This window comes from Pontibacter toksunensis (assembly GCF_042686245.1).
In the GTDB taxonomy this organism is placed as follows: domain Bacteria; phylum Bacteroidota; class Bacteroidia; order Cytophagales; family Hymenobacteraceae; genus Pontibacter; species Pontibacter toksunensis.
Map to the genome: position 1 here is coordinate 1 of NZ_JBHUOX010000021.1, position 97,633 is coordinate 97,633.

Here is a 97,633-nt window from a genome sequence, read left to right on the forward strand (position 1 = left end):
TGAGAAAGACATTATCCTTCTCCAGATCATGGGAAAATCACCGATTGGCTATACGTTACTTCCTGTATAACTATAATCTTGAAAGATTGGCAATAAAGCCAGCCTTACTTTAAACACAGTACCAAATGACCGAACAAGACATAAAATACCTGCTTGGCAAACTGCCTAAACTAAAGCAGGAGATACAGAAAATAATAGTAGGGCAGGAAGAGGTGCTGGATGAAGTGCTCATCACTTTACTGGCTGGCGGTCACTGCCTGCTGGAAGGTGTGCCCGGCCTTGCTAAAACGCTGCTCGTTCGCACCTTAGCCAATGCCATGGACCTTGGCTTCCGCCGTATACAGTTTACGCCGGACCTCATGCCAACTGATATATTGGGTACTGAGGTGCTGGAGGAGGACCATACGACCGGCAAGCGCTTTTTTAAATTTAACGAAGGACCGGTTTTCTCAAACATCGTGCTGGCCGATGAAATAAACCGGACGCCACCTAAAACCCAGGCTGCGCTCTTGGAGGCGATGCAGGAGTATGAAGTAACCTATGCCGGCAAAACATACGAATTGCCGCGCCCTTTCTTTCTGCTGGCTACCCAGAACCCAATAGAGCAGGCAGGTACTTACCCGCTGCCCGAAGCGCAGCTAGACCGCTTCCTGCTATACATTAAAATAAAGTACCCAACGGAGCAGGAGGAGTTGAACATTTTATCCAGCACCACAGGTACCCGGCAGGCGCAGGTACAGTCCACTATATCCGGAGAGGAGGTGCTGCAGCTACGGCAGTTAGTGCGCGAAGTGAGTATCAGCGAAGAGTTGCTGCAGTACGTAAACCACATCGTGCGGGCCACCCGCCCCGACTCAACCACAGTGGATTTTGTGAAGACCTACTGCCGCTGGGGAGCCGGGCCGAGAGCCGGGCAGGCACTTATCCTAACAGCCAAGGCACGTGCGCTGCTGCACAACCGCTTCGCTGTGACAGCTGCCGATATACAAACAATGGCATACCCTGTGCTCCGACACCGCGTACTGGTAAACTTTACAGCCGAGGCAGAAAAAATTACCTCAGAAAAAGTGGTAGAGGAGTTGCTGGAAAATATTAAACTGCCAAAAGCTGTTTTAGTATAGCATTAGAACATTTCGAGATAAGAGTATATGCAGGGAGAAGTAGATACCGTTAAAATACCCGATGAACAGCTAAGGATTCTGAGGAACGTGCTGGGAGAAAGGATTTACTTTTTCTACTCAGATAAGCTGCAGGTGGAGCCTGTAGAGGAGAGTCATGTGTTTTGGTCGAATGGCTTTGCACTTGCGCTTTCTACTATCAACCAGGCACCGGGCAAGCTCAGAACCTACATCAATATCAGCGCTGATTATAGAACCTGTTCGAAAGAGGCAAGCACCTACTATGAGTTCGAAATCAATGTGAGCAACGCGCCTTTGTGGCAGGAGGGCTCTCTTCAGTTCGGTAAGTTATCCAGTTTAAAGGTCTTTTCCGACCCCATTCTGATGATAGAGATTTATCAGAACTGCCAAAAATCAGGAGAAAAAGGGAGGCTGCATGATTGTGCCATGGTCTTTTACTCGCAAAGCAGAAAGTATATGTTGCAGGCAAGGCAGGAACTGGTAGGAGGCGTAAACATTATGCTGCACGATGCGCTCATAGAAGAAAAGATTAAAGGATTGAAACTGCGACATACCCTTGTCTAAGGAAAGATTCATAGACCCCGGGGTACTGGCTACCATAAAAGATTTGCCTCTGCTGGCCCGGACAGTGGTAGAGGGCTTTCTGGCCGGGCAGAACCAAAGCCTGCGGCGCGGGGCTGGGCTGGAGTTCAGCCAGTATCGCAGCTATCAGCCTGGCGATGATTTACGGCAGCTCGACTGGAAGATGTTCGCCCGCTCCGACCGCTATTACATTCGGGAGGCCGAGGTAGACACTAACATTACTGTTCGCTTTGTAGTGGACGGCAGTGCCTCCATGGCACACGAAGATGCAAACGGCCTGCACAAGATGGACTATGCCCGCTTCCTGGTCGCTTCGCTGGCTTACCTGGCCACCACGCAGGGCGATGCCGTAGGCTTGTATGTGCTGCATGAAGAACAGCTGATTAATCTCACGCCCCGTTCCGATAACATGCACCTGCAGCGCTTCTGGCACCAGCTCAGCGAAATTAAGCCGCAGGGCAAGTTTCCGAAGGCGCAGGCAGCTGATAAACTGCTCTCCGACAGGCGGCAGAAAGAGCTTACTGTATTCCTGACAGACCTGTACGAGCATGAAAATGAGATTACAGCGTTGCTTTATAAGTTGGGGGCCCAGCGTCACGAATTGCTGCTGTTTCACCTGATGTCGCGTAATGAGCTGGACTTCAGTTATAGCGGCACCCTCACTTTTGAGGACCTGGAGACAGGGCAAACCCTGCAGGTAAGTACCGCTGAACAGCGTAAAGCGTACCTTGCCCGGCTGCAGGAATGGTTGCTGCAAACAGAACGTGACATGCGCAACCGGCAAATCGCCTACGACCAGTTTGTAACAGATGAGCCCCTGGACAAAGCGCTGCGCACTTTTCTGCAGAAGCGGTTGGTTTATGCTTGATTTGGAATAACAGCATGCTTTTGAGCAGTGACTATCTAACCTTCTAACTCTTTAGCTTTCTAACTTAAGCTTGTGTCCAGTAAAAATGAAAGATAATTTCTCCGGTCACGCATCCGACTACGCCACATACCGGCCCACCTATCCGCAGGAGCTAATCAAGCAACTTGCAGACTTAGCGCCGGCGCACGACCTGGCATGGGACTGCGCCACCGGCAATGGACAGGTGGCTGTGATGCTGTCGGAGTATTTTGCGGAGGTAGTGGCAACGGACATTAGTGAGAAGCAGCTTCAAAATGCGGTGCAGCAGCCGAACATCACTTATAAAGTGGAGCAGGCAGAACAGTCGTCACTAACTGACAACTCTGTAGATTTAGTTGTGGTGGCGCAAGCAGTTCATTGGTTTGATTTTGAGCCATTCTATAGTGAAGTGCAGCGCGTGTTGCGGCCGAAAGGCATTGTTGCGCTCATTGGCTATGGCCTTATCAAAAGCACTCCGGCACTAAACGAGGTGATTGAGCAGCTCTACAATAACTTATTAGGCAAGTACTGGGACCCGGAACGCCGCTATATCGATGCAGCGTATGGGACCATTCCATTTCCGTTCCGGGAGCTGGACATACCACAATTTGCTATTCACTATACCTGGACAATAGAAGATATGCTGGGCTATCTCAATACCTGGTCGGCAGCGAAACACTTTGAAAAGGAGCACCAACAGAACCCGGTAAATCTTATAGAACCAAAGCTCAGGGCAGCTTGGGGTGAGCAGGAACGAGTGCCGGTAGCATTCGACATCGCCTCACGGGTCGGCAAAGTTTAATTTATTCAATTATTCAGAATTCAGTTATTCAAAATTGACCTTCCTCTCTCCATACTGGCTTTTTGCAGCATCCACCATTCTTATTCCCATCGCCATTCACCTGTGGAACAAGCGGCAGGGGAAGACGGTGAAGATGGGCAGCCTGCGCTGGCTGGAAGCATCGGCCAGTAACCGCTGGAGCAGCATCAAACTGAACAAGGTGTGGCTGCTGTTGCTGCGCTGCCTCATTCTGCTCCTGCTGGCCGTGGCTTTGGCGCAGCCGGTACTGGTGCGGCCACCGCAAACCCCGGAAAATCGGAAAGCAGTATACGTGGGGCAGGAGCTGTTGTACACATCCGCCACCCGAACGCAGCTTCAGCCAGCCATAGATTCGTTGCTGCAGCGCGGCTACCAGTTATATACCTACACACCAGGCTTTGCCGCAGTTTCTCAGGAAGAATGGCAACAACTTAACAGTAGTTCTGTAGACTCAGTTATTTCAGACGGAGCAAACTACTGGGCCTTGCTACCCGCTTTGGAAGAGCAGCACCAACAGCCGGGGGACAGCATATGGCTCTTCACCTCAGACCAGCAGCGATACTTTTCTGGCACACGCCCTGATGCTATACCCGAAAATATCCGGTGGATTCCGGTTGCCTCTGAAGCTACCGCTAACAGGCTACAGACGGCCGTTCAGACGTCCTCTGATAGCCTGTTGCTGTTTATTGGGAGTGGCACACGCGAAGGCATTACCTACAGCCGCTTCCATGTTCCTGCCACTGCACAAAGCATTACTGTAAATAATCAACAGCTACAACTACAAAGGAAGGCTGATACACTACAAGTTGTGTTTCCAGATAAAAGCATCAGCAAAGCAAAGGTGCAGACGGACCCGCTGCATATCGTTATACTGGCCGATGAAGCGCAGCAGCCTGAGGTGCGTTACCTGCAGGCCGCCATTAATGCCATCAGCAGCTATACGAAGCTTCCCATCTACATTACCACCGCGCAGGACACCGCTGCAGACTGGGTATTCTGGTTACAGAGCGAAGAGGTGCCGGTACAACTACGGCAGCAGGTAGCCGAACAGGGGCTAAAGCTGTGGGTGCAATCTGCTTCTGAGCCAAAGACCATCAAAGCCAGTTTGGCAACAACCGGAGAGGCGGTAGGGGTGCACCAACTCAGTAACGCAGTAGCAGAAGATGCGCAAGCAGCTATCTGGACAACAGATAATGGCGAGGCGCTCCTAACGGTGCAGCAAAGCGGCAAGGGTTTCATTTATAGGTTCCAGAGCGGGTTTAGCCCCGACTGGAGTGGCTTGGGGCAGAGCACACAGTTACCGGAACTGCTCCTGCCCGTGCTCTTTCCGCAGCAGGAAGGAGGCAAATATGATGTGCGGGCACTGGACGAGCAGCAGCTGAAGCCAGCACAAAAGGTAGCAGTCTTTGTGCCGGAGGTACCGGAGGCACAGCGTATTGCCTTGCTGCCGTGGGTGGTGTTAGCGGCGTTCGTATTATTTTTGATAGAAAGAAGTTTAGCCGGGAGGCGCGCAACAGTATAGGTATGGCTATAGACAGCAGCATTCAGATTCTCCATCGTATTCGCAGGCAGTATGTGCAGGCGAAGGGGCTGCTGTATGCCTTGCAGGCGTTGGCAGCCATAGCGGTGGGCGTGACGATGCTTTATAAGTGGCAGTTTGAAGTACCCGTACTTGCGGCCACGGCTATTGCCATTATACTGGCAGCAATTTTATACTTTTTGATGCGCTGGAGCAGCATCCGTAAAGTAGATTTACAACAGGTGGCGCGCCACCTCAACCGCCAGTACCCGCAAATGGAAGACAGCACAGAACTGCTCCTTCGCAATTTAAATGACCTGAATCTGCTGGAACGGCTGCAGCAGCAAAGAGTAGCCGCCACGCTCCAGGAACTTCATCCGGAGAAAGAGAAAGCCTTCAGTCTGCGTAGCACCGCTACCTATGTGGCACTGGGTTTGGCCTTAGTACTTTCAGCGGGAATCTTATACTTACCGGCGGCGCCACTTACAGCGGTCAATACCCCGAATGAAATACAGGTTGTTTTCCCAAATGCACCTGCCACTACGGCAGCAGACACCGTCACTGTGGTAGAAGATATAGACATCACTATCACGCCCCCGGCCTATACCGGCAAAAACGCTTACCAAGCAGAAAGCCCAAATATTCGCGTGGAAGAAGGAGCCATGGTCAGCTGGCGCATCCGCACAAACAATCGAGCCAAAGCTTTGCAGCTGGTCCTGAATGAAGATAAAGGAACAAGCTTCAGTGAGGGAGATGATGCCTATACTTTGTCGCGCCACTTTACCACACCCGCTGTGTACCACCTCAACCTCAACGGGCAGAAGTCCGCTTTCTATACGATAGAAATTATTCCGGACGAAGCCCCGGCTATTCAAATAAAGAGGCCGAAGCAGTATACCGAAATCCTCTTTGGTGAGCCGCAGCAGGTAAACCTGCAGGCACAGCTCACGGATGACTACGGCATCCGGGAAGCTAATATGATAGCAACTGTAGCCAAAGGAACTGGCGAAGCGGTGAAGTTCAGGGAGGAGAAAATCAGCCTTGGCCTGAATAGTACCCGCCAAAGCTACACAGTGAACAAGACGCTGGACCTGCAGCAACTGGGGATGACGTACGGCGACGAGCTGTACTTTTACGTGCAGGCTTGGGACAATCACCGCGGCTACACCCGCTCTGAAACGTATTTTGTGCAGATAGAAGATACTGCTATTGTAGAGGCGAACTTTGATATGTCGATGGGCGTGAACCCGGTGCCGGAGTATTTCCGAAGCCAGCGCCAGATTATTATCGATACTGAGAAGCTGCTGGCGGAACAGAAGAGTATCCCCCGCGCTACTTTCGAGGAGCGTTCCAATAACATCGGAGTGGACCAGAAGCTGCTGCGCCTGCGCTACGGCAAGTTCTTAGGAGAAGAGTCTGAGTCAGGTATCGGGCCGGGAGGCGGTATACCGGAAGGTGCAGAAGGCCACGAAGAACACTCAGCTGACGATGGGCACGACCATCCGGAGTTTCAGAATCAGAACGACCCGCAGGCATTGCTCGACCCTTACCTGCACAAGCACGACCAGGAAGGTGAGGCTACCATTTTTGAACCCGCCGTGAAGGCCAAGCTAAAAGGGGCACTGGCGCAGATGTGGGAAGCAGAGCTGCGCCTTCGCACGCACAAGCCTAAAGAAGCGCTGCCTTATGAGTATAAAGCTTTGCGCATGTTGAAGGAAGTGCAGCAGTCGCAGCGGGCGTACGTGGCCAAAACAGGCTTTGAGGCCCCACCACTAAAGGAGCCGGAACTGCGCCTCTCGGGGGAGTTAAATAAGATTACGCCGCTCTCCGAAAGGCAAACCATCAAAGCAGAGACAACGCTGCCATATACCCGTTCAGCCTTAGATTGGCTGGAGCGCTACAAGCGGCAAGGCAAGTATAAGCCGCAGGATGCACAGGTGCTGGAGCAGGCGGGGCGGGAACTGGCGCAGCAAGCATTGAACAGGTCTGGCAATTATTTGCACGCACTGCAGGACCTGCGGCAGGTGATTACGGAAATGAAAGGTGGTAAGAAGTTATGCCAGACCTGCCTTACTACTGTCGAGCGGGCGTGGGTGGCCCTGCTGCCACCAGCGGAAAGAACACCGCAAGCGCAGCGTGTCCAGCGAAGCAAACTGGCGCAGGAGTATAGAAAGCAGCTGCAGCAGTAGTAAACTTTTAGGGACAAACAATTTTTTGTCATCTCGACCGCAGGAAGAGAACTGCTACTTATTGGCCAGCCACAAATCTTTCCCTGTGGTCGAGATGACAGGTTTTGTTACTAACTTAAAGTATGATTCACTTTCAAACCCACATTGGCTTACTCACACACTTGCACGGCATGCACTACCTGGAAGTGCCGCAGGAGGTAGTACAGGAACTTGGCGGTAAACTCAAGGCGCGTCTGCACTGCACCGTGAATGGCAGGCTGAGGTTTCAGTGTGGTTTAATGGCTTTGGGTGAGGGCAAAGCGTATATCAGCATCAGTAAAAAACGCATGCAGGAATTGGGAGCCAGGTTAGGCAGTTCTGTAGCGGTAACCTTGGAGAAAGATGATAGCCAATATGGCACCGAAGTGCCCGCCGAAATGGAGGAATTGCTGCTGCAGGATGATGAAGGCAACAGGCGTTTTCTGCTGCTGAAGCCGGGTATGCAGCGCTACATGCTAAACCACGTGTCTGCCGTTAAGAACCCGCAACTACGCGTTGACCGCGCCATTACCTTAATTGAAAACCTGAAAAAGCTACCGGAGGGGAAGGAGAATTTCCGCGCCATGCTGGGCCTTCCGCCGCGCTAATCAACATAAACTATGATGCAATTAACCTGGCTTCTTGCGATACCTGTTGTGCTGTGGCTGGCCTGGAAGCGGCCAAACCGGCAGCGGCTGGCAGAACGGCTGTTGGCCAGCGTAGTGGCTGGCATAAGCCTGGTGTTGCTGGTTTTTCCGCCGACTACACAACAGGCTATCAGCCCCGGCACTGCCATTCTTTTGACAGAAGGATATAATGCTGATACGTTACAAAACCTGCTTCAAAATGCAGCGGCTGGACCCAGTGTCTATTCCTACAGAACCACGGCAGCCAATGCAAAGCCTTTGGAAAGCCTGTATCTCCTGAGAAGGGAGCATCCTAGCCTGACACAGGTGCACTTGCTGGGACATGGATTGAAGAAAGAGGAACTACAGGCGTTGAAAGGTGTGCAGGTGCAGCCGCATCTGTCAGCTATACCGGCAGGTCCAACTGCCATGCATTGGCCTGAAAGTATAAAGTTAGGGGAGGCAGTAGAGATAGCGGGTCAGTATAAAAAGGAAGGCGAAGAAGCCACTTGGTTATACCTGCAAGCGGCTGGCCAGGCACAGGACTCTATGCAGATAGTAACGGATACGACAGCAGGTTTCCTGCTGCGCTATACACCAAAGCAGGCTGGGCATTTTGTTTATACGGTGGTGAAAAAGTCAGGGAACGGGACCGATACCTTAGGCCGGGTGCCGGTGCAGGTGCAGCCGGTGCAGGAACTGGGGGTGCTGCTGCTGGCGTCGTCGCCGCTGTTCGAGTTCCGGTTCCTGAAGAACCACCTGGCAGAGCTGCAGCACCGGGTAGCGCTACGCACATCCATCAGCAAAGACATAAGCCAGAGCGAATGGTTGAATATGCCCCGCATGAGCCTGGACCGCCTCACACCAAAGCTCCTGCAGCAATTTGATGTAGTTATCACAGAACCGCTGGCGTTGCAGGGTTTAAGCGCCGGAGAGCGTGCTTTCTTGCAACGTGCTGTAACTGAGGAAGGCTTGGGTATACTCACTGTTACCAACGCGCCGGCCAATGCCCGCAGCACGAGTTTCTTCACCTCTTTCCAGACCCGGCGGCTTTCGCAGCAGGATACCCGCAGTACCCGCGCCTCGTGGGCAGATAATGTGACAGCCACCGCTACCGCTGCGCCTTATACTTTGGTGAACACAACGGCTGTAGCGGGCCTGGTAGCAGAGCAGGACAACCAGTTGCTAGCGGGGGCAAAACGCGCCGGATGGGGTAAAGTAGCAATGAGCCTGGTGTCGCAAACCTTTTCGTGGCAGTTGGAGGGGAAAAAGGACGTTTACGCCAGCTATTGGGCGAATTTATTATCGGCAGTGGCGAAGCAGGAGGTGCAGGAAAGGTTTTGGCAAGTTGTCGCTCCACAGGTGCCCAAACCAGACCAGCTGCTCACACTTACCTTCACTGACTATACTGCCGCTGATGTACCTTCCGCTACTGTGACTCATGTAGCCGATTCCGCTAGTGTGAGCTTACCGCTGGCGCAGAACCCACTACAGCTCACGCAGTTCAGCGGTAGCTTCTGGCCCCGCCGCAGTGGCTGGCACCAGGTGCAGACGCCAGATGACCTGCCTTATCTTTTCTATGTTCAGGATTCCACTGATTGGGCCTTTGCAGATCTGCAGGTGAGGCAGCAGGAAACGAAGGCTTTTGTCGCGCAGCAAAATGCTGTGCCTGTTGCTGACGCCGCCATTGCCTATAGAGAAGAACAGGTGCCGCTGATTTGGTTCTTCCTACTGTTCGTGCTGAGCAGCGGGTTTCTGTGGCTGGAGGAGAAGTTTTAAAGATTTCGCAGCGTGCGCAGCTCCTGCGAGCGTCTAGGTGGTAGGTTAAAATACTCGCAGGAGCTGCGCACACTGCGAGCTTATAAATCAGAGGGGGCTGCAGGTGTATTTCCTGCAGCCCCCTCTGTTACAATGCTGAAATGGTAGATTGCTTCAGAATCTTAAACTCTGTACGGCGGTTCTCCTGGTGCTCCGCTTCAAAGCAGGATACACCGTCTTTGCAGCGGTTGATAAGTTTTGTTTCACCGTAGCCTTTTGCCTTTAGCCTGTCTCTGTTAATGCCTTTGGAGATGATATAATCTACGGCGGCCTGTGCCCTGAGCTGTGAGAGCATTTCGTTGTAGCGGTGGCTCTGTCGGCTGTCGGTGTGGGAGCTTAATTCAATGCGGATGGTTGGGTTGTCATTCAATGTCTGCACCAGCTTATCCAGCTCTTTGGCTGCATCCGGCCGGATGTTGTGCTTGTCCAGGTCGTAAAATATATTATCTAGCACAATAGGCTTATCGGGTGCGCTGCGATTAAAGATCATCTCCACCTTCACAGAGTCGGTGTTGTAGCGGCAGTCCGGGGTAATGGCCAGCGTCTGCGTCAGGTACCCTGGTTTTGTTCCTTTGATGGTATAGTTCGTGCCCGCCTTCACCGGGAACACAAAGCCACCTTTGTCATCGGAGTAAACTTCCAGTGGCGTGGCGCTGCCTTCTTCTGTCAGTTGTAGCAGCACGTGGTCTACAGGCTCCTCCGCTTTTTTGGAGGTGCCTGCAATAGCAAAGCGCTCAATCGTTTTGCCTATCAGGGTGCAGGGTACTTTGAAGGACTCAAACGTGAAAATATCGTCGGAGCCGTTTTGCCCCAGGCGGCCTGAAGCAAGCATCCCCTTGCTGCCGGTGCTGTCTGGTAGTATGCCAAAGTCATCATGTGCGGTGTTGAGCGGATACTTCAGGTTTACTGCCTTAGACCAGGCTTTATGGGACCCAACAGCTTTAAACATATCCAGACCGCCCATGCCAAGGTGGCCATCCGAAGAAAAATACAGGCTGCCGTCTTCTCCCAAAGAAACAAAGCTCTCGCGGCCAATGGTGTTGATGGTGCTGCCAGCGTTTACAGGCTTCCCCCAGGAGCCGTCACTCTGGCGCTCGCAGTAATAAATATCAGTCTCTCCAAGGCCTCCCGGCATATCTGACACAAAGTACAGCACCTGCCCGTCAGGTGTTACAGCCGGGTGCCCGATAGAGAAATCGTTGGTGTTGTTATACTTGAAAGGCTTCACGTTTTCCCATTTCTCCCCCTTTCGCTCTGCCGTGTATATGCCGTGGCGGTTGGTGTGAGTGCGGTTGTCAGTGCCCTTAAACCAGCTGGTAGGATCAGGGTTGGTGTGGCCGGCGCTGCGTTTTACTACGTGGGTACGGGTAAAGTACAGCACTTTCTCTTTCTCTAGGTACGCAGCAGGGCCGTTGTGGTAGGCCGTGTTTACAGAAGGGGGCAGCGGCACCGGTGCGGCATAGGTGCTGTCGGAGGTGGCTTTCGCCAGGTACAACTGTATGTAGCCGTGGCCCGTCCAGTTGTTGCGCTCCGTCTGCTTCTTATTATCCACAAGCAGCCTGTCTGATGCGAACAGCAGGCCATCACTTGTTTTTACCGGGCTGAAGTCTGCTGCGTTGCTGTTTACCTCCGCGTGCTTCTGCACATTGAAGGATAAAGGCTTTTGCATCCACAGCAAAGCCGTATCGCAGGAGGCGGCCATTTTCAAGGCTAAGGCAGCCTGCCCGGGCACTTTGTGGCCATAGTCCAGGAACAGCTTCTTTGCCTTGGAGTAGTTCGCGTTGCGTTTGGCGGACTCAGCGTAAAGAAATATGTTCGAAGGGTCGGATTCCGGGAAAGCAATGGCCTGCGCATACCAGAATTCTGCTTCCTTGCTGTTATTCAGGATGCGGTAGCTATCCGCAATCCGCTGCACCACTGTCAGGTTAGGTTCCCCTTTGTCCAGGATGGCTTTGTAAGCGTCGAGGGCAAGGCTAAACTCATAGTTGTGGAAGTATTTGTCTGCCTGCTTCATGTCCTGTGCCGTGATAGCCGCAGGAATTCCAACCGATAGCCACAGCAATAGCAGCAGGGTAAATTTTGTTCTCATAAGGGGTAATCTGAAAATGTTAAAGATTTCGGGGTGTCAGGATACGGCCGTATTTCTTTTTCAGGAAAGTGTAGCCGAGCGAGACTTCATGGCTGCCATAATTTTTTAAGGCTGTCAGGCTGATATCGTAAGAGTAGCCCACCCTGAATTTTGGAGTAGCGTATACCTGTGCAATTACGGCGATGGCGTTTCGCTTGCCCAGTTGCTTCATCTCCTGCTTTGTGAACATGGGCAACGCAGTACGGTAAGAGGCTCCCAGCCAAAGGCGGTTGTACAGCAACAGGAAGGAGTTCAGGTCTACGCTGGTCGGGCTCCGGAAATCCTCTTTTAACAGGATGCTTGGCTTCAGGCGTATGTTGCGGTCCAAATCAAACAGGTAACCAGTCGATAGAAAATAGTGGCGACGCGGGGTGGCAATTTCAGTGTTGCTATCCTTGAAAGGAACCAGGCTGGCGGCCGACAACCCGGCATAGTAGCGCTCGGTGTTAAAGAACAGGCCTACCTTCAGGTCGGGCAGTAGCTGTGAAACACGGTTCATGGGTATTGCCGTGTCAGGTATCTCACTCCCCGAATTCAGCCTTGTACCATCCAGAACGTACTGCGAGGCACCTACTGCCACACCCAAAGACAGCGTAGAGTAATGGTCCAGATCAATGCGGGTGGAGGCGTTGCCATACACCGCTGTCTGGCGCTGCACCCCTATCTCATCATTCAGCAGGTGCAGGCCCCAGCCCACGCTCTTTTTGCCGGTAGGTCCGTCTATACTCAGGTTTTGGGTAGTTGGGGCGCCTTCAAAGCCTGTCCACTGGTTTCGGTAGGTTGTGTTAATGTTCAGGATTTGCTTGCTGCCCGCATAGGCCGGGTTTATTACCAGTTCGTTGAAGATGTACTGACTGTACTGCGGTGCCTGCTGCGCAAAGGCAGCCGGAGCAGCCGCTATGGCAAACAGGACCAGTAGTGCTTTGAGTATTTTTACGTGCTTTGCCATCTCCATACTATCTTACTATCGTCACAAATCCTTTGAAAGTCTTATCACTGCCATTGCACATCTTCAGGCGCACTACATAGAAGTAGGTGCCCTCACTCAGGTTATCACCATCCCAGTTGTTCTTGTATGATTTGGACTTATACACTTCGTTGCCCCAGCGGTTCAGGATAATCAGCTCATGCTGAGAATAATTCTGCAGGTTCTGGATTACCCATAGGTCATTGTTGCCGTCGTTGTTCGGCGAGAATACGTTCGGGAACGATATGTCAGGTTTTGCCAGCGACTTCTCAGGTATAATGCTGATCGGCTCGCTGCTACAGCTGCCGTTATTGGCCGATACAGAAATAGAGCCGGTGCTTTCGCCTGGGGTAACAGTAATCTTAGGAGTGCCCTGACCGGATACAATCGTCCAGCCTGCCGGCACTTCCCAGGTATAGGTAATGGCACCGGCAACCGCCTCCGTCTCTACCTCATAAACCAGTCCGTCGCAGGCAGTGCTGCGGTCTTTGATTGATTTTGGCGTAGCTACAGCTATTGCGCTAACCTGCAGCGAAGCCGTCTGGCTGTTGCTGCAGCCACTGGTTGCTGCCACTTCTACTGTACCTGCACTATTACCTGCTGTTACCGTAATCTCTCCTGTTCCCTGACCGGCAGTGATCTCCCAGCCAGCTGGCACCGTCCATACATAAGTGGCAGCATTACTGACAGACGCCACTTTGTAAATAACCGAACGGCCTATACAAGCAGTTTTAGGTCCCTCTACAGCTCCTGGCGCAGCAGGCGCTCCCGCTGCCGGTATAACATTCATCTCTGCTGTACTGCTATTGCCGCAGCTGTTTATTGCTGTTACCTTCACCTTGCCTGTAGCAATAGTTGCCTGTACTTCAATAGAGGCAGTACCTTGTCCTGACAATATGGTCCAGCCTGCAGGAACCTCCCATACAAAAGAATCTGCACCAGCTGTAGTCCCTACGCTGTATGTAGTCGGAATGCCTACGCAGGGGTTCTGTGGGCCAGCAGTGAGCTGAGGAGTAGGCGGCGTTGTCTGTGGGGCTACCGCTATGCTTTTTGTGCTTCCGGTGCCGCAGGCGTTAGCAGCTGTTACTTTTATTTGTCCTGCCTTTGTGCCTGCTGTTACTATAATGCTAATAGTGCCCTGACCGGATACAATCGTCCAGCCTGCCGGCACTTCCCAGGTATAAGAAGCAGCGTTTGGCAGCGCTGTTATGCTGTAGGTGAGGTTCGTTGCGCCCTGGCAGAAGGAAGTTTGTGGTGCGTTGATGGCTGCGATGGCTGCTGGTACGCTTGTTACAGGAGCTACTGCCAGTATGGCACTTTGATTGCTGTCGCCACACCCGTTTACTGCTGTAACCGTGACCTTGCCCGCTGTTGTGCCTGCTTTCACCTCGAGGGCAGTAGAACCCTGCCCGCTCAGGATGGCCCACCCAGCCGGAACGGACCAGGTATAAGAGGCCGCTCCGCTAACAGCTGCTATGCTGTACGTTTGGGTGCTGTTTCCGCATGGGGCCAGAATGCCGCTGATAACCCCTGGCACCGCTGGGGGCAGGGTGGCGACAGTTACATTTTTCTCCAATTTATATTCGCCGCAACCGTTGCCGGCAGTGAGGCTGATGACACCGCCCGTGTTTCCTGCTTTTACCGCTACCTGAGCTGTGCCCTGGCCGGAGACAATAGTCCAGCCTGTTGGAACTGCCCACACAAAGGTGCCGATGCCAGTAGGGTTCAGTACCTGGTAGGTAACGGTAGCACCCACGCAAATGCTGTTGCTTCCTTCAGACAGCTGAAGGTTTGCAGGAGCAGTAGTTACCGGCGTTACAGTTAAGCTCCTTTCGGAGCTTGTGCCACAGGCGCTTACTGCTTTTACTCTGATGCTGCCGCTGCCTGTGCCTACTTTAACCTGAATGCTGGTGGTGCCCTGGCCTGATATGATGCTCCAGCCGGAAGGCACTGTCCACACATATGAGGTGGCGCCGTTTACAGCTGCAATGCTGTAGGTGCCATTTGCATTGTTAACACAGCTGTACTGTTCTCCGGTGATAGGACTGGGAGTAGAGGGTGCAGCCTGTGTGGACTGTACCGTAATAGTGCTTCTGGCGCTGCTTCCGCAATCGTTCATGGCGATTACTGAAACCTCACCGCCATTGCTGCCGGGGTTCACCGTAATCTGGTGAGTACCCTGCCCTGCCGTAATCACCCAGCCGGCTGGTAGCTGCCAGTCATAGTTTAAGGAGTTGGCAACCGGTTCAACGGAATAGATAAGTCCTTTTTCGAGGGCGCAGGTATGCAGAGTCCCTGAAACAGCGCCAAGTGCCGCAGGAACTGCTGTAACGGGTGCTACAGGTAAGGTGACAGCAGGGCTGGTTCCGCAGGCATTTTCCACCTGAATTGATACGTTTCCTGCGCTGCTCCCTACCTGTACGTTGATGCTGTTCGTGCCTTGGCCTGTTAAAATAGCCCAGCCTGCTGGCACCGTCCATCTGTATCCGTCAGGACCTGCCCCAGCCACAGCGGCTACTTCAAAAGTAGCTGTCTTGCCCACGCAGCCTTGTACAGTACCACGTATGGAAGCTGGCGCCGGAGGCGCGGTGCTGTAAACGAGTACATCCAGTGTCTGCGCTTCTCCGGCACCACAAGGGTTGGATGGCTGCACACGTACCTGACCTCCGTTACCGGTGGCGGTAGCTGTAATTGTTGCCGTGCCCTGCCCTGTTAAGATAGTCCAGCCAGCGGGTACTGTCCAGTTATAGTCGGTAGCGTTTGCTGTAGGGGCAACACTGTAAGTGAGTGTTTCTCCGTTACGGCATAAGTTTGCAGGGCCACTGATGGGCCCCGGCTTTGAAGGCGAACCACTGAGAGGTGTTATTTCAAAAGACCTGGCCGGGCCTTCCCCGCAGGTATTACTGGCTGTTACTTTGATGAAGCCTGTGCTTGAACCTGCTTTTACCCGAATGCTGGTAGGGCTGAGCAAAGTATAGCTCCACCCCAGCGGAACACTCCAGTTGTAGCGTGTAGCACCCTCTACCATAGCAATGCTGTAGATGTAGCTTTCGTTCGCGCACACCTCGCTTGGCCCAGTTACCTCCCCTGTCTCTGACAGAAGCACACAGAAACTGAGGTTAGCATTGTTGTTACTCCGTATTTCATCAATTCCGTAGCCAGATACATCAGCCCTCAAATAGCCAGAGCCTGCTACATTGAGCCTAGCGGTGATAGTAAGCGTGGCTTCTTCTTTGTAGTTCAGGATTCCTACTGTCCAGACTCCGTTGTTGAAAGTGGCGTTAGTCCTGGAAGATGTGTAACTCAGGAGTTCGCCTGTAAACTGGATGCCAGACACAGTGACTCCGTTCTCATTCACTGGGCCATTGTTCCTGATCCGGATGGTGTAGGTAATTATTTCCCCGAAATCATACGTGTTTACTCCTTTGGTACCTGGCGTCTTGCTCAGGCTTATCCCTAAATCCGCAGGAAAGCTTAAAACATTGTTTGTTAACCTGATCTCACCCTGTGGAGAGATCAGGCGGCCCTGTAGTTGTGCGCCGTCATTCAACGTGATGTTACTTCCGGAGAAGATGTTTCCGATAGCAGAAGTGCCCCTGCTAACAATTACCTCGTCCCCTACAACCCAGAAGATGTTGATGCTACCTGCACCATTCAGCATTTCATACTCTGCCTTTCTAACCCGGAACCTTCCAGAAACCTGAATAATGAACACAGGGTTTTCCTGGCCTTGTCCGTTAAAAGTAAGCTTTCCATCGATTTCGGCATTCCCGTCAAAGCGGTACACGCCAGGTGTCAGGGTCTTGCCTCCAAGGTTTCCGTCGGTCAGCACCACAGTTGGAACCAAGGTGGTCAATAAAGTCTGTGTTACAATAGCCTCCGTTATGGCCAGTTTTGCGTAGGCATCCTGCTCATGCCGCTCGCGTCTGATTTCTCCCGGTGGGAAACCCACTATCGGGCCATCAGAAGTGCCGACGCTTGCGCTCACAACAGTGGCACCCTCATTCACAACTTTTTGTGATGCAAGCGCACTGAACTCGTAGACGGTACCCAGCGTAGGGGCAGTCTGAGCAAAAGCAGCAAAAGAGAATATACAAAAGCCAATCAGCAGGAATATGACTTTTTCTAAAAAGCTTCTCATTAAGTCTTGTGGTAAACGTTTTTTCTAAATAATTCCTTTTTACAAATGTCTGTTAATGTTGCGCTTTTGTATTTTGTATAATATCAACTGCTTGTGTTAATGGGGAATGATAGTCAGGTGCAATTAGTTACAACTGGTTTATTAAATATTTACATAAAAAAGCTGTTTATGTCCTTTGTTGACTATTTTGCCTTTTGATACTGCTAAATATCTAAAAACAAGAGTACAAAACAAGTTGTACTCCAGAATTTTACTTTTCTAGGTGAGTAAATACTATGCAATAATAGTGATAAATAAATATACTTGCTTGATATTCCTAAATCTTGTGTGAAAAAAAAGAATAAATTACGATGGGACAATGGTACTTAAGGGAGATTACGCTTGTGTATAAGAAGGAGAGCTTACCTTAACCTGTTAAAAAGGGACTCAGCAAGGATAAAACAATTCACAAAAAAGCCGCAGGGCACCTCCGGTTAGAGGTGCCCTGCGGCTAAGTCTTATAAAAACTTTTTAGGCCTGTCCTATGACTACCACACCCATTGCGGGCAGATGATGCGGCGGTTATTCAACAGTTTAAATCCTATGACCACTTCATGCGTGCCTGCGCTTACCCTGCTCAGGCTGGTAGTGGTGTAGTCATAAGAATAGGAGACATCCAGCAAGGGGCTAACGTAAACACCTACCATGCCTACCAAGGCATCATTATGGCGATAAGATGCTCCCACCCAAAACCGCTCGTCATACAGCACGCGCAAACTGGCGTCAACAGAAAGGGGGCTTGGGGCAGCCATTTTTAGCATTACCGACGGAATGACATCAATGCGCTCCAGGGGCTCGAAACGGTAGCTCCCTGTTAGGAAGTAATGCCGTTGCAGGTCAAGCGCAGGATTGCTACTGCCTTCTGGTTGAAATGAACCGGTATTTTCCAGCAGTTGTGCCCCTGATACGCCTACAGAAAAGTTTCGGGAGTATATCCAAAGGCCGAGGTTCAAGTCAAATACATTGTTGTTAATGTTGCCTCCGCCAATCAAGGGATCGTTTGGGTTCGTGAACTGCAGCTCAGAGGTATTAATGGAGTTTCGTATCACACCTGCCGCTGCACCCGCTGATACATTGATAGAGGTGGTAATGGGCAAGTGGTAGGCATAGGAAAAGCTTACGCCTGTTCTGCGGAGCGGCCCTGTTTCATCTGTATGAAACGATGCTCCTATGCCATGGTGTGCCAGAGCCCGGTGGTACTTGTTGCCGGCGGCTCCTTTGTTGAGCGGTGTGTGCGCTGTAACGTAATAGGTAACCGGAGCGCCATCCAGGCCAACCCACTGCCGCCTGTTGCTGACCCTTACATCTGCATAATCCTCAATGCCTGTAATAGCAGGGTTCAGCAGGAAGTTGTTGAGCATGTATTGGCTGTACTGTGGGCGCTGCTGTCCAAAACCCTGTGTGGCCAGCGCTATAAAAACGAGTATCAATAAAATCGGCTTCTTCATTAGCTAGCGGATAATGGTCACATGCCCGGAAATAGGTTTTTCGGCGCTGTTGAGGTAAATCATGTAGTAGTAAGTCGCCACTGGCAGCGCTTCTCCTTTAAAGGTTCCGTTCCATGGCTCGTTATAGCCACCGGTGGTGCTGAACACTAGGTTGCCCCATCGGTTGAACACCTCCACCCGCATGTCCGGGTACTCTTCGTGGTTTTCAATCTCCCAGACTTCGTTCACGTTGTCGTTGTTCGGCGTGAAGGCATTTGGTACGGTGATGGCCGGTATCACGGTCACAGTCACTTCGTCGGTGGCGGTGCAGCCTTCCGCAGTTGTAATGGTAAGGGTATAGGTGGTAGTCTCCATTGGAGAGGCAACCGGACGGGCTATGTCCGGGTTGTTCAGGCTTTCAGACGGTTCCCATCTGTAAGTTACTCCTCCGCTACCGCGCAGCTCTGCCGTTCTGCCTTGTATAATGGTTACATCAGGCCCGGCATCGGCCACAGGTGGCACAATGGTTACTGTTACTTCTGTGCGGGCAGCGCTGGTGCAATTATCGGCATTGAGGGCCTGCACATAGTAGGTGGTGTTCTGCTGCAGGTTTGGCGTAGCGAAAACCGGCCCCACAAACACAGGAGAGCCTCCGGCAGGAGCAAGGTACCACTCAATGGTATTGCCATTTGCGTTGGCTACTTCTAAAGTGGCAGAACCATTAGGGCAGGCAGTGGCGTTCGTTACTGTAAGCACCGGGTTTGCAGGAAGCGGCGTAACTGTAATTTCAATTGGCTCTGATGCCCTGGAGCATCCCTCTGAACTTACCACCCGCCTGAACCAGGTATTCTGGCTAAGTGTAGGTGAGGTATAGTTTATGCCGTTGTTCGTACCAGCGGCTGGATTGAACCCGGCATCCGGACCGCTGGTGCTGCTCTCCCACAGGTAGGTATAAGTACCTATACCGCCTGTTGGCGTGCTGCCGCGGAACTCAACCGTTGACTGCTCTGCACACACCGTAGGCTGCGTAGCCGTAATGGTGTTGTTCAGGATGCCTTCGTTAACCTTTATGGTAACTACATCGCTTGTACTAGGCGTACAGTCTCCCGCCCTGACTACCCTTCTGTAATAGGTGGTTGCGGAAATGTTGCCCGGTGTGTAGCTCTGGCCAGTATTGGTGCCTGCTGCAGGAGTAAACCCATTGGTTGGGCTTGTCGTGCTGCTTTCCCACAGGTAGGTATACCTGCCGTTACCACCGGTCGGGGCAGAGCCATTCAGTACCTGTGGCGCAGTGCCGGTGCATACTTCCTGATTCTCGCTGATGGTGTTGTTTGTAATGGCTGGGAAAACGGTGATAGTTATTGGCTCCGAATAGGACGTGCAGCCACCTGAAGTTACCGCACGCCTGATCCAGGTTTGTTTCTGTGTTAATGCACCTGCCGGAATGGTGTAGTTCTCACCGTTGTTAGTGCCAGGCGCACTCACAAATCCTTCGGCAGGGCCTACGGTGCTGATTTCCCACATATATATGTAAGGGGCACCTCCTCCGCCTGTAGGACGGGAACCTGTCAGCGGTGCTGGTGTGTCACCTTCGCAGATTTCTTGTGCCGGGCTTATGGTGTTGGCACTGGCTGGCACTGGGTCAACGGCAATAACGGCGACCACATTGCTTGTGTCTGCGGAGCAACTGCCGGAGAATACCAGCCGCCTGAACCAGGTATTGCTGCTGACGGGCGCTGTTGGCGTATAGTTAATGTTGTTGTTAACACCAGGAGCCGCTGTAAAGCCAGCCGAAGGGCCTGTGGTGCTAAGTTCCCAGGTATAGCTGTACGGTACGCTGGTGTCGCCGCCTGATGGCGTGCTGCCGGTGAGTTGAGCCGGAACTTCTCCCTTACAAAGGCTCTGGATTTCCTCATCATCAACGGCAATTGTGTTGTTCGTTACCCTTGGCTCTACGTTAATGGCGACTGGTGCTCTTGGGCCAACACACTGTATTCCGTTTGCCGTGTCTACTGCAGCCACATAATAAGTGATGTCGGCAGTAAGTGAAGGTGTTGTGAAAGACGGGCCCACTGCGAGTGGAGTGGCTGCCGGAAGGTCGGAGTCAAACCAAACAAATAAGGGGCCCCCACCCGATGGCGTCAGGGTAACTGTTTCGCCGATACAGGCTGTGCCCGGTGCCTGTATCGTCGGTGTGGCAGGTTGCTGCAGGATAACCACTTCCTGCGTTGGCGCAGGCTGCCCCTGGTAAATCTGATTTGAGGAACCGCACTCATTTACCGCTTCCACCGAGACGGTATAGGTGCCGGGCGTGGTAAAGTCGTATTGGAAGTTAAAAGTTTCCGAATTAAATGTCTGTGTGGTGCTGGTAGGGCCTGTAATCTTAATGGTAACTGTCACATTCTCTCCCAGGTTCTTGTCTACAAACAAGCCACCTGCTCCGCCACCGCCTCCGCCAGGGCCGCTGCTACTGTAGTCTATGGTGGTAGGTCCGCAGGAGGTAACGCTGGATGGAACCTGCACCTGTGGCCAGCCCACTACAATGCTTTGTGAGGTGGTGTCGGTGCCGCAACCGTTCTCCACCACCAGTTCTATCTGATAAACACCAGACACATCGAAGATGAAAACAGGGTCAGGAGAAGTTAACGTGCCGGATTCCAACGTATAGCCCTGATCTGGCTGCACCGCCCATTTATAAGACAAATTGCCGCCCGAAGAACTATCAGTCGGAGTTACACGAACAGGCACGCAGGGTGGGACCTGTGTTTCCTCTACCCGCTCCTTATTATCGAGTGTGAAGTCAGCTTTTGGCTCTTTGTTATAGTTGAAATCTTGGGTAAACACTGCCTCGCAGCCGTTGCTGCTCACAGCGCGAACGCTGATAGGGTATGTCCCAATGGTATCGAATGGGGTTGGTTTCTTGAGCGGAAACTGGTTTGGTAAATACTCTGTTTCGCCTGCTCCATCGCCCCAATCTACATAGTAGCGGGCAATGTTGCCTAAGTATGGCTCTGCTGTGGTGTTTGTTAAGGTAGCGTAAATAGCTGTATCTGCAGGCTCAACGGAATCAGGTAAACACACCTGAAATTCATTGGCCTCTGTAAAGGAAATCTCCGGCTCCTGTTTTACAGTGATGGATTGCGAGAGAGTATCAGAGGAGCATCCCTGTGGGTTCACCCCGTATACCTGCACGCCAAATGCTTCCGTGCCTACTCCAAAAGACTCAAAAGTTCGTGTTACAGTACCGGATCCCCGTACAGATTCTGTATCACCTTCCCCAAAAGTCCAGACATAAATAACATCTTCGGTTGCGTTTGTGACGCCAAAGGTGAGTTCAGTGCCGGAGCAGATACTACCCCCCGGATTAATACTAAAGGTAGGTCGTGAGGGCTTCGGGTCAACAGTAACCTCGAACTGTCCGGACGTAACAGTGGTCTGGCAGCTTGCCCCAGTGGCTTCTACTGTATAAGTACCGCCAACATTTGTTTCATATGTCTGAGCTGTGGCTCCGGTGATGGCTTGCCCGTTGAGGTACCATTGATAGCCTGAAGGAGTGAAGTTATTTCCAGGTCTGGCCGTTAGTTCAATCGTTTCTCCCTGGCAAATATTAGGAGACTGTGCCGATACAATAGATACGGTACAGGCAATATTGGTTTGAGCGTAAGATTGCCCCACAAACAGAAAGCACAGCAGCAGCCAACAGATGTAAAAGTGCTTTTGTATAAGAAAGTACATTAGATCGGAGTTAAGGGTGAACTATAGGCCTAGTTTGTTTTACAGTAACGTTGTGGTAGCAATATATTAATAAGTTCATTAGTAAGTAGCTTAACTCCAATCATGAACCAAGTGGGTAAGAGCCAAGGTAAAGGGACTGGGAGCCCGGCCTACAGAAAGAAAACCGACAGTTAGGGGCGAATCCACCCAATACCTCTATTGCTAAAAGCTGAAAAAGGTTACATAGCAACTTGTTATTTTATTAACAAATATCTAACGTGCTAGATGCTTGTAAATTGCATTGGAATTCTGTGTAAAAAAGAATCTTCTTATCTTCTAAAATTGCAGCAGCGCCTTCAGGTATAAGTTTGCTTTAAGCTGAGGCAAATTGCTTTTGCACTGTTTGAAATAAAGGCAATAAGAGGGCATTAACACTAGAAGAGGGCATTAACACTAGTTCCTTATCAAGCTCCTTTTAATAGGCAGTGTTCTAACATAGGCCGCAACTTACAGGGTATCTTCTAAAGTAAAACAATTACAGTTAAAGGCCATTTTTGTTCTGTATAGTTTTTTGTTTATACAACGGCTACCTGCGGTACTATAGCTCCATATGCAACCTCTGGTGCGACCGCTGTGGGTATTTTGGCAGCTAGGTAAGAAGAGAGGCTAACTGGCTAAGTTAGGATGCTTTGACGCCAGAGGTGCGGCATATAGAGCAGGTGATTCATGCTGCTGGTATAACAGGGGTTACAATTGATATTTCAGGCCTGCTCTGTCAGGCTTTCAATGCCAGAGAAGTAAGTTCATTCATTATGGTGGCTCAATATGTAGATTGGATAAGTGTTCAAAATAGTTAGTGAGTGTACTTGAGGACAAGGTGAATAGCATGAGTAAATGTAAACTTAACACGTAAATAATGGTTGCGTTACATCTCAATAATACACAATGATTACAACAGAAGTACAGTACCGTGCTGTTGCCTCACGCATAGAACAGTTAAAAGACGCCCCGTCCGGATCGGAACCAGCGAATGAGTTAAAGGTTTTAATGAAGTTGATAGTGGATTTTGAAAGCGGCAGGAGGCAACTCACCTGGTCCGGTAAAAATGAACTGAGCATCAAACCTTTCCGTATATAATTTGGCCAAAGTATACGCTATTGCACCTATAGGAAAAGTAACGACACTTAAAAAGTAGCATCCCAAATGCAACAGGTTGTTGCATTTGGGATGTGTCATGTAGCCCGCTTTCCTGGTATAGAATACATTTTTCCCTTTAACTTAAAGTAGCCTGAGTGTTCTGGTTATTTAAACCTGCATGCACCCATGACGGGAAGTACAGCCTTTAGATCAGACAGGTTAAAGAAGTGGAAAGGACAGCGAACAGCAGCACCTGCTTATACTTAAAGCAGGTGCTGCTAGTCATTTTGTTGGCTTTTGCCGAGTGGGGAAGCCAGGGTTGTTGTAGCCGTGTCAGGGGAAAGTCCTTTGGCTGTTTTCTTATCTGCTATTGCTAAGCACGGTGTGCTGTGGGAGTTACGCAGGAACTTTTACTTTAGCCTGATCACAGTGGTACTGCCGTCTCTGGTGCCTTTTTATAAGCTTATTATCAAAATTTAAAAGGTGTGTCTGCTTTGCCACCTGATGCATCGTCAGGGAAAAGAATCAGGCAGCTGAACAAGATTGCTTTCTGTCTGTGGCCAGGTTCATCAGATAGCTGATATGGTCATGGGACAAAGGCTTTGTCAGGAAACCCTTTACGATGGGGCAGTGCAGTACCTTGTCGCTGTCCAGGAAGCTTTCTGACGTGGTCAGCAGCACAACGGTGGGCGTGTTAAACTCAGTGGTGTCTTGGAGCTGTTGTAGCGCCTCCAAAAACGAGAAGCCGTCCATCACCGGCATGTTCACATCGAGCAGAATAAAGTCCAGTGCCTCGTTTGCCACCAACTCCAGTGCCTCATGGCCATTGCCAGCCTCAAAAAGTTGCACGGCCGCATTGGCTTGTCGAAGTGTTCGTGCACTTAAGAAGTTGTTTGTCTGGTCATCGTCTACGAGCAACACTTTCCCTAACTCTTGCATGGTCTTGTTTTATTAAAGTTGAATCTCAACCTAAGCCTTATACTGTATTTGCTGCTATTTTGTTATAGTTAATATATATTTAGTCATAAAACAAAAAATGTTAAGGATTATTGTGTGTAGAGGCAGGAAATTCTGGTGAAGGGAAGTAATAAAAAAGCTTTAATAGTACCTGTGTATACTTAGTAGCCCTGCGCCCTGAGTGCGTACTTCAGCAACAAATAGGAGTGAATTCAGGAATTTTTGTGTGAATTGCCTGAGGAAAAACGTGAGACCTGAAGGCTTTATACTGCTCCTTCTGTGATTAAGCCAATAAGGTAATCTACATCTTCTTCTTTAAGTGGTTTTGTCAGGTAGCCTTTCACCATTGAGTACTGCTTCGCCTTTTCCCTGTCCAGGCGGTTTGTGGAGGAGGTAAGCATAACAACGGCAGGGATAGCGATGGCATTGCTTTCCTTTAGCTGTTTGAGGGCGTCCAGAAACTCAAAGCCATTCATGGCAGGCATGTTGATATCAAGGAGGATGATGTGAAATGTCTCTCTTGCCACCAGTTCCAGTGCTTCATCCGCGTCTGTTGACACAAGCACCTGCCGGGCAATATTCATCCTGCGCATAACAGTCGCACCGAGGAAGTTACTTACCTCATCATCGTCCACAAAAAGAATGGAGCCTAGTTTTGCCATAACATGGTGTGAAATACCTGACTTGTAAGATAGATGAAGGCGCAAATGTAGAAAGGATACGGCTCAGTGCAATGCCTGCGCAAGAAAAGGCAAAAATTATAAGACATTTTGACCTTCATCAAGCCCGGATTGTCTCCAGCAGCCAGTCCATTGCCTCTACTCTGTCTGCGTAATTCCTGAAATCAATGGGCAGGTTTAGCTCCTGCTTCAACTCCTTTGCGACTTTCGCGGATTTCTCCTCCCGTTTTGTGTCTTCTGTCCCAACCCGGGCTATTTTCTTCAGTCTTGTGCTCATAAGGGCTTGGGAGAACTTTAGGGTAGTGGCTTTGTAAGCCTCGTCCTCTACCTCCACCACAGACTTACTGGAGTCCAGCAAAAGGTATTTTATATCATAGCCTTTAATGCTTTCAACAATAAGATCCAGGCAGTAGGCCACTTGCGATAAAGAGAATTCACGTATGTCCGGCATGCTGGTAGCCAACACATCCGTTGCAGGGTTATAGTCAAGCGTTATGATGCCGCTGTAGATAAGCATTTTTTTAAAAAGATAAGGGCGAAGCAGTGCTGAATGTTCCCGGTATTCGGGAGTTGCAAGATGCAACAGCCCCGCCCGGGCCTTTAGTTCAATAGAGAAGGAGGCGCCGGAAATTACTCGGCCAAACCCATTCTCTCCACCATATAGGCTTCGAGTTCCTCCCGTGTCTCAAAGGCGACTTCTATGCCTTCAGAATCGTTGCTGACTGTCCGCTGCACGAGCGGGTAGTTGAGGTCATGCAGCCTCCAGTTTAAAAGCCTGCCGGCTATAAAACCATAGCCACCATCCTTTACTATGGCGAAGCACTCTGTCGAGTACCTAATGCCCTGTGGGTCTATCTGTGCCACGTTGTTGTTTGATATTAAGTTTGTTGTCGTGTTTGTCTTTTTGCTCCTGCCTAACAGGATACTTTCCTATGCCGGAGAAGGTTCTAAGTAGCGCTCTGGCTGTTATCTATGCCTCTCTTGCTGGAAGAAGCTTGTCTGTTCTGTTATATTAGGTATATGTGCTATCGAAATTAGTAAAACTTAAGCTTATTAGCAAAATTCTCTTCCAGCCTGATGTTCACCAAACCTGCGGACGGGCAGTGAAAAAGGCTGATGAATACGTTCGCCTGCTGTTCTGAAGCTTAAAAAGACGTCAGGGTTAAGGGGCCACATTTATTTGCACGTTTTCTCTGTGCTCATTTTTTTCTAGTTCAACATGCATGCCTCCGACTATAGGCTCATTATCGCCCATTCCGACTGCATAAATATAGTAGTGCCCTTTGTTCAAATCCTTAAAGTGAAAATTTCCCTCCTGGTCTGTAGCACTGCTTGCATCATACCTGGAAATATCAGTTCCGGGGGATGAGTCAGCGCCATACTTGATATAAAACATTGCTTGCTTTAAAGAACTATCTCCATAAATTGCTGAGCCTTTTATTTCACCTTTCCCGCCTATACCTTCCTTCTCACAGCCAATTAAGCCCGTAAGTAGAAGTATAACAAGAATGAATACAGTAAATAGATGAGTTCTTTTCATATTTAAGCTCTGGTAAAATAAGGAGCTTATATATATTAATATTTATATATAATGAAAAAATTATTTTCTTCAGCTGCTGATGTTTTTCTCTATAAAAACAGGTGATGGCCCTGGAGATACAAGCAGTTTGACAGGACAAAGTATGTGGTAAGGTTCATCATGTGCAGCGCCCACCGTGCCTATGGTGCTAACCCCTGTTTTCATGCGCCGAGTCATGCTAAACAAGCCAGCAGTTCCACATCAGTGTTCAAAAATTGCTTTCTGCTTCACGCAGCAGCGATAGGTTGCACCGCTACTTCATTGCAGCCTGCCGGGGCTGTGGCTCCGTTTCTTTGTTCTGCTTCTTCTGGAAGAGAGGCACTTTCCTCCACACCTCTAGCCTGACAAAGGTGTCCTGCAGTAATGGGTTGTTTGTAGTAACGGTGGCTGATGCGTTCAGAAAAACGTTTCTGGGCTTACCACTGCCCGTTAACTTTGCAAACAACGCCCTGAAAACTTCTCCCACGCCCAGGCTAAGGGGTACTTTAACAACATTGCTTCCCCGCGGCACATGATAGGTGCGGTTGACAGTGCCACAAACGTCCAGCAGGTTTTCTACGCAGGCGTCGTATGTAAGGTCGCTCACTATGAGCTTTTCCACGTTCAGGTTCCTGACCAGTATTAATCCCTGCAGCACGATGCCCTTTGTGAAGCTTACTCCCTGCAGCTTCACTTTGGTTAGTTCTGCTACCGGAGTTTCGGGCGTTTGCAGTTTGAGCGTATTCTGAAATGTGGTGCGCTGCTCGGCCAGGTTCTCCACCTGGTACACGAGTGTAATGGTTTCTTTCAACTCTAAGCTGTCCTGGTCCTGGTTCTGGCGTTGTTGCAGAAACTCCTGCCACAGCCCGTAGTTCACTGCCAGTGTGACCCATGCCGATTGTGTGCCTTCGGCAGGAAGAACTTTGCCAATGCTTTCCCTGCTTATAGCAAAGGTGTCTCCGGCATGGCTTAGCGTTAGCAGTAAGCTGTCTACTTTGAAGGCTACAGGGAGCGGGTTTTTTACGTTGATGTTGATCTTCACCCATGCTGTGTCGTAATGGACGTGCACGTTCAGCGTATCGACGCTGGTTATTTGCGGGACAAGTTGCTTACCGCCCATTCCTTTTCCCATCTCAAGTTCTCCGGTAAACGCAACGTTCAGTTTGGTGGAGCCTATCATGTCGTTGCTGCTCATCAGTTCGGCCGTTGCCTGTAACTCATAATTCCAGTCCATGCTGCCCTTGAGCGCCTTGTTAATAAGCTGATTTACATCTTCTGCGGAAAGATGGAGCGGTACCTCCACTATTGTGTCTTCACTACTGATTCCTATAGGTTCCTGCGTGTGTCCTGTCATAGTTAAATCCTCTCCCAACTGCAGGGTATAGTCAAGGTTGCGAATGCTAAGGCTGGGCAGGTTTGTGCTCTGCACCTGGAGCCGTAGGGTAAGGGCGGCACCTTTCTGTGGGCTGAGCTCCCGCACCTCAAGGCCTGCTACCTTTATGCTGGCCTGCCCCTGAACCGGCACTTGTACCTGCCGCTTAAGCCGGATACTTTGCTTTTCTGCACCAGGCAGGTTGTATACCAGGTTAAGCGCAACGTCGAGTGTTGCTTTTTCCTGCCCCTGCACATTTTTCATAAACTGTTCATAGGCACTCTCGTCCACAAGCAGCCGCAGGCTCAACGGCTGGTCTGCTGACTTCTGTAGGATTGTTTCTAAATCCTTTTTCCCGCTGGCGATAATTTTGCCGTTGTGCCGGATAAAGTAGGATGCGCTGTCGATGTAAAAGGGTATAGGGGCTGGATTATGCACCAGCAGTTCTGCCTGCAGCAACGTCTGTTCCTCATCCGAGTCGATTTCGAGCCGTTTTATCCTGCTAATGGACGGAAGGTAACTGGCACGGGAGCCCCCCATCTGGCCCATGGCCAGCATGCCTGCTTTTTCTACTGTTAGCTTAAAACTGTCAAACAGCCGATGGCTGCTTTCTATCTGCGCCTCCACGTGAGCTTCGTAGTTCCACTTATCATCTCCTGACAGTACCTTGTTTATCAAAGCAATGGCATCAGATGTTTTCAGCTGCAGCGGTATCTCCAGTAGTTTATTGCCTTTCTGCAGGTGGAAGGTGGTATCTACCTGTCCGGCTATAGTCAGTGTGTCGCCAACCTGTATGGTATACTGGAAGTTGTTTATGGTCAGGTCCGGCAGGTTGCGGTTAGTGGCATCAACTTTAAGCAGAAACGAATACCCGGAGTCAACGCTGAAGTTGCGTACCACCAAATCCTTCAGTTGCATGGCGGGGGCTTTGGGTACAGCCACTGTAAGGTGCCGGGTGAGTGAAATAGACCTGGGGTTGATCAGGGGCAAGTCGAAGAAGACGTCTGTTTTCACTGCCAAACTGATGCTGTCCTTTTCCTGTTGCTCCTGCAGGTGCTGGCGGTACTTCTCAAAATCCAGCATCATCCGGAAGTCCAGTACTTTGTCTCCCAAGGGCGGCAGGGTCTGAGCAGATGTCATCTGGCCCCAGCCTAGCCTGGTGTTATCTTCTACTATAGTATAGTGTACGCTGTCGATGGCTATAGGCAGTGGAATCCTGTTCTGTACCTTTATGCCAGCTTTCACCTGGGCCGTGTCTTTGGCCAGTTCCAGCCTGATATAGGCAACATCTTCCACTTTGGGGTAATATTTCTTTTTCAGGAAGAAGTATAGCCCTCCCGCAAGGAGCGCCAGTAGTGCTACGGTCAGAATCGTCCATTTAGCTTTTTTGTTCATGAAACCTGCATTGGTCTTGCTTAGCCTTAACGTAAACTCCGGAGCGGCCGTTAATTTTACACTCAAGTTGCATATGTTGCATATACAGCCACTGGTTTGAGGACAGTTGAACAGGGGGAAACGGGAGGGGGAAGTAGTGCAACCGGGAAGGTGGCAGCTGCTCAGATAAAATAACAAGAAAACAGTTAGGGGAAGAGGGGATGTTTTGCCAAAAGATTGCTGCAACCATAGGGGGGGCAGCAAGTGAAAGTGCTCGGAACGGAGGATGGACTTGTTGAAGTACAAGACTTTATAGTTGCGTACTTCACATACAGGGGCAGCCTGAGCAGCCGCACCTGCAGTTTGTGCAGACTAATAACCGTTTGGTGAGGAAGCCTCAGAACCAATCAACTCACAGGAGCCTCATGGCCATGGCAGGAGGGCAAAAAGTAATTGCTCTGCTTTTGTATGGCAACGGCAGCGAGCAGGTTATTCCCCTGTTAACCAGGCAATGGCAGCTGCTCTGCTGGTGAAGTTCTGAAAGGCAAGCGTAGGCTTTGCTCTCTTGTTCACCTGCTTCACGTAGTTCTCCACCCCGCTCTCCCTGGCGGCGTCCCGGGTGGCAACCCGGACCACCTTTTGCAGGGAGGTTTTCATCAAGTCGCGGGTGAATTGGTTCATCACAACCTGATAGTCCTCATGGCTGACGTCAACAACCGTCTCACTGGAGTCTATCAGGAGCCTTTTGATATTGTACTGCCCTATGGCTCCCACAATAATATTAGAAGCTTCATAAACTCGCATCAGGGCATACTCCTGAACATCAGGGCCATCAACATACAGCATCTCGGTGGAGGCATCGTATTCAAGCCTGATAAAGCCGTTTTCGTATAGAATCACTTTTTACAATATTTGAATTCACTAATATATGTAAAGTTATATACTAAAGCAATACTGGAGGAGGTGCTGAAAAGTGATTTTTTGTATTTTATGCACCAGTTCGCTTTCAAGCAGTATTGTTGTGAGGTGCAAAAGCAAAATAATTTATGCTCTCCGCAGCTAAAAAGTAAGTGCCGGAATGTTACTTTCAATAGCGTTAAGTATATATTTAGTAAATAATATATATATGAAAAGGAATAATATGGTTCCTGTTTCAGCTAAAAGTTTTATTCAGCCAAAAATCAGTACAAGATCTTTTCTGCGGCAGTTGCTGTAGTTGATTGCAGTTTTGTGTTACTCTACGCGTATTTGTTTCCTGTTGCTGTGCAGAATAGTTATGTAACATTGAATATGTTAAACCTATAACTGATAGCCACATGAGTACTGCAGCTACAACTTATCGCCCCAGGCTTCTAAAGAAGATGGGAAAAATCTTTACCATGGTCTCTGCCTCTCCGAAGGTAAACACTGGCATTGAGGAAGGCATGCTAAGCTTCTCCACCACAGACGGAAGTATGGTGGCGTACAGGTCAGGGGCAAACGCATTAAGCGCCGGAGCCGGCATATTTGTTGGTGGTTACTTTGTTGGTGGTGCAGATGACAGTGCACTTTCTGACGAAAGCATGCCCTTCATTAAATACTGATTACTATAGGATGCAGTATAAGCCATAGGCGTGACAGCTTTGGTTAACTGCAACAACTTCTGCCTGACTTGGAGGCTACACTTGCGCCTTTTTCAGCAGCATATTACAATCCTGCTTCAAATACGATTCTGTTCATGCGCACTGCAGGCGCGTGAAGGTAAAAGTGCCTCCATAGCATTTCCAATATAACAATAGCGAGAGCCGGTATACTATCGCCCCTGTATGCCTGCTTTACACCTTACAAAAATTTCTTGTATTGCCGTTTTCTGAAGAAATGCTCCGAGGTTGGGGCTATTTGCGGAAACGACATAAATGACTATTGGTAGTTTTAAAACAAAAAGGCTTGTGAGATATCTCACAAGCCTTTTTGTTTTGAGGTAGTCTAAAAGGGCTCAAATATCGAACACTATCTTCTATTATTTGATTGCTGTTGCTACGTTCTATCGTTCCTGATAGCTTAGAGACTAATCAAAACAACGATACAACTGAGTCTGAATAGTTTCTTTAACTTATCAGCCAAGTGTCCTATCTATTCTCAAAGCTTATATAAACTACAAGTAATTAGTTCTCATCTAAGTTTTCAATTCAACTCGCCTTAACAGTCTATTTAGATTTAGTCTAAATAATTTTGAGAGCTTCTATTTTCGTTCTACATTTGCAACAGTTTAAAACCGTTTTTAATAAGAACAAGCTTTGCATCTGTATATTAAATCTACCAAGGCGATTTCAGTTCTGTTGGCTTTAATCTGTTTTTGCACGACGGCGTGGAGCCAAAACCCGGATAAGGCAAGCGTTTTCGGGAAGGTCAGCTCCTCCTCAGGAGAAGCTTTAACAGGTGTGGCGGTGGTGCTCCAAGATGTAAACATCGGAACGACCACTGACATCAATGGCCGTTTTGAAATGACAGGTATAACACCAGGAAACTATGTGCTGCGCGCCAGCTTCCTGGGCTTCGGGACTCAGGAAAAGGCCGTACAGCTAAAGGCAGCGCAAAACCTGGAGGTAAACATCCTGCTCCGCGAGAAGGCCTTCGAGATGAAAGGCGTGGAGGTGGTGGGGAAAACAGCTATCCGGGAGATTAACGAACAGGCATATGCGGTGACTGCCATCTCCACGAAAGAGCTGCAAAACAGTACCTCTGATGCAAAAGAAGTCCTGAACCGCGTTGCTGGAGTAAGGGTGCTCGAAGAAGGAGGCCTGGGGTCTAATTTAAGTTTCAGCCTGAATGGCTTTTCGGGGGACCAGGTGAAGTTCTTCCTGGATGGCATTCCGATGGATAACTTCGGCTCTTCGCTCACCATGAGTGATATACAAGTGAACACCATCGACAGGATTGAGGTGTACAAAGGCGTGGTGCCGGTATGGTTAGGCACCGATGCTTTGGGTGGTGCGGTCAACATTGTTACAAATAAGAAGAGCAACTTCCTGGACGCTTCCTACTCCCTTGGCTCTTTCAACACACACCGCCTGTCGCTGAACGGAGCTTATACCAACCCCCTGAACGGATTTACTTTCAGAGGGAACGTCAACTACAACTACTCCGATAACAACTACAAAGTGTGGGTTCCCATAAAAGAAGGGAACAACGTGATAGACACAAGGGAGGTGGAGCGGTTTCACGACCGCTATCGCTCCGGCATGGTAAAGCTGGAAACAGGCTGGGTCAACCGGAAGTATGCCGACAATCTTCTTTTCGGAGTCATTGCGTCGGGCAACGACAGGCAGGTGCAGACAGGGGCTACCATGAACAGTGTGTACGGCGGCATTCTTAGAAACAGCCAATCAGTTGTCCCCACGCTTAAATTCAGCAAAGACAATCTTTTTGTAAATGGATTAAATGTCAGCCTCTACAGTGCCTACAACGACACAAAAAGCGAAGTGATTGATACGCTGCGTGGGGTTAGGTATAACTGGCTGGGGGAAGCTACTTATACGCCTGACTCTAACGATGGTGAGTTATCGCGCCGCACTTTCACTACCTTAAACGATACCGACTTCAACAGCCAGTTTAACGCAGGTTACGTCATCAGCCCGAGCCACTCCCTGGCCCTCAACTACTCGCTGTCATACTTTCACAGGGAAGTATTTGACACAGAGAACCCAAACAAAATCGAGAACCAGTACCCGAAATCGCTGAACAAGCAGGTGCTGGGGCTTGCCTACAAATTCGACCCTAGTAAAAAATTTAGCGCCACGCTGTTTGGAAAATTCTATTTTCTGCAAGCAAAGACCAGCAAGGAGTATGACTTTGCATTGGAGACACAGCGTACCGATGCCTTTGAGGCCAAAAAAGAAAATACCGGATATGGCCTGGCAACCTCTTATTTCCTGCTTCCCAGGCTTCAGTTGAAAGCCTCTTACGAGCATACCTACCGCATGCCCTGGGCAGATGAAATATTCGGGGATGGCTTGTTTATTCAGCCAAACCCTGATCTGGGGCCGGAGCAAAGTGACAACCTGAACTTTGGGGCAGCCTATTCCTTTCAACTCCCCCGCGACCACCAGTTTACCCTGGAAAGCAGCCTTATCTACCGGGATTCAAAAGACCTGATTTACCAGGTGGTGCGGGTGGCCAGCCCCGAGACGTACTACGACAACCTGAGCGAAACGCGTACGCTGGGGGTGGAAGGTAGCATGAAGTACCTGTGGCGGGAGATCCTGCGCCTGGGCGGAAGTGCTACTTACCAGCATATCACAGACCAGGCCGATGTGGTGTATAACGAGTCTTATACGAACACGGGCTACCAGCGGAACTATCAGAAGGGCTATCGCCTGCCGAACACACCTTACCTGTTCGCTAACGCCAACGCCGGCTTAACTTTCAAGAATGTTCTGGCAAAGGAATCGGTGTGGAGCCTGAACTACTACTACCATTTTGTAGAGCAGTATTTCCTGAGTTGGGCAGAGCTTGGCACCAGAGACTCCAAAAAAGTTATCCCACAGCAGTCCTCGCATAACCTGGAGCTCTCCCTGAGCCTGAAGGAAGGGAAATACAGCATCGCAGCAGAATGCCGCAACCTGACGGACGCGCGGCTTTACGATAAATTTTACTTACAGAAACCCGGACGGGCCTTTTACCTGAAGCTACGGTACGTCCTTTAATCATTATCAACATTTACTTTATAACACAAGCAAATCATATGTTTTCGATTAAACTAGCAAGACAACTGGCATTGCCAGTCATGAGCCTTTGTGCTACCGTACTATTTACTTCCTGCGACAGCAGTGATGATTCCCCGGCACCTGTTGTGGAAGAGAATCCTTTTGTAGTGTCGCTTGCTATAAAGGGCAGTGATGGCGGCTTCACCTACTATACCGTTCCGTTCGAAGACGTGATGAGTGGGGCTCTTTCTGCCGAGGGGCAGGGAATAGAGCAGCCAGGGTACTATGATTTTACACAGATTGACAACACTATTTACAGCATTGGCGGGTTAAGCGATGTGAATGTGGTAAGCATTTCCCAAAATGCTGCCGGTGAGTTAACCCAGATAGGCAATGTCTCTTTTGCCAACCCCCTCTCCGACATTGTGAAGGCAGATGACAATACGCTGGTGGCTCTGGAAATGGCTCCCAACTCTGACATGGTGAAATTCCACACCATTGATGCGAACACAGTAAAGGTAACCAGTACCAAGCAGCATCCTGTCTCAGACATCACCGAACTTAGCGCTCCGGCCTATTCCGGTATGCGTATCTCTGGCAACCACCTCTTCCTGAGTTATTACATCAGCGATCCTAATACGTTTGCCACCCCTTATACTGATGCCGCCCAGATAGCGGTTTACTCTTACCCAGGGCTGGAGTTCCAGAAGGTAATTGAAGATACCCGCACCGGGCCTGTCGGTGGTTTCAATATTAAATCTGGATTGATCAAAGATGGGAAAGGCGACATCTACGCCCTTTCTCACTCCAATCCGGCAAACGGTTACAGCCAGACCACCAAAGAGGGAGGGATCCTGCGCATCAAGAGTGGTGAGACAGCATTTGACCAGGACTATTTCTTTGATATAGAAGAAATTAACGGAGGTAAGAATATTGCGCACCTGAAGTACTTAGGCAACGGAAAAGCTTTTGCTGAAATTAACACGGCCGATAATGACCAGCAGGAAAGATGGACCGATGGCCCCCTGAGGTCAGCTGTTATTGACCTGTACAATAAAACAGTTACTTACATTGATGGAATACCAGAGCATGCCGGCAATGGCCGCCGCTTAGCAGCTTTGCACCATGAGAATTTTGTTTATCTGCCCGTTCCGGAAGGTAATAGCATCTATGTGTACAAAATAGATGTAGAGAACCACACAGCTACGAAAGGCGCTGAAGTGGAAGCCAACTTTGTGGCAGGACTCTTTAAGCTCTAGTAAAGACATAACACAGTAGCCAGCCTCACTGAGAAAATGTGAAGCTGGTTTTTCCTTCAACATTTCCGCTTCGGGTTAACGATGAAAAGCAAAATGAAAAGCAGCAAAAGTGCCTTCAGGAAAGTCAACGATTGGCTACACCTCTGGTTAGGTCTTGCTTCAGGGGTTGTGGTGTTCATTGTGAGCATCACAGGTTGTTTTTATGCTTTTCAGCAAGAGATAAAAGATGCTATGGAACCCTGGCGCTTTGTGGAGGTACAAAACAAAGCCTTTGTGCCGCCCAGCCAGCTGCTCGATACCGCCCAGGCGTATATGCCCGGCGCAGCACCAACAGGTCTTACGTATAGCAATAAAGAAGGGGCCGCTGCCGTAGGGTTTGAGGGTGAGGAGAACGGCAAACGCACGTTTACAGCTGTTTTCATGAATCCCTATACCGGTGAATTCCTGCAGAAGCAGCAAAGCATAGGGGAAGGTGAATTTGACTTTTTCCGGTTCATAATAGACGGACACCGCGCCCTCTGGCTGCCTTATGAGATTGGACGGCCAATTGTGGGTGTTGCCACGCTCATCTTTGTGGTGCTGCTGGTAACAGGGCTTGTGATGTGGTGGCCTAAGAAATGGAATAAGTCAAACTTAGATAAAAGCTTTAAAGTTAAGTGGAGCGGCAGCTTTAGGCGGGTAAACTATGACCTGCACAATGTAGTGGGCTTCTACAGTTTGGTGCTGGCATTCGTACTGGCAGTTACTGGCCTGGTCTGGAGCTTTGAATGGTTTGCTGATTCGCTCTACTACGTAACGTCTGGCGGACAGGAAATGCCGGAGCACCATCATCCGCATTCCGATGTAACTAAAGCCGGTTTGCTGGCGAACGACACCATCCCGGTATTGGATAAGGCCTGGTACAAAACGCTTGCCCAAGAGCCAGATGCGCAGGGATTTTATATGACACCAGAGCTGCACGATAAAGAAGATGCGATCGAAGTTATAGCTTACCAGGACCACGGTTCATGGTATAACCGAAACGAGTACTATTACGACCAGCATACCCTGGAACGCTACCGCGTTAAGGGAGATAATTATGCAGAAGCCAGCTTGGCTGACCAGTTAGTCATGCTGAATTATGATGTGCACATAGGGGCTGTGTGGGGATTGCCGGGTAAGCTTCTTGCCTTTTTTGTAAGCCTCATCTGTGCCAGCCTGCCTGTCACAGGATTTCTGGTATGGTGGAACAAAAAGAAGAAGCCTAAGAAAAAGGTAAGTTCTGCTGCAGCTTTCCAGAAGAAGGCAACAGCATAAGCGTGTGTAATTCCCTTATAGGAGAAATAGATTTATCTTTAAACAAAAAGAGGGGCTTATTTTAAAATAAGCTCCTCTTTTTGTTTAATATGACTCATCCTGCGTTAATTCTCAACCTGTTTCAGGACAAATCACATTAAAGGAAAAAGCCGATCCACATAAAGCGAAGCGGCTTTTTTTCTTTGTAGACCAAAACACTCAATTATCGAACAATCTCTTCGCTGATTTTTATCGCGCCTGTTTGCTATATAAATAACAGGTTAAGAAAACTATTAGTTTATCCAGCTATAGCTACTTTCTAAGAGCCCGTCACCTAATATATTATGACCGCTAATCCTAACTAACCTTAGTAAAAGCGAGCTAGTTAATAGCTAAGTGCTTTCTACAATACAAGATAGATGACTTTTGGATTCCTTTACCTCATGATATGTATTAAGCTTTTATGGTAGTAGTCGGTATGTTAACTTACCTTACCTTCTTTCTTATTACTTCAACCCAGCCTTTGTATTTGTTTCCTAAGTTGGGCATCTGGAGGCTGTAGAAGTATACGCCTGTTGTTAAGTCTTTCCCCCTCCAATCGTTCCGGTAGTTGGTACTTTTATACACTTCCTGTCCATGATGATTGTAGATGATTAGTTGCTTGCTGCCTTTCACCTTGTCTAATCCTCTGATGTGGAAGGTGTCGTTTAGGCCATCGTTATTGGGTGTGAATATATTAGGAATAAAGAGTTCAAGGCTAATAATCACTAAACTGGCAGATTGCTGGCCGCACCCATTAGAAGCTATTACCGAATACGTGCCGGCTTCTGTAAAGTACCTGACCGCGTCTGTGTTACCATCACTCCAAGTAAAGTGATTTCCATAACTATTTACAGTTACCTTTTCTGAATTGTTGTTAATCACATAGAGCGTATCTTGAGACAGAGAGACAGCAGGAGGATTAGCTCCTGGTAAACAAGGCTCTTTATAGAAGTACGATTGTATAAAGTTTGGAAGACCTTGCCACGTCATGTTACCCCCAAGGCTAAGGCCATCCTGCTCAAAATTACAAGCTTTGCCCAACAGCGTTGGCGCATGGATAACATCAAGATATTCATTCTCCCCGCATCTGGCAGTTCTGCCGCCCATGTATATCTTACCATCTGAGGCTAGCTGAAGCATACCAAAATTGTCCGCACCTTGGGCAATGACCTTTTCTGAATTTGTTATCGCAGTTACATTCCAGTTTGTTAGATCATATTGTTTCAGAACACTGGCTCCTGGAGAGCAGGAGCCTAATCTGGAAGATATGTAGAGTAGCTGACTGTTTGGCGAAAATTCTAAACCTTCGGTATTGCTCTCATACTTTAGCTGAATATTATTATTAAGTTGCCCTGTTTTGTTATTGAAATGAAACAACTTTACTGTTTGGCTCTCCAAGCCATTGGCAATGGCTACTTTAGTTCCGTCTGGGCTGAACTTTGCCTGCCCATAATCCAAACCTCCTGTAACTGTACCCGCTTTAGAAACGACCGGCTCATGGTTGATGCCTTTTTCATCTACCAGATAAGTGTAAACCTCATTAGTTAAAGAGCCTTGAACCAACACCCATACACGCTTTTTGTCTGCATGCAACACAGCGGTTATTTTTACTAGTAGTTTATGACTGCCTAGGTTATTATTTTTTGAACTTACCTCACCAGAAGGGTTAGAGGTGAAGTCAACTTCATGATAAAGTACTTTGTGACCCCAAAAATCATCGCTGATTGTGAAGATGTAGTACTGTGTGCTTGAGCCTGGTTTTGGTACAATGATGACCTGCTGGCTAATGTTTCCATCATGAGCATCTAATCCGGTTCCGTTTGCCATTATTTCATGCTGGGCAGTCCATACCCGCCTTCCGTCAGTGTAAAAGAGCAAGTTACCTTCTTCATCACAGATAGTAGCAGTAGCATTTACCTGTATAGCAGATGTATGTATGGGAACCGGGGGAGTTTGATTAAAATCTATACCACCATTATACCCGAAAGCCCATACATTTGCTTTTCTTGATTGTGCAAAACATACATGTTGAATGCCTAAAAAGAGTACAAAGAATAAAATTGGATGGTATCCTGATATTCGCGCCTTCACTTACAAAATGATAAAAGAATAAATTTTGTTTAAATATGCTACAAAGCATATGAATCCACAAATTTTCTCTTTCCCTAAAAGTCTTCTATTGTCATTATTTTATGGAGTAACCAAACCCAAAAGTCGGACTAGTGTAGCGTAAAATTGATATTTGCTTTGATGTTCTCAGCATTCAGATGCAAATTAGTTTGGGAATGGCCATCACTATCTGTCCAAGATTATTTTCTCATTTCTGCCGTCAACGTTCTCAAAGTGCAAGCTTTCTTCTCTAGTTGCCGCAAGTGTTCATGAGTTGATGGGCGAACAGAAAAAGCTCATTTTAGGCATCATATAGAGCTAAAAACAAAAGGCCGATCAGCAATTCTGCTAATCGGCCTTTTCTGAGGTAGCGGGGACAGGACTCGAACCTGTGACCTTTGGGTTATGAGCCCAACGAGCTACCAACTGCTCCACCCCGCACTGTTATGATGATGCAAAAGTATAGTATAAAAGTTTACCATGCAAGAGATACTTACCGAAAACATCAAAAAATGTTGCCTGAGGCTAAAATTTACTTGTTACCCCAAAATGTATCTTTGAATATTTCAACGAAAGTGGCTGCTGCTCTGATTTCCCCAAAGAGTATACTAGTTGGAAAATACCTGCCCCTGTGCTGAAGCTGATACCACCCCCTACTCCAAATGGCATGTCGCTGGCCGCGGACTGTTCGAGGTCGCTGCGGTAGTAGCCCTGGTCGTAAAACAGCAGCACGTAAGAGTCGGCGGCGGTGAAGAGGCGGTACTCCAGTGTGCTGACAGCATAAGAGGAGGCGTAGAAAAAATAATCGTCGAAGCCGCGCAAAGAGGAGAGGCCTCCGATGCGGTACATGTCGTTGAGGAAGATCTGGTCGTTGAGCAGGGCCTGCCCCTGCAGGCGCCCGAGCAGGGCACTGTTCGCGCCCAACCGGAAGAAATTCTCTAGGCGCAGTGCCAGCCCGAGCTGTGTTGTTTTTGTGTCCAACGTATCGTAGAAGCTTTTCTCCAAGCCGGGGTTGCGCAGCAGTTTCTTAGCACCTGCTGATAGCTGCATCTCCACCAAACGGCCCCGTCTCGGGAAATAAAAGTCATCCAGGTTGTTCCAGAGGTAGTTCAGTCCGTAGGTCGTGGTCTGTGCATCTGCCAAATCGAACTTCTGCAGGCTTTGCAGGTTAGCATTAGAAAGAATACGCGAATTGCGCCACTCCGTGAATACACTGAACTTACCATACTTCAGGGTATAATAAGAAAGTTGCATACGGGGCTGCACCGTAATAAACGAAGAGTCCTGCTTGAGTAGGTTGAATTTGGCGCCCACCTCGAACGGTGTACCCAGCAGGTTCGGGTGCAGGTATTCGCCATTTAGGATAACAGAGCCTTTGTTTACCCGCCGCCACTGCAGCCCCAGCTGCTTGCCAGAGCCTTTTATGTTCCGGATGTTCAGGTTCGCCTCGCCCGTAATCAGCAGCTTGTCTTTCCGGGCCGGGTCTGGCAGAAAACCCACCACGCCATCGATTTGATTTGCCTGCCTGTCGTCTATAAAATAATGGACCTGTGCCTTATCCCGGGCGAAGCGCACCTGTGGTGGCCTTGTTACTTTTATGTAAGGTAGCGCGGACAGCATACGCTGCGAGGCGTTGATCTGGTCCTGGTTGTAAGGCTGCCCCGGCAGCAACTGCAGGTAACGCATCAGGAATTTCGGTTGCGTGCGGGTGTCGCCTACTATCTGCAGCGAATCATAGGTAACCACAAAAGCTTTCTCCACCATCAGCGCTGCCTCTATTTTGTTGCCCTCAATACGGATGGAATCGAGCCAGACAGAGGCAAAGGGATAGCCGCTGCGTTCGGCATAATCGAGGATGCGCTGCTGCAGTTTTACATATTCGGCCGGTTTAAATGGAACTTCATGGTAGAACTTTTCCCGAAAACCTGACTCTACCAGAATTCCTTCGCTCAGGTTGCCGTTGCGCAGCTGTGCCCACTCATACAGTTGCCCTACATAGAGTTTCACGTGAAGCGTATCGTTTCGGAGGTAAGCAGTATCGGCAGAAGCCATGAGGTAGGCATCCTGCTGCAGCCGGTACACCAGCGCCTTCAATTCTTTGTGAGCTTCTGCGGAGTCGGGGAGGACGTTGCGGTAATTGTAACGCCGCAGCACCTGCCTCCCTTGATCTTCCGTGGCTTTCACAGACAAACTTACTTTAGGAAGCGCCTTTTCAGGCTGCAGTTTCTGTGGTTGAGGCTGTTCTTTTAACTGCTCTTTCGGGGGCGCCTGCTCGCTCTGGGCCTGCGCCAACGGCAGCCACAGCAGAAAGCAGAAGAGAAAGGCAGCTATTTTGTACATTTGCAGTTTGAACTGTTAAATGGCTGGATTGTTAGATGGTTAAACTATTGTGCGCTTATGTGTACCTGATAAATGCCTGTTGATGCTGCAGAAGACACCTGCTGGACCTTTCTCAAAGCTAAAAACCCCTTGAACAATACAGCAATTTAACCATTCAACAATCTAACAATCAAACTTTGTCCGGAATATACCTTCACATCCCGTTTTGCAAGCAGGCCTGCCATTACTGTGACTTCCACTTCAGCACCTCGATGGGGCTAAAGGAGCAGACTGTGCAAGCCATTGCACGCGAACTGGAACTACGGCAGAATTACCTGCAGGGGCAACCGGTGCACACCATCTACTTTGGCGGCGGCACTCCTTCGCTGCTTAACCAGCAGGAACTCCAACTGTTGTTGGCAACAATAAAGCAGTTGTTTATAGTTTCGGAGGATGCTGAAATAACGCTGGAGGCGAACCCCGATGACCTGACACCGGCAAAGCTGCAGGAGTTGCACGCGGCAGGAGTCAACCGCCTGAGCATTGGGTTGCAGTCGTTTCATGAACCGCACCTGCGCATGATGAACCGTGCCCACAGTGCCACCGAGAGCCTTCAATGTGTGAAAGATGCCCAGGCGGTAGGCTTCGACAACATCACCGTAGATTTGATTTATGGTGTTCCGGCTCCGGACCACAGCATCTGGCACCGTGACCTGGAAACACTGTTCTCGCTGAAGGTGCCCCATGTGTCCTGCTATGGCCTTACCATAGAACCTGATACCGCCTTTGGCCGCTGGAGCAAAAAAGGCAAGTTCAAACCTTCGGAAGATGAGTACACGGCCCAGCAGTTTGAAATTCTGCTCCAGCAGATGAACAGGCACGGCTATATACAGTATGAAATCTCCAACTTTAGCCTGCCTGGCCATGAGTCGAAGCACAACAGCAACTACTGGCGCGGTGTGCATTATCTCGGTGTAGGTCCCAGTGCGCACTCGTTTAACGGCATCTCCCGGCAGTATAATGTGTCGCATAACAAAAAATATGTCGATGCCATTGCGCAGGGTCAGGTACCTTTTGAGTTGGAGACACTCTCTTTAGCAGATCAGGCCAATGATTACCTGCTTACCAGCCTCCGCACTATCTGGGGCTGCGACCTCAGAAAAATCAGCAAGGACTATGGGTATGATTTCAGATCGAGCTACGCCAGCTATCTGCAGGAACTACAGGAGAACGAACTGGCTAGAATAGAGGAGGAAGTACTTTATCTGACTGACAAAGGAAAACTGCTGGCCGACCAGATTACGCTGGAGCTGTTTGTGGAGTAGCAGCAACTTCTGAGTATAAAAAAACAGCAGGTAAGATGATTTCTTACCTGCTGTTTTATAAGGTGCAGACGGTGGTCCACTCCGTTATATGATTGGGTTTAAAGGAAACCCTCTGAAGTATAGAAGCCTTTTTTATAGGTATAGTAGCTGATCGTAGCTGCAAGCTAGCTGCAGTTCCTGCAATTAGTATATCCCCTATAGCTGCTGATTTGGCTACTGCTTCTGTAGCGAATCCGGTACAGTTGTAGCAGGTGTTGTAGTAGTTGCTTTGTTCCTCTCCGCTTTACGTTGCTCCTTATTTGCTTTTTTCCGAGCCTTTTCTTCAATTTTCGCCCTTTGCCCACCAGTGCCAATGCTGATTCCAAAACCCATGTAAAGATCTGGACCAACTGCTTTATTGCTTGGCAACATGGAAGCCAAATTATTAGAACCCACTACTAATGCCCCTAATCGCAACATCGCCCCAAAATTTAAGTCTTTATAGTTGTTGGTCAGGTATACTGGCATAGCTAGTTCCAGCCGCTTACCTTCAAGACGAGGAGCTACTGCCAGTGCTGAAGGCTGGTGCATGGCCACGGCATCTTTGCCACGTAAGTTATGAAGCACAGCTGTGTTTACGAACAGGTTACGGGTAATACGGTAATCAAAGTTAAGGTACAGGGCGGTTGGTAATCCTGATATGATCTCTGTTTTCCGCTCACTTGACTGCACCTGTAAGGCCTCTTCCAGCGTTGGCCCTAAATTTTCAGAGTCAACACCTTCGAACAAGTAGCTGTCCAAATACAGGTTTTCGCGGGTAATATCATAGGAGCGCACCTGCTGTGGATCTTTATAGGTAATGGAGCCCATGTCCAGCAGTGCAACACCAATACGGTATCTATACTTGTTCTCGCCATGATCTGTCCGTTCCTTTTCGTCTATAGTGTATTGATAATCAGCATACCTGGGCCGATACTCATAGGTAAAACCAATGTCCATACCCCAGCCGGAGCCAGGAGAGTTGCGTTTAATGATTGCGTCAAGTATTTCGTTCCTTGTGACTTGATAATCGTTCCTAGAGAAGCCAAAGCTCGCATTTCCCTGTTGTACCTGCATGTAAGATTCGCCCTCCTGATTTTGAGCTAGTTGGTAATCAATATTAGAAGCCAACAGATGAGCGGAGTAATGACCTGCCAGCTTCTTTACGGTGAAGCCGCCTTTTATGAAATGTTCTTCTTGTGAGTGTAGGACCAGAGCGTAGGTAAGTCCTATTTCTGTGAAGGCATTGGCATTGAAATAAGCTTCGCTACCAATGAAAGGAGTATTCTGAAGAGCAGAACTGGAAGTACCAAGACCAATTACCCGGGCAATATCCTCAGAAACATTATTAGCTTGTACATTTCTTCTAAACCGAGTAGTAAGGGCTATGCTGTGCCGGGGGCTTAGCTTGAGCATGAAAGAGGGTAACCGCAAGTCGTAGCCCAAGTATGCCATCTTTGGTTTGCCATCAAGTCGCTCCTCAATACGAGACCTGTCGAACAAGCCGTCGCTTCTAAGTAAACTTTCGGGATCTCCAATTCCAGATAATATATCTCCCATTTGAATGCTTGGACCGTCGTAATAGTAGTAGGTATTTGCGAACGTAGCATTAGCAGCAAATAAGTTCATGTAAAACCCTTGTCGTGAGTCAGCAATGGACGAGGGGTTAAGAAAGACTGAATTAGTGCCTGCGTAATTGCTGCCAGCAAATCCAAGCAGATGCTGTGCCTGTATATGGAAGGCTGCCAGTAGAAGAATCAGAGTGAAGAGTAAACGTCTATACATATAGTCAGGGATATATTAGTATTGTAAATTAAAATAAGGCGTACCGCTTAATTACACTCATATTCAAAAAAAGTAGTATCATCGAAAGGGTAGGGGTAGCCTGGGTAAGTGGTAGAACGTTCGATTCTAACAGGATAACCTTGCGCATCCAGTTCATATTGATACTCACTTGATGACTTGGTGGTAGTGCCCTGCTGAGTAGAACTGTAGGACCTCTGCCTGAGCATGTTTTTGCTGTGAGGAAGTTCAATTGAGTTATAATAATAGAAGGCAAGCTTCTCCTGTGCCTTTTGCCGCTTGTTTTCCAACTCCAGGTCATATTCATATTCTATTTCTCGCTGCGACGTAGGAGAAGTATAAGAAACCTTGGTGATATTGCCTTCTTCCCAGGTATAAGTAGTCGTGGAATTGACTGTGGTGCTGCCAGACTTATTTGAAGAGTTAATAATTTTATGAATTTGGCCCTGGTTGTCATATTCAACAGAACGGGTTACTACGTCACCATTAGAATAGGTAAAGGTAGACTCGCTCCATTTACCTTCATCATTATAAGTGATAACTTCGGACAGATACTTAGCATTAACATTTAGCGCATTAACATACTGGCTTAGTGCAATACGACCATTACTGTCATAGGTGAAATCATAATAATTCCTAAGCGTATCATTTCTTGAAAATTCTAGCTTAGTAATTCTATTGCCTTTATAAATTCTTTCTATAGCTGCTCCCTCATAATCATACTGTCTGGTTTCAAGGCAATTTGCACTCGACTCAGAATCGGGTTGAGGAGCATCAAATATGCCTTTCTCGCAGGAAGTGAGCAGGAATGACAGAAAGAAAAGCACAAAGAACAGGAAGGACTGTTTTATTTGAATAGTTCGATAAAGTTTAAACTGTGGTGATAAATGAAACAGATAATGCTTGAACGGGTAGAGGTGTACATTCATAAATAAAAGGTAAAGATTAGAAGGAGTCGATAAATTTCGTTTTTAAGGTCGCCAAGCTTCCACTGATGGAATTTTGATCTTGACAGGGTTTAATTCATTCTTCAAATTTTATCTTTTTGTTGTTCTTATCCAATACCTACTTCTGGGTATTTTTTTCTTGTAGGTTTTCTATTTGGCTCGATTGAGCCCTGTGCAAGGTGTTCACTACTTGTGTTCAGTGGCAAGTACAAATTGAACTAAGCAGGAAGTAGAGCTTCTGTTATGGAGCAGGGGCAAGTATAGAATTGTTAATGCTTTTGACAGGACAGGAGACGTAGGTGTAGCTGTGTGCTACCTTTTATTATAGCAGTAGCTATAACACGAAAGGGAAACTTACTTTAGTTTTACCAGTACTGAAAAAGCTCTCATCCAAGCACAATTCATCCTAATATAATCATAGCGAAGCCTCGCCGGCCACAGAAACAAAAAAGCCACGACCTGAATGGCCGTGGCTTCTAAATATTTGTGCTGGTCTTTCTAAAACAGCGCCTCTGCTACCTTGCGCACGGAGCCGGACTTACCCATAGAGTAATAATGCAGGCACGGCACACCAAATTCCATCAGTTCCTTTGACTGCTGAATCGCCCATTCTACACCTACCTGCGCAGCAGCCTTGTTGTCGGCGCAAGCCTCTACGGCGTCAGCCAGGTCGCAGGGAATGTCGATATGGAAAATGCCCGGCAGAATGGTGAGCTGGGATTTTGTTGTGAGTGGTTTAAGGCCTGGTATAATTGGCACATTAATGCCTTCCGAGCGGCACAGGTTCACGAAGTCAAAGTACTTCTGGTTATCGAAGAACATCTGCGTAACCACATAGTCTGCTCCCATCTCTACTTTCTTCTTTAGCCAGCGCAGGTCAGCCTTTAGGTTTGGCGCATCGGAGTGCTTCTCCGGGTAGCCGGCTACACCGATGCAGAAGTCTGTTCCGTTCGTGTTGATTTGCTCGTCGTCGAGATAGCACCCGTTGTTCATGCCCACTACCTGCTGCAGTAGTTCTGTTGCATAACTGTGGCCGCCCGGCTCCGGCACAAATCTTGATTCAGTTTTCACGCAGTCGCCACGCAGCACCAGCACATTGTGTATGCCTAGGAAGTGCAGGTCGATGAGCGCATTCTCTGTCTCTTCTTTGTTAAAACCTCCGCAGATAAGGTGCGGTACCGTATCAACTTTGTAATGGCTCTGGAGAGCGGCACATATACCTACTGTACCCGGGCGCTTACGTGTGCTTATTTTCTCCAGCAACCCGTTGTCACGCTGCTTATACACGTACTCCTCCCGGTGGTAGGTCACGTCGATAAACGGCGGCTTAAATTCCATTAGCGGGTCGATGTGCTCGTAGAGCGTCTGCAGGTTTTCTCCCTTCAGAGGAGGCAGTATTTCGAATGTAAACTGTGTTTTGTCAGCGTTCTGGAAGTGTTCCGTTACTTTCATCTATGTTTCGGGTGCTACTTTTCTTAATTGTTAAATGGCTGGCTTATTTGCTATGCCGGGTCCAACCACCCCTAACCCCTCCTTGTCTAAGGCGGGGAATTTTACCTCTCCCCAACCCTCTCCTATAAACAGGAGAGGGAGTTCTGTTTTACCACTACAAGGCAGCCAAGGATTGTTCTTGACTGTGTTGCAGTGAGTGGTAACAATAAATACATGATATTTTACATATCCTTATAGAGCCCCCTCTCCTGTTTTTAGGAGAGGGCCGGGGAGAGGTTATTTACACTACCTGCTGCGCCAGTGGCTGCGGCTCGTAGTTCAGGTTAGGCGAGAGCCAGCGCTCCAGTTCCTCCAGCGTCATGCCTTTGCGGCGCGCAATGTCGGCTACCTGGTCTTCGCCTATCCTGCCTAAGCCAAAGTAGCGCGACTCCGGATGCGAGAAGTACAGGCCGCTTACCGCTGCTGTCGGGTACATAGCCAGGTTCTCTGTCAGGATAACGCCTGTTTGCTCCTCAGCCTTCAGCAGGTTAAACAGCGTGATTTTCTCAGTGTGGTCCGGGCAGCCAGGGTAACCTGGTGCCGGGCGAATACCCTGGTACTGCTCTTTTATCAGCGCATCATTGTCCAGCGTTTCCTGCGGTGCGTAGCCCCACAGTTCCTTGCGGACTTTGGCGTGCATCAGTTCGGCAAAGGCTTCTGCTAAACGGTCGGCCAGTGCTTTTACCATGATAGAAAGGTAATCATTATGATCTGCCTCGTACTTCTCGATCAGCTTTTCGATACCAAAACCAGTAGATACCACAAAGCCTCCTATATAATCCTGTATGCCTGTCTCCTTCGGCGCTACAAAATCTGAGAAAGCCATATTCGGCACGTTACCGCCTTTCTTGCCTTGCTGCCGCAGCGTGTGGAATTCTGTCAGCACGTTTTCACGTGAATCATCGGTATACACTTCTATGGTATCATCGGCTTCCACGTTGGCAGGGTAGAAACCTACCACCGCACGCGCTTCTAAAAGTTTCTCATCTACAATCTGCTGCAGCAGTTGCTGTGCATCAGCAAACAGTTTACGCGCCTCTGTTCCGTATTCCGCATCATCCAAGATCTTCGGATACTGCCGCTTCAGCTCCCAGGTATGGAAGAACGGCGTCCAGTCGATGTAAGGCACAATTTCGGAAAGCGGGTAATTATTAAATGCCTTGTTGCCAAGGAAGCTTGGTTTAGTTGGTTGTGTGGCCTCCCAGTCTACCTTGAACTTGTTGGCACGTGCTTCTTCAATAGAGGCAAAAGCGCGGTCTTTGGTGCGACTCAGATGGTCTTCACGCAGTTGCTGATACTCGGCTCTGATTTCGGCTATATATTCTGCCTTGTTGCTGCCCAGCAGGCTACCCACTACCGTTACACTGCGGGAGGCATCGTGCACGTGCACCACCGGCCCACTGTATTGCGGCGCAATTTTTACGGCTGTGTGTACCCTGGAAGTCGTAGCGCCACCAATCAACAGCGGAATTTTCATGCCTCTTCGCTCCATTTCCTGCGCTACATACACCATCTCATCCAGCGAAGGCGTAATCAGACCACTCAGGCCGATGATGTCTACCTTTTGTGCCTCGGCCTCTGATAAAATCTTGTCCAGCGACACCATCACACCGAGGTCAATCACCTCATAGTTGTTACAGGCCAGCACTACACCCACAATGTTCTTGCCGATGTCATGTACATCTCCTTTCACAGTAGCCATCAAAATGGTGCCTGCCGTTGATTTGGATGTATCGGATGCCAGCTTTTCCTTCTCCATAAAAGGCAGCAGGTAAGCCACAGACTTTTTCATCACGCGGGCACTTTTCACTACCTGAGGCAGGAACATCTTACCTGCTCCAAATAAGTCACCAACCACTGTCATACCCGCCATCAACGGTCCTTCAATTACATCAAGCGTTCTGGTGGCTTTCTGGCGGGCTTCTTCGGTGTCTTCTTCTATAAACTCTACAATGCCTTTTACCAGGGCATGCTTTAGACGCTCCTCCACAAGGGCATCGCGCCAGGCAGTATCTGCTCCTGCGGCTGTTTTGCCTTTGCCTTTTACTGTATCGGCATAGTTTACCAGTTTCTCAGTGGCATCCGGGTGGCGGTTAAAGATCACATCCTCAATCAGGTCGCGCAGGTCTTTTGGAATCTCATCGTACACGCCCATCATACCCGCGTTCACAATACCCATGTCCATACCAGCCTGCACCGCATAGTACAGGAACACGGTGTGCATGGCCTCACGCACCAGGTCGTTGCCGCGGAACGAGAACGACAGGTTGCTCACCCCACCACTTATCAAAGCGTGCGGCAGGTTAGCCTTTATCCATTTCACCGACTCCAGGTACTCTACTGCATAGTTATTATGCTCTTCTATACCGGTGGCAATGGCTAATACATTCGGGTCGAAAATGATGTCCTGTGGCGGGAAGCCTACTTCCTCTGTCAGGATGCGGTAGGCACGTCCACATATTTCGATTCTTCGCTCTAAAGTATCGGCCTGGCCTTCCTCGTCAAACGCCATCACTACGGCAGCGGCACCATACTGGCGAACTTTGCGGGCCTGCGCCTTAAAGTTTTCCTCCCCTTCTTTCAAGGAGATAGAGTTGACGATAGATTTGCCCTGCACGCACTTCAGGCCTGCCTCCAGCACCGTCCACTTAGACGAGTCGATCATGATCGGCAGCTTAGAGATATCCGGCTCGGAGGCAATCAGGTGCAGGAAGTTGGTCATGGCCTCCTCAGAGTCCAGCATGCCTTCGTCCATGTTCACGTCGATGATCTGCGCGCCACCTTCTACCTGCTGCTGCGCTACCGACAGGGCCTCTTCAAACTCGCCGTTTACAATCAGGCGGGCAAATTTCTTGGAACCCGTCACATTCGTGCGCTCCCCCACATTCACAAACAGGGATTCTGGTGTGATGGTGAGTGGCTCTAGTCCGCTGAAGCGCGAGTAAGGAGGCAGTACAGGAACTACACGTGGTTTGTGTTTGGCAGAAAGTTCCGCAATGCGGCGGATGTGATCCGGTGTGGTGCCGCAGCAGCCACCCAATATATTTATCAGGCCCTCTTTCAGGTACTCCTCTACAATGGCACCCATCTCGTCTGCCGTCTCATCGTAGCCACCAAAGGCATTTGGCAGGCCGGCATTTGGGTAGGCACTGATGTGCACATCCGCAATACGGGACAGCTCCTGGATGTGTGTTTTCAGCTGGCGTGCGCCGAGGGCACAGTTAAAACCAATGCTGATAATAGGGGCATGGGAGATGGAATTCCAGAAAGCCTCTACCGTCTGGCCAGACAACGTACGGCCACTGGCATCCGTGATAGTGCCGGATACCATGATGGGCAGTTTTTTGCCGCCATCCTGCACGAATTGCTCGGCGGCAAAAAGGGCAGCCTTGCAGTTTAGCGTATCAAACACCGTTTCTATCAACAGCACATCGCAGCCACCATCTACCAGACCGCGCACCTGCTCATAGTATGCTTCCACCAACTGGTCGAAAGTGATAGCGCGGTAGCCAGGGTTGTTTACATCCGGAGAGAGAGAAGCCGTTCGGTTGGTCGGGCCAATGGCACCTGCTACAAAACGCTGCTTATCCGGGTTCTGGGCTGTTACCTCGTCTGCTGCCTCACGGGCCAGCCTTGCCGATTCATAGTTCAGTTCATACACCAAGTCCTCCATGTGGTAATCGGCCATGGCAATGCGGGTGCCGCTGAAGGTGTTGGTTTCCACAATGTCGGCGCCGGCGTTCAGGTATTCAACGTGTATGGCCTTGATAATGTCCGGGCGGGTGATGGAAAGCAGGTCGTTATTGCCTTTCAGGTCGCTGGGATGATCTTTGAAGCGCTCGCCACGAAAATCTGCTTCTGAAAGCTGGTAACGCTGAATCATGGTGCCCATCGCGCCATCCAGCACGAGCACACGCTCTTTCAGCAAACTATGAATGGGGTGTTTTGTCATTTTCGGTGTCTTCTATCTTCTCGTAAGTCTTCATTATTCGGCTTATCAAGAAAGACACCTGGGGAGGAGTACATTCCTTATCTTTTCCTGGCATGTACGCAGGAAGGGAGTTAGCACCAAGCTTTTACAAGGTTGCTAAGACGTCATGGGGCCCTATCCCTCGGTCTTTCTTGATAAGAAGCTGCAAGTTAAGCATATATATGTATAAAAACGAAATATATTGCTTAAAATAAGTCTGCAGTTGGTTGTGGGTAAAAAGAAAGGGTTACCGTATGGCAACCCTTTCTCAAATCGGTACTGCTTTAGTAAGCAGCTTGCAGTGATGCTTATGCCTCAGCTTCTGTTGTTTTAGGAACTACAGAAACGTAAGAACGATTCTTCTTTCCTTTTCTGAACTGCACCACGCCGTCAGTCAGCGCGAACAGTGTGTGGTCTTTGCCAATACCCACGTTTGTGCTTGGGTGGTGTGCAGTACCTCTTTGTCTTACAATGATGTTACCAGCGATGATGTTCTGGCCACCGTAAATTTTAACACCAAGTCGTTTAGAATGCGACTCGCGGCCGTTATTAGAACTACCTGCTCCTTTTTTGTGTGCCATGTCTTTTTACTTTACTTCAGGTTAGCGAGCTAAGCCTGAAAAGATTTTAAAATAAATTTCTTCTTACTGCTTAACCAATGCTCTCGATCAGGACCTTCGTGAATTGCTGGCGGTGGCCATTCTTCTTGCGGTATCCTTTTCTTCTCTTCTTTTTGAAAACGATTACTTTGTCGCCTTTCACCATCGGGGTAAGGATTTTACCTGTTACCTTAACACCGCTAACGAAAGGTGCACCTAAAGTAACAGTGCCGTTATCATCAGTAAGAAGAACATTGGTGAACTCAACGGCGTCACCCTCATTGCCGGAAAGCTTGTTAGCGTAGATGAACTTGCCGCTCTCTACTTTGGTCTGTTGACCTGCGATTTCTACAATTGCGTACATCAGCTTCAATGTATGTTTAAAAGATTTAGTCCGCAAAGGTACGGGTCTTATTTTAAATTTGCAATGGCTTGTGCTACAATTTGTTTTTGCGCTGCACCTTGGCAACAGTAAATTTGTGGATAACGCTGTTGACATCTCCGTGTAAGTTTTGGCAGCTTGTTAAAAACCTGCACAAGGTGCTGTTTTGTAGTGGATTGTGCAGGTTTGTCAACTTTTGCGTTTTCCACAAATTGCACTAAAAATAAGGTGTATTACTTCTGCTTCTGACATAAATTAACTGCTTTTGCTTTCTTATTAACACGTATAAACAGCCGGGGGTCTAAAAAGCTGTTTTTGTAGCCTTTATGGTTCAAGAATGGCCCTGTAACAGCTGTTATATACATACATCTCAATATTTTAGCTATACTATGTGTGTTATCCACGGTGTGGATAACTATGTGTATTAACCCCTGAATATGCCCCTAAGCACCATCTGAGAGGGTGTGCATAAATTGAACAACTTTCGCCCCAACTTTCAAGTTCAATTCTATATATTTGAACTCCTGATGTAGTTGGCTCAGCAGCCTCACCAGCCGATGAACAAATACAGATACAAGGAGTTTTTAGAGCAAACGTTCTAAAACTAATTCTTTAAACTTTAAAAATTATGCATGATATGGAGCCAATACTGAAAGAGAATCCAAACCGCTTCGTCTTGTTTCCGATTCAGAATGATAAGGTGTGGCAGATGTATAAGCAGGCAGAAGCCAGCTTCTGGACAGCCGAAGAAATCGATCTGGGCCAGGACCTGAAAGACTGGGAAAACCTGAACGATGGCGAGCGCCACTTCATCAGCCACGTACTGGCTTTCTTCGCAGCCTCAGACGGCATTGTGAATGAGAACTTGGCCGTAAACTTCATGAACGAGGTGCAGATACCGGAGGCGCGTTGCTTCTATGGCTTCCAGATCATGATGGAGAACATCCACTCTGAAACGTATTCGCTCCTTATCGATACCTATGTAAAGAAGCAGAGTGAGAAAGACCACCTGTTCAACGCGCTGGAGACAGTGCCGGCAGTTGGTAGAAAAGGGGAGTGGGCGCTGAAGTGGATCGAGAGTGAGAACTTTGCTGAGCGTCTGATTGCCTTTGCCGCTGTGGAGGGTATTTTCTTTTCCGGCTCTTTCTGCTCTATCTTCTGGCTGAAGAAGCGTGGCCTGATGCCAGGCCTGACCTTCTCCAACGAGCTGATCAGCCGTGACGAAGGATTGCACTGCGACTTTGCCTGCCTCTTATATAGTATGCTGAACAACAAGCTGCCGGAAGAGCGCGTGCACGAAATTATTCGCGATGCCGTGGCTATTGAGCAGGAGTTTGTAACAGATGCGCTGCCGGTGGATCTGATTGGTATGAACTCGAAGCTGATGAGCCAGTACATTGAGTTTGTGGCCGACCGCCTCTTAGGAGAACTGGGTTGCAGCAAGCTTTACAATTCTGCTAACCCATTCGACTTTATGGAGATGATCTCGCTGCAGGGTAAGACGAACTTCTTTGAAAAGCGTGTGGCAGAGTACCAGAAAGCAGGTGTTGGCGGCGACAAAGACAAAAAAGTATTCTCGCTGGACGAGGACTTTTAGTATATAGAAAAACCTTATTATATTGAGGAGCCAAAGGGGGAAAGTGCTTCTTTCCCCTCCTTATCTTACGCTTACACAACATCGGTTGCAGGAACAGACCGCAGGCGCGCACTGCAGTGGCAATCCCAACCGGGTTCTGGATGGCATTGCCGCCATCTAACAGGGTATCTCGACCCTGCTATATAGAAAAAGCATTTGGCTTAACTCATAATCGTTTGTACTGCAACGGCTTATATCGCTATATGCGTATGGGCTGATAAAGTACCGCATCTTATTAGAACCGGCAGCTGCAACGGCAGCGCTTTATCATATATATCTGTACCTATTCATTAATAACCCGGGCCTTTAGAACCCGCTAATTGTATAACGCCTATGTTAGTAGTTAAACGAGACGGCAGACGCGAATCTGTTAAATTCGATAAGATTACGGCACGCATTGAAAAGCTGTGCTACGGCCTGCACATGGATTATGTGTCGCCGATTGAGGTAGCCAAAAAGGTAATTGACGGCATTTACGACGGTGTGACCACCGTGGAGCTGGACAACCTTGCTGCCGAAACAGCGGCATCCCTCACAACGAAGCATCCGGACTACGCGGTGCTTGCAGCACGTATTGCTATCTCTAACCTGCACAAGGTTACCAGCAAGTCATTCTCCAATACCATGAAGCGCCTGTATACTTACGAAGACCCAAAGACTGGGGAAAACGCTTCGCTGATTGCCAAGGACGTGTATGAGATTGTGCGTAAGAACGCAGCCCTGCTCGATTCTACCATCATCTACGACCGCGATTATAACTACGATTTCTTTGGATATAAGACTTTGGAGCGCTCTTACCTGCTTCGCCTGGACGGCAAGATTGTAGAGCGCCCGCAACATATGTTGATGCGTGTCGCCGTGGGTATCCACAAGGAGGACATCGAATCTGCCATTGAGACTTATAACCTCATGTCTGAGAAGTGGTTTACCCACGCCACGCCAACATTATTCAACGCCGCTACGCCAAAGCCGCAGCTATCTTCGTGCTTCCTGCTGACAATGAAAGACGACAGCATACCAGGCATCTATGATACGCTGAAGCAGTGCGCGCAGATCTCGCAAAGCGCCGGTGGTATCGGCCTGAGCATCCACAACGTGCGTGCAACAGGTTCTTACATAAAAGGCACGAACGGTACGTCCAACGGTATCATCCCGATGCTGAAGGTGTTTAACGACACAGCCCGCTACGTGGACCAGGGTGGTGGCAAGCGCAAAGGTGCCTTCGCTATTTACCTGGAGCCATGGCACGCTGATATCTTCGACTTCCTGGAATTGAAGAAGAACCATGGTAAAGAAGAAAACCGTGCCCGTGACCTGTTCTATGCCCTCTGGACACCAGACCTGTTCATGAAGCGTGTGGAAGAGAACGGCGACTGGAGCCTGTTCTGCCCGCATGAGGCACCTGGGCTGGCTGATTGCTGGGGTAAGGACTTTGAGCGCCTGTACGAGAAGTACGAGCGTGAGGGCCGTGCCCGCAAAACAGTGAAAGCACAGGAACTGTGGTTTGCTGTTCTGGAGTCGCAGGTAGAGACTGGTACTCCTTATATGCTGTACAAAGATGCGGCAAACAGCAAGAGCAACCAGCAGAACCTAGGTACTATTAAGAGCTCCAACCTGTGCACCGAGATTATGGAGTACACAGCCGCGGATGAGATAGCTGTTTGTAACCTGGCGTCGCTGGCCCTGCCACGCTTCGTGAAGGAGGAGAACGGCCACAAAACGTTCGACCACCAGAAGCTGTTTGATGTAACGTACCATGTAACGAAGAACCTGAACAAGGTCATCGACATCAACTATTACCCGGTACCGGAGGCACGTAACTCGAACCTGCGCCACCGCCCGATCGGTTTAGGTGTGCAGGGTATGGCGGATACATTCATTCACCTGCGCATGCCGTTCGAGAGCGATGAGGCGAAAGGGCTGAACAAAGATATCTTCGAGACCATCTACTTTGCAGCCATGACGGCTTCTAAGGACCTGGCGAAGAAGCAGGGGGCGTACGAGACCTTCAAAGGTTCTCCACTGTCTGAAGGCAAGTTCCAGTTCGATCTGTGGGGCGTGACGCCATCATCTGGCCGTTGGGATTGGGAAGAACTGCGCCAGGAAGTAAAGGAGCACGGTGTGCGTAACTCGCTGCTGGTGGCACCAATGCCTACGGCTTCTACTGCACAGATTTTAGGTAACAACGAATCGTTTGAGCCTTATACTTCTAATATTTACCTGCGCCGCGTACTATCTGGTGAGTTTATGGTGGTGAACAAGCACCTGCTCAAGGACCTGATCGCGCTGGGTATCTGGAACGATAAGATGAAGAACGAAATCATCGCGGCCAACGGTTCTGTGCAGGATATTCCAAACATCCCCCAGAACATCAAAGACCTGTATAAGACGGTTTGGGAGATCAGCCAGCGTACCATCATCGATATGAGTGCCGACCGTGGTGCCTACATCTGCCAGAGCCAGTCGCTTAACCTGCACGTGATGAACGTAAACTTCGGTAAACTGACCTCGATGCACTTCCATGCGTGGAAGCAGGGTCTGAAAACAGGTATGTACTACCTGCGCACCAAGGCCGCTGTAGACGCCATCAAATTCACGGTGGAGAAACAGGCAGCCGAAACGCTGTCGCCGGTTTACAGCCAGCAAGACCAAAACCGCAGCGACATGAGCTGCTCACTTGACAACCCAGACGCTTGCGAAGCTTGCGGATCGTAAGAGTAATAGTATCATAGAGAAATTAAGTAAAGAGGGAGACTATAAATGGTCTCCCTTTCTTATAACTGTTATATAGTAAATGATGGGATTTTTCCATTCCGAAAGGCTCAATGACCTTAATGTTGGAAGAAAGAAGATTGCTGAACTGAAAGAGAGTCAGGATAAAACAGTAATAGTACATTATTCTTGTGAGTCATTCTTCAATACTAAAGGCAGGACACCTCGAATAACAAGTATATGCGTTAAGACCAGAGGCAACAATAACGCTAAGGCATTTTCAATACACCTACAAGCACAAATACAAGACAAAGATTTAACAACTCTTACTGACGATGATTATGATGCATTAGAAAAGGAAATGTTAAAAGAATTTTATGACTTCGTAAAAAAGCATAAGACGTATAAGTGGGTACATTGGAACATGAGGAATGCTAGCTATGGGTTTGAAGCTATCGCCAATAGATACAAAATCTTAAAAGGTAAACCTATAGATATAGAAGATCAGTTCAAGTATGATTTGCCAGACCTACTAGGGCTTATTTATACTTACAAGTTCGAGGCTCACAAACCTAAAGGTCAACTACTGAATTTAGCTGATAGAAACCAAATAACAAGCCGAGATGCACTAACAGGTAAAGACGAGGCAATTGCATTTGATAACAAGCAGTATCTAGAGTTACATATGTCTACTATGCGCAAAGTCGAAGTGATTGACCGGATATTGGCACTTGAAGAAAAGAACCAACTGAATGTAGGTTTAAAGATGTATCAGGTATATGGTTTAACACCGATAGGTATTGTAGAAATCGTGAAAAATAATGTGTGGCTATTTGCTGCATGGTCACTGCTGATTTTCATAGCAGGGATAGTTCTTGAACCAGTAGTACAGAAATTATTGGGCATTTAAAATAAGAGAGATATTCGCTGTTGTTGGAAATTTGACCCTAGCTGTTAGGCTAACTTATAAAGCCCGTAACCAATAGCAGTGGCAAGACCTCGCAGTGTCCGAAGGTCCTGCGAGTGTCTGAGCCAACTGTAACGGCTCTCGCTCCAGACGCTCGCAGGAGCTGCGCACGCTGCGAGTTCTTTGAGGCTATAGGTCGTCTTCTCCAATGAGAGGGGAGATGGGGGTGAAGTCGGCGGCGTTCTCTTCGTGGAAAGCTTTATAGCAGTCTCTTCCTCCGAACCACTCCAGCACATGTTCCCGCTGCAGAGCTGTTTTACTATTTGAAAGGATGCTGTGGTAAGAGGAGTAGGGCCAGTCGCTGAAGTCGTTTATTAGGCCGTGGTGTTGCGGGTTGAAATGAATATAGTAGATAAGCCTGGTGAAATAAGCCTCCGAAGTCACTTCTCTTCTGCCGAATCGGTGCTGGAACAGCCGCCCGACGCGGTCGTATCTACTATTTATTGTTTTAGCGTAAGCATTGAGCAGGTGCGCCAATTGTCGCTGCACACTTATCAACTTCTTTGTGTCCTCTGATATACTGAGTGGCCTCAGCGCTTCCTCCTCCTTTATCCGAACCAGGAAGTGCACGTGGTTAGGCAGCAGGCAATACGCAAATGTGTCAGCGCAAGGCGCTATATACTTCCGGTAGGGCTGCAGAAAATAAGCATAATTGTCCGGGTGCCTGAACAGCGTTTCTTTGTTGTTGCCCCTGGTGTAGAGGTGGTAGTACTTTCCCGGTTCCAGCGAGATTGTCTTCTGCATCTACCCCTATACGCACCTGCAGGAACAGTTGCTAAAAAGACCTCGCAGCGTGCGCAGCTCCTGCGAGCGTCTGGAGCCAATGGCCTGAGCTAATATCTGATGCCTACTCTTCAAAAGACTGCTTTAGCCAGGTCAATGCCAGTGCCTTATTGTCAAAGTCTTTTGTCACCAGGTCGCTCTGGCCCTCTGCCCGCTTGTAGATTTGCTCTACTGCTGATTTGTTGAAGAAGTCTTCCGATACAAGAACCGCATTGCGGCGCAAAGCAGAGTGCTGAAGCCGGGGTAAGATGTTTGCGACAAACCACTCCTGGTCTGCTTGCCGGATAACCCGCATCTTGCGGTTATCGCCCAGCCACCTCAGCGGTTTGTATTGCTCTATCATGGTAATACAGGTAGTAATAGCCTCTCTGAATTCAGAACTACTCAGGAAGCCTTCCCAGACAGCTGTTCCCAATTGCAGCTCTTCATCATACATGATCGTAACCACATAATTCTGGAAGTAAGTAATCGGCATAGGTAAAGACGCAGAACCCTTTGATGAATCACAAATTTAGTTCTTGAGCGCAAGAGGGCCAATAGGAGAGAACAAATAATTTAGTAGGAAAAAAACAGCAAAAGCACACCAAGTTTTGTGCTGGCGTGCTTTTACTGGATATACCGTAACAGCAGCGGCGGCAGTACCTCCGGCTGGCATCATGTTGTTATCTTCTGATTTATACTCTACAAGCTCACTGGAACAGTTACTCAAAAAGACCTCGCAGTGTGCGAAGCTCCTGCGAGCGTCTGCACCAGAGGCCAGTATAAACTATCAAAGGCAAAAGAACCGTTTCTACTCAGGCTGAGCAGGAACATAGTCTACCACAAAGGCATCTTCCAGGATGTTCAGCTGGCCCAGCAGTTCACCGAATTTCTTGTGCTCCGGGTGAGGCAGATAAGTGTCACGGGCGGCGGCATCTTCAAACGTCATCTGGTATACATGGGTGAAGCCAAGATTTTTACCTTCCGGGCTGTCGTTCACGCCGTGTTCAAAGGCAACTATACCTGGAATTTTATCCTGCAATTCGCCAAAGGCCTGCGTCACCTGCTCAATCTGCGCAGGAGTGGCAGAGGGCTTGTACTTAAAAACAACAATGTGCTTCATTTGCTCTGTTTCTGAATTTTGACATCCTGAAAGAAATAGTACAGAAGCGAATACCAGCACTGCTAAACCTGAACTTAGTAATTTCTTCATGCTTTTATTTGCTGTGAGTCCTATTAAGGTAAAACTACATTCCAGTATAGAAATAAATAGTTAGATGTACAAAATAAGACGGTAGTTTTTTGCTGATGTAAACACCAGCAACCGGGAAACCCATCTTCTGCATGCTGTTTCTGAAATCTATTGAGTGTGTGGGAGAATAGCTCGCAACGCACACTCCTCTTTTAGCGGATGCTGTAAGCTACCGCTAACAATCCAGGTTATTTTCCCTACCTGGTCTTCTGCTGATTAATGGGTAAGCGTTACCTCTATTGTATTATAGTAGAGTGTGGTGGTACCTTCAAAGCCGGAGTCGGTGCCGACAATGAGCCACAAGCTGCCGTTGCTGTCTGTGGTTATCTGGATTGGGGTTCCGATGTTGTTGCGTTGAATCAGCCGGTACTCGAATGTGTTACCCGGTATGCCAATGTTGCCCAGCACCACCATGTTTTCTCCGCCCTGCGATTGGTTGCCCTTGTCAATATTCATTCTGATGTCACCTTCTTCTTCCACCGGCATCGGCTCCTTGGTGCTTCCGCCTGCCTTCAGGTAAACACTTGCACCAGGGCTGCCGCCTATTCCCACTGACTGTTCCGGATACCTGGAAGCGAGCTCGATATCGAATGTAGCACGATAAGTATGATTCGGTTCAAGCCCGGTAATCTTTTTCTTTATAAATAAGAACAGGTCATCGCTTAGGTTACGGCCAGACAGTTTCAGGGCCATCCCATCTTCTTCTACTTCGGCAGGAAGGTTAGCATGGGCAAATTCAAACTCCAGCCGGCTTTGGTCCCAATCTTTCGGGAAATCAGCCATGCCGCCTTCCCATCCTTCTGCGCTTTGCTCAAAATCATAAGAGAAAGAATCGCCTGGTGTCACAAAGCCATCGTCATCATTGCAACCAAAGTTAAACAAAGCCAATAAGCTCAAAAGAAAAATTGTGCTACTTGTTTTCATTTTGTCAGAGGGTGCTTTGTTAAAAAATACTATAAAGTTGTGTACGGCATTAAAAAAGAGTAAGTTACCGTAGTTATCGGGAGTGATATGCTGCCGTTTCTGCTGTCTTCTGCCGTTGGTAGTATTGCCGCTAAAAGCAAGAATCTCAACTGAGGGCGAAGGCTATAGTACAAATGCGTGCAAGAGCAGCGGGTAATGCCCTGCGTATTCACTAATTACAGCTAACGCAGTAATAAAAAATCCAGGTATATGGAGGCATAGAAGGATTGGGCCTGGGAGAACGGGATGAATAGTTAATAGCCGGAGACGCTATTTATAGCCCCTGAGTTTTTGCGTTTCATACAGTTCCCGCAACCATGCCTCTGCCTCCTTGGTTGCCTTAAAATCGCGGACGGTTAATTCCTGGTCAGTTATGTTGCTTTTACTGTAGATGGTTTCTACGGCTTCCCGATTCAGTTCATCTTCAGAGGGAAGGTTGGCGAGCCGCTGTAGAGAACTCTCCAGTAGCTTTGGTAAGAATACCCTCACGCTCCAGTCTAGGTCATCCGGGCGTATCGATTTCATCTTCCGGTTATCACCAAGCCAGCCAATCAGCCCATGTCTGTCTATGAGGTCCAGGCACAACAGAACAGCTTCCTTGTATTCAGCCCCTATCAGATCGCCTTTCCAAACCGCCTTGCCTAAGTAAAGGTCCTTATCGAAGTAGATGTTTACAAAGTTGTTCTTGAAGTAAATTTGTTCCATAGTTAAATACAGCGCACGGTGCGGAATAAAATATGCAGCAAGGTAGCAAATACTATCTTCAGCTCAACAATTCCAGATAATAGTACAAGCCTTGCTGCAAACTGGCTAAGAAGAACAGGGAAGCCATAATAGCCTCCCTGTTCTTCTTGTTAAGATAGTTCTTGTTAAAATGCTTCATAATAGTGATGTCTCTAACGTTTTGTTGCCACAACTACTGCCACGCGCCGGTTCAGCTGGCGTCCGCGGGCTGTCTCGTTTGTTGCTCTTGGCCGGCCTTCGCCCACTGCCTGTATGGAGAGGCGGGAAGCATCAATGTCAGTGTTATTCTGTAGCCAGTCTTTTACGGTGTTTGCCCGCTGAGCCGCTAACTGTTCATTGTAAGCTTCACTTGCAATGGAGTCCGTGAAACCGAAAATACGGATAGGGCCCTGGTCGCTTACTTCGTTAATTGACTCGGCGATGCTGCGAAGCTTCTCATCGGCACCCTCTCTTAGTTCTGCTTTGTCCAGGTCAAACAAAATGCGTTCGTCCATGGCGTAAATGTTGTATCCGTTGGTGTTCCCCCTTACTTCGATGCCCTGTTCTGTCATCTCGGCATCCTCAATGGCAGGAGACTCAAAGTCCACATTACCCCAAAACTCTTCGTCTATGTCCTGGAACATGACGGCTGTGTCTTCAGAGGCGAGTTCACGCACATCACTGGCATCGTTAATTTCCTTGTTCGTTTCACTGCAGCTCGCCATCAGGCCTGCTGCCAACAGTAGTGTCGTTATTCTTAAATTCATAGTTTTATATTGTATGTATGTACTTAAATGTACGAGGCCTTTTGTAGTGAGGTTATTCATCTCAATTTTGTACTTATTACAGTAGATGTATTTCGAGATAGCTGCTGCAGTAGTAGTAATGCTGTTGCGAAATTGAATAGCGCAGAAGAGGCCATGGCAGTATATGCATACCTGCTCCTGTAGCTTTAACCTTGACACTGCTCCTGGTGTCCGCCAGGCAAATGCATCAACTAAGAAGCAGGGCGCAGAGACACTGCTGTGCCTCTGCGCCCTGCTTTACTCTAAGCTGGTGCTTCGCCTAAGGCGAAGCACCAGCTTTATGTGTAGTTCGCCCTAGCTTTTTTCTACCACCACAATCTCTACGCGGCGGTTTTGCTGGCGGCCTTCCGGCGTTGCATTTGTTGCTTCAGGCAGCTCCTCCCCAATTGAAACAACTTTCATGCGGTTCTTGTCCAGTTGGCTGTTGTTCAGGATCCAGTTTTGTACGGCCGTGGCGCGCTCGCGGCCCAGTTCTTCGTTATACGCTGCACTGGCGCGGGCATCTGTAAAGCCGTACACCCTGATAGTGGCTTCTGTGCCACGTTTGTTAATATAATCTACAAAAGCCTGGAGCTTTTCTTCCCCACTTGGCTGTATTTCCGCTTTGTCTGTTGCAAACATAACGTCTTCCTCAAATGAGTAGATGCGGTAGTTGTTTTCGCCGCGCACGCCAACACCAGCGTTCTTAAGCTCGGCTTCCTCTATCTCAGGGGCATCAAAGTTTACGCTTTTGAATTCCTCTTCATCTGCCTCGAGCACGGACCCTGCCATCAGGTTATTCTCGTCATACATCACGGCTGTGTCCTCGTCTGCGAGCGCCCGCACGTCACCGGCACTGTCTACTTCTTTGTTGGTTTCGTTACACCCCACCATCAATCCGGCGGCTAATACTAAAACGGCTGTTAAATTAATTTTCATAGTTGTATAATGTTTGGTTCTATCAAGTTGTACGGGCGTATCATGCCTGCGTTCAATACCTGTGCGGTAACATCCTGTTACAGCTACTGTGCCTTTCTGGGTAAAGAGGTGTTTCTTCTGGAGTATAGGTGTATTCCTGCTGCTGTGCCCTTATTGAACTATATCCCTATCCTTAATATAGATATTATGACATTTTGGCTAACATATAATGCCTTTGAGTATGTATAGAGGCCATTTTGGCATATCATGTAAAAACAAGGTTGCCCTCTGCATCCGGGTAATGTTTGGCACCGCATTTGCATTATTCCACTCGAATACGAAAGAGGAGAAAGACATGAAATTGATAAAAGATAAACAACTACTGAAGAATATAGCGCAGCAAATCGACCTGCTGAATACATTGGGAGGTGGCGTTAGCGAGACTTATGTTGATATAAAGAAATACAAAAAAGGGGCTGTTATAAACGTGTATGCAGCCGGTGTAGATCCCGAAGCATTCAAGGTGGTACTGCACAACAACCAGCTTACTGTTTTTTCGGTGTTGCAAAGCAAAGAGAACCCGGAAATGGCTGCCCCTTTGTTTAACCGGGTATATATGCTGCCGCCACAGGTTGATTTAGGCCGTGTAGAGGCGGTGTATCAGGATGGTCAGCTGAAGGTGAAGCTGCCTTTCTATGAAAGCACAGGGCAACCAAGAGAAATTGAAATCAAACAGCTTTAAGCAATAAGAAATAAAAGAAGAAAGGCTGCCGTAACAGGCAGCCTTTCTTCTTTCAAAGAGGAAGGGAACTAGGGTACGAACTTCGCCTTAATGATGGACGACAGGTAATCGTACACTTCTACTGTCTCTTTATCAAACACAAATGTCTTGTAAGCTTCGGCAGAGGTCTGTACTACACGGCAGCCATTTTCTATCATCATAAAAACTAGCTCCCGGAGGCGGTACGGATGGCCGGCTATATTTAACATGCACACGGCATCGCTGCTTTCCACCTGCAGGAACATATGCTGCACCTGGCTTTCATCAGCCATCAAATTCTTTTCTGACATAGGCACTATATTACATGGGATGTACTACTTAAGCAAATTTAACTCATAAATAGTGCCACTGCATCAAAGCATCTTTACCTCTGGTGTAAACTTCATAATCAGGTGTAGCGTTGTCCGGTCAGGGTGCAGGAGGAGAATCACCTAAAGCTGTAGTAGTATAAACCTAGTCTGATTGGTAATGTTTGTTTGTGGGAGGGCAATGTTTCTGGTTTAGCGGCGCGGACTTTCTTTGCGCCATCCTACTATAAACAAAATAAACCAGATAGAATAGAGAGGAGACACGATGGACGCGAAATATGGATCTACGGCAAAGAAGAGCACGACCTGCAGGACAATGTTTAGAAACAACCCAACAAGTGCAATTCTAAAATAGCGGTTCTGGATTTTCATGCTTAGGTATACGCCATAGCCCTGAAAAGGCTGAAGGAACAAGTCTTTCGCTGCAGCTTCTAAATAGGTCCTATAGGTATAAGTGGGAACTTCGGCCAGGTAACTCCCCTACCTATAAGGCGGCGGTTAGTATTTCATAAAGTAAAGCCACAGGTGCGCGTAAGGCTCGTGGCAAAATAAAGGAGGAGGGAGATTAGTGCGCGTAAAGGAAAAGCTGAGAGAATGAGCCTGGGCAGATTAAGCGAATGAAAGCAGCCGAAACATAAAAACCCATCCAGTTTATGGACGGGTATTCATCAGACGAAAGGCTTGTGCCCTTGTGATGTCTTTTTCTATAACAATAGGAGGGTTATCATCTTTAGCTACAACCAGTTTATAGATGTTCTTGCCATCCTGGTAATAGATAAACGTAGTGAGGTTTTCATAGCCTACACTAAATATCTTTCTAGCCTCTCCCTCGCTATATATTTTATAATTATCTAATCCTATGTTGCTTCTTAACTTCATGTCCCTACGGCCTTCTGGTATTATAACGATATCTACCCCCTTTTTTGTTACATTCTATGGCAAAGTTTCAGCTGAACTGCCTCTCTTTTTGTGCAATGCAGGCAGCGTATTTGTAAGACAGAAAGCTGCTTATTGACTTCTGAGCCTTATATTTGTTAACATCTATACAAGCAGGCAAAGAGCCGCTGCCTCACCACAGCACCAGTGCATCTTTTCATGCTTTTCATTTTTCCCACAGGTACGATATGGCAACTTACAGTGTACGCGAGATAGAGGATCTGCCCGATATGCTGGCGCAGCATTATCTTATCCTGCAGCTAAACCCGCACATGAATCTGCCTCGCTACGAGGAACTGCTGCACCAGATGCTGGAAAACGGCTACCGCATGGTGGGTGCTTTTGACGAAAGCAATAACTGCGTGGGCCTTTCCGGGTTTTGGATAAACGCCAAACTGTACAGCGGCAAGTACCTGGAGGCAGATAATTTTGTAGTGGATACGGCACACCGTTCCGCAGGAGTAGGCAAGCTCCTTTCAGACTGGATGCTGGAGGAGGCAAAGCGCCACCACTGCGATACCTTAATGCTGGATGCTTACGTTACAAACAGTGCCGCTCACCGGTTCTACTTCCGGGAGGGGTTTCACGTGAAGAGTTTCCACTTTTTCAAAAGCCTGTAAACATGAGCGCTGGCAGACACAGCTGGGTACTTTGGTTGTTTTACTTTCTTGTGTTCGAGGTAGTTGTTTTCTTCGGGCTGCAATGGCTTTTGTCAGGTATGGGGCTCAGCAACCAATACCAGCCTGAAAATACAATTGTGCCCAACTGGGTGAAAGCAGTCACGTTTATACTCTTATACCTACTGTGCCTTTTGTTTATGGTGATGCTGATAAGCAATTTGGTGCCTAGCAAGCACCGTAAGCAATTAATGCTTTGGGTGTACCTGGCACTACTGGGCATGGTTGCGATGCTGATTGTGCTCTTTTAGAATAGAATTGCCATTAAAACAGTACAATATTTTTGAATATTCTGTGTTATACAAAATGATGAAACATAGCTTCTTAACTCTGATAATCTGCCTTTTGGCGGGCTTCACCAGCTTCGCTCAGACAGGGAACAACCGCCCGGGCAGACACTTTATACAGCTCCAAAGTGGAGACATTGTATATGGAAATAGAATACAGTACAAATCACCCATCTTCAAGTCCAGCCACTTCCTGGTGGACGACTCGCTGAAGTACAACCCCAGCATGGTAAGCGTTTTTCAGAACGATGAAGGTTTCTTTGCCCGTGTGGAGGCCGGTAACAGCTACGACGATTTTGCCAAGCGCATTCTCGATGGCCCGCGTATCGACAGGTTTTACACTACCCGTACCACCTATAACTATGGCTATTCGCCATACAGCTACGGTTACGGAGGCCCGCGCAGCAGCCGCAGGCGCATTTACTTCTTCTCTAAGGACAACGGGCCGCTATACCTGGTCAACTACGAGAACCTGGAGCAGATACTAGCCGACAACCCATCCAGTATGGCACTGCTCCGCAGACACAAGAAAGACAAGCTAATCAACACAGGCATTAGCATTCTGGGTGGAGGTCTTCTTGCAGCCGGGGCTATCTCCTCCTTCAACAACTCGCAGGACCTGAACAACGGGGGCAGTGTGAGTGTTTCCCCGCTGATGTATGCGGGAGCCGGTGTGCTGGGTGCTCAGTTTGTCATCAACCTCTTCCAGAAAGACAAGCTCACACAGGCAATGGAAGTGTACAACTACCAGCTGAAGCAGCAGTAAAATAAAGAACGCCTTCTAAAACCCGAAAAGCCGGAGATGCCTGTAAAGGAACTCCGGCTTTTCGGGTTTTAGAAAATTGCTGTTCCTGTATCCGTTTCACGCCAGCCGCAGGGCCTGCTGTACCTTTTTAGGCAGCCTGGCCACCACTAGTGCATATGACTGCCCGGCATGCAGCGCCCATTCCTGTGCAGGCAGGCGGTGAATATCCTCCACTAACACCCAATGATGCCTTGCCAGGTAGCGTGCCGGAACAAAGTCAGCGCGACTGGTTAAATTAGCAAACTCCTCGGGTGTAACCTTGAACGAGGCTGTGGTCGGTAACTGGCTCAGCCCTACTACCAGGAACATCTTGCCGCCTACAGAAAAGCATAAGTCATGCTCCCATTTAATGTCTTCTGTTACGCCAGGCAGCTCCTGGCAAATTGCCTGTAGTTCTTCTATTGTCATAGTGCGCACTGTCTTACCTGATGGGGAGTTTTTATGCACCAGGCAATTTAAGGGTTTTATAGTTTTGAGCCTGTAAAAGTTTAACTTTGGGTTTAGCCGGAACCGGCTGTTCTATACCTATGGAAAATTTACTGTTGCTGCACGGTGCCCTTGGTGCCGCTTCCACTTTAGCGCCTCTTGCAAGTGCCCTGGGAGACCAGTACCGGGTTCATGTGCTGGATTTTACTGGCCATGGAGGCAAGGCGCTCCCGCAGGAGCCTTTCAGCATACAGTTGTTTGTGCAGGATACTCTTCTGTTACTGGAGGAAAAAGGCATCAGCTGTACCCACATCTTTGGCTACAGCATGGGCGGCTATGCGGCACTTTCCCTGGCACAGCAGCACCCAAAATGCGTGAAGAGCATTTTTACGCTTGCTACCAAGTTTGCCTGGTCACCGGAAACAGCTGCAATAGAAACAAAGCTGCTGAACCCGGAAAAGATAGAAGAAAAGGTGCCCGCTTTTGCCACGACGCTGGCTACGCGGCACCACCCACAGGACTGGAAGCAGGTAGTGCACAAAACTGCCGCCATGATGCTGCAACTAGGGGAGGAGCCGGTGCTGACTGCCGAGGTGCTACAGCAAATTCAGGTGCCGGTGCAGATAGCTGTCGGTGACCTGGACAACATGGTGAGCGTAGAGGAAACGCTTTGGGCTTACCGGCAGCTGCCCAATGCCCGGCTGCAGGTGCTGCCCGCAACGCGGCACCCCCTGGAGACTGTTGCTGTGGATAAGTTAGCCCAGGAAATCAAACAATTCATACATCAGCCAGTCGTTTCAAACTAAACACCAGATTATATATGCTACACCCTTTACTGCACCTTACCACACCCTTACATACTGCTGTTCTTACCTGGTCAAAACGCGCGATAGCCGCTGGTTGTGTGGCCGCTTGCCTATCGTCCTGTGCCAGTTCTGTTCCGGCTTTTGGGGAGCGCGGCTATACCGAAGAGGGCAAGGCTTCTTATTATGCCCGCAAGTTCCAGGGTCGCGACATGGCTAACGGCCAGCCATACCGCCGGGGCAAGATGACAGCTGCACACTGCACCCTGCCCCTCGGAACCAAAGTAAAGGTGACCAATGTTCGGACAAACAAAAGCGTGAAGGTAGAAATCACAGACTGGGGGCCCTTTGTAAAAGGTCGCATCGTTGATTTATCTGAAAAGGCAGCGCGGCGGCTCGATTTTATAAAAGCAGGGGTAGTGCCGGTAGAAGTAAAGGTTATCAAGCCTGCCAGCGGCAAATAATACAACAACTGTAGCTACATTTATTGTGCTGTGAATCAATAGTATGCGCTTACTATAGCAAAAATAATATTCTCTAAATTATCCTACTGAATTATTGTTTGTTATAAATATTGTATATACTTTTGAGGATGAATAATCTGTGGCAAAAACTGAGCAAATATTTACCTATAGCAGCCCTCGTGCTGCTGTGCATGGTAGTTGTGCCAGCTGCCCAGGCAAACACAGGCAGTAACGGTGGGGCTTCCACTGCTTCTGCCGAAGGCATGGGATCCAACGGAGGCACTACTGTTACTGCCAACGCGCAGCAAACGAATGGCCAGGCTGCTGCTGCCAATGACCCTGCCAAGGGCAAGCAGAAAGTAACCACGAAGCCCCGCGATAAATCGGTGCTGGATGCTGAAGTGCTGGAAAGCCCGATAGGCTACTTCAAAAATGCTTTTTCTTCAGAAGAAGACAGTTCAGAGGCTGCCCCAAGCTCAAATGCTGTCATGCTTACCGTGAAAGCGCTGGTAGCTACCCTACTTTCCACCATCATGTAATTCTTCTTTTTCCTCCGGGGTTTTTGTTCCTACACTTTCACCTTACCTGCCTCTCAAAACAGCTAAGAAAAGCATAAAGTGCGAGGCTAAGCCATAGAGCGAATAGCTCGAACGTGACTGGTTTATTGCGCTTAACAAACTGACTCACGCAAAGCCATAGCCGATACCAGACACCAATAGTAACCACAGAAACTTACCTGAAGCAATAGCCACCACAGCAACAACTAACAACAAACAGGTGCCGGTAAAGTGCAGCACGAGGCTCGTCGGGTGCTGGTGCTCCTACAAGTTTAACCGTAGTACTCTCTGAAAAATTATAGTGCTTCGGGTTATCGGGCAATCTCGTTTTTTCTTTTTCTGCTCCTCCTCCTGTGGTACCCAAACAGCCTTCTCTGTCCGGGCAAGGCAGTAAAAAATATCTCTTTGCAGGCCAAACAATTGCAGACTCCGTCGGTTCTTATTGCAGCGAAGCTTCTGAAGTGATTCACTATAGCTTAGTTGTTTGTTTAAGGTGTGTTCGGCCGGAGGTTTGCCCCTTCGGCCTTTCCTTTTTCCGGCACTTTAGCGGAGAACCTTTCTATAGGTAACTGTGGCCCAAATCCTCCCTCCTAAGCACGCGCTGTTACTGCCTTTCTTATAGCATCCACGGGGTCTGAAGCACGAGGATAAGTTAATTTTCTTTCTATCTTTACTTATCCTATATCAGCCGGGAAAACCGATTCCCTGCCCTTATACAACAAAAGAACGTGCACATGAAACGTGTAATCCTCCTAAGCTCTTTGTTTCTGCTGTCGTCTGTGGTGATGGCGCAACAGGCGTATGACATCTCCCTAGACCTTAAGAACGTCACGAACGACAAAGTAAAGGTAGTGGTGAACACACCTGAGGTGAAAGAGAACAAAATCACCTACATCATACCAAGCGTTATTCCAGGGTCTTATTCCCAGAAGGATTATGGCCGGTTCATCAGTAAGTTCAGGGCTTTCGATGCAAAAGGAAAGAAGCTCAAGACTACGCAGCAGGGTAAGAACCTCTTCGTGATAGAGAAAGCAAAAAAGCTAGCCCGCCTCGAGTACTTTGTAGATGATACCTGGGATGTGGAGAAAGAAGATAACTACATTTTCCAGCCGGGCGGCACCAACATTGAAGCCAATAGCAACTTTGTAATCAACCACTTCGGTTTCTACGGCTACCTGGAAGGATACAAGATGCTCCCGTACACGGTGAATGTGCAGAAGCCGGCTCATTTATTTGCTGCCACCTCTCTGCCGGTCACAAAAAAAGCGCCGGAGCAGGACGTGGTGCAGGCATCAGACTTTGTGCGCCTGGCCGATGCCCCTATTATGTACAGCCGTCCTGATACTGCCAGTTTCCGCACCGGCAATACCACAGTTTCAGTAGCGGTGCACTCCGAAACGGGCATGGTGAAGGCAGACAGCATCAGCGAAATGATCAAACCGCTGGCTACGGCGCTCACTAACTTTTTCGGGGGCATGCCCGTGGACCACTACCAGTTCATTATGTACTTTCCGAAGATGGGGCAGTCTGCAGTCACCAAGTATGGCGGCTATGGTGCCCTGGAGCATTCTTATAGCTCTATGTACTTCCTGCCGGAGCAAACCGGCGACGAGCTGCGCAGTATGGTACTGGACGTAGCCTCTCATGAATTCCTGCACATCCTGACACCACTCAATGTGCACAGCGAGGAAATAGAGTACTTTGATTTCAAAGACCCGAAGCTGTCGCAGCACCTGTGGCTCTATGAGGGCGTAACAGAGTATTTCTCGCATCTGGTGCAACTGCAGGAAGGGCTTAAAACCTACGAGGCCTTTCAGATGGAGATGATGGATAAGATGCGCCGTGGCAGTGAGTACAAAGATGTGTCTTTTACAGAAATGAGCCGCCGCATTATTGAGCCGGAATACCAGGAAATGTACAGCAACGTGTACCAGAAAGGAGCCCTCATAGGCTTCCTGCTCGATATCCGGCTGAAGGAACTGAGTAACGGTCAGATGGGGCTGCGGGAACTGATGCTGAACCTGTCGAAGCAGTATGGCCCGAATAAGCCCTTTAAGGATGATGAGCTCATTGATGTGATTGTAGCTAATACCTATCCGGAGATCCGTCAGTTCTTTGATGACTATGTCATCGGCAATAAGCCGCTGCCTTACAAGGAGTACTACAACAAAATCGGATGGAACTATGCCGACAAGAAGCTGGGCACAAAGCTAACCTTTGGGGAGTTCAGGCTGGGCTTTGAGAAAGACAAAAAGTTCTTTTGGATAGCTGAGCCGATGAATAATAAGTTTGGCCTGGAGAAGTATGACATTCTATATGCGGTTAACGGGGAGCCTTTAACAGAGGAAAACATTTACCAGCTGCTAAAGCCGCTGATCGAGGTAGAGCGCAAAGACACTGTGGAGCTGGCATACCTGCGGCAGAACGAGCTATACAAGAAAACTTTTACACCGGCTGAGGAGCCTGTGGAGCTGCAGTTTGTAGTAGAAGACAATCCTGATGCCCTTCCAGCCCAACAGCAACTGCGCGAGCGCCTGCTGCTAAAGCCATCGCAGGATCTGTAGTCGGTTTAGGAGCGTATAACCAACGGGAGCAGCCTTTTTAGAAGCTGCTCCCGTTGGTTATACGCTAAATCTTGATTTAAATCAAGGAACCGAGGCAGCGTATATTCTAACTTTGCTCATCAACATAAAATGATGACCGCTATGAACACTTTAGAGAGCTTAGCCCAGACTGCGCGCAGCCTGTCTCAAACAGTTAGTACCGAGTTTGCTCCGCTGGACCTCAGTGCGCTCAACTTTAAAGCCGCCCCCGGCAGCTGGAGCATACTGGAGTGCCTGGAGCACCTGAACCGCTACAGCCGTTACTACAATCCTGCTCTCGCCAAAGCCATTGAATCTAACACTGCTGGTGCTTCTATGCAGCGTATCAGCTACAGCTGGCTCGGCAAAAAATCGCTGGAGATGGTGCGCCCGCAGAACATGAAGAAGCATAAGACGGTGAAGCACATGAACCCCAATAATAGCAACCTGGGGCGTGGCACAATAGAAGAGTTCCTGCAACACCAGACGGAACTGCTGCACCTGCTGCAGCGTGCCGGCAAGGCAGACCTGCATAAGAAAGCTGTGCCCGTAGAATTCTTCAGGCTGCTGAAGCTGCGCATCGGGGAGGCGCTGGAATTCGTGGTGCTGCACGAGGAACGCCACGTACAACAGGCCCTTCGCGTAAAAGCCCAACTCGCAAAACAGGCAGCCGCGTAGAGTACTTGTAAGAGAATAAGTCCATGTGGCTGTAGTGGCTTGTAAACCTTGTTTCCCCGTCTTAAAAGCTGTCATCTAGCGGCTCGAAGGAAAAGTGATTCCAGTTTTCCTGGAAGGCGACGGGGGTAGGGGCCCTTTATTTGTAAATAATGCGGTGCCGAACGCAGTGAGGCAGCCTACAGCGGAGCGATGGCAGCTTTATTTGCACAGCGCTGAACGGGAAAACGCGCCCCCGCGGGAGTGGAGCGCACGTAAGAAGCTATGGAAAAGGCTATTCATGAGTCGCTGGACGAACAGCCACTACGGCAGTTTAGACAAGGCTAATAAAGCAAACAAGCTTTTAGTGCACTTAACAGATGATATGGAAGTTAGCAGAGGAATCAACCTTCCTTCCAGCTTTTACCAATTTAGCTACTCCCCTTCATCCTCTTCTAACGCTGTTCCCGTATAAATGTGCTTTCTTGCGACGCTTTTATCTTTCATAAAGCTGGGGCAGATAGCTGATTTAGAATGCGCGACCGGATTATACAGTATACTTTCTTCTTTTTAGGATTGATTTTGTTTGGCTTTGGCAATGCCATTGCTGTAAAAGTAAAGTACCTGGGCCTGCATCCCTGGGAGGTGCTGAACGTGGCGCTGTTCCAGAAGTTTGGCTTCACCATTGGTACCTGGAGTGTTATAGTAGGCCTGATGGTGGTGGTGGTGTCGTGGTTCATGAACAAGAAGTACATTAACATCGGCACTTTCCTGAACGCGCTGCTCATCGGTCCTATCATGGACTTCTTCCTGTGGGTAGGTATCCTGCCGGCTGCCTCTCATACCCCCTGGGATTACCTGCAGCTTGCCTGCTCGATTGTTATTGTAGGTATAGGAGCGGGGCTTTATGTGGCAGGAGGCGTAGGGGCAGGTCCCAGAGACGGGTTTATGCTCTCTATCGCTGAAAGGACAAAGCTCTCCGTGAGCCGTGCGCGGATAGTGGTCGAATGCATGGTGCTTGGCATTGGCTGGCTTTTAGGTGGTCCTGTGTTTGTGGCTACATTCTTCTATACCTTCATCATCAGCCCTATTTTCCAGGTCACGCTCAGGTTCTTCCAGCAGCTGCGTATCTCCCTCACAACTGAGCAGGCAGAGGAAGTAAAGGCATAGAGGGCTACGTTAAATATAAGGTAGCCTTACTAAAGTTGGACTACAACTTCCTCTTTCTCTCCTGAATGTATGTCTATTTTAAACAGCTGATGGCTGTTGGTGCTGGTTACCCACAGTTGTCCGTTCAGAAAGATAACATCATTAGGTTCACTTAGGCCGTCTGCTATGGTACGGACGCGCATGGTGGTCATGTCCAGCATTTTTATTTTTCCATTGTAAGTATCGGCGATGTACACATTGTTGTCGATGATCTCTAACCCGACACAATGCTGTAGCAGCGCTTCGTCTACGTGGCCATCCACATCTCCAAAATCAAAGAGGCCTTTTCCCAGCGGCGTGAGCACCCTACCGGTGTTTGTGTTCACAGTCCTTATAGCACTGGCCTCCGCATCAGCTATATACAGCACAGGGCCATTGTTGGCGAGCCCGCTGGGTTGGTTGAAGGCGGCATCAAGCAGAAATCCATCTGCAAGGGCTTCATGTCCGTTGCCGGCAAAGCGGTATACTTTCTCAGTGCTCAAATCCATGCGCAGGATCTGGTGATTACCCGCATTGGCGATGTATAGGTTGTTCTCCAGCAGTAGCAGGTCCCAGGGACTGTTCGGGTTAACCGGCACGTCCACCTTGTCCTCCATAAAGTAGTAGTCCAGTTCGCCTGTGCCAGCGGCAGTGCTGATGTGCCGCTGCGCTAAATCTACTTTCCGGATGGCATTGTTCTTAGCGTCAGCCACAAACAGGAGCTGGCTGTGCAGCGCCATGCCATGCGGCTCATAAAAAGAAGCATCCGTATAGCTGCCATTGTCGAAACCTTGCCTGCCACTGCCAATAACCTCCAGCACCTGGCCTTCCTGGTTCAGCTTCAGGATGCGATGGTGGCCGCTGTCTGAGAGGTAGATGTTGCCTTCGCTGTCGCTGATAAGCTTGGAAGGGAACGAGAGCACCGTCTTATTCTTTGGCTGCGCTGCCTGGAAGTCGGTCGGCTCCCGGTTCAGCCTGTCTCCAAACTCCTCCTTCAACTGCTGGATATACGGCTGCACCGTCTGGTACACGCCTTCCCCGGCATGCTGCCCGATTACTTTCCCATTCGGGTCTATGAGCACAGTGGTAGGCCAGGCCCGGATACCATATTCATTCCACAGCCTATAATTAGCATCGTTGACAACAGGGTGCTCTATGCCAAACTTCTGGATGGCTTGTTGAATGGTTTCGTTCTGCTTCTCCGCATCGAACTTGGCAGAGTGCACCCCCACCACCACCAGCACATCAGCATACTCCTCCTCCAGCCGTCTCAGGTCCGGCACAATATGCTGGCAGTTAATACAGCCGAAGGTCCAGAAATCCAGGAGCACGATTTTGCCTCTGAAGTCTTTGATGGACCAGTCGCGGCTGGTGTTAAGCCAGCCATATTCCGTTTGTATTTCAGGTGCGTTTACACGTCCGGTTAACATAAGTGGGTTTTCATTTGCTGTACTTGCTCTTTACGGGAAGTGGCTGTGCTGCGGTTTACGCTAAGAGCCAACCCACAAATAAGACCTGTCTTTTGCGGTGGGCCTTTAACAAATACACGACCGGCAATGTAAAAAGTATTAACAGGGTTTATGTACAGCAGTTCAGCTTCTGCCATCAATGTAAAGCAAGTTTTTGCTTACCGCGCTTTCAGTCTCAGCGGGACGTCCTGTTGATAGCAGGATGGTCCATAAACAGTCTAGCTCCGGAGGAGCGGCCTGTTTGATTGGTTTACAGGCCGCTCCTCCGGAGCTAGCATAAATCTAATGATTGCTTTCTATCTACAGGACGTCCCGCTGGGACCGCTTTGGAACTCAGCTCTAAAAGCTAAAAAATAGCGGGTGTAAAGGGTTTGCGTGAGAAAACAGTTACCTGGTCTACATCTTTCAGGCGGCAGATAAAGCGGGTCATGCGCTCTACACCGAAGCCTCCGCCAGCAGTTTTTGGTAATCCACCTTCTTTCGCAACCTCTAAATAGTGCCGGAAGATATTCTCATCCGTGCCAACTTCCCCCATGCGCTTCCGAATCTGGTTGTACTCATTCTCGCGCTCCGCCCCGGATAGCCCTTCGCCATACCCTTCCGGCCATACCATATCATAGTTCAGGTAGGTGCCTGGCTTCTTTGGGTCTTCTTTGTCGTAAAATTCGCGGCGGTGGTTAAGTAACCAGAAAGGAGAGGTGGCCTCTTTCGATTTTAGGTGCTCATAATCCGGCCCCAGGGCAGCCTCCAGCTTTTCGGTGCGGTATACGGGCCACTGCTCATACTGGGGCAGCAGCTCTCCGCGCAGGTCCAGCAGCACCTCCGGTATTTCTGCATTCAGGCGGGCAAAAACAAAGTTTACCAGCTCCTCCATAAACTCCATTACATAAAAGCGGTCTTTCCCCTTGAACTCGAAGTCTATCTGCGTGAATTCGAACAGGTGACGGCCTGTGTCTGCGCGGTCAGCAAACTCGAGGCGCACATTTGGTGATATAATATAAAGGCTGTTCAGGTCGGTGTTCAGCAAGGCCAGCTGTTTATGAAAAATCATAGACTTCGTCAGGCTCCAGTGCTGCCCTGCATACTGAATGGTGGCATCCACCACGCCATGGTTCAGCGGATCAGTAATAGGAGAGAGCATGAGCGGCATGAGCTGTGTCAGGCCTTTTTTGTACATAAACTCGTGCGTAGCGCGAATGATACCCTGCTGCACCTGCAAAACTTTTGGCAGAACACTACGGCCCAGGTGGCGCAGGGTAGCATCCAGTGCTGTTGTTATTCCTGTTGTTTGTTGGTCCATTATTTTGCTGATTTGTTAATATCTTACAATTTTATACATAACAAATATAATTACTGTTGTGCTTATTTATAAATCCGATAAATATATTTTTTACAATTGATATATTTATATGAAATAGATGTTATATTTGAAACATTGTTAAAAACAGCAAGTATAGGAGCTTATGAATTATGAAATCGATAATCTGGATAAGCAGATTTTGAGACTGCTGATGCAGGATGTGACTCGTGCTTATACTGATATCGCCAAAGAGCTAGGCGTTTCGGGTGGTACAATCCACGTGAGGATGAAGAAGTTGAACGAGATGGGCGTGGTAAAAGGAGCACAACTGTTAGTCAACCCATCGGCGGTAGGTTTTGATATCTGTGCCTTTATTGGAGTTTTCCTTGAGAAAGGCTCCGAGTACAAGGACGCTGTGGAGCAGCTTAAGAACATACCGGAGGTGGTGGAGCTACACTACACCACAGGTACCTACAGTATGTTCGCTAAACTTATCTGCCGCGACACCAAGCACCTGCGCGAAGTGCTGAACGAAAAACTGCAGGCCGTACAAGGGGTGCAACGTACAGAAACCCTTATCTCGCTGGACGAAAGCATTAGCCGACAAATTTTGTTATAGGCTCCAAACTATACTATGAAAAAGCCGCTGCATGTATACCGCAGCGGCTTTCCGTATGATGGATATTTCGTTAGCAAGAGTAGGAAATAGCCGTACTTATTTCAGCTTCTGCAAAGCCTCCTGCAGCCTTTCTAAAGATGCTTTGATATCTTCCAGAGAAGCACCGCCTACTGATAACCGGAACCAGTTCAGGCCGCGGTTAGAGCCAAAGGCAGAGAAAGGTACTATTGCCAGCTTTGCCTCGTGCAGCACGTAAAACGTAATGTCCTGGCTCGATCCCAGCACCTTACCATCAGGTGTGGTTTTGCCTGCAATGTCAATCTTTACGGAAAGATAAATAGCACCCATCGGCTCAATGGCATCCACGGCAAAACCAGCTGCCTTTAAATCCTGGAAACCGTTATAGAGTACATCCAGGCTTTCCTGCACTTTTGGCTTAAACTTATTTAAAAAGCTTTCTACCTCCTGTGGCTGCTGCAGAAAGCCTGCTGTTGCCATTTGCTCAGCTTTTGGTGCCCAAGCACCCACGTGGCCCAGGATAGACTTCATCTTATCCATCACCGCTGCAGGGCCGAAGGCATACCCTACACGCACACCGGTAGCAGCAAAGCTCTTTGAGATTCCGTCTATATAAATCACGTAGTCGCGAAGCTCAGGACGCAGGCTAACCGGGTCGAAGTGCCTAGCTGCGCCGAAGGTGAGCATCCAGTAAATCTGGTCGTACAGGATGTAAAGCGGTTTCTCTCCTTCGCTGCGGCTTCGGTTCTCCTCCAGCACTAAATCACAGATTTCCTCCAGGTCCTTTTGCGTGAACATCGTACCCGTGGGGTTTAGCGGCGAGCACAGTGCCAACATAGTAGCTCCCTTCAGATGAGGCTTTACATCAGCGGCTGTTGGCATAAAATTGTTCTCCGGGCGGGTCTCTATCATCACAGGCGTAGCACCAGATAAATGACAATAGTGGTTGTTGTTCCAGGAAGGCGTCGGGAAAATGACTTTGTCACCCGGATCAACAATGGCCAGGTAAGTAGCATAAATCAGCGGGCGCGAACCACCTGCCACTAAAATGTCGTTTTCAGGGTAAGAAAGGCCCAGCTTCTCCTGCGTAAAAGCGGACACGGCCTTACGAAGTACCGCCACTCCGTTGGCAGGGGGGTAATTGGTATGCCCCTGCTCATAGGCTTTGGTTATACCATCCCGCAGCTGCTCCGGAATAGGAAATATAGCAGGGTTGAAGTCGCCAATGGTCAGGTTACATATCGGCTCGCCTTTGGCAATCATTGCGTTTACCTCACCGGCCACCCTGATGATCTCAGAGCCGATAAGATTTTGTGCCATTTTAGAAACGGTCATGGTGTGTATGTTAGGTTTTTATACAAGTTACGGCTTCTTCTTAAAAGTGGATAGGAGCTATTAGCTAAAGAGGGTTTCAGACTCCGCATTCCTGATGCTAAACCATGTCTGACATTTTTACCCAAAACTCTTTTCTCTTCTTTTACAAGAGATACAATAAGTTTGGTGTGTCAGCAGTTTATCATTTCCTGCCGCCTTGTTATACAACATGAAATATGGAAGGCTGACAACCTTTAAGAGCAGTGTTTACTGTTAATGGCATCTGTAATTAAAAGATGTGCTTGCTTTTTAGGTGAATTGTGTTCTATATTTATAAATGTAAAATTAACATTTAAAAAACAGTCGAGTAAAATTGCCGTTTCCTCTTATGATGAACCTTCATAACATTTACACCAACATGAAAAAATTACTAGCAGTTTGCCTGGTTCTTTGCTGCAGCCTCTCTGCCTTTGCGCAGAACACTGGCGACCTTAATGTGCCGGCGAAGCCGGACAGAGTCATCAGCCGCCATATTTACGGGCACTTTGCAGAACATTTGGGCCGGTCCATCTACGGGGGCTTTTACGTGGGAGAGGGAAATACCAAGATACCGAACACCAACGGTGTGCGGAACGATGTGGTGGAAGCGCTGAAGCGACTCAAAATCCCTAACCTCCGCTGGCCGGGAGGTTGCTTTGCTGATACCTATCATTGGAAGCACGGCATCGGCCCGAAAGATCAGCGGCCTACTATTGTAAATGCCTGGTGGGGCGGTGTAACCGAGGATAACAGCTTTGGTACACACGACTTTCTGAACATGTGCGAGTTGCTAGGTACAGAGCCTTACCTAGCAGGTAACATGGCAACCGGTACCGTGCAGGAACTGGCTGACTGGGTGCAGTACGTAAACTTTGCCGGTAAGAGCCCTATGTCGGACCTGCGCCGCGAGAACGGCCGTGAAAAGCCATGGAACGTGAAGTATTGGGGTATCGGAAACGAGGCCTGGGGTTGCGGCGGTAACATGGCGCCGGAGTACTATGCCAACGAGTACCGCAAATATGCAACCTTCCTGGCTGACTGGAATAACTCCGGCGGACTCTTTCGGATTGCTTCCGGTGCGAATTCAGAGGATTACAACTGGACAGAGGTGCTGATGAAAAACATCCCGAAGAACCTGATCGAAGGGGTGGCGCTGCACCATTATTCTGTGATTGACTGGAGCGCAAAAGGGCCTTCTACTACATTTAATGAGCAGCAGTACTTTACTACCATGAAGCGTGCCCTGTTTATGGAAGAACTGATACAGAAGCATACTGCTATTATGGATAAGTATGACCCGGAGAACAAGGTAGCACTTGTGGTGGATGAGTGGGGTGGTTGGTACGAGGTAGAGCCGGGCACAAATCCAGGCTTCCTGTATCAGCAGAACACCATGCGCGACGCCATGATTGCCGGTACTACCCTGAACATCTTCAACAACTACAGCAACCGCGTAAAGATGGCGAACCTAGCACAATCTATTAACGTGCTGCAGGCTGTTATCCTGACAGACGAAGAGAAGATGATCCTGACGCCAACTTTCCACGTGATGGAGATGTACAACGTGCACCAGGATGCTACCTGGCTACCGCTCACCATCAGAAGCGAAAGCTATGTAGTGGGTAACGAGAAGCTGCCAGCCGTTTCCGGTTCAGCCTCCAGAGATAAGAATGGAGCTACTCACATTTCACTGACGAACATCGATGCCAAGCAAGCCCAGGATATTTCCATCAACATTGAGGGTGCAAAGTACAAGAATGTAACGGGCCGTGTGCTGACGTCTAAAAAACTGCAGGATTATAACTCCTTTGATAAGCCGAACGCCATCAAGCCAGAGAGCTTTAAAGGTGCCAAGCTGAAAGGAAATAACCTGATGGTGAAGCTGCCGCCGTTCTCTGTTGTAGTGCTGGAGCTAAAGTAATAATGCAGGCCTCCATAGCCGTTTGAGATTTGATAAATACATTTAAGATTTTTAAAGATGAGATTCTCTCAGAAGATAATCCGATTCACCAGTGCGCTGGCTGTGGCGGCGGCAGTACTTACTGCTGCCCCGGCCTCGGCAGGTTCGCCTTTCCCTCCTGCGGATACCACTTTCCGGGCCAAGGGAAATCCTGTTATCACGCATAAGTATACAGCCGACCCGGCAGCGCTTGTGCACGACGGGAAAGTCTACCTATATGCCGGACACGATGAGGCGCCAAACGACTTCCACTTCTATAAAATGAATGAATGGCTGGTGTTTTCGTCACCGGACATGGTAACCTGGACAGAGCACCCGGTGCCGTTGAAGCCCTCTGACTTTAAATGGGCAAAAGGCGATGCCTGGGCTGCAGAGGTGATAGAAAAGAACGGCAAGTTCTATTGGTATGTAACCGTTACCCACGACGATACCAAGCCTGGAAAGGCAATAGGTGTTGCTGTTGCCGATAGCCCGTTAGGCCCGTTCAAAGATGCCAGAGGGTCCGCGCTTATTACCAACGACATGACTACCGGGACCACCATCGACTGGGATGATATTGACCCCACTGTCTTTATAGATGATGACGGCCACGCCTACTTGTTCTGGGGGAATACCAAAGCCTATTATGCGAAGCTGAAGGATAATATGGTGGAGCTGGATGGCCCGATCAAAACCATCGACAACCTGCCTCATTTCACCGAAGCACCTTATGTGCACAAGTATAAAGGCAACTATTACCTTTCCTATGCCTACCAGTTCCCTGAAAAAACCGCTTATGCTATGAGCAAGAGTATTGAAGGGCCGTGGGAGTACAAAGGTATTCTCAATGAACTGGCAGGTAACTCCAATACCAATCACCAGGCCATCATTGACTTCAAAGGCAAGAACTATTACATCTATCACACAGGTGGTATTCAGCCACATGGCGGTAGTTTCCGTCGTTCTGTAGCCATTGATGAACTCTTCTATAACCCGGACGGAACGATAAAGCGCATTGTGATGACGACAGAGGGGGTACAGCCGGCGAAAGAGGAAGCAAAGCCAGCAGCTAAAAAGAAGAAGAAATAATTTTTTCAAGAAATCGTGCTCTGATTTATAAACAAAACTTTCTAAAACCGGTATATATAGCAACTTAAAATCAGGCAAGCCATATAATAGTTTGCCTGTTTTTTTTACTGCTTTTAATAAATGTAAAAAATACATTAATTAAAGTAGAGGCAGTTACTGTTGAATCAAAAGAGGTAAAAACTGGTTGAGAAACAAAGGCTTAAGCATGAACAAAGAGCGGAGAGGTTTTGTAGCGGTAGTGGCTGCTTTGTTATTGAGCATGGGCATGCTTTCCTGCTCAAAGGAAAAGGATGCTCCTAAACCAGGTCCAGATACAACTCCTCCAGTAACAAATGTGCCCGATTTTGACATTGATCAGCTAAACGATACTTATGCCAACATTGCCCCCTATGAGTTCCGGCACAGGTGGGGGCCTTACAACACGCATGACCCTTCCATCATAAAGGTAGGAGAACACTACTACAGCTATAGCACAGACGTTGCGTTCGGAGGCGGAGTACCAGCAGGCATACAGGTCCGGAAGTCGAAGGACCTGGTGAACTGGCAGTTTGTGGGGCTGGCTTTCGACGGGCTACCTCAGAAAGGAAAAGAGTATATCACGCAGCGCGGTGGGCAACCTTTCAACTCCATATGGGCACCTTACATCATGAAAGCCGGTAATGAATACAGGCTCTACTACTCTTTGTCCTCACCTGAACCCACACCCCGTTTAAGTGTCATTGGCTTGGCCACGTCCTCCAGTCCGGAAGGCCCCTGGGTGGAGAAGGGCCTGGTGGTTACTTCCCTTAACAACAGCAGCATACAAACGAATGCCATAGACCCTACTGTAGTAGTAGACAAAGTCGGTGACCATTGGTTTTACTACGGTTCGGCCTGGGATGGTATTTATGTGCTGAAGCTGAATCCTGCCACTGGTTTAGCGGCCACTCCCGGCGACAAAGGCCGGAGAATAGCCCAGAGAGGCTTCACCGGGAACAGCATTAACGGAAACATAGAAGGGCCTGAGGTTATATACAACCAAGAGCTGGACAAATACTTTCTCTTTATCTCCTACGACTGGCTGGAAACGAAATACAACGTGCGCGTAGGCCGCAGTGATTCTCCGGAAGGTCCATTCTATGATTTCAATGGGAAGGACTTAAATGAGCCCGAAGATAACCTGCCGATGATTCTGGCGCCTTACCAGTTTCTCGGGCACAGTGGCTGGCAGGGCACCTCACATCCTGCCGTATTCAAGGGAGCCGATGGCCAGTATTTTATGGCACACCAGGGCAGGCCCGGCGAGAACAAGTACTTTATGGTGCTGCACGTACGGAAAATTCATTGGACAGAAAGTGGTTGGCCTGTCGTGTCTCCGCAGCGTTATGCAGGTGTAGCGCAGACTCCTGTTACTGCCGATGAACTGGCAGGTGATTGGGAGCGGATAGTGTTAGACTACCGCATTGTGCCCGGGTATGCCAATGAACAATTGTCACCAAACTTTCAGGTGGCAACCAGCCTGAAGCTGAATGCAGACGGCACACTAAGCAACGATGCTGCCAGCACCTGGGCATATAAATCACCCTGGCTGGAGCTGAAATGGAGCAATGGCCGCACTGAAAGAGTATATGTGGAGCGCGGGAGAGACTGGGAAAACAAGAAGGCTGGCACGCTGCTCTTTACAGGGCTTAACGACCAAGGTATTGCCGTGTGGGGAAAGAAGCTTTAGAAGTAGCAGGAGTAAGTATAAAGCTTTTCCAACGTCAATGCCTCTTGTACCACATGATGTTTTAGAGACAAAGCCATGATATGTAAGCAGAAACAGAAACAAGTGCTGAGGTTAGTGGCATTGCTCCTTTTGTGGCTGGCAGTATGGCCTTTAGCGCTTGCTCAGAATGAGCAGAGCAAAAGGATACCCGTACATGACCCTGTCATGATCAAGCAGGATGATACCTACTACCTTTTCGCCACGGGAAGAGGAATAGCAGTATGGTCTTCGAAAGACATGGTGAATTGGGAAAGAGAAAAGCCTGTTTTTGAGGAAGCGCCTGCCTGGGGCACAGACGTGGCTCCCGGATTCAAAGGCCATATTTGGGCGCCGGATATTGCCTATCATAACGGGCAGTATTACCTCTACTACTCCATATCTGCTTTTGGGAAAAACACGTCTGCTATCGGAGTAGCCACAAACAAAACGCTAAACCCGAACGACCCAAACTTTAAATGGGTAGATCGGGGTATTGTGGTACAGTCGGTGCCGGGCCGTGATTTGTGGAATGCCATTGACCCGAACCTGATTATGGATGAGCAGGGGCAGCCGTGGCTTTCCTTCGGTTCCTTCTGGAACGGATTGAAAATCGTGAAGCTGGAGAAAGACCTGCTTTCTGTTGCCAAGAAACCGCAGGAGTGGCATACTATTGTGAAGCGGGAACGCACCGATACACTTGATGACAGAAGCGCGGGAAATGCTGCTGTAGAGGCTCCCTTCATTTTTAGAAAAGGGGACTACTACTATCTCTTTGCCTCCTTCGATTTTTGCTGTCGCGGACCTAAGAGCACCTATAAAATGGTTGTTGGCCGTTCAAAGAATATCACCGGGCCCTATGTAGACAAAGAAGGAAAGAAGATGACACACGGAGGTGGCAGTCTGCTATTGGAAGGTGATAAGAATTGGTTTGGTGTCGGGCACAACTCCGTTTACAACTTCGACGGACAGGATTATCTGGTCTTTCATGGCTATGACGCAGCAGACGAGGGTAAATCGAAGCTTAGAATAGAAAAGCTTACCTGGGATAAGAATGGCTGGCCTGTTGTGATGAAAAAGCAAGCAGAAGCAAAGCAGAAATAACAGACTTAGAATCTTTTGAAGTCATATAAAGCAAAAACCGCGTATATCATGCAGAGACTACAATATATTGCTATACTGGAGCGAGAAAAAAATGGAGCCGCGGCTGTTGTAACCAGTCGTTTTCTGTTAAATGTTTTTTAATTGTCAAAAAGACAGTTATATTTGATTGGTCACCCATACTTCTTTCTGGACTGTTCGCTTCAGCTCCCGGAAAGCAGTAGGTAGTTAAGTTTAACAAAAGAAGAGTAGCAGGAGAATCATGATGTATACTATCAGCACAAACAATATGAACGCGATGAAATTCCTAAGGCTTACGCTAGCGATGATACTCATTCTAAGCGGATGTACAAATAATGCGCAAAAGTCGAAGACAATCCAATTCAACAACCCCTTGGCACTGCAACGGGCAGATCCGCATGTTTGGAAAGCGGCTGATGGAACCTATTACTTTATTGCCACAGTGCCTGAGTATGACCGCATCGAGATACGCAAGTCAGAAACCATTAATGGCATAAAAGAAGCGGAACCGGTTGTGGTGTGGCGCAAGCACAATGAAGGTCCTATGGGTAACCATATTTGGGCTCCTGAATTGCATCGTATAGATGGGAAATGGTATATCTATTTTGCCGCTGGTTCGGCCGAGGATAAATGGGCCATACGCAAATATATATTGTCGAATCCGTCGGAAGATCCTACAAAGGGCGAATGGACAGAGGAAGGTGAGATGGTTAGCAAAAGGAATCAGTTCACCCTCGACGCCACCACCTTTGAGCACAATGGCCAGCGTTACATGATATGGGTAGACAGGGCATCTGACAAAGAGGTGAACACAGGCTTATATATAGCCAAAATGACTAGCCCAACGACCCTCGACGATAAACAGGTCGTTATTTCAGTGCCGGAATATGCGTGGGAAAGGATAGGGCATAACGTGAATGAGGCCCCGGCAGTGATTATCCGCAACGGGAAAGTATTTGTAACCTTCTCTGCCAGTGCCACCGATGCCAATTACGCTATAGGCTTACTTTGGGCCGACGAGAATGCTGACCTTCTTGATCCTGCCTCCTGGACCAAATTGCCTGAACCGGTTTTTTATACTAACGAAGAACTGAAGCGCTTTGGGCCAGGACACAACAGCTTTACAGTGGCGGAGGATGGCAAAACCGATATCATGATTTACCATGCCCGCGACTATAAAGAGATTGACGGCGAACCGCTGTACGACCCTAACCGCCATACCCGTGCTAGGGTACTAAAGTGGACAGAAGATGGCATGCCGGATTTTGGTCAGGATTTGGGCGACAATGAAATGGCCGAAAAAGAAGCAAAGAAACAATAGCGCAGAACCACAAGTGGTTTTAATTCAGTGCATGACGCCTTGAGATGATGCATTAAATGAAGAAGTGCTTCTGCCGCTATAGATAAGAGAACAAATGAACTGAAAATGGTAGTTGTCTCAGGCAATCAGCAGGGTGAGCTCGTAGTGGGCGATTTAAAAAGACTTTAACAAAGTGGAACCATAAATTGTTAAAGAAAAAACCTGAATCAGGAGGAGCCGATTGAGTACTGCCTGCCCGGAGCTAAAGGCAACTACAGGTAAAAGGCTAAAAGATAAAGGCCGCTGCAGTCTTACTCCGTGAATGTTACCAGAGTGATGTTGTCTTGAGAAAATTAGCGGCGCAACCTTCTTTGATAACAGAAGGTGTTTGGTAGATTCTGAAGCAAATTCCTGTATCCATAAAGGGGCTGGGAAATAAAATTCTGATCCTTCAAGGGATAAATATACCAAACAGCGGCTATCTATAGTCAGATATTGAAAACTTCTTTTAGAAATAAATCATAGTTTGATTAATCACTTTTATGATTTTTACTGTACAAGTAATAATCACTGACCCTCCATTTACCGAGATTATGTTATAGGCTCGGCTAGATAAGTTGCACTACGTTACAATGTGATTTTGTCTTCATACCAAGGAGAAAGCTAGATCAATAAGGTTAATCTAATTTTCCTTCCACATGGAGTGAGATGAAAGCCCATTTGCTACCAAACTACTAACAAATCAAAACTACATGATGAAACCTTTCCGCAAGTTTCCGCTACTGGTGCCAGTAGTGCTGTGTGCAGGGATGCAATTTCCAGCACAAGCACAGGCGCTCACGGCTATGTCAAGGTCATTGCCTGACTTGGGCTTAGCTTCCAAAAAGTTAGGTGACAATTTATACCTGGGTCAGCCTGCTGCCCAAGGGGAGAGTACATTAATGCTGGCTGTAAAATCTGCTCTAAAATCGGAGAAAGCAGTTGCCATCACAGTATCAGGAAGAGTAACAGGTGAAGACGGTACCGGCTTGCCTGGTGTAAGTGTTGCCTTGAAAGGAACATCTGCAGGCACTATCACAGATGTGAACGGCAGTTACTCACTTACTGTGCCTGATGGACAGGAAAACGGGACGCTTGTTTTCTCCTACATCGGCTATAATGCACAGGAAGTGCCGATCAATAACAGAAGCACCATCAATGTTCAGCTAGCGCCAGATGTGACAGCGTTGGAAGAGGTGGTGGTTATAGGTTATCAGACCATCCAGAAAAAAGACCTGACAGGTGCGGCTTCTGTTGTAAGCCCCGAGGCTGCTAACCGCGTTACGGCCGCCACGGTAACAGAATCTATTCAAGGCTTGGCTCCGGGAGTTACAGTGCGTAACTCAGGCCGGCCGGGAGCAGGTGCAGCCGTTGATATACGGGGAGTTGCCAGCTTTACGAACACCAATCCCCTGTATGTGATTGACGGGATGATTGCTGATGCTACTCCTACCATTAACCCCAATGATATTGAATCTATCCAGATCCTGAAAGATGCCTCTGCGGCAGCTATATATGGTTCAAGGGCCGGTAACGGGGTTATCATCATCACAACCAAGCAAGGAAAAGCAGGCCCGGCCAAAGTAGGCGTTTCTATTAAACACGGTGTGCAGCAGTTGCCAAGGCTATGGGATGTGATGAACTCAGAGGAATTTGCCGCTACGCAACGACTGCAGTATGAGAACTCCGGCGCTACACCACCCGCCAGCGTTTCCCTTACGCCCCCTCCTGCTACAGGCCCTAACAGCGTAAGACACTGGACCGAGACAGACACAGACTGGCAGGATGAGGCAACACAGCTGGGAACACTGGCAGATTATAACGTAACCTTATCAGGAGGTTCAGAAGCCGGTAACTATCTACTTTCAGGGTCATACTTCACTAACGAGGGCGTTGTAATTGGCAACTCATTTGACCGGGCCAGCTTGCGCCTGAACACCCAGGGAACAAAGGGCAGGGTAACGTTTGGCGAAAACCTGGTGTTGACGCACTCCTGGGAAGAGCGACCTCTGCTGGTTAACCCTTTCTACGACATGCCGCAGTTGCTGCCGGTTATCCCGGTGAGAGATCCGGCTTTGGTTAGCCTTCCTGATAATCCAGGAGGTTGGGGATTAGGCGATCAAACAGCAGCCCCTGTTTACGCCTGGAACTACATTGCCATGACCGAACTGTTCAACACCACGCACAGATTCACCAGGGCAGTAGGTAATGCTTACGCCGATGTGAAGCTGTTAGACTGGCTAAGCTACCGGTTCAATGCGGGACTAGATGCTGGGTTCGACTTTCACCAGAACGTGAGAACTCCCGGTAACTGGGTGCTCGCCCAGCCATTTGAGCCCAGCCACGTGTACCAGAACCGGCAGAACTTTCATTCGTTGCTGTTTGAGAATACACTTAACTTTAATAAGGAGTTTGGCCGCCATAGTATCAACGGTGTAATAGGTTACACGCAACAGTGGAATAAAAGAGAAGTGATGGAAGCCAGACGCAATGAGCTGGTGAGTTATGGAGGTGAAACCTTTACCACTATAAGCTCTGCTATTGGCGATCAATCCTCAGAAGGTGGTATACCAGTTGACTACCGCATTAACGGTACGTTGGGAAGGTTAAACTACACTTTTGATGATAAGTACCTGCTAACCCTGACAGGCCGTTATGATCAGGATTCCCGCTTTGCTTCGGAATACCGTAATGGCTTCTTCCCTTCTGTAGCCTTGGGCTGGAGAATAAGTGAGGAGGATTTCCTGAACGTAGATTGGCTGTCAGACCTGAAGCTGCGCGCCTCCTATGGCCAATTGGGTATTGTTACTGTTGGCTCCTGGGATAACATTGGTGTAATTAACCTCAACCCAAGGGTAGTTTTCGGTTCGAATAACGATATCATTGCCGTAGGTTCCTATCAGGCACGCCTGGTAAACCCTGACCTTCGCTGGGAAACCCGAACTTCTCAGAACTATGGTTTTGATGCAGCCTTCCTCAATAACAAATTACTGGTAACGGCTGAGTATTATCACTCCCTGTCTGAAGATGTGCTGGTTGCCCTCGAGATACCTTTCTATACCGGTAACCTGGGCGGTGCTCCTTTTGTGAACGCTGCTTCTATCAGTAACAGGGGTTTTGAGTTCTCCGCCACGTACCGCAGTTTTGAGAATGCCTTTAAATGGGATGCCTCCGCTAACTTTACCACTATCAAGAATAGGGTAGAGGATGTTGGTAACCAGGGAGAGGGAATAAACTACATTGTAGCAGGGAATACCCGCTCTCAAATTGGCCGCGGTGTAGGAGAGTGGTATGTCATACGAACAGATGGTATTTTCCAGAGCGAGGAGGAGGTGCTGAACCACACAGATTCAGACGGTAACGTAATCCAGCCTTTCTCTAAGCCAGGTGATATCCGGTTCGTAGACCTGAACGATGATGGGCAGATAAACGACAGAGATAGGGACTTTGTCGGATCACCTTGGCCTACACTGCAAACGGGAGCGCAGTTCAACGCTTCTTACGGCGGCTTTACCTTTAACCTGCAATTGGTGGGGGTATTCGGACAAACAGTGTACAACGACGTGCGGAGAATTCTTGATTCCTATGTGAATACAAACTTCCGCAGCGATATTAGCCCCTGGACACCAACAAACACCAATACCTCAGATCCTAGACTGGCTCGAAATACAGAGCAGGGTGTGATATTGAACAACCGTGGTGATAGTGATCGCTGGCTCGAAGACGCTTCTTATGTGCGGGTACGCAACTTAGAAATAGGCTACAATCTGCCGGCAACGCTCCTGAGCCGCATCCACACCAACAACGCGCGCGTGTTCATCAGTGGGCAGAACCTGCTGACCTTTACGGGGTACTCAGGCCTTGACCCGGATGTAACGGGTACCAGCCTTCTGGAAAGAGGTTTGGATGCCGGAAACTGGCCGGCGAGCCGTGTATATTCACTTGGCCTGAATTTTGAGTTTTAGTGCTTACCCAAAAGAAGAATCTCTTTATGAAAAAGATATTATATTTTATGTTGGCAGTTGGGTTAACGATGACCAGCTGTGAAAATGACCTGGATATCATTAATCCTAATAACCCTACCGAAAACGATTTCTGGCAGACTGCCACGGATGCAGAACAGGGGGTTAATGCTATTTACAGCACCCTGCACCGGGGGCCTATCGTGCTGTGGCAGTGGTTTTATTATACCGTGCGCTCCGATGAGGCTTTTAGCAGGAGTCCCAGGGTAGACATTCCGAACAACATGGACAAGTTTCTGATAACAAACTATAACTTTGGTGAAACCAACTGGATCTATGGGGATAACTACATTGGTATTTTCCGTGCCAACCAGGTGCTGGCGAATGTTCCGGACATAGAAATGGACCCAGACTTGAAAGCTCGCCTGCTCGGAGAGGCTAAATTCTTTCGCGGCTTTTTCTACTACAACTTAGCCAGTTTATACGGAAACGTGCCTATTATCCTAGAGCCGTCTACTACCACTATGCAGCCCGCAAATGCCACCAGGGAGGCTGTGTATGCACAGGCAGCACAGGACTTAACAGATGCTGCGGAAGTACTGCCACTCAGTTATTCTGGTGCCAATGTAGGCCGCGTGACAAAAGGCGCGGCGATGGCTATGCTGGCAAAGGCTTACATGCAGATGCGCAATTATCAGGCAGCTTATGAGCCACTGCATTGGCTGGTGGAGGGACCTGGTAGCGAGATCTATGGTCTACTGGAGAATTACCGGGAGAACTTCCTTTCCACGACAGAGAACAACAAAGAGTCAGTGTTTGAGTGGCAGTTTGCTACCAATGAGTCTGAGTTTACAGACAACGACGTGCAGACACCTAACCAAAACTACGGCTCACCGCTTGCCCAGTTTATTGCACCGGCCAATATCGGCTTCTCTGATGCTGAGATACGCCGGTGGGTGGTAAACGAGTTCCACGAAGAAGAGACGGTAACGGGAGAAAGAGATCCGCGTTTGTCTGCTTCCTTCTTCTTCGACTCAACTGATGTGAGAGGACCAGAGTTCAGCATGATCTACGGGCAAACTTTCGCACAACGGTATGGGCCGAATGATACAAGGGTATGGGTAAGGAAATTCGCAAACGATGCTGAGCCAGGCCGTACAAGAGAAGGCTTCCGATCTGCCAACAACTACCGCTTTGTCCGCTATTCTGATGTGCTGCTAATGTATGCTGAAGTCCTGAATGCACTTGGTAGAACACAGGAAGCATACCAGTATGTGGACAGGGTAAGGGAAAGAGTTGGATTGGCTCCGTTAGCTGTTGTTAAGCCAGGTTTAAGCCAGGAGGCGTTCCTCGAGCAAATAATGCACGAAAGAGTAACGGAACTCGCTGGTGAAGGCCACCGCTGGAATGACCTGGACCGATGGGGTTACTTCGAAAGCCAGGAGAAGTTAAATGAACTTATCGAACGGGACCCTGCCTTCTCTACCTTTATGCTGGACAGGCACCGACTCTTGCCTCTTCCACAGCGGGATGTCGATATAAATCCGAACCTGGTACAGAATCCTAATTATTAATTTTAGTATATTATTTCAGGGTCCTGGGAGTTGCTCCGGCAACTCCCAGGACCCTGAAGTTTTTTATTATACTATCCCGGTGGCAAGTATAAAACTTAAAGCCGGAAAGAAACTAATTTTACCGAAGTATGAAGCTCCTCAAAAATAAAGTTCTTATACTTCTTTTAGGGCATCTGCTTTTCGTCTCCTGTAAAGAGGACGACCCAAAGAATAATTCTGTTACGCCGGTGCCTGTAACGGGTGCGCCGGAAGACCTGCCGCCGGTTGATACCTCCACGCCTAATCTGAGCATTGCGTGGGAGGAGGATGCTGTCAGAATGTCGCATCAGGTATATTCTGCAGAGTATGGGCGGGCGCACCGGGTAAAAGGAGACACGGTATTATTTACCTATCACTTCGGCCCACCCGGAAATGAGTGGGATAACATTGCCATCAGAAGAAGCACCGACGGTGGCGACACCTGGTCTGAAGCCGAGACTGTAATGGCCGACGATAACCCCAAGTATTACGGATTTTCAAACCCAGAGCTGATCACGCTTCAGAACGGCGATGTTATTTTAGCCTATACCGGACGCGGTAACCCGGATGATAACGCGCACGCCAATATCCAGATTCGAATCAGCAAAGACCGTGGCTGGACTTTTGGACCACCTCAGATTGTAGCCACAGGCCGCTCCTGGGAGCCCGCCATGATACAACTGCCTGACGGCGAAATCGAGCTCTTCTACTCCAGTGAAGCCCGTTGGTGGGCTGGACCAGGCGCGACAGCCGATCAGCAGGAGATATTGATGGTGCGCTCCACAGACAACGGAGCTACCTGGTCTCATCCTGTTCAGGTGGCGTATACGCCGGGCATGCGCGATGGCATGGCAGTACCGCTTGTGCTGCAGGATGGCAAAGGCATCGTTTTTCCTGTTGAATCAGTAAAGAATTCAGCTTCTCCCTGGATTCTATGGTCGTCGCTGGAGGCAAGATGGAATTATGCTGGGGTAGGCACCCTCTATAACGAAAGGCGCTGGCTCGCGACAAGTGAACCTATATGGGGCGGAGCTCCCTTTATTATCCAACTCCCAACTGGCGAAACAGTGCTGTCGGTGCAGGACAGAGGCGGCAGAGCCATTGGTTCTGACTGGAAAAAGAATACCATGCTGGTGCTGGTGGGTAATAGTGTTGCCAAAAACTTTACGAATACCAGTTATCCTTGGCCAGGCCTGCCCCTGTATGAAGGAGCATATTACAGCTCCCTCTTTCTCAAAGACCCTCAGACGCTCGTTATTGTCACAACCCGGAACTATTTGGACGGGCATAGTGAAGTGTTCTGGAAGGAGGGACATATACAGTAACTGATAGCTTGCTACTGTAGAGCACGTAGCGCATTGTTGCCATTCGCTGCCTTTGCTGTACTATAGCTGGTGCTTCTGATGTTCTTTCTTATACTGCAACGGCGTAATGCCTGTTAAATCCTTAAACTGTTTATTAAAATTAGAAAGGGTGTTAAAGCCGCTCTCATAACAAACCTGGCTTACCGTCAGGTCTTGCTCATGCAGTAGTTTGCAGGCATGCCCGATCCGCACTTCGCTCAGAAAGTCAGAAAAAGATTTGTTAGCCCTCGATTTAAAATAGCGGTTAAAGGAGCTCTGCGACAAATTTGCAATAGCAGCAACTTCTCCAAGGCTTATTTTATTTTTGAAATGGAGCATGATGTGCTCATAAACCCGCCCAATACGATCTGTGTCTGCTTCCGTGCTCGGGTTAATGTAGCCCACATGGGCAATTTCAATGCATTCGTCTGAAAGAGCAAGTGTATTCATAATGCGGAGCAACTGTATAATGCTATCCACCCCTGTCAGGTGCAGCAGTTCTTCCATCATATGGCTTACAACACTTTTTGTGTTGCCATGCACCTCCAGCCCCTGTTTAGCCCTTGCAAATAAATGGTAAAATAGTTCAAACTCTTCTTTTTTAGAAATACAGCCGCCCAGAAAGTCTTCCTCAAAATAAATGACGATGCCTCGTGTTTGTAGTAAACTGTTCTTGTGGAGGTACTCATTATCGCTTCGCCAAAGGTGAGGCAGGTTGGGTCCTATGAACACAAGGTCGCCTTCCCAAAAGGCCCGGATGCTATCGCCGACAAACCGTGTCCCTCTACCTTCCTGCACCAGAAATATCTGGTACTCCTGATGGAAATGCCAGCTCCGGTCAAAGTAAGGGGCAATGAGTTCTTTCAGAAGAAATGATTTTGAGCCTGGTATGGCTGACTTCCTGACTGCTGCTTTCATTAATTGTGCCTAATGATGCTCTTAACACACTGATGATCTTTAAAAGATAGTAATAAACAGTCAGAATTGGCTTGAAAAGAGTAAAACTTAATTCAATTTTATTAGGATAATTGTTAAGGGATAAAGATGAGTGGGTAGTCACATGTAGTAACGGGAGAAAAGCCCTAAACCTCTTAAGCCATGTGTAAAAGCTGCCTCATTATGCTATAGATATCCAGATTTAAGAAGCAGGCTTATGAAATTAAAAATAATAATGTGCTTGTCCTTTCTGTGGGTTCTGGCTGTACAGGTTAGAGCGCAGGACCTGAAGCAGAATATATCGGTGCACGATCCGGTTATGATAAAGCAGGACGATACCTATTACCTTTTCTCTACAGGTCGGGGTATAGCTGTCTGGTCATCAAAAGACATGCAGAACTGGAAGCGTGAAGAGGGTGTCTTTTCTGAGGCCCCAGCATGGGCCGTCGAGGCTGTTCCTACATTCAGGAATCACATCTGGGCACCTGATATCAGCTACCACGACGGCAGGTATTACTTATATTACTCTGTTTCAGCATTCGGTAAAAATACATCCGCCATCGGCCTGGCCACAAACGCCACTTTAGATCCAACAGCCACAAACTATAAGTGGGTAGACCATGGCAAAATTATACAATCAGTGCCAGGGGAAACTAACTGGAATGCTATTGACCCAAATCTGATCACAGACGCATCTGGTACTCCATGGCTCTCTTTTGGCTCGTTCTGGGATGGCCTAAAGCTTGTAAAACTAAACCAAGACAGGATGAGCATCGCAGAAAGCACAGAAAGTTTGCCTACAATCGCAAGCCGTAAAAAAGACACTTCTAAAGAAGGCGAAGCATCTGTACGTGCAGGTGCTAACGCAATCGAGGCGCCTTTCATATTCAGGAAAAACGGCTATTACTACTTGTTCGCTTCCATTGATTATTGCTGCAAAGGTGAAGACAGCACTTATAAAATGATAGTAGGCAGAGCAGAAGATGTTAAAGGGCCTTACTTGGACAAGGATGGCGTTCCTATGGATAAGGGCGGAGGCACATTGGTGCTAGCAGGAAACAAGAACTGGCATGGGGTGGGGCACAATTCAGTTTATAATTTCGATGGGAAAGATTACCTCGTCTTTCATGGATATGACGCCTCAGATAAAGGTAAATCAAAATTGAGAATAGAAGAACTAAGTTGGAGTAAAAATGGCTGGCCTGAAGTAGCGACTCACTAAATGCCACAGGGCCATACACTATAAGCATACAATAATTTTACACTTCCATAACTCAGGCTATACTAGCTTTCTGAAGGCAACAGGTGTAACTCTAGTAGTAGCTGCCAGGGAAGTAGAAACTGGGAACACTTTAAAATTATAACCATCTGAGTGTATAAAAACAGGATAAGTGATTATACACTTATTTTAATTTGCGTATGTAAATTTTTTTTAGATATATTTATAAATGTAAAAATAACATTTCTTAAGATGCTTGCCTGATCAGCTTAATTTACAATATCTGTATAGGGGGTGCTTTAGATATACTGCAGCACCATATCATGCAGGTGGCTGCAAGTGTCAATAAAACACCATAGATACCAACAAAAAAGTGCATCAAACAAAACTGTTTTTATGAAGAAGTTACTGTATATACTCGCTTTTGGTGGCACCCTGCTAGGTGGCTGCTCACAAAAGGCGCAAACAGAACAAAGTGCACAGGCGCTGTCTCCTGCCAAGCGCGTTGAAATTCTCTTTCTTGGGCACAACAGCAAGCATCACAATTCTGAGAAGTATGCGCCCATGCTGGCCATGCCTTTGTTTCAGAAGGGGATAAACATTACCTACACAGCCGACCCTGCGGATCTGACGCCAGAAAACCTGAGCAAGTATGACGGCCTGATGATTTACGCCAACCACGAAAAGATTACGCCAGAGCAGGAGCAGGCGGTGAAAGGCTTTGTAGAGGGCGGCAAAGGTCTGATTCCGGTACACAGTGCTTCTTTCATGTTCCGAAACTCCGACTGGTATGTAAATACGGTAGGCGGGCAGTTTCTAAAGCATGACACAGCCACTTTTGTTGCTGACATCACTAAGCCGGAGCATGAAGTAGTACAGGGTTTGTCAGAGTTCCCGACATGGGATGAGACGTACGTGCACAGCAAGGTGAATCCGGACATGACGGTGCTGATGGAGCGCGTGGAAGGAAGCCACCGGGAGCCTTGGACCTGGGTGAGAAAGCAGGGCGAGGGAAGAGTCTTTTATACTGCCTACGGCCACGATGAACGCACCTGGAACAACCCCGGCTTTCATAAGCTGATGGAGCAGGGCATTCTATGGGCAGTAGGCGATAAGGCGAAAGACCAGCTGGCGCGACTGAATATTCCTACCCCAACCTTCAGTGAGGCGGATATACCGAACTATGAAAAGCGCGATCCGGCTCCAAAATTCCAGCACCCGCTTTCTCCGGAGGAGTCTCAGAAACTGGTACAGGTGCCTGTAGACTTTGAGCTTCAGCTGTTCGCGTCTGAGCCTAACGTTATCAACCCTATTGCCATGGCCTGGGATGAGAAAGGCCGCCTTTGGGTGATTGAAACAGAGGATTATCCGAATGAGGTGCGTGACGAAGAGGGCGTTGGTAAGGATAGAATCAAGATTCTGGAGGATACTGATGGTGACGGCAAAGCTGACAAATTCACCGTTTTCGCAGATGGTCTAAATATCCCAACCAGCCTTACTTTCGCCAATGGCGGAGTTATCATCTCCATGGCTCCGCATTTTGTCTTCCTCAAGGATACAGACGGAGACGACAAGGCTGATGTAAAGGAAAAAATTATTACGGGCTGGGGTAAGAGCGATACCCATGCGGGTCCCTCTAACCTGAAATACGGCCTCGACAATAAAGTATGGGGTGTACTGGGGTACGCCGGTTTCAAGGGAACTGTAAGCGGGCAGAACCTGGCTTTCAGCCAGGGCGTTTACCGTTTCGAACCGGACGGAGAGAACCTGGAGTATCTGGGAAGAACCTCCAATAACACCTGGGGACTTGGCTTCTCTGAGGAGTTTGACGTGTTTATCTCCACTGCCAACGGCCTGCACAGTGCCTACTTTGCTATGCCGAACCAGTACATCAAAAGAGTACTGGTGGGCGGTTCCGGAAATACAGTATTCAGAACAGACTCTCACTACGACATGCCGCACCTGACGCCTTACCTGCGCCAGGTAGATTACCACGGAAGCTACACAGCGGCGGCAGGGCATAACCTGTATACCGCCAGAAACTATCCGAAGTCATACTGGAACAGGGTAGGCTTTGTAGCCGAGCCGACAGGGCGTGTGCTGCACAACGCCATTCTGGAGCGCAAGGGCGCGGGCTATACCGAGAAGAACGGCTTTAACCTGCTGGCAAGCTCAGACGAATGGTTTTCGCCGGTGCATGCAGAAGTAGGGCCGGACGGAGCCGTGTGGGTGGCAGACTGGTACAACTTCATCATTCAGCACAACCCGACACCACGTGGTTTTGAGAACGGAAAGGGCAATGCTTATATCAACCCGCTAAGGGACAGCAAGCATGGCCGCATCTATCGCGTGGTGCATAAAAACGCTAAGCCTTATAAGCCGATGCAGCTGTCTAAAGACGATACAGAAGGACTGCTGGCAGCGCTGAGCAACGACAACATGTTCTGGCGCACAACAGCACAGCGCCTGATAGTGGAGAACCAGAAGAAAGATGCCATTCCAGGCTTGTACAAACTTATAAATGAACAGAGCATGGATGAGATTGGCTTAAACAGCCCTGCTGTGCACGCCCTCTGGACATTACATGGTTTGGGTGCATTGGATGGCTCTAACGCGGAGGCAATGGAAGTAGTGAAGAAAGCCTTGTCTCACCCTGCTGCCGGCGTAAGGAAAAACGCAGTGCAGGTGCTGCCTGAAAATGAGAGAAGCCTGAACTACATCATAGAAGCCAACCTGATCAACGACCCGGACATGAAAACCAGAATGGCAGCTGTGCTGGCCGTTGCTGATATGCCTGCCTCTGCTGAAGCCGGGGAGCTGCTGTATGAAGCAAGTATGAAGGCCGATAATGCGGAGGATGAATACATTCCGCAGGCGTTCTTCGCAGCAGCGCTTACACACCAGGCTGGCTACTTCGGGGCAGCTCCGAAAGATGAGCACCTGGGGCACAAGCCAGACTCTGTCCTGACCCTCTCGGAGCGGATTGTGAAGAGCGCGAACCAGGAGAAATATGTTCTTGACAGGAGATCTCCTATCATGTTCCCACCGGACGTAACCGGGAAAGAGATTACAGTAAGAGCTTCTATCGGGCCGGCAGGTAACGGAATGGAAGGTGTAATAGTGGCACAGGGTGGAAAAGACGCAGGATACAGCCTGTACGTGCAGGACAATAAACTACACTGGCTGGTGAAGCAGGGAGGTAAAACCTATAAGGCAGTATCGACTGCAGCCTTGCCGGGAGAAAGGTTCAATGTTGTTGCCAGTCTCTCTAACGGTGGGCTGATGAGCGTTCTCGTGAATGATAGAAAAGTGGCGGAGGGAAAGGCCCCGGCGCTGTTTGCCTCGGCCCTGCCAGTGGCGGATGTACGCGTAGGCCGTGACCTTGACGACGAGAACAAAATCGGAGATTATCCTGAGAGGTTCTTCTTTAGAGGTGATTTTGGAAGAGGTAGCTCTTTGGAGCTTAAAAAGCCTGCGGCTAAAACAGCTATGGCCTCCACAAGCAAAAAAGCAGTGGCACCTGCAGCCAAAGCGGCTAAGAAAACTGCTTCGGCTAAAACTGCCACCGCTAAGACTGCGGCAAAGGCGGCAACCATCAACATCAAGGTGGTGGAGCATGAGATGAAGTTCGACAAGGAGTCTTTCAGTGTGAAGGCCGGCCAGAAGGTGACCATCAACTTCTCCAACCCTGATTTCATGCAGCACAATCTTGTAGTCATCATGCCGGGTACGCTGGAGAAGGTTGGAAAGGCAGCCGATGCGCTTGCCCGCGACCCGAAGGGTGCAGAGAAGAACTATATCCCGAACATGACAGAGGTTATCGTCGCCACTCCGCTGGTAGACCCGCAGGGCCGGGAGACGCTGGTGTTCACGGCTCCCGATAAGCCGGGTGAGTATCCTTTCGTGTGCACTGTGCCTGGCCACTGGCGCCTGATGAATGGCATCATTAAAGTAGAGGCAAGCAACATCTAAGACTTTAGCAAAAGGTAAAACACAGCAAAAGAAATGAGTTTGAAAGACATCAAGTTTGGCGTGAGCACCTGGCTCTGGACCTCGCCCTTCAGCACCGACACCGTCTCCCTCTTCCCCAGGATAAAGGAGATGGGCTA

General features: G+C 48.7%; 74 protein-coding genes, 1 tRNA gene, 1 pseudogene and 1 riboswitch. Of the genes and pseudogenes, 39 read left to right on the forward strand and 37 right to left on the reverse strand.

The genetic code is table 11. The annotated features are described in order from the left end of the window. Positions 1 to 125: 125 nt before the first annotated feature. The 8 genes from ACFS7Z_RS21150 (at position 126) to ACFS7Z_RS21185 (ending at position 9,558) form a co-directional block, all read left to right on the forward strand. Entirely contained in the window at positions 126 to 1,121 is a 996-nt protein-coding gene (locus tag ACFS7Z_RS21150; RefSeq protein WP_377489129.1) for an AAA family ATPase, read from the forward strand. A 27-nt stretch (positions 1,122 to 1,148) separates the two neighbouring features. Then, complete coding sequence (locus tag ACFS7Z_RS21155) at positions 1,149 to 1,703, forward strand: hypothetical protein (protein ID WP_377489133.1); 555 nt, start codon at positions 1,149 to 1,151, stop codon at positions 1,701 to 1,703. After that, on the forward strand, positions 1,696 to 2,589 hold the full coding sequence (locus tag ACFS7Z_RS21160) for a DUF58 domain-containing protein (protein ID WP_377489136.1): 894 nt from the start codon (positions 1,696 to 1,698) through the stop codon (positions 2,587 to 2,589). Before ACFS7Z_RS21155 ends, ACFS7Z_RS21160 begins: the two co-directional genes overlap by 8 nt. Positions 2,590 to 2,674: 85 nt before the next feature. Beyond that, complete coding sequence (locus ACFS7Z_RS21165) at positions 2,675 to 3,409, forward strand: class I SAM-dependent methyltransferase (RefSeq protein WP_377489139.1); 735 nt, start codon at positions 2,675 to 2,677, stop codon at positions 3,407 to 3,409. A 34-nt stretch (positions 3,410 to 3,443) separates the two neighbouring features. Next, positions 3,444 to 4,949 (forward strand): BatA domain-containing protein, encoded by a 1,506-nt coding sequence (locus ACFS7Z_RS21170; protein WP_377489142.1) that lies wholly within the window; start codon positions 3,444 to 3,446, stop codon positions 4,947 to 4,949. Positions 4,950 to 4,951: 2 nt separating this feature from the next. After that, positions 4,952 to 7,135, forward strand: coding sequence for a DUF4175 family protein (locus tag ACFS7Z_RS21175; RefSeq protein WP_377489145.1), 2,184 nt, complete (start codon positions 4,952 to 4,954; stop codon positions 7,133 to 7,135). Between the two features lie 122 nt (positions 7,136 to 7,257). Beyond that, complete coding sequence (locus ACFS7Z_RS21180) at positions 7,258 to 7,761, forward strand: DUF1905 domain-containing protein (protein ID WP_377489148.1); 504 nt, start codon at positions 7,258 to 7,260, stop codon at positions 7,759 to 7,761. Between the two features lie 12 nt (positions 7,762 to 7,773). Beyond that, positions 7,774 to 9,558, forward strand: coding sequence for a hypothetical protein (locus ACFS7Z_RS21185; RefSeq protein ID WP_377489151.1), 1,785 nt, complete (start codon positions 7,774 to 7,776; stop codon positions 9,556 to 9,558). A gap of 127 nt (positions 9,559 to 9,685) precedes the next feature. Here ACFS7Z_RS21185 and ACFS7Z_RS21190 read toward each other — a convergent pair whose 3' ends face one another. From ACFS7Z_RS21190 to ACFS7Z_RS21210, 5 genes are all read right to left on the reverse strand, one after another. Beyond that, positions 9,686 to 11,686 carry an OmpA family protein gene (locus tag ACFS7Z_RS21190; RefSeq protein ID WP_377489154.1) on the reverse strand — a complete coding sequence of 667 codons (2,001 nt, stop codon included), beginning with the start codon at positions 11,684 to 11,686 and terminating at the stop codon, positions 9,686 to 9,688. 19 nt (positions 11,687 to 11,705) lie between these two features. After that, positions 11,706 to 12,674: a PorP/SprF family type IX secretion system membrane protein gene (locus tag ACFS7Z_RS21195; RefSeq protein WP_377489157.1), complete on the reverse strand. Its 969-nt coding sequence runs from the start codon at positions 12,672 to 12,674 to the stop codon at positions 11,706 to 11,708. 7 nt (positions 12,675 to 12,681) lie between these two features. Beyond that, positions 12,682 to 16,833 carry an ice-binding family protein gene (locus ACFS7Z_RS21200; RefSeq protein WP_377489160.1) on the reverse strand — a complete coding sequence of 1,384 codons (4,152 nt, stop codon included), beginning with the start codon at positions 16,831 to 16,833 and terminating at the stop codon, positions 12,682 to 12,684. 527 nt (positions 16,834 to 17,360) lie between these two features. After that, positions 17,361 to 18,320 carry a PorP/SprF family type IX secretion system membrane protein gene (locus tag ACFS7Z_RS21205; RefSeq protein WP_377489163.1) on the reverse strand — a complete coding sequence of 320 codons (960 nt, stop codon included), beginning with the start codon at positions 18,318 to 18,320 and terminating at the stop codon, positions 17,361 to 17,363. A 3-nt stretch (positions 18,321 to 18,323) separates the two neighbouring features. Next, complete coding sequence (locus ACFS7Z_RS21210; protein ID WP_377489165.1) at positions 18,324 to 22,034, reverse strand: Ig-like domain-containing protein; 3,711 nt, start codon at positions 22,032 to 22,034, stop codon at positions 18,324 to 18,326. Positions 22,035 to 22,958: 924 nt separating this feature from the next. Between ACFS7Z_RS21210 and ACFS7Z_RS21215 the strand changes: the two genes are divergently transcribed. Beyond that, positions 22,959 to 23,150 (forward strand): hypothetical protein, encoded by a 192-nt coding sequence (locus ACFS7Z_RS21215; RefSeq protein ID WP_377489168.1) that lies wholly within the window; start codon positions 22,959 to 22,961, stop codon positions 23,148 to 23,150. Between the two features lie 525 nt (positions 23,151 to 23,675). Here the strand turns inward: ACFS7Z_RS21215 and ACFS7Z_RS21220 are convergent. The 7 genes from ACFS7Z_RS21220 to ACFS7Z_RS21250 all read right to left on the reverse strand — a co-directional run bounded on the left by ACFS7Z_RS21220 (position 23,676) and on the right by ACFS7Z_RS21250 (position 29,991). After that, on the reverse strand, positions 23,676 to 24,089 hold the full coding sequence (locus tag ACFS7Z_RS21220; protein WP_377489171.1) for a response regulator: 414 nt from the start codon (positions 24,087 to 24,089) through the stop codon (positions 23,676 to 23,678). A gap of 281 nt (positions 24,090 to 24,370) precedes the next feature. Then, positions 24,371 to 24,769: a response regulator gene (locus tag ACFS7Z_RS21225; protein ID WP_377489174.1), complete on the reverse strand. Its 399-nt coding sequence runs from the start codon at positions 24,767 to 24,769 to the stop codon at positions 24,371 to 24,373. A 118-nt stretch (positions 24,770 to 24,887) separates the two neighbouring features. Further along, complete coding sequence (locus ACFS7Z_RS21230; RefSeq protein ID WP_377489177.1) at positions 24,888 to 25,304, reverse strand: hypothetical protein; 417 nt, start codon at positions 25,302 to 25,304, stop codon at positions 24,888 to 24,890. A gap of 113 nt (positions 25,305 to 25,417) precedes the next feature. Beyond that, positions 25,418 to 25,651, reverse strand: coding sequence for a hypothetical protein (locus ACFS7Z_RS21235; RefSeq protein ID WP_377489180.1), 234 nt, complete (start codon positions 25,649 to 25,651; stop codon positions 25,418 to 25,420). Positions 25,652 to 25,949: 298 nt separating this feature from the next. After that, positions 25,950 to 26,327, reverse strand: coding sequence for a hypothetical protein (locus ACFS7Z_RS21240; RefSeq protein WP_377489183.1), 378 nt, complete (start codon positions 26,325 to 26,327; stop codon positions 25,950 to 25,952). 292 nt (positions 26,328 to 26,619) lie between these two features. Beyond that, positions 26,620 to 29,178 carry a hypothetical protein gene (locus tag ACFS7Z_RS21245; protein ID WP_377489186.1) on the reverse strand — a complete coding sequence of 853 codons (2,559 nt, stop codon included), beginning with the start codon at positions 29,176 to 29,178 and terminating at the stop codon, positions 26,620 to 26,622. Positions 29,179 to 29,580: 402 nt separating this feature from the next. Continuing rightward, the gene (locus ACFS7Z_RS21250; RefSeq protein ID WP_377489189.1) at positions 29,581 to 29,991 is read right to left on the reverse strand and encodes a hypothetical protein; all 411 of its coding nucleotides are present in this window, start codon (positions 29,989 to 29,991) and stop codon (positions 29,581 to 29,583) included. A gap of 416 nt (positions 29,992 to 30,407) precedes the next feature. On the opposite strand from ACFS7Z_RS21250, the gene ACFS7Z_RS21255 reads away from it, so the two are divergent. The 4 genes from ACFS7Z_RS21255 (at position 30,408) to ACFS7Z_RS21270 (ending at position 36,331) form a co-directional block, all read left to right on the forward strand. Further along, positions 30,408 to 30,674 carry a hypothetical protein gene (locus ACFS7Z_RS21255; RefSeq protein WP_377489192.1) on the forward strand — a complete coding sequence of 89 codons (267 nt, stop codon included), beginning with the start codon at positions 30,408 to 30,410 and terminating at the stop codon, positions 30,672 to 30,674. A gap of 735 nt (positions 30,675 to 31,409) precedes the next feature. Further along, on the forward strand, positions 31,410 to 33,776 hold the full coding sequence (locus ACFS7Z_RS21260; protein ID WP_377489195.1) for a TonB-dependent receptor: 2,367 nt from the start codon (positions 31,410 to 31,412) through the stop codon (positions 33,774 to 33,776). A gap of 38 nt (positions 33,777 to 33,814) precedes the next feature. Next, a complete protein-coding gene (locus ACFS7Z_RS21265) occupies positions 33,815 to 35,035 on the forward strand; it encodes a DUF4374 domain-containing protein (protein ID WP_377489198.1) in 1,221 nt (406 codons plus the stop codon). A 93-nt stretch (positions 35,036 to 35,128) separates the two neighbouring features. Next, positions 35,129 to 36,331: a PepSY-associated TM helix domain-containing protein gene (locus tag ACFS7Z_RS21270; RefSeq protein WP_377489201.1), complete on the forward strand. Its 1,203-nt coding sequence runs from the start codon at positions 35,129 to 35,131 to the stop codon at positions 36,329 to 36,331. Between the two features lie 465 nt (positions 36,332 to 36,796). Here ACFS7Z_RS21270 and ACFS7Z_RS21275 read toward each other — a convergent pair whose 3' ends face one another. From ACFS7Z_RS21275 to ACFS7Z_RS21285, 3 genes are all read right to left on the reverse strand, one after another. After that, on the reverse strand, positions 36,797 to 38,443 hold the full coding sequence (locus tag ACFS7Z_RS21275; RefSeq protein WP_377489204.1) for a gliding motility-associated C-terminal domain-containing protein: 1,647 nt from the start codon (positions 38,441 to 38,443) through the stop codon (positions 36,797 to 36,799). 386 nt (positions 38,444 to 38,829) lie between these two features. Further along, a tRNA-Met gene (locus ACFS7Z_RS21280) sits at positions 38,830 to 38,902 on the reverse strand. An 84-nt stretch (positions 38,903 to 38,986) separates the two neighbouring features. Continuing rightward, positions 38,987 to 40,801 (reverse strand): BamA/TamA family outer membrane protein, encoded by a 1,815-nt coding sequence (locus ACFS7Z_RS21285; RefSeq protein WP_377489207.1) that lies wholly within the window; start codon positions 40,799 to 40,801, stop codon positions 38,987 to 38,989. A 176-nt stretch (positions 40,802 to 40,977) separates the two neighbouring features. Between ACFS7Z_RS21285 and hemW the strand changes: the two genes are divergently transcribed. After that, on the forward strand, positions 40,978 to 42,105 hold the full coding sequence (gene hemW / locus ACFS7Z_RS21290) for a radical SAM family heme chaperone HemW (protein ID WP_377489210.1): 1,128 nt from the start codon (positions 40,978 to 40,980) through the stop codon (positions 42,103 to 42,105). A 213-nt stretch (positions 42,106 to 42,318) separates the two neighbouring features. On the opposite strand, the gene ACFS7Z_RS21295 is transcribed toward hemW, so the two are convergent. The 6 genes from ACFS7Z_RS21295 to rplU form a co-directional block, all read right to left on the reverse strand. Continuing rightward, positions 42,319 to 43,908, reverse strand: coding sequence for a DUF5723 family protein (locus ACFS7Z_RS21295; protein ID WP_377489213.1), 1,590 nt, complete (start codon positions 43,906 to 43,908; stop codon positions 42,319 to 42,321). Between the two features lie 47 nt (positions 43,909 to 43,955). Continuing rightward, positions 43,956 to 44,855 (reverse strand): hypothetical protein, encoded by a 900-nt coding sequence (locus tag ACFS7Z_RS21300; RefSeq protein ID WP_377489216.1) that lies wholly within the window; start codon positions 44,853 to 44,855, stop codon positions 43,956 to 43,958. 516 nt (positions 44,856 to 45,371) lie between these two features. Next, entirely contained in the window at positions 45,372 to 46,325 is a 954-nt protein-coding gene (gene metF / locus ACFS7Z_RS21305; RefSeq protein WP_377489219.1) for a methylenetetrahydrofolate reductase [NAD(P)H], read from the reverse strand. A gap of 280 nt (positions 46,326 to 46,605) precedes the next feature. Continuing rightward, positions 46,606 to 50,316 (reverse strand): methionine synthase, encoded by a 3,711-nt coding sequence (gene metH, locus ACFS7Z_RS21310; protein ID WP_377489223.1) that lies wholly within the window; start codon positions 50,314 to 50,316, stop codon positions 46,606 to 46,608. A gap of 74 nt (positions 50,317 to 50,390) precedes the next feature. Next, positions 50,391 to 50,496: riboswitch (SAM riboswitch) on the reverse strand. A gap of 146 nt (positions 50,497 to 50,642) precedes the next feature. Further along, complete coding sequence (rpmA, locus tag ACFS7Z_RS21315) at positions 50,643 to 50,915, reverse strand: 50S ribosomal protein L27 (protein WP_377489226.1); 273 nt, start codon at positions 50,913 to 50,915, stop codon at positions 50,643 to 50,645. A gap of 70 nt (positions 50,916 to 50,985) precedes the next feature. Further along, positions 50,986 to 51,297: a 50S ribosomal protein L21 gene (gene rplU, locus ACFS7Z_RS21320; protein WP_377489229.1), complete on the reverse strand. Its 312-nt coding sequence runs from the start codon at positions 51,295 to 51,297 to the stop codon at positions 50,986 to 50,988. 646 nt (positions 51,298 to 51,943) lie between these two features. Between rplU and ACFS7Z_RS21325 the strand changes: the two genes are divergently transcribed. From ACFS7Z_RS21325 to ACFS7Z_RS21335, 3 genes are all read left to right on the forward strand, one after another. Then, on the forward strand, positions 51,944 to 52,912 hold the full coding sequence (locus ACFS7Z_RS21325) for a ribonucleoside-diphosphate reductase small subunit (RefSeq protein WP_377489232.1): 969 nt from the start codon (positions 51,944 to 51,946) through the stop codon (positions 52,910 to 52,912). 372 nt (positions 52,913 to 53,284) lie between these two features. After that, complete coding sequence (locus ACFS7Z_RS21330) at positions 53,285 to 55,666, forward strand: ribonucleoside-diphosphate reductase subunit alpha (RefSeq protein ID WP_377489235.1); 2,382 nt, start codon at positions 53,285 to 53,287, stop codon at positions 55,664 to 55,666. 79 nt (positions 55,667 to 55,745) lie between these two features. Then, a complete protein-coding gene (locus tag ACFS7Z_RS21335) occupies positions 55,746 to 56,573 on the forward strand; it encodes a hypothetical protein (protein ID WP_377489238.1) in 828 nt (275 codons plus the stop codon). A gap of 186 nt (positions 56,574 to 56,759) precedes the next feature. Here ACFS7Z_RS21335 and ACFS7Z_RS21340 read toward each other — a convergent pair whose 3' ends face one another. From ACFS7Z_RS21340 to ACFS7Z_RS21370, 7 genes are all read right to left on the reverse strand, one after another. Further along, on the reverse strand, positions 56,760 to 57,374 hold the full coding sequence (locus tag ACFS7Z_RS21340) for a transposase (RefSeq protein WP_377489241.1): 615 nt from the start codon (positions 57,372 to 57,374) through the stop codon (positions 56,760 to 56,762). 103 nt (positions 57,375 to 57,477) lie between these two features. Beyond that, positions 57,478 to 57,888, reverse strand: a complete 411-nt coding sequence (locus ACFS7Z_RS21345) for a hypothetical protein (protein ID WP_377489244.1) — start codon at positions 57,886 to 57,888, stop codon at positions 57,478 to 57,480. A 315-nt stretch (positions 57,889 to 58,203) separates the two neighbouring features. Continuing rightward, entirely contained in the window at positions 58,204 to 58,605 is a 402-nt protein-coding gene (locus ACFS7Z_RS21350) for a Dabb family protein (protein WP_377489247.1), read from the reverse strand. Between the two features lie 255 nt (positions 58,606 to 58,860). Further along, positions 58,861 to 59,568, reverse strand: a complete 708-nt coding sequence (locus ACFS7Z_RS21355; protein WP_377489250.1) for a hypothetical protein — start codon at positions 59,566 to 59,568, stop codon at positions 58,861 to 58,863. Between the two features lie 309 nt (positions 59,569 to 59,877). Further along, positions 59,878 to 60,312, reverse strand: a complete 435-nt coding sequence (locus tag ACFS7Z_RS21360) for a hypothetical protein (RefSeq protein WP_377489253.1) — start codon at positions 60,310 to 60,312, stop codon at positions 59,878 to 59,880. A 191-nt stretch (positions 60,313 to 60,503) separates the two neighbouring features. Continuing rightward, positions 60,504 to 61,097, reverse strand: a complete 594-nt coding sequence (locus ACFS7Z_RS21365) for an OmpA family protein (RefSeq protein WP_377489256.1) — start codon at positions 61,095 to 61,097, stop codon at positions 60,504 to 60,506. Between the two features lie 333 nt (positions 61,098 to 61,430). Next, positions 61,431 to 62,054: an OmpA family protein gene (locus ACFS7Z_RS21370; protein ID WP_377489259.1), complete on the reverse strand. Its 624-nt coding sequence runs from the start codon at positions 62,052 to 62,054 to the stop codon at positions 61,431 to 61,433. Between the two features lie 334 nt (positions 62,055 to 62,388). Between ACFS7Z_RS21370 and ACFS7Z_RS21375 the strand changes: the two genes are divergently transcribed. After that, on the forward strand, positions 62,389 to 62,775 hold the full coding sequence (locus ACFS7Z_RS21375; RefSeq protein ID WP_377489262.1) for an Hsp20/alpha crystallin family protein: 387 nt from the start codon (positions 62,389 to 62,391) through the stop codon (positions 62,773 to 62,775). 68 nt (positions 62,776 to 62,843) lie between these two features. On the opposite strand, the gene ACFS7Z_RS21380 is transcribed toward ACFS7Z_RS21375, so the two are convergent. The 3 genes from ACFS7Z_RS21380 to ACFS7Z_RS21390 form a co-directional block, all read right to left on the reverse strand. After that, the gene (locus tag ACFS7Z_RS21380) at positions 62,844 to 63,104 is read right to left on the reverse strand and encodes a hypothetical protein (RefSeq protein WP_377489265.1); all 261 of its coding nucleotides are present in this window, start codon (positions 63,102 to 63,104) and stop codon (positions 62,844 to 62,846) included. A 210-nt stretch (positions 63,105 to 63,314) separates the two neighbouring features. Then, a complete protein-coding gene (locus ACFS7Z_RS21385; RefSeq protein WP_377489268.1) occupies positions 63,315 to 63,494 on the reverse strand; it encodes a hypothetical protein in 180 nt (59 codons plus the stop codon). A gap of 279 nt (positions 63,495 to 63,773) precedes the next feature. Then, on the reverse strand, positions 63,774 to 64,001 hold the full coding sequence (locus tag ACFS7Z_RS21390) for a hypothetical protein (protein WP_377489271.1): 228 nt from the start codon (positions 63,999 to 64,001) through the stop codon (positions 63,774 to 63,776). A 245-nt stretch (positions 64,002 to 64,246) separates the two neighbouring features. On the opposite strand from ACFS7Z_RS21390, the gene ACFS7Z_RS21395 reads away from it, so the two are divergent. The 3 genes from ACFS7Z_RS21395 to ACFS7Z_RS21405 are packed head-to-tail and all read left to right on the forward strand — an operon-like array spanning position 64,247 to position 65,788. After that, positions 64,247 to 64,678: a GNAT family N-acetyltransferase gene (locus ACFS7Z_RS21395; protein ID WP_377489274.1), complete on the forward strand. Its 432-nt coding sequence runs from the start codon at positions 64,247 to 64,249 to the stop codon at positions 64,676 to 64,678. Between the two features lie 2 nt (positions 64,679 to 64,680). After that, the gene (locus tag ACFS7Z_RS21400; RefSeq protein WP_377489277.1) at positions 64,681 to 64,986 is read left to right on the forward strand and encodes a hypothetical protein; all 306 of its coding nucleotides are present in this window, start codon (positions 64,681 to 64,683) and stop codon (positions 64,984 to 64,986) included. A gap of 55 nt (positions 64,987 to 65,041) precedes the next feature. After that, on the forward strand, positions 65,042 to 65,788 hold the full coding sequence (locus tag ACFS7Z_RS21405; RefSeq protein WP_377489280.1) for a hypothetical protein: 747 nt from the start codon (positions 65,042 to 65,044) through the stop codon (positions 65,786 to 65,788). A 96-nt stretch (positions 65,789 to 65,884) separates the two neighbouring features. Here the strand turns inward: ACFS7Z_RS21405 and ACFS7Z_RS21410 are convergent, their stop codons facing one another. Beyond that, the gene (locus ACFS7Z_RS21410) at positions 65,885 to 66,235 is read right to left on the reverse strand and encodes an MmcQ/YjbR family DNA-binding protein (protein WP_377489283.1); all 351 of its coding nucleotides are present in this window, start codon (positions 66,233 to 66,235) and stop codon (positions 65,885 to 65,887) included. Between the two features lie 119 nt (positions 66,236 to 66,354). Here ACFS7Z_RS21410 and ACFS7Z_RS21415 point away from each other — a divergent pair, with 119 nt between their 5' ends. The 3 genes from ACFS7Z_RS21415 to ACFS7Z_RS21425 all read left to right on the forward strand — a co-directional run bounded on the left by ACFS7Z_RS21415 (position 66,355) and on the right by ACFS7Z_RS21425 (position 68,059). After that, positions 66,355 to 67,059 (forward strand): alpha/beta fold hydrolase, encoded by a 705-nt coding sequence (locus ACFS7Z_RS21415; protein ID WP_377489286.1) that lies wholly within the window; start codon positions 66,355 to 66,357, stop codon positions 67,057 to 67,059. Between the two features lie 14 nt (positions 67,060 to 67,073). Then, positions 67,074 to 67,520, forward strand: coding sequence for a septal ring lytic transglycosylase RlpA family protein (locus ACFS7Z_RS21420; protein WP_377489289.1), 447 nt, complete (start codon positions 67,074 to 67,076; stop codon positions 67,518 to 67,520). 128 nt (positions 67,521 to 67,648) lie between these two features. Then, complete coding sequence (locus tag ACFS7Z_RS21425) at positions 67,649 to 68,059, forward strand: hypothetical protein (protein WP_377489292.1); 411 nt, start codon at positions 67,649 to 67,651, stop codon at positions 68,057 to 68,059. A 144-nt stretch (positions 68,060 to 68,203) separates the two neighbouring features. On the opposite strand, the pseudogene ACFS7Z_RS21430 reads toward ACFS7Z_RS21425, so the two are convergent. Further along, positions 68,204 to 68,329 (reverse strand): annotated as a pseudogene (locus ACFS7Z_RS21430) (Mpo1-like protein); the annotation flags it as partial. A 482-nt stretch (positions 68,330 to 68,811) separates the two neighbouring features. Between ACFS7Z_RS21430 and ACFS7Z_RS21435 the strand changes: the two are divergent. The 4 genes from ACFS7Z_RS21435 to ACFS7Z_RS21450 all read left to right on the forward strand — a co-directional run bounded on the left by ACFS7Z_RS21435 (position 68,812) and on the right by ACFS7Z_RS21450 (position 72,483). After that, on the forward strand, positions 68,812 to 70,641 hold the full coding sequence (locus ACFS7Z_RS21435) for a M61 family metallopeptidase (protein ID WP_377489295.1): 1,830 nt from the start codon (positions 68,812 to 68,814) through the stop codon (positions 70,639 to 70,641). A 141-nt stretch (positions 70,642 to 70,782) separates the two neighbouring features. Beyond that, positions 70,783 to 71,337 (forward strand): DinB family protein, encoded by a 555-nt coding sequence (locus ACFS7Z_RS21440; protein ID WP_377489298.1) that lies wholly within the window; start codon positions 70,783 to 70,785, stop codon positions 71,335 to 71,337. Positions 71,338 to 71,431: 94 nt separating this feature from the next. Further along, complete coding sequence (locus ACFS7Z_RS21445) at positions 71,432 to 71,788, forward strand: hypothetical protein (RefSeq protein ID WP_377489301.1); 357 nt, start codon at positions 71,432 to 71,434, stop codon at positions 71,786 to 71,788. 59 nt (positions 71,789 to 71,847) lie between these two features. Further along, positions 71,848 to 72,483 carry a YczE/YyaS/YitT family protein gene (locus ACFS7Z_RS21450; protein WP_377489304.1) on the forward strand — a complete coding sequence of 212 codons (636 nt, stop codon included), beginning with the start codon at positions 71,848 to 71,850 and terminating at the stop codon, positions 72,481 to 72,483. A gap of 29 nt (positions 72,484 to 72,512) precedes the next feature. On the opposite strand, the gene ACFS7Z_RS21455 is transcribed toward ACFS7Z_RS21450, so the two are convergent. Further along, complete coding sequence (locus ACFS7Z_RS21455; protein ID WP_377489307.1) at positions 72,513 to 73,931, reverse strand: thioredoxin-like domain-containing protein; 1,419 nt, start codon at positions 73,929 to 73,931, stop codon at positions 72,513 to 72,515. 385 nt (positions 73,932 to 74,316) lie between these two features. Then, positions 74,317 to 75,270 carry an asparagine synthetase A gene (locus ACFS7Z_RS21460; RefSeq protein WP_377489309.1) on the reverse strand — a complete coding sequence of 318 codons (954 nt, stop codon included), beginning with the start codon at positions 75,268 to 75,270 and terminating at the stop codon, positions 74,317 to 74,319. A gap of 163 nt (positions 75,271 to 75,433) precedes the next feature. On the opposite strand from ACFS7Z_RS21460, the gene ACFS7Z_RS21465 reads away from it, so the two are divergent. Then, positions 75,434 to 75,889 (forward strand): Lrp/AsnC ligand binding domain-containing protein, encoded by a 456-nt coding sequence (locus ACFS7Z_RS21465; RefSeq protein WP_377489312.1) that lies wholly within the window; start codon positions 75,434 to 75,436, stop codon positions 75,887 to 75,889. 96 nt (positions 75,890 to 75,985) lie between these two features. Here the strand turns inward: ACFS7Z_RS21465 and ACFS7Z_RS21470 are convergent, their stop codons facing one another. Next, positions 75,986 to 77,242 (reverse strand): pyridoxal phosphate-dependent aminotransferase, encoded by a 1,257-nt coding sequence (locus ACFS7Z_RS21470; protein ID WP_377489315.1) that lies wholly within the window; start codon positions 77,240 to 77,242, stop codon positions 75,986 to 75,988. 397 nt (positions 77,243 to 77,639) lie between these two features. Between ACFS7Z_RS21470 and ACFS7Z_RS21475 the strand changes: the two genes are divergently transcribed. The 8 genes from ACFS7Z_RS21475 (at position 77,640) to ACFS7Z_RS21510 (ending at position 91,351) form a co-directional block, all read left to right on the forward strand. Beyond that, entirely contained in the window at positions 77,640 to 79,181 is a 1,542-nt protein-coding gene (locus ACFS7Z_RS21475) for an alpha-N-arabinofuranosidase (protein WP_377489318.1), read from the forward strand. Positions 79,182 to 79,238: 57 nt separating this feature from the next. Next, on the forward strand, positions 79,239 to 80,288 hold the full coding sequence (locus ACFS7Z_RS21480; RefSeq protein ID WP_377489321.1) for a glycoside hydrolase family 43 protein: 1,050 nt from the start codon (positions 79,239 to 79,241) through the stop codon (positions 80,286 to 80,288). 205 nt (positions 80,289 to 80,493) lie between these two features. Then, positions 80,494 to 81,996: an arabinan endo-1,5-alpha-L-arabinosidase gene (locus ACFS7Z_RS21485; protein WP_377489324.1), complete on the forward strand. Its 1,503-nt coding sequence runs from the start codon at positions 80,494 to 80,496 to the stop codon at positions 81,994 to 81,996. A 75-nt stretch (positions 81,997 to 82,071) separates the two neighbouring features. Then, complete coding sequence (locus tag ACFS7Z_RS21490) at positions 82,072 to 83,115, forward strand: arabinan endo-1,5-alpha-L-arabinosidase (protein WP_377489327.1); 1,044 nt, start codon at positions 82,072 to 82,074, stop codon at positions 83,113 to 83,115. 295 nt (positions 83,116 to 83,410) lie between these two features. Continuing rightward, on the forward strand, positions 83,411 to 84,454 hold the full coding sequence (locus ACFS7Z_RS21495) for a glycoside hydrolase family 43 protein (RefSeq protein WP_377489330.1): 1,044 nt from the start codon (positions 83,411 to 83,413) through the stop codon (positions 84,452 to 84,454). A gap of 731 nt (positions 84,455 to 85,185) precedes the next feature. After that, positions 85,186 to 88,437 (forward strand): SusC/RagA family TonB-linked outer membrane protein, encoded by a 3,252-nt coding sequence (locus ACFS7Z_RS21500; RefSeq protein WP_377489333.1) that lies wholly within the window; start codon positions 85,186 to 85,188, stop codon positions 88,435 to 88,437. A 26-nt stretch (positions 88,438 to 88,463) separates the two neighbouring features. Continuing rightward, positions 88,464 to 90,008 (forward strand): RagB/SusD family nutrient uptake outer membrane protein, encoded by a 1,545-nt coding sequence (locus ACFS7Z_RS21505; RefSeq protein WP_377489336.1) that lies wholly within the window; start codon positions 88,464 to 88,466, stop codon positions 90,006 to 90,008. Positions 90,009 to 90,136: 128 nt separating this feature from the next. Next, positions 90,137 to 91,351 (forward strand): sialidase family protein, encoded by a 1,215-nt coding sequence (locus ACFS7Z_RS21510; protein WP_377489339.1) that lies wholly within the window; start codon positions 90,137 to 90,139, stop codon positions 91,349 to 91,351. 60 nt (positions 91,352 to 91,411) lie between these two features. On the opposite strand, the gene ACFS7Z_RS21515 is transcribed toward ACFS7Z_RS21510, so the two are convergent. Next, positions 91,412 to 92,287, reverse strand: a complete 876-nt coding sequence (locus ACFS7Z_RS21515) for an AraC family transcriptional regulator (RefSeq protein WP_377489342.1) — start codon at positions 92,285 to 92,287, stop codon at positions 91,412 to 91,414. A gap of 235 nt (positions 92,288 to 92,522) precedes the next feature. On the opposite strand from ACFS7Z_RS21515, the gene ACFS7Z_RS21520 reads away from it, so the two are divergent. Beyond that, positions 92,523 to 93,527 carry an arabinan endo-1,5-alpha-L-arabinosidase gene (locus ACFS7Z_RS21520; protein WP_377489345.1) on the forward strand — a complete coding sequence of 335 codons (1,005 nt, stop codon included), beginning with the start codon at positions 92,523 to 92,525 and terminating at the stop codon, positions 93,525 to 93,527. A gap of 393 nt (positions 93,528 to 93,920) precedes the next feature. Then, on the forward strand, positions 93,921 to 97,496 hold the full coding sequence (locus ACFS7Z_RS21525) for a PVC-type heme-binding CxxCH protein (protein WP_377489348.1): 3,576 nt from the start codon (positions 93,921 to 93,923) through the stop codon (positions 97,494 to 97,496). Positions 97,497 to 97,633 lie beyond the last annotated feature (137 nt).

What these genes read in the sequence shown, in the direction of transcription:
- ACFS7Z_RS21240 (WP_377489183.1), bottom strand. Translation starts at nt 26,327, where the DNA reads ATGAAAAGAACTCATCTATTTACTGTATTCATTCTTGTTATACTTCTA.
- ACFS7Z_RS21470 (WP_377489315.1), bottom strand. Translation starts at nt 77,242, where the DNA reads ATGACCGTTTCTAAAATGGCACAAAATCTTATCGGCTCTGAGATCATC.
- ACFS7Z_RS21195 (WP_377489157.1), bottom strand. Translation starts at nt 12,674, where the DNA reads ATGGCAAAGCACGTAAAAATACTCAAAGCACTACTGGTCCTGTTTGCC.
- ACFS7Z_RS21355 (WP_377489250.1), bottom strand. Translation starts at nt 59,568, where the DNA reads ATGAAAACAAGTAGCACAATTTTTCTTTTGAGCTTATTGGCTTTGTTT.
- ACFS7Z_RS21325 (WP_377489232.1), top strand. Translation starts at nt 51,944, where the DNA reads ATGCATGATATGGAGCCAATACTGAAAGAGAATCCAAACCGCTTCGTC.
- ACFS7Z_RS21300 (WP_377489216.1), bottom strand. Translation starts at nt 44,855, where the DNA reads ATGAATGTACACCTCTACCCGTTCAAGCATTATCTGTTTCATTTATCA.
- ACFS7Z_RS21395 (WP_377489274.1), top strand. Translation starts at nt 64,247, where the DNA reads ATGGCAACTTACAGTGTACGCGAGATAGAGGATCTGCCCGATATGCTG.
- ACFS7Z_RS21435 (WP_377489295.1), top strand. Translation starts at nt 68,812, where the DNA reads ATGAAACGTGTAATCCTCCTAAGCTCTTTGTTTCTGCTGTCGTCTGTG.
- ACFS7Z_RS21480 (WP_377489321.1), top strand. Translation starts at nt 79,239, where the DNA reads ATGAGATTCTCTCAGAAGATAATCCGATTCACCAGTGCGCTGGCTGTG.
- ACFS7Z_RS21190 (WP_377489154.1), bottom strand. Translation starts at nt 11,686, where the DNA reads ATGAGAACAAAATTTACCCTGCTGCTATTGCTGTGGCTATCGGTTGGA.
- ACFS7Z_RS21440 (WP_377489298.1), top strand. Translation starts at nt 70,783, where the DNA reads ATGAACACTTTAGAGAGCTTAGCCCAGACTGCGCGCAGCCTGTCTCAA.
- ACFS7Z_RS21380 (WP_377489265.1), bottom strand. Translation starts at nt 63,104, where the DNA reads ATGTCAGAAAAGAATTTGATGGCTGATGAAAGCCAGGTGCAGCATATG.
- ACFS7Z_RS21165 (WP_377489139.1), top strand. Translation starts at nt 2,675, where the DNA reads ATGAAAGATAATTTCTCCGGTCACGCATCCGACTACGCCACATACCGG.
- ACFS7Z_RS21400 (WP_377489277.1), top strand. Translation starts at nt 64,681, where the DNA reads ATGAGCGCTGGCAGACACAGCTGGGTACTTTGGTTGTTTTACTTTCTT.
- ACFS7Z_RS21285 (WP_377489207.1), bottom strand. Translation starts at nt 40,801, where the DNA reads ATGTACAAAATAGCTGCCTTTCTCTTCTGCTTTCTGCTGTGGCTGCCG.
- ACFS7Z_RS21405 (WP_377489280.1), top strand. Translation starts at nt 65,042, where the DNA reads ATGATGAAACATAGCTTCTTAACTCTGATAATCTGCCTTTTGGCGGGC.
- ACFS7Z_RS21370 (WP_377489259.1), bottom strand. Translation starts at nt 62,054, where the DNA reads ATGAAAATTAATTTAACAGCCGTTTTAGTATTAGCCGCCGGATTGATG.
- ACFS7Z_RS21200 (WP_377489160.1), bottom strand. Translation starts at nt 16,833, where the DNA reads ATGAGAAGCTTTTTAGAAAAAGTCATATTCCTGCTGATTGGCTTTTGT.
- ACFS7Z_RS21360 (WP_377489253.1), bottom strand. Translation starts at nt 60,312, where the DNA reads ATGGAACAAATTTACTTCAAGAACAACTTTGTAAACATCTACTTCGAT.
- rplU (WP_377489229.1), bottom strand. Translation starts at nt 51,297, where the DNA reads ATGTACGCAATTGTAGAAATCGCAGGTCAACAGACCAAAGTAGAGAGC.
- ACFS7Z_RS21390 (WP_377489271.1), bottom strand. Translation starts at nt 64,001, where the DNA reads ATGAAGTTAAGAAGCAACATAGGATTAGATAATTATAAAATATATAGC.
- ACFS7Z_RS21230 (WP_377489177.1), bottom strand. Translation starts at nt 25,304, where the DNA reads ATGCTTATCTACAGCGGCATCATAACGCTTGACTATAACCCTGCAACG.
- ACFS7Z_RS21210 (WP_377489165.1), bottom strand. Translation starts at nt 22,034, where the DNA reads ATGTACTTTCTTATACAAAAGCACTTTTACATCTGTTGGCTGCTGCTG.
- ACFS7Z_RS21330 (WP_377489235.1), top strand. Translation starts at nt 53,285, where the DNA reads ATGTTAGTAGTTAAACGAGACGGCAGACGCGAATCTGTTAAATTCGAT.
- ACFS7Z_RS21220 (WP_377489171.1), bottom strand. Translation starts at nt 24,089, where the DNA reads ATGCAAGAGTTAGGGAAAGTGTTGCTCGTAGACGATGACCAGACAAAC.
- ACFS7Z_RS21265 (WP_377489198.1), top strand. Translation starts at nt 33,815, where the DNA reads ATGTTTTCGATTAAACTAGCAAGACAACTGGCATTGCCAGTCATGAGC.
- ACFS7Z_RS21205 (WP_377489163.1), bottom strand. Translation starts at nt 18,320, where the DNA reads ATGAAGAAGCCGATTTTATTGATACTCGTTTTTATAGCGCTGGCCACA.
- ACFS7Z_RS21155 (WP_377489133.1), top strand. Translation starts at nt 1,149, where the DNA reads ATGCAGGGAGAAGTAGATACCGTTAAAATACCCGATGAACAGCTAAGG.
- ACFS7Z_RS21340 (WP_377489241.1), bottom strand. Translation starts at nt 57,374, where the DNA reads ATGCAGAAGACAATCTCGCTGGAACCGGGAAAGTACTACCACCTCTAC.
- ACFS7Z_RS21365 (WP_377489256.1), bottom strand. Translation starts at nt 61,097, where the DNA reads ATGAATTTAAGAATAACGACACTACTGTTGGCAGCAGGCCTGATGGCG.
- ACFS7Z_RS21515 (WP_377489342.1), bottom strand. Translation starts at nt 92,287, where the DNA reads ATGAAAGCAGCAGTCAGGAAGTCAGCCATACCAGGCTCAAAATCATTT.
- metH (WP_377489223.1), bottom strand. Translation starts at nt 50,316, where the DNA reads ATGACAAAACACCCCATTCATAGTTTGCTGAAAGAGCGTGTGCTCGTG.
- ACFS7Z_RS21385 (WP_377489268.1), bottom strand. Translation starts at nt 63,494, where the DNA reads ATGAAAATCCAGAACCGCTATTTTAGAATTGCACTTGTTGGGTTGTTT.
- ACFS7Z_RS21475 (WP_377489318.1), top strand. Translation starts at nt 77,640, where the DNA reads ATGAAAAAATTACTAGCAGTTTGCCTGGTTCTTTGCTGCAGCCTCTCT.
- ACFS7Z_RS21460 (WP_377489309.1), bottom strand. Translation starts at nt 75,270, where the DNA reads ATGGACCAACAAACAACAGGAATAACAACAGCACTGGATGCTACCCTG.
- ACFS7Z_RS21270 (WP_377489201.1), top strand. Translation starts at nt 35,129, where the DNA reads ATGAAAAGCAGCAAAAGTGCCTTCAGGAAAGTCAACGATTGGCTACAC.
- ACFS7Z_RS21215 (WP_377489168.1), top strand. Translation starts at nt 22,959, where the DNA reads ATGATTACAACAGAAGTACAGTACCGTGCTGTTGCCTCACGCATAGAA.
- ACFS7Z_RS21500 (WP_377489333.1), top strand. Translation starts at nt 85,186, where the DNA reads ATGATGAAACCTTTCCGCAAGTTTCCGCTACTGGTGCCAGTAGTGCTG.
- ACFS7Z_RS21410 (WP_377489283.1), bottom strand. Translation starts at nt 66,235, where the DNA reads ATGACAATAGAAGAACTACAGGCAATTTGCCAGGAGCTGCCTGGCGTA.
- ACFS7Z_RS21150 (WP_377489129.1), top strand. Translation starts at nt 126, where the DNA reads ATGACCGAACAAGACATAAAATACCTGCTTGGCAAACTGCCTAAACTA.
- ACFS7Z_RS21510 (WP_377489339.1), top strand. Translation starts at nt 90,137, where the DNA reads ATGAAGCTCCTCAAAAATAAAGTTCTTATACTTCTTTTAGGGCATCTG.
- ACFS7Z_RS21420 (WP_377489289.1), top strand. Translation starts at nt 67,074, where the DNA reads ATGCTACACCCTTTACTGCACCTTACCACACCCTTACATACTGCTGTT.
- ACFS7Z_RS21345 (WP_377489244.1), bottom strand. Translation starts at nt 57,888, where the DNA reads ATGCCGATTACTTACTTCCAGAATTATGTGGTTACGATCATGTATGAT.
- ACFS7Z_RS21455 (WP_377489307.1), bottom strand. Translation starts at nt 73,931, where the DNA reads ATGTTAACCGGACGTGTAAACGCACCTGAAATACAAACGGAATATGGC.
- metF (WP_377489219.1), bottom strand. Translation starts at nt 46,325, where the DNA reads ATGAAAGTAACGGAACACTTCCAGAACGCTGACAAAACACAGTTTACA.
- ACFS7Z_RS21465 (WP_377489312.1), top strand. Translation starts at nt 75,434, where the DNA reads ATGAATTATGAAATCGATAATCTGGATAAGCAGATTTTGAGACTGCTG.
- ACFS7Z_RS21520 (WP_377489345.1), top strand. Translation starts at nt 92,523, where the DNA reads ATGAAATTAAAAATAATAATGTGCTTGTCCTTTCTGTGGGTTCTGGCT.
- ACFS7Z_RS21255 (WP_377489192.1), top strand. Translation starts at nt 30,408, where the DNA reads ATGAGTACTGCAGCTACAACTTATCGCCCCAGGCTTCTAAAGAAGATG.
- ACFS7Z_RS21415 (WP_377489286.1), top strand. Translation starts at nt 66,355, where the DNA reads ATGGAAAATTTACTGTTGCTGCACGGTGCCCTTGGTGCCGCTTCCACT.
- ACFS7Z_RS21175 (WP_377489145.1), top strand. Translation starts at nt 4,952, where the DNA reads ATGGCTATAGACAGCAGCATTCAGATTCTCCATCGTATTCGCAGGCAG.
- ACFS7Z_RS21350 (WP_377489247.1), bottom strand. Translation starts at nt 58,605, where the DNA reads ATGAAGAAATTACTAAGTTCAGGTTTAGCAGTGCTGGTATTCGCTTCT.
- ACFS7Z_RS21495 (WP_377489330.1), top strand. Translation starts at nt 83,411, where the DNA reads ATGAAATTCCTAAGGCTTACGCTAGCGATGATACTCATTCTAAGCGGA.
- ACFS7Z_RS21450 (WP_377489304.1), top strand. Translation starts at nt 71,848, where the DNA reads ATGCGCGACCGGATTATACAGTATACTTTCTTCTTTTTAGGATTGATT.
- ACFS7Z_RS21225 (WP_377489174.1), bottom strand. Translation starts at nt 24,769, where the DNA reads ATGGCAAAACTAGGCTCCATTCTTTTTGTGGACGATGATGAGGTAAGT.
- ACFS7Z_RS21375 (WP_377489262.1), top strand. Translation starts at nt 62,389, where the DNA reads ATGAAATTGATAAAAGATAAACAACTACTGAAGAATATAGCGCAGCAA.
- ACFS7Z_RS21425 (WP_377489292.1), top strand. Translation starts at nt 67,649, where the DNA reads ATGAATAATCTGTGGCAAAAACTGAGCAAATATTTACCTATAGCAGCC.
- rpmA (WP_377489226.1), bottom strand. Translation starts at nt 50,915, where the DNA reads ATGGCACACAAAAAAGGAGCAGGTAGTTCTAATAACGGCCGCGAGTCG.
- ACFS7Z_RS21180 (WP_377489148.1), top strand. Translation starts at nt 7,258, where the DNA reads ATGATTCACTTTCAAACCCACATTGGCTTACTCACACACTTGCACGGC.
- ACFS7Z_RS21525 (WP_377489348.1), top strand. Translation starts at nt 93,921, where the DNA reads ATGAAGAAGTTACTGTATATACTCGCTTTTGGTGGCACCCTGCTAGGT.
- ACFS7Z_RS21505 (WP_377489336.1), top strand. Translation starts at nt 88,464, where the DNA reads ATGAAAAAGATATTATATTTTATGTTGGCAGTTGGGTTAACGATGACC.
- ACFS7Z_RS21185 (WP_377489151.1), top strand. Translation starts at nt 7,774, where the DNA reads ATGATGCAATTAACCTGGCTTCTTGCGATACCTGTTGTGCTGTGGCTG.
- ACFS7Z_RS21490 (WP_377489327.1), top strand. Translation starts at nt 82,072, where the DNA reads ATGATATGTAAGCAGAAACAGAAACAAGTGCTGAGGTTAGTGGCATTG.
- ACFS7Z_RS21295 (WP_377489213.1), bottom strand. Translation starts at nt 43,908, where the DNA reads ATGTATAGACGTTTACTCTTCACTCTGATTCTTCTACTGGCAGCCTTC.
- ACFS7Z_RS21485 (WP_377489324.1), top strand. Translation starts at nt 80,494, where the DNA reads ATGAACAAAGAGCGGAGAGGTTTTGTAGCGGTAGTGGCTGCTTTGTTA.
- ACFS7Z_RS21335 (WP_377489238.1), top strand. Translation starts at nt 55,746, where the DNA reads ATGATGGGATTTTTCCATTCCGAAAGGCTCAATGACCTTAATGTTGGA.